The organism is Saccharopolyspora terrae, from assembly GCF_004348435.1.
Lineage (GTDB): Bacteria > Actinomycetota > Actinomycetes > Mycobacteriales > Pseudonocardiaceae > Saccharopolyspora > Saccharopolyspora endophytica.
On record NZ_SMKS01000011.1, the window covers coordinates 1 to 115,343 of the forward strand.

Annotated in this window: 98 protein-coding genes and 1 riboswitch (1 of these 99 running past the window's edge); of the genes, 62 read left to right on the forward strand and 36 right to left on the reverse strand. The window is 70.6% G+C overall.

The window, feature by feature from the left end:
• The 5 genes from E1181_RS09530 to E1181_RS09550 all read left to right on the forward strand — a co-directional run.
• A partial coding sequence (locus E1181_RS09530) for an adenosylhomocysteinase (RefSeq protein ID WP_132624608.1) occupies positions 1–127 on the forward strand: 127 nt, incomplete at its 5' end.
• A 209-nt stretch (positions 128–336) separates the two neighbouring features.
• Positions 337–1,221, forward strand: coding sequence for a mycobacterial-type methylenetetrahydrofolate reductase (locus E1181_RS09535; RefSeq protein WP_132673617.1), 885 nt, complete (start codon positions 337–339; stop codon positions 1,219–1,221).
• A gap of 609 nt (positions 1,222–1,830) precedes the next feature.
• The gene (locus tag E1181_RS09540; RefSeq protein WP_132673618.1) at positions 1,831–3,180 is read left to right on the forward strand and encodes a wax ester/triacylglycerol synthase family O-acyltransferase; all 1,350 of its coding nucleotides are present in this window, start codon (positions 1,831–1,833) and stop codon (positions 3,178–3,180) included.
• Between the two features lie 57 nt (positions 3,181–3,237).
• Positions 3,238–4,698 carry a carboxylesterase/lipase family protein gene (locus E1181_RS09545; RefSeq protein ID WP_165944575.1) on the forward strand — a complete coding sequence of 487 codons (1,461 nt, stop codon included), beginning with the start codon at positions 3,238–3,240 and terminating at the stop codon, positions 4,696–4,698.
• 271 nt (positions 4,699–4,969) lie between these two features.
• Complete coding sequence (locus E1181_RS09550) at positions 4,970–6,370, forward strand: FAD-binding oxidoreductase (RefSeq protein WP_132673619.1); 1,401 nt, start codon at positions 4,970–4,972, stop codon at positions 6,368–6,370.
• A 72-nt stretch (positions 6,371–6,442) separates the two neighbouring features.
• On the opposite strand, the gene E1181_RS09555 is transcribed toward E1181_RS09550, so the two are convergent.
• Complete coding sequence (locus tag E1181_RS09555) at positions 6,443–7,315, reverse strand: DMT family transporter (RefSeq protein ID WP_207922081.1); 873 nt, start codon at positions 7,313–7,315, stop codon at positions 6,443–6,445.
• Positions 7,316–7,352: 37 nt separating this feature from the next.
• Between E1181_RS09555 and E1181_RS09560 the strand changes: the two genes are divergently transcribed.
• Positions 7,353–8,738: an aminotransferase-like domain-containing protein gene (locus E1181_RS09560; protein ID WP_132673621.1), complete on the forward strand. Its 1,386-nt coding sequence runs from the start codon at positions 7,353–7,355 to the stop codon at positions 8,736–8,738.
• Here the strand turns inward: E1181_RS09560 and E1181_RS09565 are convergent.
• The 5 genes from E1181_RS09565 to E1181_RS09585 form a co-directional block, all read right to left on the reverse strand.
• Entirely contained in the window at positions 8,722–10,728 is a 2,007-nt protein-coding gene (locus E1181_RS09565; protein WP_235876651.1) for a thiamine pyrophosphate-dependent enzyme, read from the reverse strand. The genes E1181_RS09560 and E1181_RS09565 overlap by 17 nt on opposite strands.
• 218 nt (positions 10,729–10,946) lie before the next feature.
• Positions 10,947–11,861: a LysR family transcriptional regulator gene (locus tag E1181_RS09570; protein WP_132673623.1), complete on the reverse strand. Its 915-nt coding sequence runs from the start codon at positions 11,859–11,861 to the stop codon at positions 10,947–10,949.
• 18 nt (positions 11,862–11,879) lie between these two features.
• Positions 11,880–13,031 carry a Glu/Leu/Phe/Val family dehydrogenase gene (locus E1181_RS09575; RefSeq protein WP_207922082.1) on the reverse strand — a complete coding sequence of 384 codons (1,152 nt, stop codon included), beginning with the start codon at positions 13,029–13,031 and terminating at the stop codon, positions 11,880–11,882.
• A gap of 12 nt (positions 13,032–13,043) precedes the next feature.
• Positions 13,044–14,180 carry an NAD(P)/FAD-dependent oxidoreductase gene (locus E1181_RS09580; protein ID WP_207922083.1) on the reverse strand — a complete coding sequence of 379 codons (1,137 nt, stop codon included), beginning with the start codon at positions 14,178–14,180 and terminating at the stop codon, positions 13,044–13,046.
• Positions 14,180–15,760 (reverse strand): aldehyde dehydrogenase family protein, encoded by a 1,581-nt coding sequence (locus E1181_RS09585; RefSeq protein ID WP_132673625.1) that lies wholly within the window; start codon positions 15,758–15,760, stop codon positions 14,180–14,182. The genes E1181_RS09580 and E1181_RS09585 overlap by 1 nt, the downstream gene beginning before the upstream one ends.
• A gap of 154 nt (positions 15,761–15,914) precedes the next feature.
• Here E1181_RS09585 and E1181_RS09590 point away from each other — a divergent pair, with 154 nt between their 5' ends.
• The 6 genes from E1181_RS09590 to E1181_RS09615 all read left to right on the forward strand — a co-directional run bounded on the left by E1181_RS09590 (position 15,915) and on the right by E1181_RS09615 (position 19,904).
• Entirely contained in the window at positions 15,915–16,853 is a 939-nt protein-coding gene (locus tag E1181_RS09590) for an ornithine cyclodeaminase family protein (protein WP_132673626.1), read from the forward strand.
• Positions 16,854–16,953: 100 nt separating this feature from the next.
• Entirely contained in the window at positions 16,954–17,175 is a 222-nt protein-coding gene (locus E1181_RS09595; RefSeq protein WP_132673627.1) for a hypothetical protein, read from the forward strand.
• Positions 17,153–17,662, forward strand: a complete 510-nt coding sequence (locus tag E1181_RS09600) for a DUF6879 family protein (RefSeq protein WP_132673628.1) — start codon at positions 17,153–17,155, stop codon at positions 17,660–17,662. The genes E1181_RS09595 and E1181_RS09600 overlap by 23 nt, the downstream gene beginning before the upstream one ends.
• The gene (locus tag E1181_RS09605) at positions 17,649–18,503 is read left to right on the forward strand and encodes a helix-turn-helix domain-containing protein (protein ID WP_132673629.1); all 855 of its coding nucleotides are present in this window, start codon (positions 17,649–17,651) and stop codon (positions 18,501–18,503) included. The genes E1181_RS09600 and E1181_RS09605 overlap by 14 nt, the downstream gene beginning before the upstream one ends.
• A gap of 39 nt (positions 18,504–18,542) precedes the next feature.
• Positions 18,543–18,782: a hypothetical protein gene (locus E1181_RS09610; RefSeq protein WP_132673630.1), complete on the forward strand. Its 240-nt coding sequence runs from the start codon at positions 18,543–18,545 to the stop codon at positions 18,780–18,782.
• Positions 18,783–19,073: 291 nt separating this feature from the next.
• The gene (locus E1181_RS09615) at positions 19,074–19,904 is read left to right on the forward strand and encodes a serine hydrolase (RefSeq protein ID WP_132673631.1); all 831 of its coding nucleotides are present in this window, start codon (positions 19,074–19,076) and stop codon (positions 19,902–19,904) included.
• Here E1181_RS09615 and E1181_RS09620 read toward each other — a convergent pair.
• The 3 genes from E1181_RS09620 to E1181_RS09630 form a co-directional block, all read right to left on the reverse strand.
• Positions 19,865–22,045, reverse strand: coding sequence for a terpene synthase family protein (locus E1181_RS09620; RefSeq protein ID WP_132673632.1), 2,181 nt, complete (start codon positions 22,043–22,045; stop codon positions 19,865–19,867). The genes E1181_RS09615 and E1181_RS09620 overlap by 40 nt on opposite strands.
• Positions 22,046–22,176: 131 nt before the next feature.
• Positions 22,177–23,775 carry an amidohydrolase gene (locus tag E1181_RS09625; RefSeq protein WP_132673633.1) on the reverse strand — a complete coding sequence of 533 codons (1,599 nt, stop codon included), beginning with the start codon at positions 23,773–23,775 and terminating at the stop codon, positions 22,177–22,179.
• Between the two features lie 119 nt (positions 23,776–23,894).
• Positions 23,895–24,716, reverse strand: a complete 822-nt coding sequence (locus E1181_RS09630) for a hypothetical protein (protein WP_132673634.1) — start codon at positions 24,714–24,716, stop codon at positions 23,895–23,897.
• A gap of 510 nt (positions 24,717–25,226) precedes the next feature.
• On the opposite strand from E1181_RS09630, the gene E1181_RS09635 reads away from it, so the two are divergent.
• The 3 genes from E1181_RS09635 (at position 25,227) to E1181_RS09645 (ending at position 28,036) form a co-directional block, all read left to right on the forward strand.
• Positions 25,227–26,420, forward strand: a complete 1,194-nt coding sequence (locus E1181_RS09635) for a Glu/Leu/Phe/Val family dehydrogenase (RefSeq protein WP_132673635.1) — start codon at positions 25,227–25,229, stop codon at positions 26,418–26,420.
• Between the two features lie 308 nt (positions 26,421–26,728).
• Positions 26,729–26,932 carry a cold-shock protein gene (locus E1181_RS09640; RefSeq protein WP_093422519.1) on the forward strand — a complete coding sequence of 68 codons (204 nt, stop codon included), beginning with the start codon at positions 26,729–26,731 and terminating at the stop codon, positions 26,930–26,932.
• A gap of 165 nt (positions 26,933–27,097) precedes the next feature.
• Positions 27,098–28,036: an NAD-dependent epimerase/dehydratase family protein gene (locus E1181_RS09645; protein ID WP_132673636.1), complete on the forward strand. Its 939-nt coding sequence runs from the start codon at positions 27,098–27,100 to the stop codon at positions 28,034–28,036.
• Positions 28,037–28,128: 92 nt separating this feature from the next.
• Here E1181_RS09645 and E1181_RS09650 read toward each other — a convergent pair whose 3' ends face one another.
• Complete coding sequence (locus E1181_RS09650) at positions 28,129–31,011, reverse strand: FAD-binding and (Fe-S)-binding domain-containing protein (RefSeq protein ID WP_235876652.1); 2,883 nt, start codon at positions 31,009–31,011, stop codon at positions 28,129–28,131.
• 169 nt (positions 31,012–31,180) lie between these two features.
• Between E1181_RS09650 and E1181_RS09655 the strand changes: the two genes are divergently transcribed.
• From E1181_RS09655 to E1181_RS09665, 3 genes are all read left to right on the forward strand, one after another.
• Entirely contained in the window at positions 31,181–32,371 is a 1,191-nt protein-coding gene (locus E1181_RS09655) for a pyridoxal-phosphate-dependent aminotransferase family protein (protein ID WP_132673637.1), read from the forward strand.
• A gap of 2 nt (positions 32,372–32,373) precedes the next feature.
• Positions 32,374–33,639, forward strand: coding sequence for an SLC13 family permease (locus tag E1181_RS09660; RefSeq protein ID WP_132673638.1), 1,266 nt, complete (start codon positions 32,374–32,376; stop codon positions 33,637–33,639).
• A 305-nt stretch (positions 33,640–33,944) separates the two neighbouring features.
• Positions 33,945–35,315 (forward strand): FAD-binding oxidoreductase, encoded by a 1,371-nt coding sequence (locus E1181_RS09665; RefSeq protein WP_132673639.1) that lies wholly within the window; start codon positions 33,945–33,947, stop codon positions 35,313–35,315.
• A 50-nt stretch (positions 35,316–35,365) separates the two neighbouring features.
• Here E1181_RS09665 and E1181_RS31390 read toward each other — a convergent pair whose 3' ends face one another.
• The 5 genes from E1181_RS31390 to E1181_RS09685 all read right to left on the reverse strand — a co-directional run bounded on the left by E1181_RS31390 (position 35,366) and on the right by E1181_RS09685 (position 40,615).
• Complete coding sequence (locus tag E1181_RS31390) at positions 35,366–35,533, reverse strand: hypothetical protein (protein ID WP_165944003.1); 168 nt, start codon at positions 35,531–35,533, stop codon at positions 35,366–35,368.
• A gap of 64 nt (positions 35,534–35,597) precedes the next feature.
• Entirely contained in the window at positions 35,598–37,055 is a 1,458-nt protein-coding gene (locus tag E1181_RS09670) for an amino acid permease (RefSeq protein WP_132673640.1), read from the reverse strand.
• 147 nt (positions 37,056–37,202) lie between these two features.
• Complete coding sequence (locus E1181_RS09675; RefSeq protein ID WP_132673641.1) at positions 37,203–39,287, reverse strand: catalase; 2,085 nt, start codon at positions 39,285–39,287, stop codon at positions 37,203–37,205.
• An 87-nt stretch (positions 39,288–39,374) separates the two neighbouring features.
• Positions 39,375–39,875 carry a VTT domain-containing protein gene (locus E1181_RS09680; RefSeq protein ID WP_235876653.1) on the reverse strand — a complete coding sequence of 167 codons (501 nt, stop codon included), beginning with the start codon at positions 39,873–39,875 and terminating at the stop codon, positions 39,375–39,377.
• Between the two features lie 38 nt (positions 39,876–39,913).
• A complete protein-coding gene (locus E1181_RS09685; RefSeq protein ID WP_132673642.1) occupies positions 39,914–40,615 on the reverse strand; it encodes a FadR/GntR family transcriptional regulator in 702 nt (233 codons plus the stop codon).
• A 179-nt stretch (positions 40,616–40,794) separates the two neighbouring features.
• Between E1181_RS09685 and E1181_RS09690 the strand changes: the two genes are divergently transcribed.
• From E1181_RS09690 to E1181_RS09720, 7 genes are all read left to right on the forward strand, one after another.
• Entirely contained in the window at positions 40,795–42,249 is a 1,455-nt protein-coding gene (locus E1181_RS09690) for an acyl-CoA synthetase (RefSeq protein WP_132673705.1), read from the forward strand.
• Positions 42,242–43,576, forward strand: a complete 1,335-nt coding sequence (locus E1181_RS09695) for a carboxyl transferase domain-containing protein (RefSeq protein WP_132673643.1) — start codon at positions 42,242–42,244, stop codon at positions 43,574–43,576. Before E1181_RS09690 ends, E1181_RS09695 begins: the two co-directional genes overlap by 8 nt.
• A 178-nt stretch (positions 43,577–43,754) precedes the next feature.
• Complete coding sequence (locus E1181_RS09700; protein WP_132673706.1) at positions 43,755–44,540, forward strand: 2,3-dihydro-2,3-dihydroxybenzoate dehydrogenase; 786 nt, start codon at positions 43,755–43,757, stop codon at positions 44,538–44,540.
• Between the two features lie 26 nt (positions 44,541–44,566).
• Entirely contained in the window at positions 44,567–45,823 is a 1,257-nt protein-coding gene (gene dhbC / locus E1181_RS09705; protein ID WP_132673644.1) for an isochorismate synthase DhbC, read from the forward strand.
• 17 nt (positions 45,824–45,840) lie between these two features.
• Positions 45,841–47,466 carry a (2,3-dihydroxybenzoyl)adenylate synthase gene (locus tag E1181_RS09710; RefSeq protein WP_132673645.1) on the forward strand — a complete coding sequence of 542 codons (1,626 nt, stop codon included), beginning with the start codon at positions 45,841–45,843 and terminating at the stop codon, positions 47,464–47,466.
• A gap of 41 nt (positions 47,467–47,507) precedes the next feature.
• Positions 47,508–48,161 (forward strand): isochorismatase family protein, encoded by a 654-nt coding sequence (locus E1181_RS09715; RefSeq protein ID WP_132673646.1) that lies wholly within the window; start codon positions 47,508–47,510, stop codon positions 48,159–48,161.
• Positions 48,162–48,192: 31 nt separating this feature from the next.
• Positions 48,193–48,429 (forward strand): phosphopantetheine-binding protein, encoded by a 237-nt coding sequence (locus E1181_RS09720; protein WP_132673647.1) that lies wholly within the window; start codon positions 48,193–48,195, stop codon positions 48,427–48,429.
• Positions 48,430–48,645: 216 nt separating this feature from the next.
• On the opposite strand, the gene E1181_RS09725 is transcribed toward E1181_RS09720, so the two are convergent.
• Positions 48,646–50,229: a beta-N-acetylhexosaminidase gene (locus tag E1181_RS09725; RefSeq protein ID WP_132673648.1), complete on the reverse strand. Its 1,584-nt coding sequence runs from the start codon at positions 50,227–50,229 to the stop codon at positions 48,646–48,648.
• Positions 50,230–50,323: 94 nt separating this feature from the next.
• On the reverse strand, positions 50,324–51,178 hold the full coding sequence (locus E1181_RS09730; protein ID WP_132673649.1) for an NmrA family NAD(P)-binding protein: 855 nt from the start codon (positions 51,176–51,178) through the stop codon (positions 50,324–50,326).
• A gap of 114 nt (positions 51,179–51,292) precedes the next feature.
• On the opposite strand from E1181_RS09730, the gene E1181_RS09735 reads away from it, so the two are divergent.
• A complete protein-coding gene (locus tag E1181_RS09735) occupies positions 51,293–51,886 on the forward strand; it encodes a TetR/AcrR family transcriptional regulator (RefSeq protein WP_132673650.1) in 594 nt (197 codons plus the stop codon).
• Here the strand turns inward: E1181_RS09735 and E1181_RS09740 are convergent.
• Positions 51,883–53,796 carry a propionyl-CoA synthetase gene (locus E1181_RS09740; protein WP_268952448.1) on the reverse strand — a complete coding sequence of 638 codons (1,914 nt, stop codon included), beginning with the start codon at positions 53,794–53,796 and terminating at the stop codon, positions 51,883–51,885. The genes E1181_RS09735 and E1181_RS09740 overlap by 4 nt on opposite strands.
• A 290-nt stretch (positions 53,797–54,086) precedes the next feature.
• Between E1181_RS09740 and E1181_RS09745 the strand changes: the two genes are divergently transcribed.
• The 14 genes from E1181_RS09745 to E1181_RS09810 all read left to right on the forward strand — a co-directional run bounded on the left by E1181_RS09745 (position 54,087) and on the right by E1181_RS09810 (position 67,197).
• Entirely contained in the window at positions 54,087–54,311 is a 225-nt protein-coding gene (locus E1181_RS09745; RefSeq protein ID WP_372448837.1) for a hypothetical protein, read from the forward strand.
• 151 nt (positions 54,312–54,462) lie between these two features.
• The gene (locus tag E1181_RS09750) at positions 54,463–55,158 is read left to right on the forward strand and encodes a CDP-alcohol phosphatidyltransferase family protein (RefSeq protein WP_132673652.1); all 696 of its coding nucleotides are present in this window, start codon (positions 54,463–54,465) and stop codon (positions 55,156–55,158) included.
• 84 nt (positions 55,159–55,242) lie between these two features.
• Positions 55,243–55,644: a glycine cleavage system protein GcvH gene (gene gcvH / locus E1181_RS09755; RefSeq protein ID WP_408009543.1), complete on the forward strand. Its 402-nt coding sequence runs from the start codon at positions 55,243–55,245 to the stop codon at positions 55,642–55,644.
• A 118-nt stretch (positions 55,645–55,762) separates the two neighbouring features.
• The gene (garA, locus tag E1181_RS09760) at positions 55,763–56,230 is read left to right on the forward strand and encodes a glycogen accumulation regulator GarA (RefSeq protein ID WP_132673653.1); all 468 of its coding nucleotides are present in this window, start codon (positions 55,763–55,765) and stop codon (positions 56,228–56,230) included.
• A 395-nt stretch (positions 56,231–56,625) separates the two neighbouring features.
• Complete coding sequence (locus E1181_RS09765) at positions 56,626–57,102, forward strand: bifunctional nuclease family protein (protein ID WP_132626999.1); 477 nt, start codon at positions 56,626–56,628, stop codon at positions 57,100–57,102.
• A gap of 270 nt (positions 57,103–57,372) precedes the next feature.
• Complete coding sequence (locus tag E1181_RS09770; RefSeq protein WP_132673654.1) at positions 57,373–57,945, forward strand: MerR family transcriptional regulator; 573 nt, start codon at positions 57,373–57,375, stop codon at positions 57,943–57,945.
• Between the two features lie 83 nt (positions 57,946–58,028).
• A riboswitch (glycine riboswitch) is annotated at positions 58,029–58,130 on the forward strand.
• 163 nt (positions 58,131–58,293) lie between these two features.
• Positions 58,294–61,182 carry an aminomethyl-transferring glycine dehydrogenase gene (gene gcvP, locus E1181_RS09775; protein WP_132673655.1) on the forward strand — a complete coding sequence of 963 codons (2,889 nt, stop codon included), beginning with the start codon at positions 58,294–58,296 and terminating at the stop codon, positions 61,180–61,182.
• 84 nt (positions 61,183–61,266) lie between these two features.
• Positions 61,267–61,536, forward strand: a complete 270-nt coding sequence (locus tag E1181_RS09780) for a HesB/YadR/YfhF-family protein (RefSeq protein WP_125089038.1) — start codon at positions 61,267–61,269, stop codon at positions 61,534–61,536.
• Positions 61,537–61,731: 195 nt separating this feature from the next.
• Positions 61,732–62,400: an energy-coupling factor ABC transporter permease gene (locus E1181_RS09785; protein WP_132673709.1), complete on the forward strand. Its 669-nt coding sequence runs from the start codon at positions 61,732–61,734 to the stop codon at positions 62,398–62,400.
• Positions 62,397–62,732 (forward strand): PDGLE domain-containing protein, encoded by a 336-nt coding sequence (locus E1181_RS09790; RefSeq protein WP_132673656.1) that lies wholly within the window; start codon positions 62,397–62,399, stop codon positions 62,730–62,732. Before E1181_RS09785 ends, E1181_RS09790 begins: the two co-directional genes overlap by 4 nt.
• Positions 62,733–63,500, forward strand: a complete 768-nt coding sequence (gene cbiQ, locus E1181_RS09795; protein WP_132673657.1) for a cobalt ECF transporter T component CbiQ — start codon at positions 62,733–62,735, stop codon at positions 63,498–63,500.
• A complete protein-coding gene (locus E1181_RS09800) occupies positions 63,488–64,264 on the forward strand; it encodes an energy-coupling factor ABC transporter ATP-binding protein (protein WP_132673658.1) in 777 nt (258 codons plus the stop codon). Before cbiQ ends, E1181_RS09800 begins: the two co-directional genes overlap by 13 nt.
• 65 nt (positions 64,265–64,329) lie before the next feature.
• Positions 64,330–65,829, forward strand: a complete 1,500-nt coding sequence (locus E1181_RS09805) for a class I adenylate-forming enzyme family protein (RefSeq protein WP_132673659.1) — start codon at positions 64,330–64,332, stop codon at positions 65,827–65,829.
• Between the two features lie 159 nt (positions 65,830–65,988).
• Positions 65,989–67,197 (forward strand): Bcr/CflA family multidrug efflux MFS transporter, encoded by a 1,209-nt coding sequence (locus E1181_RS09810; protein ID WP_132673660.1) that lies wholly within the window; start codon positions 65,989–65,991, stop codon positions 67,195–67,197.
• On the opposite strand, the gene E1181_RS09815 is transcribed toward E1181_RS09810, so the two are convergent.
• From E1181_RS09815 to E1181_RS09830, 4 genes are all read right to left on the reverse strand, one after another.
• On the reverse strand, positions 67,169–68,047 hold the full coding sequence (locus E1181_RS09815) for a 3-methyladenine DNA glycosylase (RefSeq protein ID WP_132673661.1): 879 nt from the start codon (positions 68,045–68,047) through the stop codon (positions 67,169–67,171). The two genes, E1181_RS09810 and E1181_RS09815, sit on opposite strands and share 29 nt — an antisense overlap.
• A gap of 14 nt (positions 68,048–68,061) precedes the next feature.
• Complete coding sequence (locus tag E1181_RS09820) at positions 68,062–69,741, reverse strand: protein kinase domain-containing protein (protein ID WP_235876655.1); 1,680 nt, start codon at positions 69,739–69,741, stop codon at positions 68,062–68,064.
• Positions 69,742–69,904: 163 nt separating this feature from the next.
• The gene (locus tag E1181_RS09825) at positions 69,905–70,945 is read right to left on the reverse strand and encodes a hemolysin family protein (protein ID WP_132673662.1); all 1,041 of its coding nucleotides are present in this window, start codon (positions 70,943–70,945) and stop codon (positions 69,905–69,907) included.
• Positions 70,942–72,279: a hemolysin family protein gene (locus tag E1181_RS09830; RefSeq protein ID WP_132673711.1), complete on the reverse strand. Its 1,338-nt coding sequence runs from the start codon at positions 72,277–72,279 to the stop codon at positions 70,942–70,944. The genes E1181_RS09825 and E1181_RS09830 overlap by 4 nt, the downstream gene beginning before the upstream one ends.
• A gap of 415 nt (positions 72,280–72,694) precedes the next feature.
• Here E1181_RS09830 and E1181_RS09835 point away from each other — a divergent pair, with 415 nt between their 5' ends.
• Entirely contained in the window at positions 72,695–74,173 is a 1,479-nt protein-coding gene (locus E1181_RS09835) for a peptide MFS transporter (protein WP_328590870.1), read from the forward strand.
• 67 nt (positions 74,174–74,240) lie between these two features.
• Here E1181_RS09835 and E1181_RS09840 read toward each other — a convergent pair whose 3' ends face one another.
• From E1181_RS09840 to E1181_RS09850, 3 genes are all read right to left on the reverse strand, one after another.
• Positions 74,241–75,758, reverse strand: coding sequence for an alpha/beta hydrolase (locus E1181_RS09840; protein ID WP_132673663.1), 1,518 nt, complete (start codon positions 75,756–75,758; stop codon positions 74,241–74,243).
• A 101-nt stretch (positions 75,759–75,859) separates the two neighbouring features.
• On the reverse strand, positions 75,860–77,941 hold the full coding sequence (locus E1181_RS09845; protein WP_132673664.1) for an FUSC family protein: 2,082 nt from the start codon (positions 77,939–77,941) through the stop codon (positions 75,860–75,862).
• A gap of 70 nt (positions 77,942–78,011) precedes the next feature.
• Positions 78,012–78,605, reverse strand: coding sequence for a TetR/AcrR family transcriptional regulator (locus E1181_RS09850; protein WP_132673665.1), 594 nt, complete (start codon positions 78,603–78,605; stop codon positions 78,012–78,014).
• Between the two features lie 253 nt (positions 78,606–78,858).
• Here E1181_RS09850 and egtA point away from each other — a divergent pair, with 253 nt between their 5' ends.
• Genes egtA through egtD form a run of 4 tightly spaced genes read left to right on the forward strand, consistent with a single transcriptional unit; the run spans position 78,859 to position 83,097 of the window.
• A complete protein-coding gene (gene egtA / locus E1181_RS09855; protein WP_235876656.1) occupies positions 78,859–80,019 on the forward strand; it encodes an ergothioneine biosynthesis glutamate--cysteine ligase EgtA in 1,161 nt (386 codons plus the stop codon).
• A gap of 26 nt (positions 80,020–80,045) precedes the next feature.
• The gene (egtB, locus tag E1181_RS09860; protein WP_132673667.1) at positions 80,046–81,371 is read left to right on the forward strand and encodes an ergothioneine biosynthesis protein EgtB; all 1,326 of its coding nucleotides are present in this window, start codon (positions 80,046–80,048) and stop codon (positions 81,369–81,371) included.
• Positions 81,372–81,373: 2 nt separating this feature from the next.
• Positions 81,374–82,150: an ergothioneine biosynthesis protein EgtC gene (gene egtC, locus E1181_RS09865; protein WP_132673668.1), complete on the forward strand. Its 777-nt coding sequence runs from the start codon at positions 81,374–81,376 to the stop codon at positions 82,148–82,150.
• Positions 82,132–83,097 carry an L-histidine N(alpha)-methyltransferase gene (gene egtD / locus E1181_RS09870; RefSeq protein WP_132673669.1) on the forward strand — a complete coding sequence of 322 codons (966 nt, stop codon included), beginning with the start codon at positions 82,132–82,134 and terminating at the stop codon, positions 83,095–83,097. The genes egtC and egtD overlap by 19 nt, the downstream gene beginning before the upstream one ends.
• 1 nt (position 83,098) lies before the next feature.
• Here the strand turns inward: egtD and E1181_RS09875 are convergent, their stop codons facing one another.
• The gene (locus tag E1181_RS09875; RefSeq protein WP_132673670.1) at positions 83,099–83,329 is read right to left on the reverse strand and encodes a hypothetical protein; all 231 of its coding nucleotides are present in this window, start codon (positions 83,327–83,329) and stop codon (positions 83,099–83,101) included.
• Positions 83,330–83,788: 459 nt separating this feature from the next.
• On the opposite strand from E1181_RS09875, the gene E1181_RS09880 reads away from it, so the two are divergent.
• The 3 genes from E1181_RS09880 to E1181_RS09890 all read left to right on the forward strand — a co-directional run bounded on the left by E1181_RS09880 (position 83,789) and on the right by E1181_RS09890 (position 87,604).
• A complete protein-coding gene (locus E1181_RS09880) occupies positions 83,789–85,078 on the forward strand; it encodes an aspartate aminotransferase family protein (protein WP_132673671.1) in 1,290 nt (429 codons plus the stop codon).
• Between the two features lie 106 nt (positions 85,079–85,184).
• Complete coding sequence (locus tag E1181_RS09885; RefSeq protein WP_132673672.1) at positions 85,185–86,627, forward strand: PrsW family intramembrane metalloprotease; 1,443 nt, start codon at positions 85,185–85,187, stop codon at positions 86,625–86,627.
• 101 nt (positions 86,628–86,728) lie between these two features.
• A complete protein-coding gene (locus E1181_RS09890; protein WP_132673673.1) occupies positions 86,729–87,604 on the forward strand; it encodes a LysR substrate-binding domain-containing protein in 876 nt (291 codons plus the stop codon).
• A 4-nt stretch (positions 87,605–87,608) separates the two neighbouring features.
• On the opposite strand, the gene E1181_RS09895 is transcribed toward E1181_RS09890, so the two are convergent.
• The 3 genes from E1181_RS09895 to E1181_RS09905 form a co-directional block, all read right to left on the reverse strand.
• On the reverse strand, positions 87,609–88,331 hold the full coding sequence (locus tag E1181_RS09895; RefSeq protein ID WP_132673674.1) for a haloacid dehalogenase type II: 723 nt from the start codon (positions 88,329–88,331) through the stop codon (positions 87,609–87,611).
• Between the two features lie 76 nt (positions 88,332–88,407).
• The gene (locus tag E1181_RS09900; protein WP_132673675.1) at positions 88,408–89,409 is read right to left on the reverse strand and encodes an aldo/keto reductase family protein; all 1,002 of its coding nucleotides are present in this window, start codon (positions 89,407–89,409) and stop codon (positions 88,408–88,410) included.
• A 576-nt stretch (positions 89,410–89,985) separates the two neighbouring features.
• Positions 89,986–91,809, reverse strand: a complete 1,824-nt coding sequence (locus E1181_RS09905; RefSeq protein ID WP_132673676.1) for a glycoside hydrolase family 3 protein — start codon at positions 91,807–91,809, stop codon at positions 89,986–89,988.
• 339 nt (positions 91,810–92,148) lie between these two features.
• Between E1181_RS09905 and E1181_RS09910 the strand changes: the two genes are divergently transcribed.
• Together E1181_RS09910 and E1181_RS09915 are read left to right on the forward strand one after the other, a co-directional pair.
• Positions 92,149–93,591: a glycoside hydrolase family 30 protein gene (locus tag E1181_RS09910; protein ID WP_132673677.1), complete on the forward strand. Its 1,443-nt coding sequence runs from the start codon at positions 92,149–92,151 to the stop codon at positions 93,589–93,591.
• 135 nt (positions 93,592–93,726) lie between these two features.
• On the forward strand, positions 93,727–94,326 hold the full coding sequence (locus tag E1181_RS09915; RefSeq protein WP_132673678.1) for a cadmium resistance transporter: 600 nt from the start codon (positions 93,727–93,729) through the stop codon (positions 94,324–94,326).
• Positions 94,327–94,533: 207 nt separating this feature from the next.
• Here the strand turns inward: E1181_RS09915 and E1181_RS09920 are convergent, their stop codons facing one another.
• Positions 94,534–95,730 carry a cytochrome P450 gene (locus tag E1181_RS09920; RefSeq protein ID WP_132673679.1) on the reverse strand — a complete coding sequence of 399 codons (1,197 nt, stop codon included), beginning with the start codon at positions 95,728–95,730 and terminating at the stop codon, positions 94,534–94,536.
• A gap of 216 nt (positions 95,731–95,946) precedes the next feature.
• Here E1181_RS09920 and E1181_RS09925 point away from each other — a divergent pair, with 216 nt between their 5' ends.
• Positions 95,947–97,377: a serine/threonine-protein kinase gene (locus tag E1181_RS09925; RefSeq protein ID WP_132673680.1), complete on the forward strand. Its 1,431-nt coding sequence runs from the start codon at positions 95,947–95,949 to the stop codon at positions 97,375–97,377.
• Position 97,378: 1 nt separating this feature from the next.
• On the opposite strand, the gene E1181_RS09930 is transcribed toward E1181_RS09925, so the two are convergent.
• Together E1181_RS09930 and E1181_RS09935 are read right to left on the reverse strand one after the other, a co-directional pair.
• Entirely contained in the window at positions 97,379–98,032 is a 654-nt protein-coding gene (locus tag E1181_RS09930) for a response regulator (protein ID WP_132673681.1), read from the reverse strand.
• Entirely contained in the window at positions 98,029–99,123 is a 1,095-nt protein-coding gene (locus tag E1181_RS09935) for a sensor histidine kinase (RefSeq protein WP_132673682.1), read from the reverse strand. Before E1181_RS09935 ends, E1181_RS09930 begins: the two co-directional genes overlap by 4 nt.
• A 244-nt stretch (positions 99,124–99,367) precedes the next feature.
• Between E1181_RS09935 and E1181_RS09940 the strand changes: the two genes are divergently transcribed.
• From E1181_RS09940 to E1181_RS09950, 3 genes are all read left to right on the forward strand, one after another.
• Positions 99,368–100,375: a substrate-binding domain-containing protein gene (locus tag E1181_RS09940; RefSeq protein WP_132673683.1), complete on the forward strand. Its 1,008-nt coding sequence runs from the start codon at positions 99,368–99,370 to the stop codon at positions 100,373–100,375.
• Between the two features lie 68 nt (positions 100,376–100,443).
• On the forward strand, positions 100,444–101,349 hold the full coding sequence (locus E1181_RS09945) for an ABC transporter permease (RefSeq protein WP_132673713.1): 906 nt from the start codon (positions 100,444–100,446) through the stop codon (positions 101,347–101,349).
• Positions 101,346–102,152, forward strand: a complete 807-nt coding sequence (locus tag E1181_RS09950; protein WP_132673684.1) for an ATP-binding cassette domain-containing protein — start codon at positions 101,346–101,348, stop codon at positions 102,150–102,152. Before E1181_RS09945 ends, E1181_RS09950 begins: the two co-directional genes overlap by 4 nt.
• A 5-nt stretch (positions 102,153–102,157) precedes the next feature.
• On the opposite strand, the gene E1181_RS09955 is transcribed toward E1181_RS09950, so the two are convergent.
• Positions 102,158–102,355: a hypothetical protein gene (locus E1181_RS09955; protein ID WP_132673685.1), complete on the reverse strand. Its 198-nt coding sequence runs from the start codon at positions 102,353–102,355 to the stop codon at positions 102,158–102,160.
• A gap of 126 nt (positions 102,356–102,481) precedes the next feature.
• Between E1181_RS09955 and E1181_RS09960 the strand changes: the two genes are divergently transcribed.
• The 8 genes from E1181_RS09960 to hpnH all read left to right on the forward strand — a co-directional run bounded on the left by E1181_RS09960 (position 102,482) and on the right by hpnH (position 111,782).
• Positions 102,482–103,675 carry a dipeptidase gene (locus tag E1181_RS09960; RefSeq protein ID WP_132673686.1) on the forward strand — a complete coding sequence of 398 codons (1,194 nt, stop codon included), beginning with the start codon at positions 102,482–102,484 and terminating at the stop codon, positions 103,673–103,675.
• Between the two features lie 374 nt (positions 103,676–104,049).
• A complete protein-coding gene (gene hpnC / locus E1181_RS31755; RefSeq protein ID WP_207922085.1) occupies positions 104,050–104,958 on the forward strand; it encodes a squalene synthase HpnC in 909 nt (302 codons plus the stop codon).
• On the forward strand, positions 104,922–105,818 hold the full coding sequence (hpnD, locus tag E1181_RS31760; protein WP_207922086.1) for a presqualene diphosphate synthase HpnD: 897 nt from the start codon (positions 104,922–104,924) through the stop codon (positions 105,816–105,818). Before hpnC ends, hpnD begins: the two co-directional genes overlap by 37 nt.
• The gene (hpnE, locus tag E1181_RS31765; RefSeq protein ID WP_268952449.1) at positions 105,815–107,176 is read left to right on the forward strand and encodes a hydroxysqualene dehydroxylase HpnE; all 1,362 of its coding nucleotides are present in this window, start codon (positions 105,815–105,817) and stop codon (positions 107,174–107,176) included. The genes hpnD and hpnE overlap by 4 nt, the downstream gene beginning before the upstream one ends.
• Positions 107,173–108,180 carry a polyprenyl synthetase family protein gene (locus E1181_RS09970; RefSeq protein WP_132673687.1) on the forward strand — a complete coding sequence of 336 codons (1,008 nt, stop codon included), beginning with the start codon at positions 107,173–107,175 and terminating at the stop codon, positions 108,178–108,180. The genes hpnE and E1181_RS09970 overlap by 4 nt, the downstream gene beginning before the upstream one ends.
• Before the next feature lie 47 nt (positions 108,181–108,227).
• The gene (gene shc, locus E1181_RS09975) at positions 108,228–110,117 is read left to right on the forward strand and encodes a squalene--hopene cyclase (protein ID WP_207922090.1); all 1,890 of its coding nucleotides are present in this window, start codon (positions 108,228–108,230) and stop codon (positions 110,115–110,117) included.
• A gap of 1 nt (position 110,118) precedes the next feature.
• Positions 110,119–110,778, forward strand: coding sequence for a 5'-methylthioadenosine/S-adenosylhomocysteine nucleosidase family protein (locus E1181_RS09980; protein WP_132673689.1), 660 nt, complete (start codon positions 110,119–110,121; stop codon positions 110,776–110,778).
• A gap of 2 nt (positions 110,779–110,780) precedes the next feature.
• Entirely contained in the window at positions 110,781–111,782 is a 1,002-nt protein-coding gene (gene hpnH, locus E1181_RS09985; protein ID WP_132673690.1) for an adenosyl-hopene transferase HpnH, read from the forward strand.
• Positions 111,783–111,850: 68 nt separating this feature from the next.
• Here hpnH and E1181_RS09990 read toward each other — a convergent pair whose 3' ends face one another.
• The 3 genes in view from E1181_RS09990 to E1181_RS10000 are tightly spaced (each overlapping or abutting the next) and all read right to left on the reverse strand, a layout consistent with a single transcriptional unit that may run on beyond the window.
• Positions 111,851–112,537: an SDR family NAD(P)-dependent oxidoreductase gene (locus E1181_RS09990; protein WP_132673715.1), complete on the reverse strand. Its 687-nt coding sequence runs from the start codon at positions 112,535–112,537 to the stop codon at positions 111,851–111,853.
• Positions 112,534–113,442 carry a DMT family transporter gene (locus tag E1181_RS09995; protein WP_132673691.1) on the reverse strand — a complete coding sequence of 303 codons (909 nt, stop codon included), beginning with the start codon at positions 113,440–113,442 and terminating at the stop codon, positions 112,534–112,536. The genes E1181_RS09990 and E1181_RS09995 overlap by 4 nt, the downstream gene beginning before the upstream one ends.
• On the reverse strand, positions 113,439–115,343 hold the 3' portion of the coding sequence (locus E1181_RS10000; RefSeq protein WP_132673692.1) for a wax ester/triacylglycerol synthase domain-containing protein. 468 nt of this gene lie beyond the right edge of the window; the window shows 1,905 of its 2,373 coding nt (coding positions 469–2,373); its start codon lies off the right edge, out of view; the stop codon is at positions 113,439–113,441. The genes E1181_RS09995 and E1181_RS10000 overlap by 4 nt, the downstream gene beginning before the upstream one ends.

Genomic DNA, 115,343 nt, shown 5'->3' on the forward strand with positions numbered 1-115,343 from the left:
TGAGAAGGTCGCGCGTCTGCACCTGGACGCTCTGGGTGTGAAGCTGACCAAGCTGACCAAGGAACAGGCCGCCTACATCGGCGTCGACGTCGAGGGCCCCTACAAGCCCGAGCACTACCGCTACTGATCCGGCCGGTGGTCACCGCTCCCCGCGGGCGGTGACCACCCCCGGTTCCGCGATAGCCAGGCGGGGTGTCCGCGACAGCCCGCCGGTCGCGTCGAAAAACCTTCTCCTTGAAAGAAAACGGTCCCTGTCGCACACGCGCAGGTTCGCAGGCGAATCCACTTGAAGCGCTGCGGTGACCGAAGTCGACAGAAGGAATACCTGAGGCCGACATGACCACCATCGCACTCGAACTGGTTCCGCCCGACCTCGACGGCGGTGTGCAGAGGGCCGTTGAAGAGGGTCAGAAGATCGCCGAGCTCAGCCGCAACTCGGGGCTGACCGGCCGCATCGGACACGTGATGATCCCGGGGATCATCCAGGAAGACGGCGACCGCCCGGTCGACTTCCGACCCAAGATGGACACCATCGACTTCTGGCGCACGATCCGCCCGGAGCTCGGCGACCTGCGCGGTCTGTGCACGCAGGTCACCGCGTTCCACGACGAGCGCGCGCTGGCCGAGCGGCTGCAGGCGCTGCGCGACGCCGACATGGACGGCATCGCCTTCGTCGGCGTGCCCCGGAACATGGCCGACGGCGAAGGCCCCGGAGTACCGCCGACCGACGCTCTCACCAAGTTCCAGGACGTCGTCCCGCACCGCGGGTCCATCCTCATCCCGACCCGGGAAGGGGAGCAGGGCCGGTTCGGGTTCAAGTGCGAGCGCGGCGCCACCTACGGAATGACGCAGCTGCTGTACTCGGACGCGATCGTGGACTTTCTGAAGGAGTTCGCGCGCACGACGCCGCACCGCCCGGAGATCCTGCTGTCCTTCGGGTTCATCCCGGGCGTGGAGGGCAACAAGAAGCTCATCCAGTGGCTCATCCAGGACCCGGGCAACGCGGCGGTCGCCGCCGAGCAGGAGTTCGTCGCCCGCACCGCCGAGCTCGGCTTCGAGCAGCGCAAGCAGGCGGTCGTCGACCTCTACAAGCGGGTCGTCGACGGCGTGCACGACCTCGGCTTCCCGATCAGCATCCACCTGGAAGCCCCCTACGGCTACAACGCTCCCGCGTTCGAGACGTTCGCGGCGATGCTGGAGCACTGGGAGCCCGGCAAGTAGCCAGACCACCCGGCTGGGAATCACGCGACCCCGCCCCCGCAGCGCGACACGCCTGCGGAGGCGGGGTCTCGTGCTTTCCAGGGCAGCGTTCGAGTGAGAATCCGGCTGCTCCGCGGGTTCCGCTCCGGTGTTCGGCGTCATCGCTTCGTCCGTCGGGGCGGGATCAGCGGCGTTACTGCATGCTTTCGGGTGATCGCCTGAGCGGAGACGGGCACCGAACGAAGTGATCAAAACTCTTCCGGGGTTCAACGCGGGCGATGTCGGTCGTTCTCAACCGATCATTTCTTCGCTAAGGTCGATGCACTCGTCAGCGGTTACGATGACGAATCGTGCACCGGCGCACCGGTACGTGAATAACGCTCGTGCGTCCAACCGAAAACCCTCATCGCTGCAGTGTTCGGTGCGCGCACGCCGATCGCCGACAGCACCGGAAGGAACCCGTCGATGTCGTCGCCACCAGCATGTTCGTGCTCGTCCGCAGGACTGCCGGTTCATCAGATCGTCGGATTGCGAACCGGATTCGGTTTGGTCCGCAATCGCGCCCCGCGGACCGATAAGAAACTTATTTGTAAAGCGAATGACCAATTCATTGTTGACGGGAAATAGGCGATGAGCGCAACAGAGACGCCATCCAGAAGTGAACTCACGCCACTCGACTGGGCCTTTTTGTGCATGGAGCACGAGGACACGCCCATGCACGTCGGCGCCGTCGCGGTGTTCCGCTCCGAAGGCCCGGTCGACCGGGACCGGTTGCGGCGGCTGCTGGCCGAGCGCGCGCAGCGCATCGCCCGGCTGCGCATGCGGCTGGAGCGCTCGTGGCTGCAACCGCATTGGCGCGAGGCCCGCGACTTCGACGCCTCAGGGCACGTCTACGACCACGAGATCCCCGCGCCGGGCGGCCGGGAGGAGCTGGCGATCCTGGCCTCCGAGCTGATCGCCGATCCGCTCGACCAGCGTCGCCCGCTGTGGGAACTGCACCTGATCACCGGGCTGGCCGACAACCGGTTCGCGGTGCTGATGAAGTTCCACCACTCGCTGGTCGACGGGCACGACGCGGTCGAGGTCGGGGTCCGGCTGCTCGACGAGTTCACCGACCTCACCGACACCCCCGCGACCCCGCCGCCGAACCCGCTGGACGAGGCGTTCGGGCTGATCCGCCGGCCGGAGAAGCTGGTCGGGGCGCTGCGCGGCACGCTGTCGAAGTCGAGCGAATCGCTGGGGATCGCAGCATCGGTGATGCGCAACATGCGGATCCCCGTGCAGTCCTCGCCGATGCACGCCTCGACGTCCCCGGCCCGCCGGCTCGCGCTGGTGCCCATCGACCTCGCCGACATCCGCCGCATCCGCTCCCGGCACGGCGGCGGCACCAACAACGACGTCGTGCTCGCGGTCATCGCCGGAGCGCTGCGGATCTGGATGGCCGCGCGCGGCGAGGAGTCCGCTGAGGTGCCGGTGCGCGCGCTGATCCCGGTGTGCCGCAGGCGCAGCAACCAGCCCCGCAGCGGCAACAACCAGCTCTCCGGATACCTGTGCGAGCTGCCGGTCGACGAACCCGATCCGGCCACCCGGCTGGCGTCCATCCGCGCCGAGATGAGCGGCAACAAGAGCGCCGGACCGCTGCGCGGACCGGGGGCGTTCCCGGTGCTGGCCGGCCGGTTGCCGCAGGTGCTGCACCACGTGGCCACACCGCTGGTCGCGCAGGGCGCGCCGCTGCTGTTCGACACCATGGTCACCAACGTCCCGCTACCGACCTTCCACGCCGCGCTCGACGGCGCCGAGGTCGCCGAGCTGTTCCCGCTCGCCCCGCTTGCCTCCGGACACTCGCTGTCGATCGCGGTCTCGCAGTTCCGCGGCACGGTGCACATCGGCGTGCAGGCGAACCGGGCGGCGTTGCCGGACTTGGAGAAGCTCGCCGAGGCGCTGCCGCAGGCGGTCGCCGAACTCAGCGACGGGACGTGAGACGTGGACGCTGGAAAACCGCCTTCGTTATCGAACTTCGGCTGGTTATATGGAGGCGTGGACCTCATCGTTCGAACCGAGCACGGCGCCGTGCGCGGAACCTCCGACGGCGATGTCATGTCGTTCAAGGGGATTCCCTACGCGGCGCCGCTGGACGGTGCGCGCCGGTTCCAGGCACCCGTGGCGCCGCAGCGCTGGGACGGCCTCCGGGACGCCTCGGGCTACAGCGCCTCGGTGCCCCAGGCCGTGCTGGACCCCGCGCTCCCCGCGTGCTGGCGGCCCGGTGACTCGACCGACTGCCTGACCGTCAACGTCTGGACTCCCGATCGCGGCGGCCACCTGCCGGTCATGGTGTGGTTCCACGGCGGCGCGTACCTGGGAGGAACCGCTTCGACGGACGGTTTCGACGGGGCGAAGCTCGCGCGCGACGGCGTGATCGTGGTGACCATCAACTACCGCGTCGGCTACGAAGGCTTCGGCTGGGTGGACAACGCCCCGTCCAACCGCGGGATCCTGGACCAGCTGGCCGCGCTGCGCTGGGTCCGCGACAACATCATCACCTTCGGCGGAAACCCGGACAACGTCACGATCTTCGGCGAATCGGCCGGCGCGGTCTCGGTGGCGACCCTGGTCGCGGGCTCCGCGCGGCGCGGACTGTTCCGCCGCGCCATCGCGCAGAGCCCGGCGGCGATGTACTGCGACGAGGCCGAGAACCGCAAGATCGGTGAGCTGATCACCGGACGGCTCGGCGTGCCCGCGACCACCGCGGCGCTCGCGGAGGTCCCGCCCGAAGACCTGCACGCGGCGCAGGCCCACGCGATGGCGGAGATCAACCGCAACCGCGCGGCCTGGACCAACAGCACGCCCTACAACGTCGTCCTCGACGGCGAAGTGCTCTCCGAGCTGCCGTGGGTGGCCATGCGCGGTGGCGCGGCCAACGGCGTCGACGTGATCGCCGGGTTCAACCGCGACGAGGCCACCGGGTTCACCATCGACCTGCCCGCCGAGGCGCGCGACGTGCAGCGACTGGTCGATGACCTGCACCTGCCGTCGACGACGGTCGCCGAGTACCGGTCGGCGAACCCGGGCGTGGCCGACACCGACCTCTACACCCTGCTGCTCAGCGACAGGCTGTTCCGGATGCCCGCGGTGTGGATGGCCGAGGCGGCAGCGGCGGCCGGTGGGCGCGGCTTCCTGTACGAGTTCACCTGGGAGACCCCGCAGCGCGACGGCCTGCTCGGCGCGACGCACGGGCTGGACGTCCCGTTCACCTTCGGCAGCCTCGACGACCCGCTGGCGCTGGCGATGCTCGGTGTCTCGCCCGCCGGGTTCGAGGAGCTGTCCGCCGCCATCCGCGGGGCCTGGACCTCGTTCGCCGCCACCGGTGATCCCGGCTGGCCGGGCTACCAGCTCACCGACCGGCAGACCCGGATCTTCAACGTGCCGCTCTCCCTGGCGTCCGATCCGATCAGCGGCTCCCGGCAGATCTGGGCGCACCGCTTCCCCGAGCTCGGGTGAGCGCTGTTGAGGAATTGCCTTGCGTGGCGGTGCGGGTAGCGGAACCTGAGCGCCTTCGTGGTCTCCGTGCGCCGCTCCTTGAGTATGTCAATACGCGGCGTCCCGGCGTACTCGCCACGAAGGCGCTGAAGAACCCGCGGCGGTGCGGGTTTCTTGGATGGGGGAAGAGGATGCGGCTCCGCCGCATGCTTGAACGGCTCCTGAGACCTCCCGTTCCACGGCCTGTTCACGGAGTTAGTGTGTGGGCGGTTCGTGAAGTGGGAGGTCATCGATGGTGGACAACTCGGACAACGCGGCGTTGCGGGCACTGCGCTCGGCCTTGCCGGACGAGGTGGTGCTGACCGATCCGGACTCCACCGGACGTTTCTCCCACGACGAAGCGGAGTGGGCGCCCTACGGGAAGCCGCTCGCGGTCGTGCGCGCCCGCAGCACCGAGGACGTCGTCGCCGCGGTCAAGACCTGCGCCGAGCACGGGGTGCCCGTGGTGCCGCGCGGAGCCGGGACGGGCCTGTCCGGCGGCGCGAACGCCATCGACGGATGCGTGCTGATCTCCCTGGAGGGCATGAACGAGATCCTGGAGATCAACCCGCGCGAGCAGCTGGCCGTGGTCCAGCCCGGTGTCGTCAACGACGACCTGCGCGCCGCCTGCCGCGAGCACGGCGCCTGGTACCCGCCGGACCCGGCGAGCTCGCCGTGGTCGACCATCGGCGGCAACGTCTCCACCAACGCGGGCGGCGTGTGCTGCGTGAAGTACGGCGTGACCAGGGACTACGTGCTCGGCCTGGAGGCCGTCGTCGGCTCCGGCGAGGTCGTGCGGCTGGGCCGGCGCACGGCGAAGGGAGTCGCCGGCTACGACCTGTGCGGCCTGTTCGTGGGTTCCGAGGGCACGCTCGGCGTGGTCACCGAGGTGACCGTGAAGCTGCTGCCGGGCCTGCGCGCGCCGGAGCGCACCGTGGTCGGCTACTTCGACTCGCTGGTCGCCGCGGGTGAGGCCGTCGCCGCGGTCGCGGCGGCCGGGGTGGTGCCCTCGGCGCTGGAGCTGCTCGACCAGCACTGCCTTCGCGCGGTCGACGAGTGGAAGAACATGGGCCTGTCCGCCGAGGCCAACGTGCTGCTGCTAGGCCGCTCGGACACGCCGGGCCAGGCGGGGGAGCAGGAGGTCGACACCCTCGTGCGCTGCTTCGAGCAAGCGGGTGCGACCTGGAGCGCGCGCTCCACCGACCAGCAGGAGGCCGACGCCCTGTTCTCGGCTCGCCGCCTGGCCTACCCGGCGCTGGAGCGGCTCGGCCCGCTGCTCACCGAGGACGTCTGCGTCCCGCGCGCTCTGGTCCCCGACATGCTCGGGCGCATCGAGACCGCCGCCGAGCGGCACGACACGCAGATCGCCAACATCGCCCACGCCGGGGACGGCAACCTGCACCCGCTGATCATCACCCCGCCCGGCGACGACGAGGCCCGGCTGCGCGCCCAGCGCGCCTTCGACGACATCGTCGCGGACGCCATCGACCTCGGCGGCACGGTCACCGGCGAGCACGGCGTGGGTCTGCTCAAGCGCAAGGGGCTGCACGCCGAGCTGTCGCCGAAGGTCATCGACATGCACCACGACATCAAGAACGCCCTCGACCCGGCCGGAATCTTCAACCCCGGCAAGGTCTTCGGCGACCCCTCCTGACCTCGGAGGTGTGGCCGGGGGCGGACCCAACGCGCCCCCGGCCAACGCTCGTCGACACCGGAGGCGCCCCCGTCAGGGTGTGAGGCGGGTGCGGACCGAGAGCGCTGCGAAGAGGACCACCGCCAGGGCCCCGAGGGCGGTGGGCCAGGTGAGGGGTTCGGCCAGCAGGAGTGCGGCCCAGAGGATGGTCATCACCGGCTGGGTGAGCTGGATCTGGCTGACCTGGGCCATCGGGCCGATCGCCAAACCCCGGTACCAGGCGAGGAATCCGAGGTTCTGGCTGATCACCGCCAGGTAGGCGAAGGCCGCCCACTGCACAGGGGTCGCGCTCGGCGGGTGCTCGGCCATTTCGACGCCGGTGATCACGATCATCACCGGCGCGGCCAGCACGAGAGCCCACGAGACCGTCTGCCAGGCACCGAGTTCCCGGGCGAGCAGTCCGCCCTCGGCGTAGCCGATCGCCGCGGCGACGACGGCGCCGAACAGCAGCAGGTCAGCGAGGTGCAGTCCGCCCAGTCCCTGCAGCGAGGCGAAGGACGCCGCCGCGACGGCCCCCAGCGAGGCCATGATCCAGAACGCCTTCGGCGGCCGTTCGTGCCCGCGCAGCACCGCCATCACGGCGGTCGCCGCGGGCAGGACGCCGATCACGACCGCGCCGTGACTGGCCGGGGTGCTGGCGAGCGCGTACGAGGTGAGGAACGGGAATCCCACGACCACACCGCCCGCGACGACCGCGGCACGCACCCACTGGGTCCCGCGCGGCAGAGCCTGCCGGGTGACCAGCAGCGCGACGACGGCCATGAGTCCGGCGACGGCACCACGACCGGCTCCGATGAACAGCGGCGAGAGGCCGTCGACGGCGATGCGGGTGAGCGGGAGGGTGAACGAGAACGCCACGACGCCGAGGAACCCCCAGGCCAGTCCCGCGCGAGGCGGGGATAGCACCGGTTCCCGGAGTGCAGTAGCGCTACTATTGGCTGTCATGTCGGACGATAGCAGTTCCCGGATCGTCGCGGAACTCCGCAAGTGGATGGCCACGGCCCAGCCGGGCGCGAAACTGCCCTCCACGCGCGAGCTCGTCGCGGAACACGGGGCCAGCCCGGTCACCGTGCAGAAGGCGCTGCGCACCCTCGCGTCCCGAGGTCTGGTCGAAAGCCGCCCAGGTGTTGGAACGTTCGTACGCTCGGTTCGGGTCGCCCGGCCGAGCGACTTCGGTTGGCAGACCGCCGCGCTGGGGTCGCCGAAGAACAGCCGCCCCACGCTGTCCACCGCCATGCGGCCCGCGCCCAACGACGTGATCGCGCTGCACTCCGGGTACCCGTGCCGGGAACTGCTACCCGAGCGGCTGGTCCGGTCCGCGTTCACGCGAGCCGCCCGCAGCGACGCCGTCATCGACCGGCCCGCCACGGCCGGCGTCCCGGAGTTGCAGGCGTGGTTCGCCACCGAGCTCGGCACGGCGGTCCCGGGCGACGTGGTGATCTTCCCCGGCAGCCAGAGCGGACTGAGCGCGATCTTCCGCGCGCTGGTGGGCGCCGGTCGTCCGCTGCTGATGGAGTCGCCCACGTACTGGGGAGCGATCGTGGCCGCCGCCCAGGTCGGCGTGCAGGCGGTGCCGATCCCGAGCGGACCGGACGGCCCCGACCCGGACCAGCTCGCCCGCGCCTTCGAGCGCACCGGTGCGCGCGCCTTCTACGCCCAGCCGAACTACGCCAACCCCACCGGCGTGCAGTGGTCCTCGCGCCTGGCCGAGGAGGTGCTCGACACGGTTCGCCGCCACGGAGCCTTCCTGATCGAGGACGACTGGGCCCGCGATCTCGGCATCACCACCGACCCGGTCCCGGTGGCCGCCCGCGACGAGGACGGGCACGTGGTCTACCTGCGTTCGCTGACCAAGACCGTGTCGCCGTCGGTGCGCATCGCCGGGATCATCGCCCGTGGACCTGCGCGGGAGCGGATCCTCGCCGACACGCAGTCCGAGGCCGTCTACGTCAGCGGCATGCTGCAGGCCGTGGCCCTCGAGGTGGTCACCCAACCGGCCTGGCGCACCTACCTGCGGGATCTCCGCAAGCAACTCGCCGCCCGCCGCGACCTGCTGGCCGAGGCCGTGCGCGAGCACGTTCCCGGGGCGCACCTGGACGTCCCGGCAGGCGGGCTCAACCTCTGGGTGCGGTTGCCGGACACCACCGATCTGCCCGCGCTCGTGCGCGACTGCGAAACCGCCGGGGTCGTCGTGGCTCCGGGCGACGAGTGGTTCCCCGCCGAACCGACCGGCCGCTTCCTGCGGCTGAACTACGCCGGCCCGAACCCCGGCGCCTACCCGCAGGTGGCCCGACTCATCGGCGAGGCGCTCATCAGCCGATCAGCTTGAGCGCGGCGGTCTCGATGGTGTCCTCGTCGAGCAGCACGTGGTAGGCCGCCGCGCCGAGCGGGATGAAGCTGTCCTCACTGGTCACGCGAGCGATCCGGCCGCTGAACCCGGCGTCGACCAGCGCGGTGACGACGGGCTCGGAAACCCCTCCGCTGCGGCGGGTCTCGTCCGCGACCAGCACGTTGCCGGTCGCTTCGGCGGCCTCGAGCAGGTCCTCGGCCGGGAGCGGGGCGAGCCAGCGCAGGTCGAGGACTCTGGCGTGCACGCCCTGCCGCCGGAGTCGTTCGGCGACGCGCAGGCTCATCGGGACTCCGTTGCCGAAGCTGACCAGGGTCAGGTCCTCCCCGTCGCCGTAGACCCGGGCGCGACCGATCGGCACGTGGTGCTCGCCCGGTGCCGGGTAACGGGCCAACCAGCCGTCGTCGCCGGATTCGTGCAGGTCACGGGTGTGGTAGAGGGCGATGGGTTCGAGGAAGGCGCAGACCCGTCCGTCTTCGCGGGCGGAGGCCACGCAGGTGCGCAGCATCGCCGCCGCGTCGTCCGGCCGGGACGGCGAGGCCAGGACGACACCGGGCAGGTCGCGCAGGGCGGCGACGCTGTCGTCGTTGTGGAAGTGCCCGCCGAAGCCCTTCTGGTAGCCGTAACCGGCGATGCGCACGACCATCGGGTTGGTGTAGCGGCCGTTGGAGAAGAAGCTCAGCGTGCTCGCTTCACCGCGCAGCTGGTCCGCCGCGTTGTGCAGGTAGGCCAGGTACTGGATCTCGGGGATCGGCACCAGACCCGCCAAACCCGCGCCCAACGCCGTGCCGAGCACGCTCTGCTCGTCCAGCAGCGTGTCGAAAACCCTGCTGCCGCCGAACTTCTTGCGCAGACCGCGGGTCACGCCGTAGACGCCGCCCTTGCGCGCGACGTCCTCGCCGAAGACCACGACGCGGCTGTCGCGCCCGAGCTCCTCGGCCAGGGAGCGGTTGATCGACTGAGCCAGCGTCAGCGGTCCCTCGTCCTCGGGCGCGGTGCCGAAGGTCGTGGCGCGGTTGGGTGGGGTCTCGGCGGTGCGGGCGGCGATGGCGTCGGGGGAGTGGGCGTGCACGGAGGCCATGACTTCTGCGGCGCTGCCGAGCTTGCGACGGCTCAGCGCGTCCTCGGCGACAGCCGCGACCTCCGCTCGTACCGCCTCGTAGCGGGCGAGGACTTCGTCGGGGGTGAGAACGCCTTGGGAGATGAGGGTTTTCGCGGTCGCCAGCAGCGGGTCGCGCTCGTGATCGGCGGTGATCTCGGTGCGCGACCGGTACGCCGATTCGACGTCCGAGCCTGCGTGACCCATCAACCGGACCGTGCGCAGGTGCAAGAACGCCGGTGCGCGGTGCTCGCGCACCCAGTCGGCGGCCTCCCGGGACACCCGCAGGCACTCGACCGGATCGGCTCCGTCGGCGGTGAAGTACCGCAGTCCGGGCCGGTCCCGGTAGGTCGAGGCGATCCAGCCCGACGGCGTGCGCACGCTGATCCCGATCCCGTTGTCCTCGCACACGAACAGCAGCGGCAGCGGGAGCCCCTGAAAACCGCAGTGCAGCGCGGAGTTGATGGCACCCGTGGCGGTCGAGTGGTTCGCCGAGGCGTCACCGAAGCTGCACACCACGACCGAATCCGCGGGCCACTCAGCCGGCACTCCGAGCTTCGCGCCGCGCTCCAACGCGAACGCCAGTCCCACCGAGCGCGGCAGGTGCGAGGCGATCGTGGAGGTCTGGGGGATGACCGACAGGTCGGCGTTGCCGAAGACCTTGTGCCGACCGGCCGAGATCGGTTCGTCCGCCGATGCGACGACGCCCAGCAGGACGTCCATCAGCGGGGTGCTCCCGGCGACCGCCCTGGCCCGCTGGAGGTAGAACGCCCCGGACCGGTAGTGCAGCAGCGCCGGATCGCTCACCCGCAGCGCCGCCGCCACAGCGGCGTTCGACTCGTGCCCGGACGACCCGATGCTGTAGAAACCCACACCACGTTTCCCCAGCTCACGAGCCTTGAAATCAAGGTGACGACTCCCCGCCTGGGAGTCGAACAACGCCACCAGCTCCTCGCACGTGACACCGGTCGACCCGATTTCAGCGGAACTCGGTGTTCCGATTTCCACTGAAATCCGGTCACCGGGTTCCACTGAAATCCGGTCATCGAGGTGGGTGACCGACTGGAGGAAGTGTTCGTCGACGGGTTCGGTCATGGTTGCTCCCACTCGGATGCGACCGCTGTGCAGGACTTGGCGAGGAATTCCAGGGCGACCGGGAGCAGCGGGTTGGTGTTCTGCTTGCGGTAGAGGACCTTGACCCGCCGATGCGGTTCGAACCCGATGATCCGGGCCACGCCCTGCTGCTCCCGGGGGATGGCGAGCGCCGGTAAGACGGCGACGCCGAGGTCCCGGCGCACCAGGTCGCGGATGACGGAGTAGTCGTTGCTGCGGAAGGTGATGCGCGGAGCGAAACCCGCCGCGGCGGCCAGCCGGACCAGCGAGCGGGCGCCCGCGGTGTCCTGGCGGGTGCAGATCCAGTTGTCGCCCGCCAGGTCCGGCAGTTCGACCCGGCCCCGGCCCGCCAACCGGTGCGAGGAGGGCAGGACCACGCGGAGCGGTTCGGCCAGTAGCTCCTCCGCGCACAGCTCGATCGGCCACTGGCGCGGATCGAGGTCGTACTCGAAGACGAGGGCTGCGTCGAGCACCCCGTCCAGGACGCCGTCGACGACCTCGTCGGGTTCGCCCTCGTCGAGCTGCACTTCGGCGTGGGGCCGCTGCGAGATCACGGCCGCGAGCACGTCCGGCAGCACGCGGGAGTTGGCGGTGGCGAAGGAGGCGAGGCGGAGGCTGCCCTCCTCGCCGACCACCATCGCCCGCACCTCGCGCTCCAGCGAGTCCAGCGCGCCGAGCGCGTCCCGGCTGCGGTCGGCCAGCCGCAGCGCGAGCGCGGTGCTGCGGGCCGACCGGGCCGAGCGCTCGAACAGCGGCGCCCCGATCGCCCGCTCCAGCAGCACCATCTGCTGCGACACGGCCGAAGCCGTGTAGCCCAGCGTCCGCCCGGCCTCGGCGAACGAGCCCGTGCGCACGCACTCCTGCAAGGTCCGCAGGTGAATGGGGTTGAGCACGCCGACTCCTCAGGTGGTTCAGGCCGGGACGGGCAGGCGTCCGCGCAGCCGCATCGCCTCGCCCACCCGCTGCTGGGCCATCTCCAGGGCCGCCGCGTGCGGGAGCACCCCCGTCTCCGCCGCGGTGTCGAGCACCAGCAGGGTGTTGCGCCTGGTCCGGGTCGCGACCTCGTCGAGGATCCTGGCGGGCTCGGGCCGGAACGCGGAATACCGCGCGTCCATCGCGAATCCGGCTGCGATGGCGCCACCGGCGTTGGCGATGAAGTCCGGCACGATCTCCACCCCTCGGGCGGCCAGCGCGGCGCGCGAGGCCGGACCGGTGGGCAGGTTGGCGCCCTCCACGACCAGCCCTGCGCGGATGCGGGACGCGACCGAGGAGTCGATGACGTCCTGGCGGGCGGCGGGGATCAGCACGTCGCAGTCCACGGTCAACTCCTCGCCGTGCGCGATGCGTTGCGCCGGTGCGGCTTTCGCGACGCAGGTGTCGCCGAACTCCGCCTTGGCGGCCAGCCACGCGGGCACGTCGAGACCGTTGGGGTCGTGCACCGAACCGTCCGCCGTGGACAGCGCGACCAGTTGCGCGCCCAGCTCGTGCAGCCGCGCGGCCGTGGCCGCGCCGACCGCCCCGAAGCCCTGCACCGCGATCCGGGCCCCGGAGACCGGTTTGCCCGCTCGTTGCAGCGCTGCCACGGCGGCCTCGGCTACTCCGTGCCCGGTCACGCCGAGCTGGTCGTAGGGAACCCCGCCCAGCGCCTCCGGGACGCCGACGGCCGCACCGCGATCGCCGAGCTCGTCCTGGATGATCGCCGCGTCGTGCTCGGTCATGCCCATGTCGAGTCCGGGGACGTAGCTGGCCGGGATCTGGTCGGCCAGGCGTCGCGCGAACGCCCGCACCACCGCTTCCTTGTCCGGCGAATCGGGATCGGCCGCGATGCCGGCCTTGGCGCCGCCGTGGAAGAGATCGACCGCCGCCCACTTCCAGGTCATCACCCGCGCCAGCCGGGCGATCTCGCCGATGGTCACGCCCGGGGCCATCCGCGTGCCGCCCTTGCCGCTGCCGCGCGCGGTGTTGTCGATGACCAGCACGCCCCGCATCCCGGTGCGCGCGTCGGAGACGCAGACGACCTTCTCCGGGCCCCACTCGTCGATCTCCTGCAACAGATCAACCACGGTTGTCCCTTCCTACACGCAGTTGTGCTCGGGCCGGACCTCGGCGCCGTCGAATCGGCGCACGTCGAGACCGGAGACGTCGATGGGTGGTGTGCGGCCCAGGACCAGGTCCCGCATCACCTCGCCGATCGCCGGGCTCTGCAGGAAGCCGTGCCCGGAGAAACCGGTCGCGTAGAAGAACCGGCCGACGTTGCCGACCAGCGCGTTGTGGTCCGGAGTGATCTCGTAGAGCCCGGCCCAGCCGTGCGCCACGCCCGCCTCGGCGACGCGGGGAGCGCGGTGCGCGACGGCCTCGCTGAGCCGCCCCAGCCAGCGGTCGTCGGTGCCCAGCCGGAAACCGAACTCCTCGTCGGGGTCCGACATGCCGACCAGCAGGCCGGGGCCTTCTTCGTGGAAGTAGAAGCTGGTGGCGAAGTCGATGGTGAACGGCAGCCGCGGCGGCAGGTCCGGCATCGGCTCGGTGACCAGGATCTGCCTGCGCAGCGGACGCACCGGCAGCTCGACTCCGGCGAACTCGCCGACCGCCGCGGACCACGCTCCGGTCGCGCACACCACCGTCGAGGTGCGCACGGTCCCGGCGTCGGTGCGCACGGCGCTGATCTCCCCGCCGGTCGTCTCGACACCGGTGACCTCGACGCCGCGCCGCAGCACGGCGCCGTGCTCGCGGGCGGCCCGCGCGTACCCTCCGACGACGCCCTCGGGAGTGCAGTGCCCGTCGGTGGGCGAGTAGGCCGCCGCCAGCAGACCCTCGGGCGAGACCAGCGGAGACAGCTCGCACGCCTCCTGCACCGTCAGCATCCGGCTCGGCACGCCCAGCGAGTTCTGCAGCGCCACACCGCGTTCGAAGGCGGCGACATCAGCGGGCTCGGACAGCAGGAACAGGTATCCCTGCTGCTTGAGGTCGATGTCGCCGCCCGGCCGTCGAGCGAAGTCCTCGAAGGCCCGCAGGCTGCGCTTCCCGAGCTCGATGTTGACGGGATCGGAGAACTGCGCCCGGACACCTCCGGCCGCCTTGCTGGTGCTGCCCGAACCGAGTTCGCCGCGTTCCAGCAACAGCACGTCCGCGCCGGCTTCGGCGAGGTGGAAGGCGGTGCTGACGCCCACCGCCCCGCCGCCGACGACCACCACCTCCGCTGCGGGCGGAAGCATCAATTCCCGCCGAGTTCCGGGGGCAGGCGGTAGTCCATCTCGGGCTCGACGGTGTCGACGTCCATCTGGGCCTTCTGCAGCTTGCCGGAGAAGTCCCAGTTCAACGACTGCCACCGGGTGAACTGGTCGAGCACCCAGATGCCCGACTGGCGGCTTCCGTTGCCGGACTTGCCGTTGCCGCCGAACGGCAGGTGCGCCTCGGCGCCGGAGGTCGAGTTGTTCACGCTGACCATGCCCGCGCCGATGCCCTGCCGGAATCGGAACGCCTTGGCCGGATCGGTGGTGTAGATCGCCGCCGACAGGCCGTAGCCGGGCGCGTTGCCGAGCTCGATCGCCTCGTCGAGGGTCTCGTAGGTGGTGACGCCGACGATCGGACCGAAGGTCTCGTTGCGGAAGATGTGGTCGTCGGTGCGCATCCCGTCCACCAGAACCGGGTGGTAATACAGTCCGGCACCCGCATCGCCGCGAAAGCCCTTGCGCGGCTTGTCGTCGGTGATGCGCCCGACCGCATCCGAGCCGAGCGGCGTGTGGTGCGGCTGCAGGGTGTCGAGGATGGATTCGAAGTTGTCGGCGAACTTCTGGTCCAGCATCGGCCCGTAGAGCACGTCACCGCCGGGCTCGCCCACGGTGGCCGCGCGCAGCGCCGCGTCCAGTCGCGAGGTGAACTCGTCCTTGATGTCGCGGTGCACGATGAGGTTGCCCAGCGAGGTGCAGCGCTGACCGGCGGTGCCCCAGCCGGAGAACAGCGCGCCCTCCACGGCCAGGTCGAGGTCGGCGTCCTCGGTGACGATCATCGGGTTCTTGCCGCCCAGCTCCAGGCACGGGTTCTGCAGGTGGCGCCCGCACAGCTCGCCGACCCGGGTGCCGACCGCGCTGGAACCGGTGAAGCCGACCTTGTTCACCGTGCCCGCCTGCAGCGAGGCCTCCAGGCCCTTGAAGGTCGCTTCGCCGTCGGTGTAGACGAGGTTGAGCACGCCCTTGGGCACGCCGGCCTTCCACGCGAGCTCGGCCACCGCGCGCGCCGCCCCGGCCGCGTACTCGGCCGGCTTCCACACCACCGCGTTGCCGCACAGCAGCGCCGGGACGAGGTACCAGGACGGCACCGCGACCGGGAAGTTGCCCGCGGTGATCACCACGGCCACCCCGACTGGCACGCGGAAGGTGAACAGCTGCTTGTCCGGCATCTCCGAGGGCACCGTCTGCCCGTAGAGCCTGCGGCCCTCGCCGAGGAAGAAGTCGCAGGTGTCGACGATCTCCTGCACCTCGCCGAGCGCTTCGGCGTAGGGCTTGCCGATCTCGCGGGTCACCAGCCGGGCCAGCGATTCCTTGTTGGCCTCGACCAGTCGTCCCAGGCCCGCGATGACGCGGCCGCGCACCGGAGCGGGGACCTGCGCCCACTCCTTCTGGGCGCGATGGGCCTGCTCGGTCGCGGCCACCAGGGTCTCGGGGGTGCCCAGCGCGACCTTGGCGACCACGTCGTCGAGGTTCGCGGGGTTCTTCGAGAGGTACTCGCCTCCGCCGTCGATCACCTCCGGGGCGTCCGGACCGATCACGGAGCTCAACGTCGCCTGCACCGACATGCACCTCTTCCTGCTCGGGACCACGCTCAGATCACCGTAGAACGCCGGAGCACGCTCTGTTGAGAATCAGAAGAGTGATTTCTCGTCGTGCTGAGACCCAGCGTCGCTGGTGCTGTCTTCCGGTGGGCGAACGGATGTGCCAACGTCGGTGCGCATGGACCTCCTCAGCGACGCGGACGTGGCCGCCTCCCTCGACTACGACGCGGCGATCGCCTCGCAACGCCTGGCCTTCGAATCCCTGGGCCGGGGAGAAGCGCAACAAGCTGCGAAAACAGCGATCCGCACGGGCGAGGACACGGTCCTGTCGTACCTGAGCCGCCTGTCGCCCCGGCACGGACCGGTCGCCAAGCTCGTCTCGGTCAACCCCGGCAACGCCGATCGCGACCTGGCGTCGATCAACGCCACGGTCCTGGTGCTCGACGCGGAGACCGGCGCGCTCACCGCGACGATGTCCGGCACGACCCTCACCGAGATCCGCACCGCCGCCGGCAGCGCGGTCGCCCTCGACGCCCTGGCACCCGCCGACGCGGGCGTGCTCGCTGTGATCGGATCGGGCGTCCAGGCCCGAGCCCACGTCCGGGCCCTCTCCCGCGTCCGCGCGCTCAGCGAGGTCAGGATCCACAGCCGCGACGCGGCCCGCCGGGAGTCGACCGCCGCCGCACTCACCGCCGAGCTCGGACTCGACGTCCGCGCGGTCGCCACCGCCGCGGACGCGGTCCGCGACGCGGCGATGGTGGTCGCCTGCACCCTCAGCCCGGACCCCGTCATCGCGACCGCCGACCTCGCCCCGGGCGCGACGGTGGTCAGCGTCGGGAGCTTCGAGCCCCACCGGCGCGAGGTCGACGGCGACCTCCTGCGCACCGCCGACACGATCGTCGTCGACGACGTCGACACGGCCACCCACCACGCGGGTCCGATCATGGCGGCCCTCGAAACCGGCGACCTCGACCGCGACGGCCTGACCTCGCTCGGCGCGGTCCTCACCGCCCAGGCCGCGGGCCGAAAGTCCGCCGAAGAACTCATCTTCTACAACAGCGTCGGAATCGGAGTCCAAGACGCAGCAGCAGCCCTCGCGGTCCTCGGCCTGCTCTGATGGCCTCCGGCGTGGCACATGCGGGTGATGGTTACCCAACATCGCGCATAAAACTTCCCGGAGCTTGATCGACCGCTTCAGCTCGACGAATCATGGAGCCATGAAGCTATCCAAGGTGACAGAGTGCAAGGACGAGAACTGTCCTGCCGTGTACGTGTCCGACAGGGGGACGGCCGTGATCCAGGGGGTGCCGGTCGACGTGGGCGCGGAAGGGCTCACCCTGGGAGATGGGGAGGCCGCCGTCGAGCTTCCCCCGGATGTTGTCCTTGCCGCAGTTGGAGCCCTTCAGGAGGTCAAAAGTGTTCCTCTCGAACCTGCGTGAGCGGTTCGCGAATTGTCAAAGCTCAGCATGGCGATTCGAGGCTCAGCCGACCTACACCATGCCTGGTGAGCAGGAGGAATTGGAGCTCTGGCGTGCTGGGGAACCCATGCCTGAGGGATTCAACTCCGCTTGGCACGAGCGTGTTTCGAGCTATGTCGAGCGTGGTGTGTCCATGGGACGTGTCCGCGTGGTCCGCAGGCCGCTCACCGAGTACCTGCGGCATCAGTTCGAGTGGGCGATTCCCGGCAACATCAAGGCTGGGGAGGACATCCGGATCCTAGATCTGACTGAACTCGACCTTGATCTGCCGTCTCAGGACTTCTGGCTCTTCGACGATGAGATCGTCGTTGATCTCAACTTCAACCCTGACGGTACGATGATCAACCGGGAGCAGCTCGAAAACCCGGACCTCTCGAAGTACCGGAAGTGGCGCGATACAGCACTTGCGCACGCGGTTCCCTTCCGCGAGTTCAATGCTCGAACCTGAGAACGAGAAGCGCGATCGCAGGGATTTAGCCGATTCGCTGAAGCAGTTGCGCAAAGCGGCCGGGCTCTCTGGGGAGAGGCTGGCCGCTCGTGCTGCCATGTCCCAGTCGAAGATCAGCAGGATCGAATCTGGGCGGGTCCTTCCCAGCGTTGCCGATGTCGAACGGATCATGCAGGCGCTCGATGTCCCGGCGGACGCTCAACTTGACATCCTCACGGCCGCGCGATCGGCAAATGTTGATTACGTCTCGGCTCGTTCGGCGGCCCGGCTGGGGATCTGGCGGCGGCAGGCCGAGATCAAGGCGCTTTGCGAAGCATCCACGACGGTTCGACATTTTCTCCCGGTCATCCCGTCCGGTCTCATTCAGGCTGCGGAGTACGCGAGAAGCGTCCTCACTCCGGTCATCGAGGGTGATACCGCGCGCGACGTCGACCGCGCTGTGAAAGCTCGGATGGAAGCCCAGGAAGTCCTCGACGATGAATCGCGGACGTTTCGCTTCCTGCTGACGGAGCAGGCGGTGCGGCTGAAGCAAGCGCCCGCGTCAGTGATGGTGAAGCAGCTCCGGCACATGGCTGCCGTGTCCGAGCGGCCGAACGTGGACCTGGCAATCCTGCCGCACACAGCCCCGATCACGTCACCGCCGTTGAACATATTCGTGATCTACGACGAGCGCTTGGCCACCGTTGAAATGTTCTCCGGAACCGTCGCCTTGCGGGACTACCGCGATATCTCGTATCACCTTAACGTGTTCGACTACTTTCGGGAGCGGGCGGTTTCAGAAAATGATGCCAGGCGGCTTCTGAATTCGGTGGCCGACGAGTTTATGCGAGGTCCTGACTAGAACTGGAATTGCGGTCTCCGCTGCGTTTAATTTCGCGTCATGGTGATGTTGAGCGAGGGGCGGCCCGGTGCCGCACAGCCCCCGAGGTCGCCGGTCGGATGCGAAAAGCGGGAACGCACAACGGTTCTCGTCGACGGTCGCAGGTGGTTGGTGTGCCCGGTCGGTGGGCCGGCCTGCTTCCGGGTCGTCGCGGACATGGATCAGATCGCCGAGGACGCGGTCGACTTCCACGCGGAGAACCACTTCCTGGCGTGCGGCTGCCCGTGCTGCGGGCGGTGAGTGGTGGCCCGCATTCCGTGCCAGTGGTTGTTCCTCGGCGGGTTCACCTTCCGGTGGGGGAGGGGTGATCCGGCGATCGACGTGCTTCGAGGAGACACGGGCCCCGTTCACGGCAACGGCCGGCGAGTCGCGGTGATCCCCGTCGATCAGTCGTGGAAGGACGTCCAGGACCTGCAACAACGAGCTCGAGCCTGGTTGCGGGCGACCGCGGCGCAGCGGGCCGGGGTCCGCGGGTGAACGCGCGCGGTGTGCTTTCCTTGGCGGGCGAAGACGGTGTCGAGGAGGTCATGGGTGGGGTACGCGGCGAGGTTCGAGGCGGAGCTGGCGGAGTTGGAACTTCCCGGGCGCGTGGGCATCGCGAGCTGGGACCTCCGCGAGAACGTGCCGGTGCTGCGAGGCGCGGAGGTCGAGGTGCACTCGGCCAGCACCATCAAGGTCCTGGTGATGATCACCGCGTTGCGGGCCGTCGCCGACGGGCGGCTCGACCTGGACGCGCAGGTGGAGCTGCCCGCCGACCGGACGAAGGGGACCGGCGTCCTGTTCGAGGTCCCCAGCGTGCCCAGGGCATCGCTGCGCGACCTGATCAACCTCATGATCGTGATCAGCGACAACGCCGCCACCAACGCCGTCATCGATCAGGTGGGCTTCGCCGCGATCGCCGAGTGCACCGCCGACCTGGGCTGCACCGGCACCCGCATCGAGCGCCACATCATGGACACCGAAGCTCCCGGGGTGCTGCGGACAACGGCGCTCGACCAGGCCCGCGTCCTGACCGCTCTCGCCGAGGGCACCGCGCTGCCGCCCCAGCTGACCGCGCACGCCCTCACCGTCCTGTCGCGGCAGCAGGTCGTCGACCGAATCCCGTTGCTGCTGCCCGAGAACGCGCGCTGCTGGAACAAGACCGGCGAGATCAAGGGACTGCGTCACGACGTCGCGCTGCTGAGCACCGACGACACCCCGCAGGTCGTCCTCGCCGTGCTCGTCGACCAGCTCACCGACGCGGTGTCGAACAAGGGCTACCGAGGCGGCGACGGCGTCGAGGCCATCGCCGCCATCGGTCTGGCTGCTTGGCGGGCGATGACTCAGCCCAGCACCGGATCCCACGGCGTAAACGGCGCGTAGAGCGAGCGGATCCCGCTCATCGGCGCGTTGTGCCGGAGCTCGGAGTCGCGGTAGCGGGCCACCTGCTCGTGCCAGTTGAGGATGCCGGCCAGCCAGTCCTTGAGCTCCTCGGCGTGCTGGTTCAACGCCTCCTGCGCCTCCGGCGTGACGTCCCGCTCCTGGTACAGGGCGGGCAGTTCCACGTCGATGACGTGCCGGAACTGCTCCATCCGGGCGTTGAACAGCTCGTGCACGATCTCGAAGGCGCGGTCCTGGTCGCAGTCCAGGAAGTTCTGCACCACCAGGACGGCGTTGTGCACCTCGCCCTCGAACTCGATCTCCTTGCGGTAGGAGAAGACGTCGTTGAGCATCGTCGCGCAGTCGATCGCCGAGTTCTCCAGGTTCTGCACCGCGCGCGTCTCGTACAGCTCCGGGGGCACCACGTCGCCGTGGGAGAAGCGGGCCAGGCTGATCGTCATGTCCGAACCGAAGGTGGCGCGGCGCATCTCGACGTAATCCACCGGGTCGGGAACGTGGTTGAGGGCCTGGTTGTCCAGCTCCCACACCCAGCTGTCGATCATCACCTCCACGGCCCTGCGCAGCGACTGCCGCTCCCGGGCGTTCATCGGAGCCGTGGTGCGCCGCCACAGGTCGGCCAGACCGCGCTCCATCATGTTCACCGGCACGATCCCCGGCACACCCGTGTCGGTCATGACCTGCTTCAACCGCTCGTTCTGCGCCTTCGCGCCGGCCACGTCGCGGACGTGCCCGTAGCGCTGCGGGTAGAGGTCGTCGCCGTAGGTCCCCCACACCAGCCAGTGGGAGGCCAGGTCCAGCTCCTCCAGCGAGGCGTCCGGATCCAGCCCGGCGGCGCACAGCGGCAGGTCGTTGAACCGGACCGCCGCCTCGTCCCACACCGGCGGGGCGTCGGCGAACATCCCCATCTCCCGCGACCAGTCCACCGCGTGCTCGCGGGAGACGTCCAGGTGCGGGCACAAGCGCAGCTCGAACGGCACCTCCAGCTCGGGCCGCTGAATCGGGCCGACCGGCTGGAACGGCACCCTCGTGAAGCTCCGAAGGCGTTGCGGCGCGGTCGAGATCAGCGACTTGGCGATGTAGGCGCCCGCAGTTCCCAGACCCGTGGGTCCACCCAGGACCGACGAGCTGCCACCGCCCTCGGGATACCGCCCGGAGGCCATGTGCCACTCGTGCCCGCCGGACTGCCAGTCCTGAAGCCCCTTGGCGTAGCCCAGCACCGCCATCCGGCCGGCCGGGTCCACCCCGCGCTCGTCGAGCAGCTTCGGCACCTCCGTCAGCGCGGTGTGCTCGAACTGGTGCATCCGCGAGGTCAGCAGGTCGTTGACGGTCTCGGCGGCCTCCTGGGAATCGCAGCCCAGGAACCGCTCGAAGACCAGCACGCCGTTGCTCAGCTCGCCCTCGTCGGTGACCTCGCGCTCGTAGGAGAACAGGTCGTTGCGCAGGTGCACCGCGTCGGAGAACGTGTCCCGCAGGACCTTCAGTGGGCGGGTCGCGGCGAGCTCGGCCGGCACCTCCATCCCCACGGCGTGCTCGACCAGGTTCGCCGACCACGGAGCGCCGCCGACCTTGCGGCGCATCTCGATGTACTCGATGGGGTTGGACAGCCGGTTTTCGCTGATGTTGTGCAGCTCCCACAGGGATTCGTCGAGCAGGGCCTTCGTGCTGTCGGCGAACCGGCGTCTCCAGTCGGCGCTCATCGACGGCACGGTGCGGCGCCACAGGTCCGCCAGGCCGGCCTCCACCGGGTTGGTCGCCTGCTCGGTGATCGGCCCCTCCACCGGCATGAAAGCCCGCAGCCGGTCGAGGTGTTCGCGGGCGGCCGTCAGGTCCGGGTCGCGCTTGTAGAGCTCGACGAAGTGGTCGTCGAAGTAGAACACCCACACGTACCAGTCGGTGACCAGGTCGAGCTCGTCGCCGTCGCAGTCGGGGTGGGTGTAGGCGCACAGCAGCGCGTAGTCGTCGCGGTCCAGGTCCGCCTCGGACCAGATCTCCTTGCCCTGCTGCGGGACGTCGATCATCTCCATGTTGCGGGCCCACGCCTTGCTGTGCTCGCGGGCGCGCTGCAGGTTCGGGTTCAACCGGGCGGGGTAGGACAGGTAGAACTCGGGCAGTCGGAACGACATGGGTCAGCGGCCTCCCAGAGGTGTGCACCGTCGCCAGCTGACGGAACCAGTCACCTGGGCCCTCGCCAATGCCTCGTCGGAGTTGGCACACGATCGGGCAACGACATCGCCCGCCCGGCCCAGCGCCGAGATCACCGCTGGTGCACGAACTCCCCGTCGACCACCGTCAGATCCACCCCGCACCCGGCGATCTCCTCCGGCGGCAGCGCGAACGGGTCGGCGTCCAGCACCACCAGATCGGCCGCCTTGCCGACCTCGACGGAACCGGTGTGCTGCTCGACGTGGTTCACCCACGCGCTGCCGACCGTGTAGGCCGCGAGGGCGTCGACGAGCTCCAGCGCCTCGTCCGGTCCCAGCGGCTCGTCCGAACCGGGTTCGCGGCGGTTGACCGCCACGTGAACGCCCAGCATCGGATCGGCCTCCGACACCGGCCAGTCGCTGCCGGCCGCCAGCACCGCCCCCGCCGCGCGCAGCGAGCGGAACGGGTACTGCCAGGACGCCCGGGTGTGCCCGAGCTTGGGCACCGTCAGCTCGGTCATCGCCGCGTCGTTGACCGCCCAGCGGGGCTGGATCGTCGCCGCCACCCCGAGCTCCCGGAACCGCGCGATGTCACCTGGATGCACCACCTGCACGTGGGCGATCTGGTGGCGGAGCTCGGGTCCGCTCCCGGCAACGGCGTCCAGGGCGTCGCGCACCGCGCGGTCGCCGACGGCGTGGAAGTGCAGCTGGAAGCCCTCCGCGGTCAGCCGCGGCACCGCCTCCGCCAGCTCCTCCGGGGACACGAAGGATAACCCCCGACCGTCGGGACCCAGGTAGGGCAGCCGCAACGCGGCGGTGGCGTTCTCGCACACGCCGTCCTGCATGATCTTGACCGTCTCGGCGCGGAACCGCCGCCCTCGCGCCCGCTTGCGGCGTTCCAGCAGGTCCGGGATCTGCTCGACGCCGCGATCGCGGTCCCACCACAGCGCTCCGCGGACCTTGCCGGTCAGCAGCCCGCGCTCGTCGGCGAGCAGGTAGGTCGACAGCAGGTCGTCGTAACCGAGGTAGCGGCCGACGATGGCGTCGTGCCAGGACGTCACGCCGCGCGCGTGCAGGTGGCGCTGCCCGGCTGCCAGGGCGTCGAGGTACTGCTCGGAACCGGCCGCCGGGAGCACGTGCTCCATCAGGCGGGTGGCCCCCTCGTGCAGGGTCCCGTCGGGCCGCCCGGCCGGATCGCGCTCGATGCGTCCGTCCGGCGGATCGGGAGTGTGCCGGTCGATGCCCGCCAGGCGCAGCGCCACCGAGTTGACCCACGCCCCGTGGTGGTCGCGGTTGACCAGGTAGGCGGGCCGGTCGCCGGTCACCGAATCGAGCGCTCGTCGGGTCGGCGTCCCGCCCGGGAACTGGGCCATGTCCCAGCCGCCGCCGAGCAGCCACGGCGAGTCCGGGAACTCGGTGAGGTGCTCGGAGATCAACCGCAGGCAGTCTCCGGCGTCTGTGGCCTGCGAGAGGTCGCAGCGCAACCGCAGCATGCCGCCGAACACCGGGTGCACGTGGGCGTCGTGGAACCCGGGCAGCAGCAGGCGCCCGCGCAGCTCCACCACCTCGGTGCGGGGGCGGACCCGCTCGCGCACGGCCTCGCCGCCGACGGCCGCGATCCGGCCGTCGCGCACCAGCACGGCGTCGGTGAACGAGCGCGCGGCATCCATGGTGGCCACCGGGCCGCCCACGAACGCCACCTCATCCGCCATGAGCTGATTGTCGCAGGCGGCGGGCGCCCCGTTACCGAGCAGTTCTGGCCACATCGACCGGTCTGAAGGGACGAAGAGGCGGGACGGCCGAAACCGTCCCGCCTCCGGGGAGTGCGCCTCTAGCGGCGTTCGCCCGTGATCACCGACACCGCCAGCTCTCGCTGGGGCTCGGTGACCTCGGGGAGCTGGAAGCCCAGCGCCCTGATGTGGTTGAGCAGGTCGGGCTCCGGGGCCACCCCGTGCTGGCGCAGGTAGTAGGCCACCGCACCCGGCCAGATCCAGCTGCCGTCGGTGTGGAAGGTCATCGGGACCGATGCCGTGCGCTGCGCGTCGAGGCGATCGTTGTCGTAGCTGCGCGCGGCCAGCACGACCGGTGCCTTCTCCAGGTAGTCGGCCACCCGTTCAGCCTCCGCGCGGCCGATCTCGGCACGCTCGGTGATCGGGTTGCCGCGGTCGTCGAAGACCTCGGCGGTGCGCAGCGACGGCCTCGACTGCTCCGGCTGCGCGGTGCCGGCGGCCAGCCACTGCGGCGTCGACTCCGCCGGCCGGGGGTGCCTGCGCAGCTCTTCGGCGTAGGCCGAAGGCGGGGGAGGGGTCTGCCAGTCCGGTTCGTTGTCGCCGTTGAAGTCGACGGCGTAGCTCCCGGGGCGCTGCAGCCGGTAGACCGCGCTGACCCAGGTGCCCCGGTCGGGCTGGTGCATGCCGCACCGCAGCCGTCCGAACAGGTCGGAGACCTCCGGAGGCGCGGCGAGCGGGATCGCGCTGCCGTTGGGCGCGATCAGCCGGCACACCGTCTCGACGTGATCGCCGAGCGCGCGGTACTCCGTGGTGGACTCCTGCCAGCCGGGGGGCAGCGCGCGCACGATCACCCGGCCGATCTCCTGGATCAGCTGCTGCTGCGTGGCCTCGTCCAGCGATCCCGGCGGGTCAGGTTGACTCATGACTCCCATCCTTCCAGTCGTGCAGCGTGGTCGATGCACGCCGTTCCCCCTGCTCCCAGCCCGCCGATTTTTCTGGAATGACGGTTTTCGAAAGCGGCGGTGAAGGCATCACGAGGCCTTCGCGCAGAAGCTTAGAACCAACGCGCCCCCGGCGGGGCCGGGTGAGTTGATCTCGTTACGCACCAACCGGATAGGGCCGTTTTACTTGCCGTCATGCACCCGTTCCGACGCCGTAACGGTTGTCCGAACCGACGATTGTTGACAATCTCACTTCCCCGGCCTTAGCTTCGAGCCATTCCGGCCAACGCGGGAGGTGCTCATGCGAACCGAGATCAATCGACTCCCGCGTCCGGCCGGGTCCGTGGACCTTCTTCCCACAATCGGACTCTTCGAGTTAGCACACATCTGATCGGGCTATTCCGACAACCAGGGCGGTAATCCCGCCCTATGTCGGCATAGCCCGATCGAGTTACCCCGCCTCGTATGCGCTCTGAAAGGAGGTATTCGCCCATGGGACTCGTCGGCGGCGAACCGCTCATGAAGGTGACTTGGACGGATCCGGTGACGGGAAGCAATGGCTTCCTGGTCGTGCACACCCTGGTGTCGGGTCTGGCCACCGGTGGGACGCGGATGCGTGCCGGTTGCACGATGGAAGAAGTCGAGCACCTGGCGCGCGGCATGGCCCGCAAGACCGCGGTGTTCGAGCTGCCCGTGGGCGGAGCCAAGGGCGGCATCGACTGCGACCCGAAGGACCCGCAGGCCAAGGGAGTGCTCCGGCGCTACCTCCAGGCGATGCGCCCGTGGCTGGACGCGCACTGGGTGACCGCCGAGGACCTGGGCGTGCCCCAGCACCTGATCGACGAGGCCTTCGAAGAGCTCGGAATGCACCAGTCCTACCACGCGGCGATCCGCCGGGCGCCGGACGCGGAGCGCACGCTGCGCCGGGTCCGGGCCGGGCTCAACGCGCCGGTGCCGGGTGGCCTGCTGCTCGGTGACGTGGTCGGCGGCTACGGCGTCGCCCAGTGCTGCCTGGGCGTGGTGCACGCCCGCGACTGGGACGCGCACGAGACCACCGTCGCGGTGCAGGGCGTGGGGACCATGGGCGGCGGCGCCGCCTTCTACCTGCACGAAGCAGGCCTGAAGGTGGTGGCCCTCGCCGATGCGGCCGGAACCCTCTACCACCCGGACGGCCTGGACGTCCCGGCTCTGCTGGAGACCCGCGACCGCTTCGGCGAGATCGACCGCGACCAGGTTCCGGCCGACGTCCAGCGGCTGCCGCGCGACGCGGTGCTCTCGCAGGAGGTCGACGTGCTGATCCCGGCCGCGGTCTCCTTCGCCATCGGCACCGACCAGGTGCCGGACGTGGCGGCGCGGGTGATCGTCGAGGCGGCCAACAACCCGGTCACCCCCGAGGCCGAGGAGCTGCTGGCGACTCGCGGCATCCCGGTGATCCCGGACTTCGTGGCCAACGCCGGCGCCGCGGCGTGGGCGTGGTGGCTGCTGCTGGGCAGGGTGGACGCCGACCCGGTGCTGTCCTTCCAGGTGCTGCGCGAGGAGATGCTGGCCAAGATCCCGCTGCTGCTCGCGGCGTGGGACACCGAGGGGCACACCCCGCGCGACGCGGCGCTGATGCTGGCCGAGCGGCGGAACGAGCAGAACCGTGTCGCCGAGGAGAGCGGGCAGGCGCTGCTGAGCATCCCGTGACGGCGCGTCGTGGTCCCCGGGTCGAGACCGGCCCGGGGACCACGACGTCCGGCGGTTGAAAAGCGCTGCGGCGGACCGGATACGGTCTCATGCTGACTCGCTGCGATCAACGTGTGACAACCCGCAACCGTGGTGCTAGCGTGACTCGTGGTTGCGGTTTTGGTCCTTGCAGTACTGGAAAGAGTGCCTGCCAGAACGCAGGCGCTTTTTTTGTGCCGTGGTCGCTCCGCGGGCTGCCGGTGATCAGCTCTGGCAACCAGGGGTCGGCGCAGTGTTGACCCTGGTCAGCAGAAACGGGAGAACAAGGAATGGCAAGCGGTACGGTCAAGTGGTTCAACGCCGAGAAGGGCTACGGGTTCATCACCCCCGACGGCGGTGGCGCTGACGTCTTCGCCCACTACTCCGCCATCGATGCCACGGGTTTCCGCACGCTGGAGGAGAACCAGCGCGTGGAGTTCGAGATCGCCCAGGGCCCGAAGGGTCCGCAGGCGGCCGGCATCCGCACGGTGTGACACTTCCTCCGTCTGGACGGGTGGCGGGTCGTGACCGCCGACCCGCCGCTCGTCGCAGATGATCTTCCTCTCGCCGATCACCGGCGAGTTTCACCCGATGGGGCAAGGGGTTCCGGGGTAACCTCAGGGCTCGCTGACGTTTGACCAGATGCGAGGTTCCGGGGAATGCCCCTGCGTGTGGTTGTCGCCGGTGCGACAGGTGTGGTCGGGAGGGCGCTGCTGCCGCTGCTGCGGGAGCGCGGTCACCACGTGACGGCGCTGGCGCGCAAAGCCGACCGGTTGGAAGAGCTGTCCGTCGACGAGATCGCGGCGGTCGATCTCCTGGAGCCCGATGCGCTGCGCATACACCTGCGCCGCGCCGCTCCCGACGTCGTGATCGACCAGAGCTCCGCCTTCGGCGCCGCCGACCCGCAGGAAGCCCTGCAGCGCACGGCGAAACTCCGCGAGCGAGGCACCAAGAACCTGATGGACGCCGCCGTGGCCGCGGGCGCGCGCCGGTTCATCGCCCAGGGCATGACGGCCGCCTACCGCCCGCACGGCCACGACGTCCTCGAGGAGGACTCCCCGCTGTGGGTGCACGTCCCGGGCCGCTGGGGCGACCTGGTGCGGGCACTGGCCTCCGTGGAGGAGGACCTGTTCAGCCGCCCGGGCATCGAGGGCGTGTCGCTGCGCTACGGCTCGCTGTACGGGCCGGACACCCACTACGCACCCGGCGGTGACGTGCACGCCCGCGTGGTCGGCAGCGAGCTGCCGCTGGTCGGCGACGGGGTCGGGCTCACCTCCTTCACCCACGTGGACGATGCCGCCGGGGTGATCCTGGAGCTGCTCGAAGGCGGCGATCCGGGCGCCTACAACGTCGTCGACAACGAGCCGGCCGAGTCCAGCGAATGGCTGCCCGCCTACGCCAGGATGGCCGGTGCACCCGCCCCGGTCGCGCTGACCATGGAACAGGCGAAGTCCCAGCTGGACTGGCTGACCGTGCACCAGCTCACCGAGCAGCGCGGGGCGAGCAACTTCCGGCTCCGCGAGACCCTGGGCTGGAAGCCCTCCTGGCCGAGCTGGCGGGAGGGCTTCGCCTCCCTCTTCGGCCTCTGGCCCGCCTGAGCGGGTGACGGCGGTGGTGGTCCGAACTGTCCGGGCGAACCGGACGTCGTCACGGACGGTTCGGAGCACAACCACCACCGGCCGAGGGCGGGTCACCCGAAGACGGCGTCGTGGAGCAGTTCGACCGGGTGCTTGGCCTGACGGCCGGTTCCGTGGGCGACCTGCTGGCGGCAGGAGACCCCGGTGGCGGCCACCGCCGCGTCGGCCGAACCCTCGATCGCGGGGAAGAGCCGCTGCCCGCCGATGCGCATCGACAGCTCGTAGTGCTCGGTCTCGAAGCCGAACGACCCTGCCATGCCGCAGCATCCCGCGTCGAGCACGTCGACCTCGGAGAGGTGCCCCAGCAGGCGGGCCGACGAGGTCGTGCCCAGCACCGCCTTCTGGTGGCAATGACCGTGGAACAGGACCTTCTCCGGACCCCGTGACGGCGTGAGGGTGCCGTCGTCCAAGGCCTCCAGGAGCAGGTCCTCGACGAGGCTCGCGCTGCCGGCCACCCGCGAGTCACCCAGCAGCTTGGGGTGCTCGTCGCACAGCGTCGACACGCACGACGGCTCGCACCCCACGATCCGCACGCCCCGCCCGGCCTCCGGCGCGAGCTTGGCGACCAGCTTCCCGGCGACCTTCTTCGCCTGGAGGAGAAGGCCTTTGGAGATCTGCGGGCGCGCGCAGCACACCTGCGACTCGACCCGCACCCGCCATCCCGCGTGTTCCAGGAGGCGGATCGCCGCCTGCCCGATGGCCGGCTCGGTGTGGCTGGTGAACGAGTCGGCCAGGAACACCACGTCACCCCGCTCGCCCGGGGTGACTCCCGGAGCGGTCGGGGTGGCGGGACGGGACCGGTTCCAGCGCAACAGGTCGTCCCGGCGGAAACCGGGCAGCGGGCGCCTGCTGTCGATCCCGGTGATCTTCTGCATCAGGGCCCGCACGGGCTTCGGCCGGGCGAGCGCGTTGGTCAGCGGCGCGGCCATCGCGCCCAGCCGGTAGAGCCGCCGGGTGGCGCCGAAGATCCGCGTCCGCAGGTCGGTCCCGTGCTGCGCGTGGTGGTGGGCCAGGGCTTCGCTCTTGAGCGTGGCCATGTCCACCGACATCGGGCATTCGTGCTGGCACGCCTTGCACTCCAGGCACAGGTCGAGCACCTCGTTGAGCCGGTCGCCGCCCAGCGCCGCCTTCGGGTCGGGCTCGGAGAGCGCGAGCACCAGGGCGTTCGCCCGGCCTCGCGTGGAGTGCTCCTCATCGCGGGTGGCCATAAACGACGGGCACATCACCCCGCCCGAGGTGTCGGGCTTGCGGCAGGCGCCGATGCGCTGGCAGCGCTCGGCCTCCCCGCGCATCCCGCCGTACCGGGTGAAGTCGAAGTGCGTGTCCAGCGGCGCTGCCACCGGGATCGTCGGCTCGCGCAGGTTCTCGGTCATCGGCGGAGCGTCGACGATCTTGCCGGGGTTCATGATGCCGTCCGGGTCGAATAGCGCCTTGACCTCGCGCATCGCCTCGTAGACGGTGTCGCCGAAGATCTTCCGGTTGAACTCGCTGCGCGCGTACCCGTCGCCGTGCTCGCTGGAGTTCACCCCGCCGTAGGACAGCGCGAGATCGCAGACCTCCTCGGCGACCTTGCGCATGGTGGCGACCTGGTCGGGGCGCGTGAGGTCCATGAACGGGCGCACGTGCAGGCAGCCGGCCGAGGCGTGCCCGTAGAACCCGGCGCGCAGCCCGTGGTCGTCGAGGATCTCGGCGAACCGGGTCGTGTACTCGGCCAGGTGCTCCGGTGGCACGGCGGTGTCCTCGACGAACGCCACCGATCGCTCGGTGGCGTCGCCCGCGGCCATCAGAAGCCCGAGGCCGGACTTGCGCAGGGCGCGCAGCGGCGCGAGCTCGGCGCCGGTGGCTGCCAGCCGGGTCGCGTAGCCGTGCCCTTCGGCCTGCCACGCGGCCACGAGTCCTTCGGCCGCGGCACGGGCTTCCTCGACGGTGTCGCCGTAGAACTCGGCGAACATCAGCGCGCGCGGATCTCCTTCCAGCGCGCGGAAGAGGTGCTCGTGCTCCGGTGACCGGCGGGCGAGGTCGAGGATGAAGTTGTCCACCATCTCGATCCCGGCGGCGCCGGTGCGCATCGCCGCGTCGGTGCCCGCGATGCACGCGGCGGTGGAGTCGAAGTGCCCGACGACCATCACGGTCGCCTTCGGCTTCGGGGTGAGCCGCACCAGCGCTTCGGTGACGGTGACCAGCGTTCCCTCGGCGCCGACGACGAACTTCGCCAGGTCGAACGGCCCGTCGGCCAGCCGGTCGAGCCGGTAGCCGCCGGCCCGCCGCCAGAACTGCTGGGTCTGGTCGGCCAGCCCCGGACGCGCGGAGTCGACGATCTCCGGCAGCCGCCGGTGGATCCGTCCCTCCAAGGTGTCCGAAGTGGACTTCGCCGCGAGCTCGGCGGCTGACAGCTCGCCCAGCGACACCGGGGTGCCGTCGGAGAGCACGACTTCCAGGCCTTCGACGTGGTCGATGGTCATGCCGTAGCGGGCCGAGCGGGAACCGCAGGAGTTGTTGCCGATCATGCCGCCGAGCGTGGCGCGGTTGCTGGTGGAGGTGTCCGGGGCGAAGAACAGCCCGTGCGCTCCGGCGGCGAGGTTGAGCTCGTCCTGCACCACTCCGGGCTGCACCCGCGCGAGCCCGCGTTCCGGGTCGAGCTCCAGGATCCGGTTCATGTGCTTGGAGAAGTCCAGCACCACCGCCTCGCCGACGGTCTGCCCGCAGTGGCTGGTCCCCGCACCGCGCGGCAGCACGGCGACACCGGCCTGGCGGCAGAGCCGGACGGTGGTCGCGACGTCCTCGGCGTGGCGCGGGAAGACCACGCCGAGTGGCCGGACCCGGTACATGCTGGCGTCGGTGGAGTAGAGGTGGCGGGTGTAGTCGTCGAAGCGGACGTTGCCGTCCAGGCTCCGGGCGAGTTCGGTGGCGATCCCTGCGGTGGCGACGTTGCGCACTGGGTTTCCTTCCAGCGTTTTCCGGCCGATTTCGCGGCCGTGACCAGCTAGAACCGTTGTCAAGGGGGAAGTGAGCCACTTGACATGATCGGCTTGCTGTCTACAGAATTCAACCCACCGAGACTTGGTTTTCACATTCCGGAAGAGCGTCCTCACCGTGGAGGAACGAATGTCCGTTGCCAGCAGTCGTCACTTCCTGCAGATCCCCGGTCCGACCAACGTTCCCGACCGGGTGCTGCACGCGATCGCCAAGCCCACCATCGACCACCGGGGCCCCGACTTCGCCGACCTCGCCCTGGAGGTCTTCGACAAACTCCGCGCCGTGGCACGCACTTCCGCCGACGTCGTGGTCTACCCGTCCTCGGGAACCGGGGCGTGGGAGGCCGCACTGGTCAACACGCTCTCGCCCGGCGACGCCGTCCTGATGTGCGAGACTGGGCACTTCTCCGACCAGTGGTCCGAACTGGCCGCCACGCTCGGCCTGCGGCCCGAGACGATCCCGGGGGACTGGCGCAGCGGCGCCGACCCGGGCGTCATCGAGCAGCGGCTGCGAGCCGACTCCGAGCACCGGATCAAGGCCGTGGCCGTGGTGCACAACGAGACCTCCACCGGCGTGGTCAGCGACATCAAAGCGGTGCGCGCGGCCCTCGACGCGGCCGACCACCCGGCGCTCCTGCTGGTCGACACGATCTCCTCGCTGGGATCGGTCGACTACCGGCACGACGAGTGGGGCGTGGACGTCACGATCAGCTGCTCGCAGAAGGGCCTGATGCTGCCGCCGGGCATCGGCCTCAACGTCATCAGCGCGAAGGCGCTGCTGGCCGCGCAGTCGGCGAAGCTCACCAAGTCCTACTGGGACTGGCAGCCGCTGCTCGACTTCGGCAAGCAGGGCTACTTCCGCTACACCCCGCCCACCAACCTGCTCTTCGGCCTGCGCGAAGCCCTGTCGATGCTGCTCGAAGAAGGGCTCGACGAGGTCTACGCGCGCCACGACCGGCACGCCGCGGCCACCCGCGCGGCCGTGCGCGCCTGGGGCCTGGAAGTCCTCTGCCGCGATCCCGAGACGACGCCCGGAACGGACTACAGCAGCGCGCTGACCGCCGTGCTGATGCCGCCGGACCACGACGCCGACCACCTGCGCGAGGTCATCCTGGAGCACTTCGACACCTCGCTCGGCGCGGGACTGTCCAAAGTGGCCAAGAAGGTCTTCCGCATCGGGCACCTCGGCGCCTTCAACGACGCCACCCTGCTCGGAACCCTCGGCGTCGTCGAAGCCGGGCTCACCCTGGCCGGAGTGCCGCACCAGCCGGGCGGCGTCACCGCCGCGATCGCCGAGCTGACCGGCAGATCGGGGGACTGAGCATGTCGCCCGAACTGATCTCGATCCTGGCGCTGGTGGCCATCTTCGTCATCACCGGCGTGTTCTCGGTCAACATGGGCGCGCTCGCCTTCGCCGCCGCGTTCCTCGTCGGCACCCTCGCCGGCGGGATGAGCTCCGACGACATCCTCGCCGGATTCCCCGGCGAGATCTTCATGGTGCTCGTCGGCGTCACGTACCTGTTCGCCATCGCCCGCGCCAACGGCACCATCGACTGGCTGGTCTACCGGTCGGTGCAGTTGGTGCGCGGGAGGCTGGCGCTGGTGCCGTGGGTGATGCTCGCGGTCTCGGCGCTGCTGACCGCCATCGGCGCGGTGCCGCCCGCGGCGGTCGCGATCATCGCCCCGGTCGCGATGGGGCTCGCCGCCAAGCACGGCATCAGCCCGCTGCTGATGTCGGTGATGGTCGTGCACGGCACGATGGTCGGAGGGTTCTCGCCGATCTCGGTGTTCGGCGTCATCGTCAACGGCGTCGTCGACGACAGCGGGCTGCAGGGCAGTCCGCTGTTCCTGTTCTTCGCCAGCTTCGTGCTCAACCTCGTCTTCGCCGCGGTCGCCTTCGTGCTGCTCGGCGGCCGGAAGACCGCCGAAGTCCCGGTGACGGCCGATGCACCCGGCGCGGCGCGCGACGAGACGTTGCTGGCGCGGGTCGAGATGAGCTGGGACAAGGCGCTGACCCTGCTGGGCATCGTGACCATGGTCGTGCTGACCCTGTTCCTGGAGCTGGACATCGGGCTGGTGGCGATCACCGTCGCGGTCGTGCTCGGTGTCATCTCGCCGCAGGCGCACCGGGACGCGGTCAAGAACGTCACCTGGCCCACCGTGCTGCTGATCTGCGGTGTGCTCACCTACGTCAGCGTGCTGCAGGAGCTGGGCACCGTCGACTACGTCAGCCAGGCGGTCAGCGGCATCGGCGTCCCGCTGCTGTCGGCGTTCCTGCTGTGCCTCATCGGTGCGGTCGTGTCGGCCTTCGCCTCCTCCACGGGCCTGCTCGGCGCGCTGATCCCGCTGGCGGTGCCGCTCATGGCCGCGGGCGAGGTCGGGATCGCGGGCATGGTCGCCGGACTGGCGATCGCCTCCACGGTGGTCGACATCAGCCCGTTCTCCACCAGCGGCGCCATCATGCTCGCCAACTCCCGCGAGCCCGAGCGCGACTCGGTGTTCAAGGGCCTGGCCCTCTACGGCGGAGCCATGGTCGTCATCGCCCCGATCATCGTCTGGCTCACCATGATCGCCCCAGGCATCAACTGACCCGAGAACCAAACCCCACCAGTGAAACCCGAGAACCCCGGAGCCCGATTTCAGTGGAACTCGGGAACCGGATCTCAGCGGAACTCGGGGACCGGGTCTCAGTGGGACTCGGGAACCCGATTTCAGTGGAACTCCGGGATTTCAGTGGAAATCAGGGACCTGAGTTCCACTGAAATCCGGTCCGGAGGGTGTGGGAGGAGGGAGCGGGGAGAGCGGAGAAAATCACTCGGGGTGGGATCGGGGTGTTCGGCGGACTAGGTTCGCGGTGGTAGGACCTGTGTTCGAAGCCTGGGAGAGACGAGGCGATGATCTCCACCGACGCGCTGCGGGAGCTGCTGCCCGAGGGCCGTGTGTTCGACGATCCGGACGTGCTGGCCGCGCACAGCCGCGACCGGGCCACGTTCTGCCCGGCCGGAACCCCGGCCGCGCTCGTGCGGGCCTACGACACCGATGACGTGGCGGCGGTTCTGAAGTGGGCCCACGAGAACCGGGTCCCGGTGGTCCCGCAGGGCGCGCGCTCCGGCCTGTCGGGTGCGGCCAACGCCCTGGACGGCTGCGTGCTGCTGTCGCTGGAGAAGATGGACGCCATCCTCGACATCGACCCCGACGAGCAGCTGGCCGTGGTGCAGCCCGGAGTCGTCAACGGCGTGCTGGCCGCCGCCGTCGCCGAGAAGGGCCTGTTCTACCCGCCGGACCCGGGTTCGCGCAGCATCTCCACCATCGGCGGCAACGTCTCCACCAACGCGGGCGGCATGTGCTGCGTGAAGTACGGCGTGACCGGTGACTTCGTGCGCGGCCTGGAGGTCGTGCTGGCCGACGGCAGGGTGATGCGGACCGGTCGCCGCACCGCCAAGGGCGTCGCCGGGTACGACCTGACCCGCCTGATGGTCGGCGCCGAGGGAACGCTCGGCGTGGTCACCGAGGTGACCGTCGCGCTGCGCCCCGCCAGCGCTCAGCCGCTGACCGCCGTCGCGTTCTTCCCCGAGGTCGCCGGCTCGGCCCGCACCGTCTCCGGCTACCTCGCCGAGGGCTACCAGCCGTCGGTGCTGGAGTTCATGGACGCCTCCTCGGTCAAGGCCGTCCAGCAGATCGCCGACCTGGGATTTCCCGAGGGCATGGCCGCGATGCTGCTGGTGCAGTCCGACCGCGGAGCCGACGCCCCGGCCGATCTCGCGGCCTTCGAGCGGGTGGCGCGCGCGATGGGCGCGGCGGAGGTCGTGGTCTCCGACAGCGCCGCCGAGGGCGAGATGCTGATGCAGGCCCGCCGCCTGGTCGGCGACGCGCACGAGAAGCTCGGCAAGGCGCTGCTCATCGACGACGTCTGCGTGCCCCGCCGTCACCTCGTCGACCTGGTGGAGGGCTTGCAGCGCATCGCCGAGGAGCACCGCGTGCAGGTGCTGTGCTCCGGCCACGCCGGTGACGGCAACATGCACCCGGTGGTCGCCTTCGACGACGGCGACGCCGACGAGACCGCACGCGCCCAGAAGGCCTTCGACGCGATCATGCAGCTCGGCCTGGACCTGGGCGGCACCATCACCGGCGAGCACGGCATCGGTCAGCTCAAGCGCGAGTGGCTGGGCCACGAGCTCGACGAGGCCGGTCTGTGGGCCTCGCGCGCGATCAAGGCCGCGCTGGACCCCCACAACGTACTCAACCCCACGCGGGTCCTGCCGTGACGACGGACGCCGGGCCCCTGACCAGCGGGGACCCGGCGTCGTAGGAGCGGTCAGCGGTCGTAGTCCTCCTCGACCGGAACCTCTCGGGACTGCTCGGAGAAATCGGCCGGATCGGCGTCCAGCGGCACTTCCGCCGGCACGGCCTCGTCCTCACCGGGCAGGTCCTCGGCACGGCGCGACTGCTCGACGGCGTCGGCCTCGGGCGTCTCGGGATTCATCGAACCTCCAAGATGATGGGCTCGGGCACCCTCGACCGTAGCGCCGATCCGGCCCTGCTGTCGGTCAGTCCTCGGCCGGCTGACCGCTGCGCTGACCGAGGTGCGCGTGCCTGCGGCCGTATCCGAAGTAGATCAGCAGGCCCAGCGCCAGCCACACTGCGAACCGCAGCCAGGTCACCACGTCCAGGTTCGACATCAGGTACAGGCACGCCAGGGCGGTGATGACCGGCAGCACCGGCGACAGCGGCATCCGGAACGGGCGGTGCAGGTCGGGTTTGGTGCGCCGCAGCACCGGCACCGCCAGCGCCACGATCAGGAACCCGGACAGCGCGCCGATGCTGACCATGTCCGACAGCTCCGAGATCGGGATGAACCCGGCCAGCAGCATGATCACCACCGCACCGCCGATGGTCATCCGGTGCGGGGTGCCCCACTTCGGGTGCACCTGCGACAGCTTCGGCGGCAGCAGGCCGTCGCGGCTCATGGCGAACCCGATGCGGCCGATGGTCACCAGCTCCACCATCATCACCGAGGTCAGGCCGGTCACCGCGCCCAGCGAGATCAGCGCGGCCACCCACGGCTGGCCGACCGACTGGAACGCCGCCGACAGCGGGGCGCCCTCGTCGATCTGCTGGTAGTCGACCATCGCGGCCAGCACGAACGCCACCAGCACGTACAGCAGGGTGCAGACGATGAGGCTGCCCAGCAGTCCCACCGGCAGGTCGCGCCGGGGGCGCTTGGTCTCCTCGCCGAGGTTGGCCAGCGCCTCGAAGCCGGTGTAGGCGAAGAACACGATGGCCGCCGCGGTGAGCACGCCGCCGAAGCCGTAGACCGACTGCTCCATGCCCAGCAGCGCCGACACCAGCGGCTGCTCCAGGACGCTCGCCCCGCTCTCGGCGGGTTGCGCCGGCGGGACGAAGGGGTCCAGGTTGGCGCCGTTGACGAAGAACAGGCCGGCGACGATGACCAGCACGCACACCGCGACCTTGACCACGACCAGCGCGTTGGTCAGCCACGAGGACTCGCGGATGCCGATGACCGCCACCGCGGTCAGCACCGCGATGATCAGCATCGCGCCCACGTTGATGGTGGCGTCCTCGCCGAACCACGCTTGCGGAAGGCCCAGCAGGTTGGCGATGTAGCCCGACCAGCTCCGCGACACCACCGCCGCGCCGAGGGCGAACTCCAGCAGCAGGTCCCACCCGATGATCCAGGCGAACAGCTCGCCCAGCGTCGCGTAGGCGTAGGTGTAGGCGCTGCCCGCCGTGGGCACCGACGAGGCCAGCTCGGCGTAGGCGAGGGCCGCCAGCGCCGCCACGATGCCGCCGATGATGAACGACAGCACGACGGCGGGGCCGGCGTGGTCCTTGGCCTCGATCCCGGCGAGGGTGAACACGCCGGTGCCGATGATGATTCCGATGCCGAACCCGACGAGTTCCTTACCGGTGAGCCGGCGGACCAGGCCGCTGCGCTCGCCCCGGGTGAGGATGTCCTCGACGGGCATCGTTCGCAGAAATTTCACGGAGCCGAACGTTAGAAGACGCCACCCGTGATGGCTCACCCCAACTCGCGGAGTGTGACACTACTGGTACTGAACGTGACGCTCGGTGCACGGCGGGAGCCCGCGAGTGATCCTCGCAGACTCCCCGAACCGTGCGAAGCGGACTGATCAGGCGGGTGTGGAGGCGGTGTCGCGGTCCCACTCGCGGTGCTTGCCCAGGGCGGCGGCGAACTGCTCGACGAACTGGTCCGGCAGCGCACCGCCGGTGTTCGCGGCCAGCACGACGCCCGGGTCGGCGCCCTCGCCGTCGGTGCTGATGCCCGCTCGCCGCAGCACCTCCAGTCCCTCGTCGCTGGCGGCGACGGGTTTGTGGTGCTTGTAGGCCTCGGCGACGAAGTGCACGGCGTGCCCGTCGGCGGCCAGCGTCCGCGCGCTCTCGCTCCCGCCGGGCACGATCACCCCGTCGTAGACCACCGACATCGCGGTGCGCGCCGCCACGTCGATGTTCACTTCGGACCCGTCGGCTCCGCGCGCCCGCCCGTCGTGGCTGGCGCCCAGCACCTCGGCGGTCGCGCCGCGCTCGGACAGGCCGCGCCGGATCTGCTCCACCTCGGTGGCGTCGACCCCGTCGGCGACCAGCACCGCGACCTTGCGGGTCGCGATCGAATCGGTGCGGGAGTTGGCCAGGCTCAGCGCCGGGGAGCTCCGGCCGTGGTTCTCGGTCCCGCCCGCCGGCGGGTCGACGCCGATGCCGTGCGCGACGGCCACCGCCAGGTCGTGGTCGACGTGGTCGAGCTCGGCCACGACGCGCTCGCGGACGTGCCGGTGCCCGACCTTGCCCAGCTCGAAGCGGAACGCCTCGACGATGTGGTCCTTCTCCCACGTGGCCATGCTGTTCCAGAACAGGGTGGGCTGGCTGTAGTGGTCGGTGAAGCTCTCGCTGCGCTTGCGGATCTTGTCGCCGTCCACTCTGGTCTGGTAGTGGCGGAACACCTCCGAATCGCCGATCGCGGGACATCCGCCGCTGAGGCTGTTGGGCGTGTAGCTCGTCCCTCCCCTGTGGATGCGCTGCTGGCCGTAGCCGTCGCGCTGGTTGGTCGAGACCTCCGCGACCGGCCGGTTGATCGGGATCTGCGCGAAGTTCGGTCCGCCCAGGCGGATCAGCTGGGTGTCCAGGTAGGAGAAGTTGCGGGCCTGCAGCAGCGGATCGTTGGTGAAGTCGATGCCGGGAACCACGTTGGCGGTGTGGAAGGCGATCTGCTCGGTCTCGGCGAAGAAGTTGTCGGGGTTGCGGTCGAGCACCATCTTGCCCACCGGTCGCACCGGGACCTGCTCCTCAGGGATGATCTTGGTGGCGTCGAGCAGGTCGAAGTCGAAGGCGAACTCGTCGGTCTCGTCGACCAGCTGCACGCCCAGCTCCCACTCCGGGAACTGGCCCGCCTCGATGGCGTCCCACAGGTCGCGCCGGTTGAAGTCGGCGTCCGCGCCGGCGATCTTCTGGCACTCGTCCCACACGAGGGAGTGGCTGCCCAGCACCGGTGTCCAGTGAAACTTCACGAACGTGCCCTTGCCCTGGGCGTTGACCAGACGGAAGGTGTGCACGCCGAAGCCCTGCATCATCCGGTAGCTGCGCGGGATGGCTCGGTCGGACATCAGCCACATCACCGTGTGCAGCGTTTCCGGTTGCAGCGATACGAAGTCCCAGAACGTGTCGTGCGCCGAGGCGGCCTGCGGGATCTCGTTGTGCGGTTCGGGTTTCACCGCGTGCACGAAGTCCGGGAACTTGATGCCGTCCTGGATGAAGAACACCGGGAAGTTGTTGCCGACCAGGTCGTAGTTGCCCTGCTCGGTGTAGAACTTGGTGGCGAAGCCGCGCACGTCGCGCACGGTGTCGGCCGAACCGCGCGAGCCCGCGACGGTGGAGAACCGGACGAACAGGGGAGTGCGCACGTTCGGGTCGGTCAGGAACTTGGCGACCGTGTGCTCGCCCAGCCAGCCGTCGTAGGGCTGGAAGTGCCCGTAGGCACCCGCGCCTCGCGCGTGCACCACCCGTTCGGGGATCCGCTCGTGGTCGAAGTGGGTGACCTTCTCCCGGAAGTGGAAGTCCTCCAGCAGCGTCGGACCGCGCTCACCGGCCTGCAGCGAATCGTCGGTGTGGTCGACCCGCACGCCCTGCTGCGTGGTCAGCTCGGTGTCGGTGAGGTCGGCGCGGACCCCGTCCAGCTGCTCGTGCTTGGCATCGCCGTTGGCCATCGAGATCGGCTCCCCTCGTGTCGAAACGCGGACCGATCCGTGGTTTCCCCTCGCGCGGCCGAACTATGCGCGCACCACCTCTTCGGGTCAGGAACCCAGCCAGCTCACCAGTTCCGGTGCGCCCGCCACGATGAGGAAGTGCCCGATGCGGCCGACCAGGCTCGCGGCGAGGTAACCCAGCAGGGGGAGTCCGGCGGCGCCGGAGAGCAACGACATCAGGCTGAACGGCGGGATGCCGGGAACGGCGCTGACCGCCAGCACGGTCATGCCCCACCAGGGGTGGTCCTGGGTGCGCTGGGGGAACCGCTCGACCCAGGCCGCCCAGCGCCCGGTGCGCTCCTTCTGGACCCGCTTGCTCAGCCGCTCGCCGAGCGCGAAACCGCCCTTGCCGGCGAGGTAGAACAGCGTCTTCGCGGCGACCTGGCCGATCGCGGCCGCCAGCGCGAACGCCCACCACGGCACGCTCTGCACGGTGGGGACCACGCCGAGCAGGTAGAGCTCGATGTTCACCAGCGGGAAGACCGCGCCCAGGGCAGCGGTGCCCGCCGTGCCCAACAACCACCCGATCACCGAAGCGCTGACCCCCACGAGAGAAACCTGCGGCAGCCTATCGGGTGAAGCCGCGATCAGCCCTCGGGGTCCCAGTCCAGCAGCCGCACCCGGCTGACCGTGCGCAGGTGGCGGGCCATCGCCGAGGCGGCGGCCTTGGCGTCGCCGTTGCGGATCGCCTCGGCGATGCGTTCGTGCTGGGCCAGCGACTTCGACGGCCTGCGCGGCTGCCGCAGCGACTCGTTGCGGCTCTCGGCGATCTCCGCGGCGATGGTGCGCATGAACTCGGCCAGCAGCGCGCTGTGCGCGGCGGCGGTCACCGCGGCGTGGAACCGCCGGTCGCCGTCCTGGCCGATCTCGCCGTCCTCGATCTCGGCGCGCATCGCGGCCAGCGCGGCGTCGATCTCGGCCATGTCCTCGTCGGTGCGCCGCTGGGCGGCCAGCTCCGCCAGCTTGGTCTCCATGCCCTCGCGGGCGTCGAGGACGTCGGGCAGCCGCCGCTTGCGCTCGACGAGCTCCTCGACCGGCTCGATCTCCAGCGACTCGCGCAGCAGGTAGGTCCCGCCGCCGTGCCGGACCTCGACCAGGCCCTGCACCTCCAGCACCACGATCGCCTGCTTCACCGACGCCCGGCTCACGCCGAGCTGTTCGGCGAGGGTGCGTTCCGGTGGAAGCCGGTCGCCCGTGCGCAGGCCGGAGTCCGCCACGTGCTCGCGCAACCGCTGGACGACCTGCTCGTAGAGGCGAGGTCGGTTCAGCGGACGGAGAGAATCGGACACCGGCGCGCTCCTGAATCGGAAAGAGGCAAACTGGCTGAGCCAATTCTGCCACATTCCCTTGACTCGTTTCGTCCCAGACGGCAAAAGTTGGATCAGCCAGTGGACCACTGCCGACCCGGCTCGCCGGGCGGTGCGGGTCCGCCGGTGAGAAATTGCCCGGTGAGGACCCGGAGGTGGCCATGGCCGACCAGGTGCTGTTCCCGAAGTTGCGCGAACCCGACGACACCGAGGCGCTGCGTTTCGGCGCGCGGGCCCTGACATACCGGGAACTGGCCGGTCTCGCCGGTGCGATCGCCGAGCGGGTCGCCGGGAAGCGCCGGGTCGCGGTGTGGGCCACCAACACGCTGGAGACGGCCGCCGCCGTCATCGGCGGCCTGAGCGCCGGTGTCGCCGTGGTGCCGATCAACCCGAAGGTGGGGGAGCGGGAGCTCGCCCACATCCTCGGCGACAGCGAACCGGAACTGCTGCTCGCCGAACCCGGCTTCACCCCGCCCGCAGGGCTCGGCGACGTCGAGGTCGCCGAGATCGACCTGACCGCGCGCGGCGGCGACCTGCCCGCCGAAGCCGGCGGCGACGCGCCCGCGCTGATCGTCTACACCTCCGGCACGACCGGCCCGCCCAAGGGCGTCGTGCTGCCCCGCCGCGCCCTGAGCGCCAACCTCGACGCCCTGTCCGAGGCGTGGGAGTGGACCTCGGCCGACGTGCTGGCGCACGCGCTGCCGCTGTTCCACGTGCACGGCCTGATCCTGGGCACCCTCGGACCGGTCCGGCTCGGCGGAACCGTGCACCACCTGGGCAAGTTCTCCTCGAAGGCGATCGCCGAGGAGCTCTCCGGCCCGGCCACGATGATGTTCGGCGTCCCGACCATGTACCACCGGCTGGCCGAGGACGCCGAGAACGACCCGCAGATCGGTCAGGCCGTCGGCAAGGCCCGCCTGCTGGTGTCGGGCTCGGCGGCGCTGCCCGCGGTGGAGCACGAGCGCATCGAGCGGCTCACCGGTCAGCGCGTCGTCGAGCGCTACGGCATGAGCGAGACGATCATGAACTGCGGTGTGCGCGCCGACGGTGACCGCCGCCCCGGCTACGTCGGCAAGCCCTTCGCGGGCGTCGAGCTCAAGCTCGTCGACGAGCAGGGCGCGGAGATCACCACCAGCGATGACGAGACCGTCGGCGAGATCCTGGTGCGCGGCGCCAACCTCTTCAGCGGCTACCTCAACCGCCCGGACGCCACCGAGGCCGCGTTCGCCGACGGCTGGTTCCGCACCGGCGACATGGCCACCCGCGCTCTCGACGGCTACATCCGCATCGTCGGCCGCAAGGCCACTGACATCATCAAGAGCGGCGGCTACAAGATCGGCGCGGGCGAGATCGAGAACTGCCTGCTGGAACACCCCGCGGTGGCCGAGGTCGCCGTCACGGGCGAGGCCGACGCCGACTTGGGCGAGCGCATCATCGCCTGGGTCGTGACCGCGCCCGGCCAGCAGGTCGCCGACGCCGAGCTGGTCGACCACGTGGCCCGGCTGCTCACCCCGCACAAGCGCCCGCGCGAGGTCCGCTTCCGCGACGCGCTGCCGCGCAACGAGATGGGCAAGGTCCAGAAGAAGGCCCTGCAGAAGGGGCCGGGGAATGGCTGAGCACAGCGCGGTTCGCGCGCTGGTCGAGGGCATCGGCCAGGGCTTCGTGGAGTTCGAGCCGCCGTCGCGGCGCACCAGCGCCGACGGCCCGCTCGACTGGCCCGGCTACGCCGACCAGCGCGTCCGCGCGTCCGGCCGCTCCGACACCGACGAATCGGTGCTCTGCGGCCGGGCCGGGCTCGGCGAGCGGGAAGCCGTCCTGATCGCCTTCGACTTCGCCTTCCTAGGCGGTTCGGTTGGTGAGGACACCGGCGCGCGCATCGTGGCCGCCTTCGAGCACGCCCGCGAGCAGCGGCTCCCGGTGATCTCGCTGATCGCCTCCGGCGGAAGCCGCATGCAGGAGGGCATCCGCGCGCTGCAGCAGCTCCAGGCGATCACCCGCGCCTGCCGGCTGGCCGGGCAGGACCGCATCCCGCACATCGCGGTGCTGCGCGATCCGACCACCGGCGGCATGTGGGCCGCGATGGGCGCGGCCGCCGACGTCGTGCTGGCCGCACCCGGTGCCCGCATCTCCTTCGGCGGCGCCCGCGTGCGCTCGGCGGGTGACGACGGCGAGGACTTCCGCGCCGAGGGCAAGTTCTCCGACGGGCAGGTGGACCGCGTCGTCGAGGAGGCTGACCTGCCGCGGGTGCTCGCCGAGCTGGTGGCGCTGCTGCACCCGGCCCGGTTGGCCAGTCCGGAACCCGCTCCGCTCCCGGCCGCGCTCGGCGCGGATCGGCTGCCGGAGACGGGCATGCAGGCCGTCGAACGAGCCCGCGCGGCCGACCGGCCCCGCGCCGGTGAGTACCTGGACGCCTACTTCAGCGCCCGGTTCGAGATCAGCGGTGACCGCGCGGGCGGTCGCGACGAGGGCATGATCTGCGGTTTCGGCGATCACGACGGGCGCGTGGTGGCCTTCGCCGCGCAGACCGGCGACCGCAACTCCCCGGCCGGTTTCCGCACGGCCGCACGCCTGATCCGGCTCGCCGACAAGCTCGGCATCCCGGTGCTCACCCTGGTCGACACCCCCGGCGCCGCCAACGACGCCGAGGCCGAGCGAGCGGGCGTCGGACCGGCTATCGCCGAGGTCTTCGGCGCCGTCGCCGACGCTCGCGTGCCGGTGACGACGCTGGTCATCGGGGAGGGCGGTTCCGGTGGCGCGCTGGCGCTGGCGGCGCCGGAGAACACCTGGGTGACCGCCGACGCCTACTTCGCGGTGATCGCCCCGGAATCCGCCGCGGCGATCCTCAAGCGCGAACCCTCCGAGGTTCCCGAACTCGCCGAACACCTCAGGCTGCGCCCGCAGGACCTGGTGGAACTCGGCTTCGCCCGCGGGATCGCCCGCTGATCCACCGGATCGTCCGGTGTGCGCCGTTGCTCCCATGCGAGCAGCGGATTCGCCCGATGACCGTGCGTCGTCGGTGATCAATGCCACCTCAATGGCGGGAGATTCGCGTCCGGTTCATGTTCTAAACTCAGGCTCGCCTGACGAAGGTTAGGCTAGCCTCAGTTGAGTGAAGGGCGAGATGAACCGCACGGGAATCAGCGGCAAGGTTGCCATCGTGACCGGCGCCGGCCAGGGTATCGGTGCCGCTGTGGCGAGAGCGTTCGCCCAGCTGGGAGCCGACGTCGCGGCAGTGGACCGCAACGGGGACAAGGCCGACGAGACGGTCGAGAAGCTCGCGGCCGAAGGGCACCGGGCGCGCGCCTACCGCGCCGACGTGGCCGACCCGGCCGCGGTCACCGAGGTGGTCACGCGCGTCGAAGCCGAGCAGGGCCCCGCCGACGTGCTCGCCAACGTCGCGGGCGTGCTGCAGGTCGCGACGGTGCAGGAGCTCACCGACGCCGAATGGCAGCGCACCTTCGCGGTCAACACCACCGGTGTGTTCAACGTGTGCCGGGAGGTGTCCAAGCACATGATCTCGCGGCGCCGCGGCTCCATCGTCACCGTCGGCTCCAACGCCGCGGGCGTGCCGCGCCACTCGATGGCCGCCTACGCGGCGTCCAAGGCCGCCGCCACGATGTTCACCAAATCGCTGGGCCTGGAGCTGGCCGAGTACGGCATCCGCTGCAACATCGTCGCGCCCGGCTCCACCGACACCGACATGCAGCGCGGGATGTGGACCGACGGCAACGGCCCGGACCGGGTCATCGCCGGCTCGCTGGAGACCTACAAGGCCGGCATCCCGCTGCGCAAGCTCGCCACCCCGGACGACATCGCCAACGCGGTGGTCTTCCTCGCCTCCGACGAGGCCGGGCACATCACGATGCACGACCTGTACGTCGACGGCGGCGCCACGCTGCGCGCCTGACCTCCGCGATTCGCCGAAAGGTTGTCATGACCACGATCGAGACCGACGGGCGCATCGACGCCGTCGACGACGCACTCGCCGACGACGCCGCCGCCCGCCTGCTGGCCGCCTACGAGCAGGGCCAGTCCTTCCTGTTCTCCAGCCCGCGCGGAGTGCTGCTGACCCGAGGCGTGGCCGCCACCATGTCCAAGACCCAGTGCGCGCGCTCGGACTTACCCGCTCGGATGCAGGAATTCCTCGACGGCGCGGTCGAATTCGGCCGCCGCAACCCGATGGTGGTCGGGGCGGTGCCCTTCGGCGGCACCCTGCCCGCGCACCTGGTGCTGCCCGAGGAGGTCGTGCGCGCCGAACCGCTGAACGTGCTGGTGCCGCAGCAGAAACCGGTCTCCACCCCCGCCTGCTCGGTGCGGCCGGTCCCGGCGCCCGAGGAGTACGAGCGCGGTGTCGCGCGGGCGCTGCGGCGCATGGAGCACGGTGACCTCACCAAGGCCGTGCTGGCGCGCAGCCTGGAGCTGACCTCGGCGGAATCGATCGACGTCCGCGAGGTGCTGCGCAACCTGGCGATGGCCGACCCCGCCAGCTACACCTTCGCCGTCGACCTGCCGCGTCGCGGCGAGGACGGAACCCGCGACAGCTACGGCCCGCAGCCCCCGCTGGAGCGCACCTTCCTGGGCGCCAGCCCCGAGCTGCTGGTGTCCCGGCGCGGCAACGAGGTCCGCTCCAACCCGATGGCCGGATCGCGTCCGCGCAGCACCGACCCGGACGAGGACAAGCGGCGAGCCGCCGAGCTGGCGGCCTCGGAGAAGGACCACCGCGAGCACGCCGTGGTGGTGGAAGCGGTGGCCGAGGCGCTGCGCCCGTTCTGCACCGAGCTGCACGTGCCGCAGGCGCCGACCGTGGTCAGCACCAACGCGATGTGGCACCTGGCCACCGAGATCACCGGCGAGCTGCGCGACGGCTCGACGACCTCGCTGCACCTGGCCGACGCGCTGCACCCGACCCCGGCGGTGTGCGGCACCCCGATCGACCGCGCTCGCGAGGTCATCGCCGAGACGGAGCCGTTCGAACGCGGCTACTACGCGGGCATGGTGGGCTGGTGCGACGCCGCCGGTGACGGCGAGTGGGTGGTGGCCATCCGCTGCGCGGAGGTCGAGGACCAGGAGATGCGGCTGTTCGCCGGTGCCGGAATCGTCCCGGGCTCAGACCCGGCCGATGAGCTCGCCGAGACCTCGGCGAAGTTCCGCACCGCGCTCACGGCGATGGGCCTGAACCAGGCAGTCTGAGGGGAAATCAGCCGATCATGATCGCAAATCTGCCCGGCGTGACGCTCTGGCCCGACGAGTTCGCCGAGCGCTACCGCGCCGCGGGGTACTGGCAGGGCTACACCTTCGGCCAGCTGCTGCGGGTGCGCGCCACCAAGCATCCCGACCGCGTGGCCGTCGTCGAGGGCGAACGGCGGATCACCTACGGCGAACTGGACCGCCGCGCCGACCGGCTGGCGGCCGGGCTGCGCGAGCGCGGCATCGGCAAGGGCGACCGGGTCGTCGTCCAGCTGCCCAACGTCGCCGAGTTCTTCGAGGTCTGCTTCGGCCTCTTCCGGCTGGGCGCGGTGCCGGTGTTCGCGCTGCCCTCGCACCGGATGACCGAGATCTCCTACTTCTGCGAGTTCAGCGAGGCCGCCGCCTACATCACCGTCGACACCGAGGCCGGGTTCGACCACCGGGCGCTGGCCGCCGACGTCGCCGCGAAGCAGGAGGGGTTGCAGGTGTTCGTCGTCGGCGACCCCGGCGAGTTCACCGCGCTGTCCGATGTGGACGCCGATGCGGTGGAGCTGGACGAGCCCACGCCGAGCGACATCGCGTTCCTGCAGCTCTCCGGCGGGAGCACGGGCGTGCCCAAGCTGATCCCGCGCACCCACGACGACTACATCTACTCCTTCCGCGCCAGCAACGACCTCTGCGGCGTCACCGAGGACACCGCGTACCTCGTGGCGCTGCCCGCCGCGCACAACTTCCCGATGAGCTCGCCCGGCACCTTCGGCGTGCTGCACGCCGGCGGCCGGGTCGTGCTCGCGCGCCGGCCCAGCCCCGACGAGGTCTTCCCGCTGGTCGAGCGCGAGAAGGTCACGCTGACCGCCGCGGTGCCGCCGCTGGCGCTGCTGTGGCTCGACGCGGCCGCCGAGACCGAGCACGACCTGTCCAGCCTGGAAGTGCTGCAGGTCGGTGGCGCCAAGTGCAGCGAGGAGGTCGCGCGGCGGGTCCGGCCGGTGCTCGGTGCGACGTTGCAGCAGGTCTTCGGCATGGCCGAGGGCCTGGTCAACTACACGCGGCTGGACGACCCCGAGGACGTCATCGTCACCACCCAGGGACGCCCGATCTCGGCCGACGACGAGGTGCTGGTCGTCGACGACGAGGACAACCCCGTCGCGGCGGGGGAGACCGGGCACCTGCTCACCCGGGGCCCGTACACGATCCGCGGCTACTACAAGGCCGAGGAGCACAACGCGCGCGCCTTCACCCCCGAGGGCTTCTACCGCACCGGCGACGTCGTCCGGTTCACCGCCGAGGGCAACATCGTCGTCGAAGGCCGGGCGAAGGACCAGATCAACCGAGGTGGCGAGAAGGTCGCGGCCGAGGAGGTCGAGAACCACCTGCTGGCCCACCCCGCCGTGCACGACGCCGCCGTGGTGTCCATGCCCGACGACTACCTGGGGGAGCGGACCTGCGCGTTCGTCGTCCCGCGCGGTGAGCGGCCGAAGGCGCGCGAGCTGATCAAGTTCGTCCGCGAGCGCGGCCTGGCCGGTTACAAGGTCCCGGACCGCGTGGTGTTCGTCGAGCAGTTCCCGCAGACCGGGGTGGGCAAGGTCTCCAAGCGCGACCTGCGCGAGGCCATCAGTCGCGATCTGGTGCCGAAACTCGGCCGCTGACAACGACTTTTCACGATCAGAAGACATCGAAGGGGGAGCCCGTGGCGCTTCCGAGCATCGCACCCTACACCGTTCCGCAGGACGGCGAGCTGCCGGCGAACAAGGTCTCCTGGCGGCCCGACGCGGAACGCGCGGTGCTGCTGATCCACGACATGGAGCGGCACTTCGTCAACGCCTTCACCCCCGGCGCCGAACCGCTGAACCAGGTCGTGCCCAACATCGCGCTGCTGCGCGAACGGGCCCGCGCCGCAGGCGTTCCGGTGGTCTACTGCGCCCAGCCGGGCGGCCAGACCCCGGAGCAGCGCGGGCTGCAGCTGGAGTGGTGGGGTCCGGGGGTCGCCGACCCGGCCATGGAGGCGATCATCGACGAGCTGGCGCCCGGAGCGGGTGACGTCCAGCTGACCAAGTGGCGCTACAGCGCTTTCCAGCGCACGGACCTGCGCCGCCGGATGCAGGAGTGGAACCGCGACCAGCTGATCATCACCGGCATCTACGCGCACATCGGGTGCCTGATGACCGCCGCGGAGGCGTTCCAGCAGGAGGTCCAGGCGTTCTTCGTCGCCGACGCGGTCGCCGACTTCTCGCGCGCCGACCACGACATGGCCGTCTCCTACGCCGCCCGCAACTGCGGCGTCGTCGACACCACCCGCAACCTGTCCCGCGACCTCGTCGCCCACGAATCCGAAGTCGCCTGATCCGGAACACCTTCCAGGAGAATCCCGAACCATGGCTGAGAAGCTCACCCTCGAAGCGGTCCGCGAGCAGGTCGCCGAACTGCTCTACGAAGACCCCTCCGAACTCGCCGACGACGAGGACCTCATCGACTGGGGCCTGGACTCGGTGCGGATCATGACCCTCGTCGAGCAGTGGCGCAAGCAAGGCGTCCAGATCACCTTCGCCGACCTCGCCGAACGCCCGACCCTCGCCGACTGGTGGAAGGTCCTCGAACCCAAGGTCCGCTGACCCGCACCCGACGCACAATCCTCGAATCTCGAGCCCTCCTCCCGCGCTCGGGCGTGTACGCCCAGGTCAGTGAGGTGGGTGTCGAATTTCGCGAGAATTTCGACCCTGAACTTCTGAGGTCGAAATTCTCGCGAAATTCGAGGGCCTCGTGCCCGGTGGGAGACGACGGCGCTTGGCGTGAGGTCGTCGGGTCCCGCCGGGGTGGAGGGGTCGGGATTACTGAGCCCAGGGGATTTGAGGGCTTCGGTAGAAGTCCTGGCCCGCTGCCTGCCAGCGGGGGCCCTGGACGGCCAGGCGGGTCTTGAAGGATTCCCAGTCGTGGGTGGCCTTCGGGGACCAGCCGAGTTCGGCGATCGCCGGCAGACGCGGGAAGGCCATGAACTCGATGTGCTGCGAGGTTTCGAGGGTCTCGCTGAACATCGGTGCTTCCACGCCGAGCAGCGATTCCTCCGGGACCTGGAGGTGGTCGGCCGGGTCCCAGCCGTAGGCGTCGGCGACCTCGATGAACCCGGCCCACTGCAGGCCCAGCGGCGTGTTCTCGTCGTACTTCATGTCCATGTAGGACTTGTTGGCCGGCGAGGCCAGGACCTTGTTGCCGCGCGCCACGGCTTCGTCGAGCAGCGGATCGCCGTTCGTGGTGCCCCAGAACTGCAGCACCGCGTCGCCCTGCGGGGCGGCCTTGCCGTACTCGTGCCAGCCGAGCGGCTTCTTGCCGTACTTCTCCACCAGCGGCAGCACCTTCGACATGAAGGTCTTGTAGTCCTCGTCGCTGGTCGAGTGCGCCTCGTCACCGCCGATGTGCAGGTACGGGCCGGGGGTCAGCGATGCCACCTCGCGGATGACGTCCTCGACGAACTTGTACGTGATGTCCTTGTTCACGCACAGCGAGCTGAACCCGACGTCGATGCCGGTGTAGGGCGGCGGCGCCACGCCGTCGCAGTTGAGCTCGGCGTAGGACGACAGCGCGGCGTTGGTGTGCCCCGGCATGTCGATCTCGGGGATGACCGTCATGTGCCGGGACGCGGCGTAGTCGACGATCTCGGTGTAGTCCTGCTGCGTGTAGAACCCGCCCGGCGTGCCGCCGACCTCGGTCTGCGCGCCGACCTCGGTCAGCCGCGGCCAGCTGTTGATCTGGAGCCGCCAGCCCTGGTCGTCGGTCAGGTGCAGGTGCAGCTTGTTGATCTTGTACTTGGCGACCTGGTCGATGTAGCGCTTGACCATGTCCACGGTGAAGAAGTGCCGCGCCGGGTCCAGCTGCGCGGAGCGGTGCCCGAACCGGGGTTTGTCGGTGATCTCGCCGCCGGGCATCGTCCACGGTCCGGGCTGCGCCGTCGGGCTCTCGATGCCCGCGGGCAGCAGCTGGCGCAGCGTCTGCACGCCGTTGAACAGGCCGTCGGTGCTGGTCGCGTGCACCCGCACCGCGTCGTCGGCGACCTGCAGGCGGTAGCCCTCCGGGCCCAGCGCGGGATCTCCGTCGAGCGCCAGCGCGATGTCACCGGTTCCGGGCAGCGCGGGGTTGACCGGCACGGGGAAGCCGGTCGAGGGCCGCAGCACGCCCGCCAGGTACTCGCCGACCCCGGCCGCCTCGCCGGGCGCCAGGATCGCGGTCTGCTCGGAGAGCTCGTATTCGGCCGCTGGGTTCGGCGTCACCGACTCCGGCGCGGGCACGATGCTGTCCATCGTGGAGGCCGCGGGGGCGGGATCACCGCCGGCCGGAACGGCGGTTCCGGCGGCCAGCAGGGCTACGGCGACGACGGCCAGTCCAGCCTTCGCCGCCCGGGATCGGGGTCTAGCGCTCATCGTTGGGCTCCATCCTCGGGGAACGGTGCCAACAAAGGTATAGACCAAAACGGAACCCGGAAGCCTCCGAACGGACGTATCGGACCGCAGCGGTTCATCCGGCGATGCCGTCCGCGAGCCGCTCGGCGACGTTCCGGGGTTCGCGACCGAGGAGTTCGGACAGGAGCGGATCGGCTTCGGCGAAGTGGCCGGCGCGGGCGGCCTGGTGCCAGGTGAGCATGAAACCGGCCGCTTCCGGCGGCACGCCGCTCGCGACTTGGTCGGCGATCCACCGCTCGTCGTCCACGACGACGCGCTCGACGGTGCGGCCGATGAGGCGGGAGGCGATCTCGGCGAGATCGTCGAAGGTGGCGGCGGTCGGGGCGCTGAGGGTGACCGGGCCCTCGTGGTGGTGGTCGGCGGCCAGGACGACCGCGGTGCCTTCGGCCACGTCCGCGCGGTCGATGTAGGGGACGGGGCCGTCGGCCGGCTGGGCGATCGTCCCGGTCCGCGACCACGGGCCGAGCACCTCGTCGAGCGGGCCGTAGGCGGCGTTGCGCAGCGAGGTCCAGGCGATCCCGGCGTCGGCGAGCATCGCCTCCGTGGCGAGGTGCATCCGCGCCGGCGGGTACGGGTTGTCGGGGGTGGCGCCGTGCTGGCTCGTGTAGACGATCCGCTGGACGCCGGCTGCCGCGGCGGCCTCGATCGCGTTTCCGTGCAGGCGGACGATGTCGGCCGTGGGGTCGTTGCCGGACACCAGCAGCACTTGCTCGGCGCCCTCGAACGATTCGCGCAACCCTGCCGGGTCCTCGTAGGAGCCCTGCCTCACGCGCACTCCGCGGTCGGCGAGGTGGCGAGCTCTGCCGACGTCGCGGACGCTGACGCCGATCCGCTCGGCGGGCACGCGCTGGAGGAGGTGCTCGACGGTGGCGCCGCCCAGCCCGCCGGTCGCGCCGGTGACAACGATCATGTTCGCGCCCTTCCGCTGATAAGTTGACCGCATTGGTCAATTTGTCGTGCGTCGCCACGGTAGGTAATCTGACTGGTCGAGTCAACTTGTGGCGGGGTGAGGGACGGTGCGGGAATGAGCGGTGGAGCAGCTGCGGGATCAGGCCTGCGCGCGGACGCCAAGCGCAACGCCGACCAGATCCGGCACGCCGCGATCGACGCCTTCCGCGGGCGGGGCTTGACCGTGCCGCTGGAGGAGGTCGCCAAGGCGGCAGGGGTGAGCAAGGCGACGATCTTCAACCGGTTCGGCGGACGGATCGGCCTCATCGACGCCGTCATCGAAGAGGTCGTCGCGGTCGAGCTGCGCGGCATCATCGACCGCACCCGCGCCATCGGTGACCCCTGGGAACGGCTCGCGCACTACGTCACCGCGATCCGCGACCTGCAGTACCGCCAACCCGCCGCCAACGACGCGATGCTGCAGGTGTACCCCGACGCGCAGAGCCTGTTGGAGATCTGCCGGGCCGCCGGCGAGATCAACGAGGAGCTCATCGAGGTGAGCCGCGCTGCGGGCGTGCTGCGGGCCGAGTTCGCCGCGGACGACCTCCACGCGCTCCTGCACGACAACGCGCTCGCCCTCAAGCACGGAACCCGCCCGCGTCGGGAGGACTACGACCGCCGCACCACCTTCCTGCTCGACGGGATCCGCGGGCGATCCCGCCGGACCTAGCCGTTCCCGCGCAGCGAGGGGCGGAGCTGATCGAGGACCGACGGGTCCTCGATCGTCGAGGGCACGACGGTGTCGCCGCGATCGGCGATCTCGCGCATCGACTTGCGCAGGATCTTGCCCGAGCGGGTCTTGGGCAGACCGTCGACCACCGCGACGTCGCGGAACGCCGCCACCGGTCCGATCTGGTCGCGCACCGCCGTCACCAGCTCGTCGCGCAGCGTCTCGGCCGAGATGTCCACACCGGACTTGAGCACCACGAACCCGCGCGGGACTTGGCCTTTGAGCTTGTCGTGCACGCCGATCACCGCGCACTCGGCCACCGCCGGATGCGCTGCCAGCACCGCCTCCATCGACCCGGTCGACAACCGGTGACCGGCCACGTTGATCACGTCGTCGGTGCGGCCCATGACGAACACGTAGCCGTCGGCGTCGACGTAGCCGTTGTCGCCGGTGAGGTAGTAGCCCTCGTAGCGCGACAGGTAGGACTCGCGGAACCGCTCGTCGTCGCCCCACAGCGTCGGCAGCGTGCCCGGCGGCAGCGGGAGCTTCAGGCAGATCGCCCCGTCGGTCTCCGGCGGCAGCGGTTCACCTGCCTGGTCCAGCACCGCGATCTCGTAGCCCGGCACCGGGACCGTCGGCGAACCCGCCTTGACCGGCATGGGCTCCAAACCGCGCAGGTTCGCGCAGATCGGCCACCCCGTCTCGGTCTGCCACCAGTGGTCGATCACCGGCACGTCCAGCTGCGCGGCCGCCCAGTGGTAGGTCTCCGGGTCCAGCCGCTCACCGGCCAGGAACAGCGTCTCCAGGCAGGAGGTGTCGTGCTCGGCGAGCAGCCGGCCGTCCGGGTCGACGCGCTTGATCGCCCGCAGCGCGGTCGGCGCGGTGAACAGCGCCTTGACCCGGTGCTGGGCGATGACCCGCCAGAACGCGCCCGCGTCCGGGGTGCCCACCGGCTTGCCCTCGTAGACCACCGTCGTCGCCCCGGTCAGCAGCGGCGCGTAGACGATGTAGGAGTGGCCGACCACCCAGCCCACGTCCGAGGCGGTCCAGAAGACCTCGCCGGGGGAGATGTCGTAGATGTTGGCCATCGACCAGCGCAGCGCGACCGCGTGACCGCCGTTGTCGCGCACCACGCCCTTGGGCTTGCCGGTGGTGCCCGAGGTGTAGAGGACGTAGAGCGGATCGGTGGCGGCCACCGGCACGCACTCCGCCGGTTCGGCGCCCTCGACCGCCTCCTGCCAATCGACGTCGCGCGGGCCCAGCTCGGCGCGCGCCTGATCGCGCTGGAGCACGATCACCCTGCCGGGCTGGTGCTCGGTCTGCCGCAGCGCCTCGTCGACGATCGGCTTGTACTCCACGACCCGGTTGGGCTCCAGCCCGCAGGAGGCCGCCACGATCACGCTGGGCCGGGCGTCGTCGATGCGCGCGGCCAGCTCCTTGGGCGCGAAGCCGCCGAAGACCACCGAGTGCACCGCACCGATCCGCGCGCACGCCAGCATCGCGATCGCCGCCTCGGGGATCATCGGCAGGTACAGCACGACCCGATCGCCCTTGGCCACGCCCTGCGCGCGCAGCGCACCGGCGAAGACCGCGACCCGGTCGAGCAGCTCGCGGTAGGTCCAGGTCTGCACGACGTCGGTCATCGCCGAGTCCCAGATCAGGGCGGGCTGCTCGCCCCGCCCGTCGCGCACGTGCCGGTCCAGCGCGTTGAAGCAGGTGTTGAGCTCACCGTCGGGGAACCAGCGGTACATCGGCGCGGCCGAATCGTCCAGCGCCCGCGTCGGCTCGCGGTCCCAGTCGATCGCCCGCGCCGCGTCGAGCCAGAAGCCCTCGCGGTCGGCCAGGCTCCGCCGGTAGTTCTCCGCGTACTCACCCATCGCTGCGACTACCTCCCGCGTCCGCTGTGACACCGCCTGTGTAGTACCTCAGATCGGATCTCGGCGCCAGGGGCCCGCGCGGCCGTTCGGCCGAAACGCGTTCGTCACGAGCGAAACATCGGCGTTCGGACGAACGGGGGAACGGAATTCGGTCGCGCTCACACCTGATGCGATTCGGCGACACCGCCGCACCGCTGGGCGCTGGGGGTGCGTTTCCGGCGCGACAGTGCGACTCGCAGGCCCCACAATCGGCCACGAGCCGATGGCCGGGCTAACACCGAGGTGTCCCGCGCCGACAAATGAATCGGAGGTGCTACGAACTTATGAGCACGATGGAACCGGCAGAGCCTCCCAGGGCCACAGCGACCGTCGACGAGCCGAACGACCTACCGACCGCGCCGTGCAGCGTGGTCTGGAGCGGCGGCCACTCCTACGTCCGAGAGGGAACCGCGGGCGCCCGCTGGGCGGGCGTGGACGATCGCGGCAGAGCCCGGTTCCTCACCGATGCCGAGTTGCGCCGCCGGGGCTGGAGCCGCACTCGCGGCTGAATCCGCAGTGGTTCTTCCCTCGCCGCAGGCTGTCCCGCCTCAGGCTGGCCGCCAAGTGGGTTGCGCTGGCCATATGAGACCCTGATCGGGTAAGGATGCACAGGTGTGCACCCGTTGCGGGGCGGTGCGCACAACCATTCAGGGGAGGCTCGTGGTGCAGGACGCCGAGCGCACCACGGAAAACACCACGAGCGGGCCTCGTGCCGAAGCGGGGCAGGACCACTCGGGGCCGGGCGACCCCGGTCTGGACAGGATCCGCGAGGTCGCGCGAGACGTGTGGGCGGATCCCTGGTGGACGCTGCCCAACCTGCTCAGCGTGATCCGCCTGGCCGGCGTGCCGGTCTTCCTCTGGCTGCTGCTCGGCCCGCAGGCCGACCTGCTCGCGCTGCTGGTCCTGGTGATCAGCGGAGCCACCGACTGGCTCGACGGCAAGCTCGCCCGCTGGCTCAACCAGTACAGCCGCATCGGCGAGCTTCTCGACCCCGCGGCCGACCGCCTCTACATCGTCGCGACCCTGATCGCCTTCGTGCTGCGCGACGTCATCCCGTGGTGGGTGGCCGTCGCCCTCGTCGGCCGCGACGTCGTGCTCACGCTGTGCCTGCCGGTGCTGCGCTGGCACGGCTACGAGCCGCCCGAGGTGCACTACCTCGGCAAGGCCGCCACGTTCTGCTTGATGTACGCGTTCCCGCTGTTGCTGCTGGTGCAGGACGACTTCACCGGGTCCGACGTGGTCCGGCCCATCGCCTACGCCTTCACGGCCTGGGGCGGGGCGCTGTACCTGTGGGCGGGCATCCTCTACTTCGGGCAGGTCCTCGCCGCCGTGCGCGGAGCCAGAGCTCGCGCCTGATCGGCGGCTGCGGTTCGTCTTGCGGCCCTCGGTGGCCGGTGAATACGCTCGCCGCGCCGATCACTCGGCACGTTGCAACAGCGGATGAAAGGCGGGACCACCGTGGCGGCCCCGGAGATCAAGTACACCGAAGAGCACGAATGGGTCCAGCGCGTCAGCGAGGACACCGTGCGCATCGGCATCACCGACTACGCCCAGCAGCAGCTCGGCGACGTGGTGTTCGTCCAGCTCCCCGAGGTGGGGCAGCAGGTCGCCGCCGGGGACTCGATGGGCGAGGTTGAGTCGACCAAGAGCGTCTCCGACATCTACGCCCCGGTGACCGGTGAGATCACCGCCGGCAACTCCGCGCTGGAGGACCAGCCGGAGCTGGTCAACTCGGACGCCGCGGGCGAGGGCTGGATGGTGGAGATCCGGCTCGCCGACCCGGAGCAGCTGTCCGGTCTGCTCGACGGCGAGGGTTACCAGAAGCTGATCGACCAGGCATGATCGTCCTGCCGTGAGGCATCCGTGGGACGATGACGGGAGTCGCTCGTTCCGAGGCTGTCCAGGCACGGTACGTTGGGCGCATACTTGGCACGATCTATCCGCGTAGAGGAGAGCTCAGGTGAGCCAAAACAGCGGCTTCGGCGACGTTCCGCCGGAGCAGTCACCGGAGACCACCTCGGTCTTCAGGCCCTTCCTCTCGGAGCCGGAAAGCACCGAGAGCGCGGCCCCGGAACCTGCCCCCGCATCCGGGGTCGATGCGCTGCCGGCGGGTTCCGCCCTGCTGGTGGTCAAGCGCGGCCCCAACGCGGGTTCGCGGTTCCTGCTGGACCGGGAGACCACCAGCGCCGGCCGGCACCCGGACAGCGACATCTTCCTCGATGACGTGACGGTTTCCCGGCGGCACGCCGAGTTCCGCCGCGAGGGCAACGACTTCGTGGTGGTCGACGTGGGCAGCCTCAACGGCACCTACGTGAACCGGGAGCCGGTGGACACCTCGGTGCTCGCCAACGGCGACGAGGTCCAGATCGGTAAGTTCCGCCTGGTGTTCCTGACCGGGCCGATCGATGGGGGCCAGGGCGGCCGCTGAGGCCGTCGAACAGGGCTTTTCAACCCGTCAGCGGGGCGACGCCACACGAGGCGTCGCCCCGCTGACGCATGAGGCAGCTGCGCCGCACGCGCGCGGATGTCGTCCCCTTCGCCGGGAATTTCCCGGCGCCACGAGCGGTTTTCACAGCGCAGCAGGGCATTTCCGGCGGCTTCGACCGGGCCCTGCGCGGTGTATCGTGCTGGGTATTGCTCAACGACGAGCTCGCCAGCGGTCCGGGCCGTGGGCCCCGACAACAACGACCGCGACGGTGGTGGTCCGCCGGGACCGCCGATGGAAGGGCGTGTCCGCCGTATCGCGGGTAGCGTCGGAGGCGTCGGTGCGGGACCCTCGACGGGGATGTCACGCTTCGGCGCGCTGGAGGAGGCGATGTGACGATGAGCAGCGAGATGCGCGTCGTCGGCGTGCGAGTTGAACTACCAGCCAACCAGCCGATCCTGCTGTTGCGCGAGGCTCAGGGCGAGCGCTACCTGCCGATCTGGATCGGGTCGGTCGAAGCGACGGCCATCGCCCTGGAGCAGCAGGGCGTGCGGCCCCAGCGGCCGCTCACGCACGACCTGCTCAAGGACGTCATCGGAGCCCTGGGACGCGACCTGGAGCAGGTGCGGATCACCGACCTGCAGGAGGGCACCTTCTTCGCCGAGCTGGTGTTCGACGGTGATGTGCGGGTGTCCGCGCGGCCGAGCGACTCGGTGGCGCTGGCGCTGCGCATCGGAGTTCCGATCCACGCCGACGAGTCGGTGCTCGACGAGGCCGGGTTGATCATTCCGGACGAGCAGGAGGACGAGGTGGAGAAGTTCCGCGAGTTCCTCGACTCCGTCTCCCCGGAGGACTTCCGCGGTGCCGACACCTGAGGACCGGCGCTTCGGGAACTAGTCCGAACAGACCACACCGGCCCCCGGGTTGCACCAGCAGCCCGGGGGCCGGGTTCTTGCTCCGGCGAACGAGAGCGCCCGCGGCCCGCGCGTCGCGTTGACCCGCCTGCTGAGTGGGCATACCTTCGGACTTACGCGAATTGCCCCGGTGTGATTCAGCCGGTGTACGGCTTCGCGGCCCTGGATCGAAACGGTCCGGGCGCTGGTGATCGTCGTCGTCGGCTTCGGGCCGGACGAGGGGAGGCAGGCGTGGTGGAGGAAGCAGCGACCTCGGATGCTGCGGAGCAGGGTGAGCTGTTCCCCGACGCCTCTGCCCCGGACGAGCTGGTCGGTTACCGCGGGCCGGCGGCCTGCCAGATCGCGGGCATCACCTACCGGCAGCTCGACTACTGGGCTCGCACCAAGCTGGTCGGGCCGTCCATCCGCGGCGCAGCCGGGTCGGGCTCGCAGCGGTTGTACTCGTTCAAGGACATCCTGGTGCTCAAGGTCGTCAAGCGCCTGCTGGACACCGGGGTGTCGCTGCACAACATCCGGGTCGCGGTGGAGCACCTGCGCAAGCGCGGCGTTCAGGACCTGGCGAAGCTGACGCTGTTCAGCGACGGCACCACGGTCTACGAGTGCACCTCCGCGGAGGAGGTGGTCGATCTGCTGCAGGGCGGACAGGGAGTGTTCGGCATCGCGGTCAGCGGTGCGATGCGCGAGATCAGCGGGACCATCCACGAGTTCCCGGCCGAGCGGGCCGACGGTGGCGAGAACATCGAGTCGGCGATCAACGACGAGCTCGCGGCCCGCCGACGCGACCGCCAGGCGGAGACCGGCTGAACGACCGGCATCGTCCATGTGTGCGGTAGCCGACATTGATGGTCTGATAAACCGCGTTGATCGGGTAGTCTGAGCGCCATCGCCGACCCCGTGCGGGAGAGTCCGGTCCTGGTCCTGCCAGGGCAGGCGCCGAAGGAGCAACTCTCCCCGACAACCTCTCAGGCCACCTGGACCGCACGGGCGAGATACCTCTGGAAAGCGGGCACACCTAGTGAGTGGGCCCCGCCGACGGTGCAAGCCCGGTCCGCCGGGTGAAGCTCTCAGGCGTTCGCTCCGCGAACGGGGACAGAGGGGGAGAGCAGCATCTGCTGCCGCCCTTTGTTCGCCGCGATGAGTGAGGTTTTGGCGATGACCGACGCGACGCACGACCGCATCCCTCTGGCCGCGCTGGAGCACGGCAGGCCGTTCGCTGACCGCCACGTCGGGCCGATGCCCGCCGAACTGGCCCGCATGCTCGACGTCATCGGCGTCGGCTCCCTGGAAGAACTGGGCCAGAAGGCCGTGCCGGACACCATCCGCGAGGGAGACCTGCAGCTGTCGCTGCCGGAACCGGCCACCGAGACCGAGGCGCTGGCGGAGCTGCGCGACCTCGCCGGTCGCTGCACCCCGCACACCGAGATGATCGGCCTGGGCTACTACGGCACGGTCACCCCGCCGGTGATCCTCCGCAACGTGCTGGAGAGCCCCGCCTGGTACACGGCCTACACGCCCTACCAGCCGGAGATCTCGCAGGGCCGGCTGGAGGCGCTGCTGAACTTCCAGACCGTGGTCGCCGACCTGGCCGGGGTTCCGGTCTCCAACGCCTCGATGCTCGACGAGGCCACCGCCGCGGCCGAGGGCATGACCCTGGTGCGCCGCGCGGGCAAGTCCAAGTCGTCGCGCTTCCTGGTCGACGCCGACACGCTGCCGCAGACCATCGCGGTCATCGAGACCCGCGCCGAGCCGCTGGGCATCGAGGTCGTGGTGGCCGACCTGACCTCGGGTGAGCTGCCCGAGGGCGAGTTCTTCGGGGCGCTGCTGTCCTACCCGGGTGCCTCCGGCGCGGTGCGCGACCAGGAGGCGCTGATCGCCGCGATCCACGAGCGCGGCGCGAAGGTCGTCGTGGCCACCGACCTGCTGGCGCTGACGCTGCTGCGCGCGCCCGGCGAGATCGGTGCCGACGTCGTCGTGGGCAACACCCAGCGCTTCGGCGTGCCGATGGGCTTCGGCGGTCCGCACGCCGGGTTCATGGCCGTCGCCAAGGGCCTGGAGCGGCAGCTGCCGGGCCGTCTGGTGGGCGTGAGCGTCGACGTCGAGGGCAACCAGGCCTACCGGCTCGCGCTGCAGACCCGCGAGCAGCACATCCGCCGTGAGAAGGCCACCAGCAACATCTGCACCGCGCAGGTGCTGCTGGCCGTGGTCGCCTCGATGTACGCGGTCTACCACGGCCCGGACGGGCTCAAGGCGATCGCGACCCGCGCGCACCGGATGGCCAGCGTGCTCGCCGAGCAGCTGCGCCGCGGCGGCGTCGAGGTCGTGCACGGCGAGTTCTTCGACACCGTGGTCGCCAAGGTCCCCGGCAAGGCCGACGAGGTGCTGGCCGCCGCGCGCCGTGGCGGGGTGAACCTGCGCCGCGTGGACTCCGACCACGTGGGCATCAGCTGCGACGAGACCACCACCCGCGCCCACCTGGCCGTGGTGTGGGAGGCCTTCGGCGTGACCGCCGGTGACGTCGAGCAGCTCGACGTCGAGACCGACGACGCGCTGCCGGGCGCGCTGGCCCGCACGTCGGAGTACCTGACGCACCCGGTGTTCCACACGCACCGCTCCGAGACCTCGCTGCTGCGCTACGTGCGGCAGCTGTCGGACAAGGACATCGCGCTGGACCGCAGCATGATCCCGCTGGGCTCGTGCACGATGAAGCTCAACGCGACCGCGGAGATGGAGCCGATCACCTGGCCCGAGTTCTCCTCGCTGCACCCCTTCGCGCCCGCGCAGGACGCCGAAGGCCTGCTCAAGGTCGTCTCCGACCTGCAGGAGTGGCTCGCGGAGGTCACCGGCTACGACGCGGTCAGCCTGCAGCCCAACGCGGGCAGCCAGGGCGAGTTCGCGGGCCTGCTGGCCATCCGCGCCTACCACCACAGCCGTGGTGAGGCCGAGCGCGAGGTGTGCCTGATCCCGGCGAGCGCGCACGGCACCAACGCCGCCAGCGCCGTGATGGCCGGGATGCGCGTGGTCGTGGTCCGCTGCGACGAGCAGGGCAACATCGAGATGGACCACCTGCGCGAGCTCGTCGGCAAGCACGCTCAGGACCTCGCCGCGATCATGATCACCTACCCGTCCACCCACGGCGTCTACGAGGACACCGTGCGGGAGGTCTGCGGGCTGGTGCACGACGCGGGCGGTCAGGTCTACGTCGACGGCGCGAACCTCAACGCGCTGATCGGGCTGGCCCGGATGGGCAAGTTCGGCTCCGACGTCTCGCACCTGAATCTGCACAAGACCTTCTGCATCCCGCACGGCGGTGGCGGTCCGGGCGTGGGCCCGATCGGCGTCCGCGAGCACCTCTCGCCGTTCCTGCCCAACCACCCGCTGCAGCCCGCCGCCGGCCCTGCGACCGGTGTCGGCCCGATCAGCGCCGCCCCGTGGGGCAGCGCCTCGATCCTGCCGATCTCCTGGGCCTACGTGCGGATGATGGGCGCCGACGGCCTGCGCCGCGCGACCCTGACCGCCGTGGCCGCCGCGAACTACGTGGCGCGGCGGCTGGGCGAGTACTTCCCGGTGCTCTACACGGGTGCGGGCGGCCTCGTCGCCCACGAGTGCATCCTCGACCTGCGGCAGATCAGCAAGACCAGCGGCATCACCGTCGACGACGTCTCCAAGCGGCTCGCCGACTACGGCATCCACGCCCCGACGATGTCGTTCCCGGTCGCGGGCACGCTGATGGTCGAACCGACCGAGAGCGAGAACCTCGCCGAGCTGGACCGCTTCTGCGAGGCGATGATCGCCATCCGCGCCGAGATCGACAAGGTCGTCGCAGGTCAGTGGCCCGCCGACGACAACCCGCTGGTCGGTGCCCCGCACACGGCGGCCAGCCTCGCCAAGGAGTGGGACCACGCCTACTCCCGCGAGGAGGCGGCCTACCCGCTGGGCACGGACGCGATCAAGGTGTTCCCGCCGGTCCGGCGCATCGACGGTGCCAAGGGCGACCGCAACCTGGTCTGCTCCTGCCCACCGTTGGCGGCGTACCAGAGCTGAGTCGGCGGGTCGGTTTGCGCGTCCGGTCGCGACGATGACACGGTGGCCCCTTCAACCGACCGGCTCCGAGAGGAGTTGAGCACCATGCTCACCATCAGTGAGAGCGCCGTTGAGGTCATCAAGCTCGTCCTCGTCGGCGGCGACTCTCCGGCCAGCTCGGGCTTGCGCATCGCGCCGGCCGGGCAGGGGCTGCAGGCGTCGATCGCCGAGGAACCCCAGGAGGGCGACGAGGTGATCGAGGAGAACGGCGTCCGGATCTTCCTGGAGAAGGAGGTCTCGGAGCTCCTGGGCGACAAGACCCTGGACGCCGAGAAGGACAGCAACGGCGAACTCGCACTGGCCGTGCGGGACTGACCCGATCAGGACTTGAGCCGTCGACCCGGGCGTTGCGCCCGGGTCGACGGCTTTTTCGGGCCTGATTGCGACGAGCACCTCTTGCCAGGACCTGGTGATAGCGGGTGATCGGCAACTACCCTTGACCGGCGGTTGTTCCACCCGGGAGCACCGGCTCGCAGGAGAGGAAGTCCAGTGCCGACCACGACGCTCGCCATGCACATGAGCGACGGGCTGCTCGACGCCCGCACGGCGGTCCTGTTCGCCGTCGTGGCGATAGCCGGCCTGGCGGTGGCGCTGGTGCGCGCGAGGGCCGATCTGGACGACCGAACGGCCCCGATGGCCGGGCTGGTCGCGGCGTTCGTCTTCGCCGCGCAGATGATCAACTTCCCGGTGCTGCCCGGTGTGAGCGGACACCTGCTCGGCGGTGCGCTGGCCGCGATCCTGGCGGGCCCGAGGGTCGGGGCGCTGTGCGTGGCGATCGTGCTGGTCGTGCAGTCGTTGCTGTTCGCCGACGGCGGCCTGACGATGCTCGGCGCGAACATCACGAACATGGCGTTGATCGGCACCGCCGTCGGCTACCTGGTGGCGCTCGCGCTGCGGAAGCTGGCCACTCGCAGCCGCGCCGGGCTGCTGGCCACCGCGTTCATCGCGGGGTGGGTCAACACCGTGCTCGCCTCCTGCGGGTTCCTGCTCGAGTACGCCATCGGTGGGGCCGCCGGGTTCGGCCTGGCCACGGTCTCGGTGGCGATGATCGGCGTGCACTGCCTGATCGGGCTCGGCGAGGGTCTGATCACCGCCGCCACGGTCGGCGCCGTCGCCTCGGCCCGGCCGGACCTGGTCCACCTGTTGCGCGGTGCCCGGCGCGAGGAGGTCGCCCGATGAAGCGCTTTCTGCTGATCTTCGCCCTGGTCGTGCTCGCCGTCGCCGGGGGAGTCGCCTACTTCGCCGACTCCGACCCGGACGGTCTCGACGCCGTCACCCAGCAGGGCTGCGCGGTGGTGCAGACCGAGCGCGGCGAGTCGCTGGAGGGCAACTGCATCGCCCAGCACGCGGGCGACCACGCCTTGGCCGACGGCCCGCTGGCCGACTACGCCGTCGGCGGTGACGAGAGGTTCACCGGTGTCGCCGGGGTCATCGGCGCGGTGGTCACCCTCCTCGCGGCGGGCGGGCTGTTCTGGGGACTGCGTCGCCGCTCCGGTTCAGAGGAGGCGTAGGTGGGCACCGGGCACGCCGACGCCCTGCACCTGCCCGGTGACACGGCGGTGCACCGGCTCGACCCGCAGGTGAAGATCACCGCTGCGTTCCTGCTGGTGCTGTGCGTGGTGGCCACGCCGCGCGAGATCTTCTGGGCCTTCGGCGGCTACGCGGTGCTGCTCGCCGCGCTGGCCGCCGTCGCGCGCATCCCGCCGCGCTGGCTGGCCGCGCGACTGCTGATCGAGGTGCCGTTCGTGGTGCTGGCGCTGCTGCTGCCGTTCACCGCGGGCGGCCCGAGCACCGAGGTCGCCGGCGTCGGGCTGTCCACCGAAGGGCTGCTGGCCGGGTTCAACATCATGGCCAAGGGCACGCTCGGTCTCGGGACCTCGCTGCTGCTGGCGGCCACCACCGCGCCGCGCGAGATCGTGCTCGGCCTGCAGCGGCTGCGCGCGCCGAAGCTGGTGATCACCATCATCACCCTGATGCTGCGCTACGCCGAGGTGATCGTCGCCGAAGCCGGCCGGATGCGGATCGCGCGGATCTCCCGGGGGCACGACCCCCGGTTCCTGTGGCAGGTCGGGGCGACCGCGCGCGGCGTCGGCAGCCTGTTCATCCGCTCCTACGAGCGCGGCGAGCGCGTGCACCTGGCGATGCTCTCGCGCGGGTGGGAAGGCGAGATGCCGGAGCTGGAACCGGCTCGCCGCACCTCGTGGAAGACCTGGAGCACGGGCCTGGCCGCGCCCGCCGCAGCGGCCGTCGTACTGGGGGTGTCGTTGTGGACCGCGTGACCGAGCAGCCCGCCGGGGTCCGCGAAGCGGTGACCGCGCCCGCGCTGGAGATCTCCGGTCTGGCGCACGCCTACCCGGACGGGCATCGCGCGCTGCACCACGTCGACCTGCGGGTCGAGCCGGGAGAGCGGGTCGCCGTGCTCGGCCCCAACGGCGCGGGCAAGACGACGCTGACCCTGCACCTCAACGGCGTGCTGCGGCCCACGGCGGGTGGCATCACCGTGGGCGGGCTGCCGGTGGAGCCCCGGCACCTCAAGGAGATCCGCCGCCGCGTCGGCCTGGTCTTCCAGGACCCCGACGACCAGCTGTTCATGCCGACCGTCCGGGAGGACGTCGCGTTCGGACCGGCCAACTTCGGGGCGCGAGGCGCCGAGCTCGAACAGCGCGTCCGGGAGGCGCTGGACGCGGTCGGGATGGCCGAGCACGCCCACCGCTCACCGCTGCACCTGTCCGGCGGCCAGCGCAAGCGCGTCGCGCTGGCCGCGGTGCTGGCGTGCCGCCCGGAACTGCTGGTGCTCGACGAGCCCTCGGCGAACCTGGAACCGGTCGCGCGCCGCGAGCTCGCGGAGGTGCTGCTCGCCGTGGGCGGGACGACGCTGATGGTCACCCACGACCTGCCCTACGCGCTGCAGCTGTGCCCGCGCAGCGTGATCATCGACGACGGAAGGGTGGTCGCGGACGAGGCCACCGCCGAACTGCTCGCCGACGAGGAGCTGCTCGCCTCACACCGGCTGGAGCTCCCGTTCGGGTTCCGCGTGCCGTGACCGCTTGACCCCCGCCATCCGGGGAGTGACCGTGATCACGGTCCGCGCGACGGGGAGGTCAGGCGATGTTCGACAGGTCCGGCATCGAACGCGACGAGCGGGGCATCGCCCACTACACCGGGCTGTCCGAGTCGCTGGTGGAGATGCTGCGAGGCACCGTCGAGCGGTTCGGCGACCGCGAAGCGCTGGTGGAGGTCGGCGGCGGTCGGCTGACCTACCGGGAGCTGTGGGACCGAGCCGCCCGGGTCGCCGGTGGGCTGCGCGAGGCCGGGATCTCCCGCGGCGACCGCGTCGCCAACCTGCTGCCCGCCGGCGTCGACTGGGTGCTGGCGTTCCTCGGCACGCAGCTGGCCGGAGCGATCGCGGTACCGGTCAACACCCGCTTCGCCAAGCCCGAGGTCGACTACGTGCTGGCCGATTCCGGCGCGGCGTTCACCTTCCACCCCGGTGAACCGCTGCCGGACGGACCACCCTTCACCGTCGACGACCTCTCCCGGGACGAGGTGGCGGCGATCTTCTACACCAGCGGCACCACCGGGCGCCCCAAGGGTGCGATGACCACCCACGAGAACTTCCTGTCCAATGTGGAGAACGTGTGCCGGGTGAAGGGCATCGACGTCGAGAACGGCTGGCGGACGCGCAATCTCGTGTCCGTTCCGCTGTTCCACGTCACCGGCTGCAACACGCAGCTGCTGCTGCAGCTCTCCTACGGCGGATCGACCGTGGTGATGCCGTCCTTCGACGTGCGGCAGTTCCTGCGGGTCATCGCCGAGGAGCGGATCAACCTGTTCACCACGGTGCCCGCGATCTACGCGCTCGCGCTCAAGCAACCGGACTTCGCGGAGTTCGACACGTCCTCGGTCGAGCACGTCTCCTACGGCGGTGCTCCCATGGCGCCCGCGCTGGTCGAGCGCATCAAGGCGGCGTTCCCGCGTGCGCGGGTGGGCAACGGCTTCGGGCTGACCGAGACCTCCTCGATCTCCACGTTCCTGCCGCACGAGCACTCCGTCGCCCACGCCGACTCGGTGGGGTTCCCGGCACCCGTGGTCGACGTTGCGGTGGACGAACCCGACCCGGGCACGGGCGTGGGCGAACTGCTGATCCGCGGGCCCAACGTCGTCGTCGGCTACTGGAACAAGCCCGAGGCCACGGCATCGACGTTCGTCGACGGCTGGCTCCGCACCGGTGATCTCGCCCGCGTGGACGACGCCGGGTTGGTCTACATCGTCGACCGGGCCAAGGACGTGATCAACCGGGGTGGCGAGAACGTCTACTCCGTGGAGGTCGAGAACGCGCTGGCTGCCGCGCCGGGCGTGGTGGAGGCGGCGGTCGTCGGTGTGCCGGACGACGTGATGGGGGAGAAGGTCGGCGCGGTCATCGTCGCCGACGACGACTTCGACGCCGAACGGCTGCTGGCCCATCTCGAGGACCACCTGGCGGATTTCAAGATCCCGCAGTTCCTGCACCTCAGCGAGCGGCCGCTGCCGCGCAACCCCGGCGGCAAGCTCCTCAAACGCGACCTGCGTTCCACCTCCACCTGGCAGGGACCTCTCTGGGGTCGGTGAGCGCGTTCTGGTCCGACCCGTCCATGGGTGAAGTCCTTTTCGTCCGGTCAGTTCGGACCAGGACCGCCCGCTGCTGCGATGAACGACTCATCGCGAGGGCGCTCCGCTGCGGGTTACCGTTGACCCGAACTGATTCGCGGTGCGAACGATCGAGGGTGGATGTCAGAGCAGTCGCGCGGGAAGTACGCGCTGATCCTGGGCGGGATGTCGGCGTTCGGGCCGCTGTCGATGGACATGTACCTCCCCGCCCTCCCGGCGATCTCCGGCGAGCTGAACGCGGGCGCATCCCAGGTGCAGCTGTCGCTGATGGCTTGCACGATCGGGCTCGCGCTGGGGCAGCTGGTCATGGGACCGCTGTCGGACACCTACGGCCGTCGCCGCCCGCTGCTCATCGGTGTCGTCGTCTTCGCCCTCGCCTCGCTGGCCTGCGCGCTCGCGCCCTCCGCCTACGCGCTGGCCGCGCTGCGGCTGGTGCAGGGCTTCGGTGGCGCGGCCGGGATCGTGATCGCGCGAGTCGTGGTGCGCGACCTGTTCTCGGGCGTCGCGCTGGCGAAGTTCTTCTCCCTGCTGATGCTGGTCAACGGTGTGGTCCCGGTGCTCGCGCCGGTGCTGGGAGGACAGCTGCTGCGGGTCACCTCGTGGCGCGGGGTGTTCGTGACGCTGTGCGCGATCGGTGCGGCGCTGCTGGTCGCCGCGCTGCTGGCGCTCCCCGAGACCTTGCCGCCGGAGCAGCGGCGTCCCGGCAGCCTGCCGCAGACCCTGCGCACCTTCGGCGGGTTGCTGCGCGACCGGATGTTCATCGGTTTCGCGCTGTCGGCAGCACTGGCCTTCGCCGCGATGTTCGCCTACATCTCCGGTTCTTCGTTCGTGCTGCAGGACGTCCACCACCTCTCGCCGCAGATGTTCAGCGTGGTCTTCGGCGTGAACTCGATCGGCATCGTGGCGATGGGTCAGATCAACGGACTGCTGGTCGGCAAGGTCGACTCGCGGCGGCTGCTGGCGATCGGGCTGAGCTGCAACGCCCTCGGCGGCATCTCCGTGGCGGCCTCGACGGTGCTGGGCCTGGGGCTGTTCGCGCTGCTGCCCGCCCTGTTCGTGACCGTGGCCAGCATCGGCCTGGTGTTCCCGAACGCCACCGCTCTCGCCTTGTCCGGGCACCGCGAGACGGCCGGGAGCGCCTCGGCGCTGCTGGGCGTGCTGCAGTTCATGATCGGCGGGCTCGTCTCCCCGCTGGTCGGCATCGCCGGCTCGGACACCGCGGTCCCGATGGGTCTGGTGATGGGCGCGCTGTCGGCCTCGGCAGTCGTCGTGTTCGCGGTGATGACCAGGCGATCTGGGATCACGCGGGCTGCGGCGCAGCCCAGGTGAGGATGTCGCGGCAGGTGTCGATGAGCCGTTGCCGCAGGCCCGCGGCCTCCTCGGCGAACTCGCGCTGCCGCCGGACGTAGTCGGCGCGCCCCTGCGGGGTCTCGATCGGCACCGGTTCGTACCCGAGCTCGGAGAGGTCGTAGGGGCTGGCGCACATGTCCAGCTCGCGCACCCGCACCGCCAGTTCGAAGCAGTCGGCGATGAGCTCACCGGGCACGAAAGGGTCGAGCTTGTAGGCCCACTTGAACAGGTCCATGTTCGCGTGGAGGCAGCCCGGCTGCTCCAGCCGGACCTGGTCGGCTCGGGACGGTTGCAGCTCGTTGAGCGGGCGGGCCTGCGGGGTGAAGAACCGGAACGCGTCGTGGTGGGTGCAGCTGATCGGCATCGACTCCACGACCTCATCGGTGCCGTCGTGCCCCAGCCGCAGCGGCCAGCCGCTGTGCCGGACGTCGCCCGGCTCGGTGCGGTAGACCATCGCCCACTCGTGCAGCCCGAAGCAGCCCAGCCGGGCCGGGCGGGAGGCGGTCGCGCTGAGCAGGCCGAGGATGAACTCCGCCGAGTCGCGCCGCTTGTCGGTCAGCGCCGCCGGGTCCAGCGCCACACCGTCCGCTGTCTCGGTGAAGCCCTTGCGGGACAAGAACTCCTGGCCGTCTTCCAGCGCGACGCCGACACCGGGCTGCCAGCGCTCCAGCCGGGCGGGGCGGAACGAGTAGTAGGTGAACAGGAAGTCCAGCACCGGGTGTGCGCGGTGCTGGTGCTGACGTCGGCGGTGGGGCTCGGTCCACTGGGCGACCCGTTCCCGGTGCGCGGTCCGCCGCTCGCGCCACTCCTGCTTGCTCAACACCAACATCGCTGGTCAGGGTATCAGTGGCGGAACTGCACCCAGTCCAGCTGGAGGATCTCGCTGGGGACGGTCCCGCTGACGACCAGGTAGACCGTGTGCGTACCGGTGATACCTCGGAAGAACGGTGCTCTCGAGGTCATTGGCAAGGGGGCATTGTCGGGACGACCGATCCTGAGCTCGCTGATGTACTCGCCCGTGGGGCTGTCCAGCCGAAGGGTGATCCTGCCGCCGTCGGACACCGACCGCGTGGTGCGGAATCGGAGGACCATCCCGTTGGCGGGGCTGGCGCCGAAATCGACCCCGTCGAACCGCATCACGTCACCCGATCTCAGCGGGGCGGCGTAGGTGGCACCGTTCGAGGACACGGTGTGCAGCGGGCGGCCGATCCAACCGGATCTCTCGGCCTCGATCACCTCGAAGGCGCTGCCGATCGGTTCGCTGGGCTTGATCTCCGTGCTCTCGTTCTCGTTCTCGGACGAGTCCTCGGTGACCACCGCGTAGCCGAGCGCCAGTCCGGCCACGACCACCAGCGCCGTCGCAGCGATGATGATCCGCCGCCGGCGGCGGCGCGGCGCCGCGGGTTCCGGCTCGTGCGAGTGCTCGGACTGCGCGGGCGGGACGGGCTGCGCGGCACGCACCTGCTGCGGCGGGATCGGCGGGCGCGGGGGCGGCGTGACCCGCGGGACCGATTGGCGGCGCTCGGCGGGCCGGGACTCGCGCGGCGCGTACACCGGCGGCACCGGGTGCGCGGAGACCGACGGGACCGGCCGCCGGCTCGGGAGGCGCTCGGTCGCCTCCGGGGTGTTGGGGTCCAGCAGCGGCTCGAACGGTTCGTCGCCGGCGTGGCGGACGATCTCGTGCAGCCTGCGGCGCACCTCCACCAGCGGCATCCGGCGCTGCGGGTCCTTCATCAGGAGCCCGCCCAGGACCTCGCCGATCGGTCCGGTCTGGTGGTGGCGGGGGAGCGGCCCGTGCACGATCGCGCTGATGATGACCAGCGGATCGCTGGTCTTGTCGTACGGCGGGCGGCCCTCGGCGGCCGAGTAGAGCGTGGCGCCGAGGCTCCAGAGATCCGCCTGGGAATCGAGGGCGCCCCGGCGCGCGATCTCCGGTGGCAGGTACGCGGGCGTGCCCAGCAGCATCTCGGACCGGGTCATGGTGGTCTCGGCGATGTTGCGGGAGAGCCCGAAGTCGGCGAGCTTGACCTGCCCTCGCGGTCCGAGCAGCACGTTGCCCGGTTTGACGTCGCGGTGCACGATGCCGACCCGGTGAGCGGCGTCCAGCGCCGCGGCCACACCGTCGATCATGACGGCCAGCTGGTAGTGGTTGAGCGCGCGGTGCTTCTTCAGGATCGCCGACAGGCTCCGCCCCGGCACCAGTTCCATGACCACGAACGGACCGGAGACGTCCTCGCGGACCACGTCGTAGAGCATCACGGTGTTGGGGTGGCTGAGGGTCGCCATCGCCCGCGCTTCGCGCAGGGCTCGTTCGCGCAGGTCAGCGGCCCCTTCTTCGGGCAGGTCAGCGGGCAGGTGGAGTTCCTTGACCGCCACCGGGCGCTCCAGGACCTCGTCAGTCCCGGACCAGACGTAGCCCATCCCGCCCTTGCCGATGGTGCGGTCCAGCCGGTACCTGCCGCCGATCACGCGGCCCGAAGAAGATGTGTCCGCGTGGGACGGCGAGAGCTGATCTTCTCGCACGCATGGACACTACCGAGCGGAGTTCCTGGTTCGCGCCGGGGGCATCCCCGGCGCGAACTGGGAAAACGGGATTTTGCAGCCGTTCGGGCAATCCCGTGCACCCGTGGTTTCGATATGAAGTTGGGCCATCTGGAGGAGGCGCGTCCGTCCGCGCCTCCTCCGGTCAGTGGACGTGGGTGCCGTCGCGGACGGTGCCCACGTACTCCTCGACGAGGTCTTCCAAGGCCACCACGCCGACCGCGGCACCACCGGCGTCCACGGCCGCGGCCAGGTGGCTTCCCGCCCGGCGCAGCGACGTCATGGCCTCGTCCAAGCGCGCGGTCACCGGCACCGTCGGCAGGTCGCGCCGCCGGGCGTCGGAGATCGGCGTCTGCGGGTCGTCGCCCGCCTGGTCGAGCACGTCCTTGATGTGCAGGTAGCCCAGCAGCCTGCCGTCGTCGCCGCGCACCGGGAACCGGGAGAAGCCGGTGTCGGCCACCAGCCGCTCCACATCGCCCAGCGTCGGATGGCCCGGCAGCGTCGTGACCTCCGGGAGCGGGACCAGGACGTCGGCGACGGTGTGCTCCACCGACGACAGCGTCTGGGCGAGCCTGCGGTGCTCGGAGTGCTCCAGCAGCCCCTCGCGCCGCGACTCCACCAGCAGCTCGGCCAGCTCGGCGGAGGTGTAGGCGGTCTCCAGCTCGTCCTTCGGCTCGATCCGCAGCAGCTTGAGCACCGCGTTGGCCATCATGTTGAACAGCGCGATGAACGGGCGCGCCAGCTGCACGAACCCGACCAGCGCGGGCACCAGCCACAGCGCCATGCGCTCCGGCTCGGCCAGCGCCAGGTTCTTCGGCACCATCTCGCCGACCAGCACGTGCAGGATCACCACGATCGTCAGGGCGATCGTGAACGCCACGGCGTGCGTCACCGGCTCCGGGATGCCCAGAGCGCTGAACGGCGCTTCGAGGGTGTGCGCGACGGCGGGCTCGCCCAGCCGTCCCAGACCCAGCGAGCACAGCGTGATGCCCAGCTGCGCGCTGGTGAGCATCAGCGAACCCTCCTGGCTCGCCTTGATCACCGTGCGCGCCCGGCCGACCCCTTGGGCCAGCAGGGCCTCCAGCCGGTCACGGCGGGAGGACAGCAGGGAGAACTCCGCGCCCACGAACAGCGCGTTGAGCAGCAGCAGGAGGACGCCGAGCAGCAGTGCGTAGGAGTCGCTCATCGGGCCGCCTCCATCGCCTCGGCCTGGGCCGGCTGCTTGGTGAGGCGCAGCTCGGCGATGCGGTGCTTGTCCATGCGCATGACGGTCAGCCGCCAGTCCTCCAGTTCGAGCTGGTCACCGACCGACGGGATCCGGCCCAGCCGCCACAGCAGCAAGCCGGCCACGGTCTCGTAGTCGCCCTCGGGCATCTCGAAGCCGGTGGCCTCGGCGAGCTCGTCGGGGCGCAGCAGACCGGAGATCAGCCACGAGTCCTCGCCGAGCCTGCGCACGGCGGAGATCTCCAGCCGGTCGTGCTCGTCGCGCACGTCGCCGATGATCTCCTCGACCACGTCCTCCAGGCTCACGATGCCCGCGGTGCCGCCGTACTCGTCGACGACGACCGCCAGCTGGAGGCCCGATCCGCGCAGCCGGTTGAGCAGCGCGTCGCCGTCCAGCGTGGCCGGCACCGTCGGCACCGGGCGGGTCAGCGTCTCCACGCGGGTGGACTCCCGGCGCGAGGCCGGGACGCCGAACGCCTGCTTGACGTGCACGACGCCCTGGATCTCGTCGAGGTCGCCGCCGTGCACCGGGAACCGGGAGAACCCGGTCCGGCGGGCGAGGTCGAGCAGGTCCACGAGGGTCTCGCCGACCTGCAGCGACGCGACCCGCACGCGCGGGGTCATCAGCTCTTCCGCGCTGCGGTCGCCGAAGCGCAACGAGCGGTCCATCAGCCGGGCCGTGGACTCGTCGAGCGTGCCGTGCGCGGCGCTGGAACGCACGATCGAGCCGAGCTCGTCGGGGGAGCGCGCCGAGCGCAGCTCCTCCTGGGGCTCGATGCCGAGCCTGCGCACCACCCAGTTCGCGCTGTTGTTCATGGCGTCGATCAGCCACTTGAACACCTGCGAGAACCGCGCGTGGTAGCCGGACACGGCGCGCGCCGTGGGCAGCGGGCGAGCGATGGCGAGGTTCTTCGGCACCATCTCGCCGAAGACCATCGACAGCGCCGTCGCCAGCAGGATCGCCAGCGCCAAGGACACGCCCTCGGCCACGCCCAGCGGCATGCCCAGGGCCGTCAGCACGGGCTGGATCAGGTCACCGATGAGCGGCTCGGCCACGTAACCGGTGATCAGGGTGGTCAGGGTGATCGCGACCTGCGCGCCCGAGAGCTGGAACGACAGCGTGCGGTGCGCGCGCTGCACGGCGCGGGCCCGCTTGTCGTCCACGGAGTGCACGTGCGCGTCCACCGTGGAGCGTTCCAGCGAGGTCAAGGAGAACTCCGCTGCCACCGCGAGACCGGTGCCCAGCGTGAGCACTGCGATGAACAGAAGGCCGACAACGGCCAGCAGGATTTCGATCAACCCTCGGCCCGCCTCGTGTGAGTGACCGACGATCGGAGATAGCCGGGTCTACTGCCCGGCTCGGTACTGCTTCCCTCTGGGGATTGTGCCGCTGGCACTGAAGTGCTCACTCCCGTGAATTGAATGGACCAGTTGAAAAGGTCATACCGAGTATACCGGCGCTGATGGGATGCGATCGGTAGCGGCGCGATCACGATTCCCGGGTTTCCCGGAGTTCGGCGGCGGCCGGATGTGCGCGCCGGTGCTCCTCGCGGCACGCTCCGACCTGCTGCGTTGGGGCGGAGGGGAGTCCGTTGTGGCCGGTCGTTGGCTGCTTCTCGCCCCGATGGTCTGATCCAGTCTACCTAGAAGTAACCTGCGACAAAGTTGTCGCGGTCACCGCCGCGCTGAACAATCACGAGAGGACGTGATCGTGAGCACACCCACGGTTGCGGACGCGCCGCAGAAGGGTTTCTTCGGACACCCGCGCGGTTTGTTGACGCTGTTCTTCACCGAGATGTGGGAGCGGTTCTCCTACTACGGCATGCGCGCCATTCTGGCGTACTACCTCTACTACGCCGTGTCCGAAGGCGGCCTGGGAATTCCCGAATCGACCGCGCTGTCGGTGGTCGGTGTCTACGGCGCCTCGGTCTACATGACCGGCGTCCTCGGCGGCTGGCTGGCCGACCGGGTCGTCGGAGCCCAGCGCGCGGTCCTCTACGGCGGCGTGATCATCATGCTCGGCCACATCGCGCTGGCCCTGCCCGGTGGCATGACCACCGTGCTGGTCGGCCTGGTGCTGCTGGTCATCGGCACCGGCCTGCTCAAGCCGAACGTCTCCGGCCTGGTCGGCGGCCTCTACGACGAGCAGGACAACCGCCGCGACGCCGGGTTCTCGATCTACTACATGGGCATCAACCTGGGTGCCTTCATCGCGCCCTTCGTCGTGGGCACCCTCGGCGAGAAGGTCAACTGGCACCTGGGCTTCGGTGCGGCCGCGGTCGGCATGGCGCTCGGCCTGGTCCAGTACACGCTGGGTCGCAAGAACCTCGGCAGCGCGGGCCTCGTCCCGGTCAACCCGCTGCCCGCCGAGCACAAGGGCCGCGTCCTGGGCCGCGCGGGCGGCATCGCGCTGGGCTTCGTCGTGGTGCTGGTCGCGCTCTCGGCGACCGGCGTGATGGGGCTCGACGGTCTGGTCAACCTGATCAGCATCATCTCCGCGGTGCTGCCGATCATCTACTTCGTGGTGATGCTCTCCAGCAAGGAGATCACCAAGGTGGAGCGCGACAGGCTGATCGCCTACATCCCGCTGTTCCTGGCCACCGCGCTGTTCTTCCTGCTGTTCGAGCAGCAGCCGAACACGCTGGCGAACCTGGCCGAGGCCGACACCGACCTCAACGTCCTCGGGTTCGCCGTCCCGGCCTCGTGGTTCCAGTCGGTCAACCCGCTGGCGATCATCATCCTGGCGCCGGTGATGGCCGCGCTGTGGATGAAGCTGGGCTCGCGGCAGCCGTCGACCCCGCAGAAGTTCGTGGGCGGTCTGTTCTTCGTCGGCGTGTCGTTCCTGTGGGTCGTGCTGTCGAAGTTCGCCGCCGGTGACGACGGCAAGCACCTGCCGATCATGCTCGCGCTGGTGTTCGTGATCATGACCGTGGGTGAGCTGATGCTCTCGCCGGTCGGCCTGTCGGCGACCACGAAGCTCGCGCCGAAGGTCTTCACCTCGCAGATGATGGGCCTGTACTTCCTGGCCCCGGCGATGGGCCAGGGACTGGGTGCCCAGGCGGTGAAGCTGTACTCGGTGGAGAACCAGCAGCTGTACTTCTCGATCGTCGGCCTCGCCACGATCGGGTGTGCAGTCCTGCTGCTGGTCTCGGCGCGCACCATCAAGCGCTACATGCACGGCGTGAACTGACGGTTCAGCGCATGAAGAAGGCCGGTCCCGTTCCCGGGGCCGGCCTTCTTCGTCGTTGCGGCGAGGATCAGCGCAGGTCGAAGGTGCGGGAGTCCCGCGTCTCCGACGCCGACGGGTCCGGCTCGGGGTGGCCCGGGATGGCGACGTCCTCGGCCGGCAGGGCGCCGTGCACCAGGTAGTCCGCGCCGATCCGGTCCGCCTCGGCGTTGCCGGACAGCGCCCAGACCCCGTGCTTGCCCGCGTCGCGCTCGGTGACCAGCACCGACGACGGCAGCGAGTGGTGCATCTCGACAGCACCCGCGTACGGGGTCGCCACGTCGTGCTCGGAGTTGAACATCAGCACCGGCGGCAGCTTCTCACCGGTGATCTTCGTGGGTTGCTGCCGGGGCGCGTGCCAGGTGCGGCACGGCGCGACGGTCCAGCTGTTGAACCAGGCGGCGAACGGGTTCCCGGTCGCCATCCGGTGGGAGTCGCGCTCCCACTCCGCGCGGCGGGTCGGCCAGGGCGCGTCGGCGCACTCCACGGCGTTGTAGATCGCGTTGCCGTTCTCGGCCATCGCGTCCTTCGGGGTGACCATCGCGGCCAGCGCGCGGTCGTCACCCCGCAGCTGAAAGTCGGCGAGCCCCTGCGCCAGCGGCTGCCAGTCGGACTCGCCGTAGAGCGCGTTGAAGCTGATCTCGATCAGCTCCGACGGGCCCAGCGGTCCGCGCGGTGCCTTCCGCAGCTCCTCCTGCGTGCGCTGCCACGCCGCCTTCACCGCCAGCCCCTCGGTGCCGAGGTGGAAGACCCGGTCGTGCCGGGCGACCCAGTCGAAGAAGTGGTCGAGCCGCTGCTGCGCGGCCACGTCCTGGGCGAGGTTGTTGCCGTACCAGATCTCCGAGACGTCGGGGTTGACCGAGCTGTCCAGGACCATCCGGTCCACCCGCTCCGGGAACAGCTGCCCGTAGACCGCGCCGAGGTAGGTGCCGTAGGAGTAGCCGAGGAAGCTGATCTTCTGCTCGCCCAGAGCGGCCCGGATCAGGTCCATGTCGCGGGCGTTGGTGGGCGTGTTCAGGTGCGGCAGGTACTTCCCGGCGCGCTGCGCGCAGCCGTCGGCGTAGGCCTGCGCGCGCTGCCAGTTGGTCTCGCGGGCGGCGGGGGAGTCCGGGTCGGGCAGCGGGTTGGCCCAGTAGGTCGCCGGGTCCACGCAGCTGATCGGGGTGCTGTGCGCGGTGTTGCGGGTGTCGAAGCCGATCAGGTCGTAGGAGTCGCGCACCTGCGGCGGCACCCGACCGCCCAGCGTGCCCGCGAACTCGGCGCCGGGGCCTCCGGGCCCGCCGGGGTTGACCAGCAGCGACCCGCGCCGCGCCTGCGGGTTCCGCGCGGGCAGTTTGGAGATCAGGATCTGCACCCGCTCACCGGCGGGGTTGGCGTGATCGAGCGGGACCTCGACGGTCGCGCAGCTCAGCTGCGGGTGCGGCGTGGCGATGTCCTGCGGGCACTGCCCGAACTGCAGGGCAGGTCGGGGCGCCGCGATGCTCGCCGCGGGTGGCGCGACGGCCAGTGCCGCGACCGCAGCCAGACCGAGCGCGATCGAACGCTTCACGTGGGGGGCTCCTCAGACGCGTGGAGGCAGTTGATCTCGCAGCGTAGGAGCGGCGGCGGTGGCGACCTACGGACTCAGTGCCGTGTCGCCGGAAGGGGATGTCAGCTTCGCCCGGCCAGGTGAGCGTCGGTGCCCAGCTCGCGCGGCAGCTCGTCGAGGACCTGGGTCGTGCGGTCCAGCCACCGGATGCTGCGGTGCAACGACGTCGGTCCGTCGGTGAGCGATTCGGCCAGGTCGTGCAGCTCGTCGGAGCGTCGGTGCGCCGCCGCGATCGCCTCCTCGAACGGGACCTGCCCCTCATCGGTGAGGGACTCGGCGGCGTCGGCCAGCGCCCACAGCTGCTCGGCCAGCCGCTCGCGGGTGTCGGCGTCGACCATCTCGGCGGTGTCGCCCAGCGCCACCGAGAGGTTGCGGACGTAGTAGGCGCAGCCGCTGAGCTTGGTGGCCGTGCGCTGCACCTGGCTGCGCCGGGACCGGAACCGGTAGGCCGTGAGCGGGTTCGCGCTGGTGAGCACCTGCTGCAGCGCGTCGTCGAGCGCGCGCGTGGGTTCCTGCAGGCCCGAGGCCGTGCCCTGCTCGCTGAGCTCGGTCCCGGTGCTGCGCAGGAAGTCCCGCAACGCCTTGAGGAACTCGCCGGTGTTGGTGCGGACCAGCTCGCGGGTTCGGGTGGGCAGCACGAACACCGCCGCCAGCACCCCGGCCAGCGCCCCGACCGCGGTCTCGGCCAGGCGCGTCTCCAGCACCGAGGCGTCGAAGGTGCCGAGCATCCCGTACAGCGCTCCGAGCAGGGTGGTGATGAAGAAGGTCATCGCGGCGTAGGAGTAGCCGACGAAGTAGAACGCCAGGAACACGCACAGCAGGATCACCGACAGCTCGGCGGTGAGGTCCCCGCTGACCTGTGCGGCGACCACGATGCCGGCCAGCACGCCGAGGATGGTGCCCGCCGTGCGCTGCCAGGCGCGCACCAGCAGCTCGCCGCGGCTGTTGGCGCTGATGAACACCACGAACGCGGTGATCACCGCCCAGTACCAGCGGTTCGGTGAGACGAGCTGGCCGAGCACGATCGCCAGGCCCGCGGCCACGGTGACCTGGATGGCGGTGCGCAGCTCCGGTCGGGCCAGCCCGGTCTGCTCCTCGCCGGACTCCTCGGTGTCCTCCTCGGCCGCGCTGTCCGGTTCGTCCCGCTGCTCGCCCAGCTCACCGGCCGCTTCGGCGAGCTCGGCCAGTTCGGTGCCGAGCCTGCGGACCGCCATCGCCAGGTCGACCGACCCGCGGTCCTCGATCTGCTCGGACACCCGCCGGGTGGCCTCCCGGATCTCGCGCGGGCGGCTCTCCAGCACCGACAGCAGCGCGCCGACCGCGTGCGGCACGGCACCACCACCGCTGGGGTGGTCGACCAGTCGCAGCAGCCGCGTCACCAGGTTCTCCGCGGCCAGCTCCACGTCCAGGATCCGCTGCCGGAGCACGTCGCGGCCGGACTCGGAGAGCTCGTCCATCCGGCCGACCGTGGTCTGCAGCATCAGCGAGGTCTCGTTCAGCCGAGTCGAGCGGTTGTGCAGCTTGCGCCGCCGGCCTGCGGACGTCGGTTGGTCGGCGACGTCGCGCACCGCGTGCAGCAGCCCGTGCACCTGGGCGCGCAGCGTGCGGCGGCCGCGCGCCAGCACTCCTTCGGGATCGTCGCGCAGCACCAGGAACCGCAGGGCGGCGGCCATGATCGTGCCGATGAGCACCGCCGCGACCAGCGCGGGGAACTGCGCGAGCTGCGGGCGCAGGAACATCGCGAAGAAGTAGCCCATGAACGCGACCATGCCCAGCGGGAAGTACCGCGGGCCGAACCTGCGCACGTACACGGCCACGAAGATGACCAGCAGGAAGACCCCGCTGTGCAGCGGCGGCGAGAACTGGGTGGCGATCGCCAGACCGAGGGCCGCCAGCACCGGCAGCGGCAGCAGCGCGTAGGTGATGGCCTGGCCGCGCCGGTCCGGATCGTTGACGCCGAGCGAGCCGTTGATGGCCACGACCGCGCCGATCATGGCGCTCGGCAGCGGCTGGCCCCACCAGGCCAGCAGCGGCACCGCGGTGGCCAGCGTCAGCGCCACGGCGAGGGTGACGCGCACGGCGGTGCGCAATCTCCGCAACGACGGATCGGAAGCGAGGAAGCGGTTCCACCACTCGCTGCCCATGCCGCGGGTTCTCCTTCGCCTCAGCTGTCGTTGGCGTGAGATTACGCCGAACGGTGCCCGTGCTGTTGGATCACCGGCCGCGGTGCCGTCGCACGCTCTCCTCGACGACGTCGAGCACCGAGCCCAGGTGCTTGGCCGGCAGTCCCATCGCCAGGTGCGAGACCAGTCCTTCCAGGACCAGCTCCAGGTAGGCGGTCAGCACGTCGACGTCGACGTCGTCGCGCAGGTTCCCGGACCGGTGCTGCCACTGCAGACGCGCCCGGGTGGCGGCGGTGAGCAGCTCGGAGCGCTGCGCCCAGCGGTCCCGGAACTCGGTGTCGGTGCGCAGCCTGCGGGAGACCTCCAGCCGGGTGCCCAGCCAGTCGGCGCCGAGCGCCTGCGCCTCGGCACCGGAGGGGGCGTCGAGCAGGTTGCGCATCACCTGCACCAAGCCCTGCTCGGCGACCACGTCGGCCATCCGCGCGGCGTCGTCCTCGGCCAAGGCGAGGAACAGCGATTCCTTGTCCTTGAAGTGGTGGAATATCGCGCCGCGGGACAGGCCGGTGGCTTCTTCGAGGCGTCGTACGGTGGCACCCTCGTACCCGAAGCGCGCGAAGCAGGACCGCGAACCGTCGAGGATCTGACGGCGTCGCGCGTCCAAGTGGTCCTGGCTGACCCGGGGCATGGCGTGAATCCTGGCAGGACAGTCCTCGCCATCGCAATCCGTACGTACGTTTTGTTGGCTTTTCGAGCCGATTCGCGCGCAATTGCACCGGATCGGGCGGTGTTTCGCGCCGCTTCTAACAGGTGCCCGAGCGCAGAACAAGGGTCGCGACTGTCGGGGGCTGCCGGTAGCGTCGGTAACCGGCCAATCACGGGCGGTGATCATCTTGGCGATATCGACCGATCCTGCAACCGGCGAGTTCCCGACCTCACGAGTGCGCACCAGGGCGGAGGCGGAAGCCTACGTCGCGTCGGTGTGCTTCAAGCACGGACCTCCCCGGCTGCTGGGTGTCGAACTCGAATGGACCGTGCACCACCGATCTGATCCGGGACGTGCCCTCGACGCCGCGACGCTCATCGCCGCGCTCGGCCCGCACGCACCCCGCTCCCTGGTTCCCGACAGCCCGCAACAACCGCTGCCGAACGGCTCCGTGCTCACCGTTGAGCCTGGTGGCCAGGTCGAGATCTCCAGTCTTCCCACCACATCGCTGCGCTCCCTGCTGAGCGTCGTGGCCGCCGACGCCGACCACCTGCACCGCCTGCTGGACAGAGCGGACCTGGCGCTGGGCGACAGCGGAACCGACCCCTACCGGCATCCGAACCGGATCCTGCGCGTGCCGCGCTACCAAGCCATGGAGACCGCGTTCGACCGCATCGGCCTGGACGGCAGGCTGATGATGTGCAGCACCGCCGGAGTGCAGGTGTGCCTCGACGCCGGTGAACCGGACCGGATCGCCGCGCGCTGGAACGCGCTGCACGCCCTCGGACCGGTCATGATCGCCGCCTTCGCCAACTCGCCTCGGTTGTTCGGCGAGGAGACCGGCTGGGCCTCCACCCGCACGCGCGTGCTCCTCGACACCGACCCGCCGCGCACAAGGCCCGGCCCGACCAAGGGCGACCCGGTCAGCGGCTGGGCGCGCCGGATGCTCGACATGGCGGTCGTCTGCCGGCGCCGCGAGGGCGAGGACTGGTCGGCACCCAGCGGCCTGAGCTTCGCCGAGTGGATCCACGGTGGTCTGCCCGAACCGCCCACCCGCGAAGACCTCGACTACCACCTGACCACGGTGTTCCCCCCGGTCCGCGCCCACGGGTACCTGGAGGTGCGCTACCTCGACGCGCAATCCGGAACCGACTGGATGCTGCCCACCGCCGCGCTCGCCGTGCTCTTCGGCGACGAGTCCATCGTGGACAAGGTGGCCGTGATGGCCGCGCCCGCCGCCGGGCGATGGGTGCACGCCGCCCGCTTCGGCCTCGCCGACCCCGTGCTGGCCCGCTGCGCCCGCGACATCTTCGACCTGGCCTGCCGACTGCTGGGCGGCACGGGCGACGGACTGTCCGACCGACTCGCCGAGCACATCGCCCGGCGCCTGAGCTGAACCCGTCACGACCGGAGGGGTGCACGGTGAAAGACCTTCGAGAACTGGGAACCGAGGACCTGCGCGAGCACGTCGCCGTCGAACTGGCCCGCACGCGGCAGCGCAGCGCGCAGCTCACCGACGCCGTCGACGACGAGGAGCTCGTCAAGCAGCACTCGCCGCTGATGTCGCCGCTGGTCTGGGACCTCGCGCACGTCGGCAGCCAGGAGGAGCTGTGGCTGGTCCGCGACGTCGGCGGGCGCGAGGCCGTCCGGCCCGACATCGACGACCTCTACGACGCCTTCCAGCACCGCCGCGCGGACCGGCCCGAGCTGCCGCTGCTCGGCCCGCGCGAGGCCCGCGACTACATCGCGACGGTGCGCGACAAGGTCTTCGACCTGCTCGACGAGACGCCGATGGAAGGCCGCAGGCTCGTCGAGCGCGCTTTCGCCTTCGGCATGATCGTGCAGCACGAGCAGCAGCACGACGAGACGATGCTGGCCACTCACCAGCTCCGCGACGGCCCGCCCGCGCTCACCGCCGAACCGCCGCCGCGCTCCTCCGACGCGCTGCCCGCCGAGGTGTTCGTTCCGGCTGGACCCTTCACCATGGGCACCTCCACCGAGGCGTGGGCGCTGGACAACGAACGTCCCGCCCACGAAGTGCACGTGGACGCCTTCCACCTGGACACCGCACCGGTCACCAACGCCGAGTTCGCCCGCTTCATCGACGCAGGTGGCTACCACGATCCGCGGTGGTGGAGCGAAGCCGGACAGCGCTACCGGCACAAGGCCTCCCTGGAAGCGCCCCGGTTCTGGTTCCGCGACGGAGAGCGCTGGATGCGCCGGCGCTTCGGCCACGTCGAAGAGGTGCCCGGTGAGGAAGCCGTGGTGCACGTCAGCTTCTACGAGGCCGAGGCCTACGCCGCTTGGGCGGGCAAGCGGCTGCCCACCGAGTCCGAGTGGGAGAAGGCCGCCCGCTACGACCCCGCCACCGGGCGCTCCCGCCGGTACCCGTGGGGCGACGAGGATCCGACGCCCGTGCACGCCAACCTCGGCCAGCAGCACCTGCAACCCGCACCCGCCGGGGCCTACCCGCTGGGCGAGGCGCCCTGCGGTGCGCGGCAACTCATCGGTGACGTGTGGGAGTGGACCTCCAGCGATTTCCTGCCGTACCCGGGATTCGCGGCGTTCCCGTACCGCGAGTACTCCGAGGTGTTCTTCGGCTCCGACCACAAGGTGCTGCGGGGCGGCTCGTTCGGCACCGACCGGTCGGCCTGTCGGGGCACCTTCCGCAACTGGGACTTCCCGATCCGGCGGCAGATCTTCGCGGGCTTCCGCTGCGCCCGCACCCCGAGCCCGGACGAGCGCTGAGCATGTGCAGGCACCTGGCTTACCTCGGAACACCCGTGCCGTTGGCCGAGCTGCTGCTCGACCCGGCGCACTCGCTGCTGGAGCAGTCCTGGGCGCCGAACGACATGCGCGGCGGCGGGACCGTCAACGCCGACGGATTCGGCGCGGGCTGGTTCCGCGACGACGGCACCACCGGCGTCTACCGCAACGGCGCGGCGATGTGGACCGACACGTCGTTCCCCCGGCTGGCCCGGGACCTGCGGGCGTCGGCGGTGGTGGCGGCCGTGCGGTCGGCGACCGTCGGCATGCCGGTGGGACCCGAGCTGTGCGCGCCGCTGACCGACGGCCGGTGGCTGTTCAGCCACAACGGCAAGGTCGGCGGCTGGCCGGACTCGCTGGCCAAGCTCGCCGCACGGCTGGACCCGGCCGACCTGCTCACCGCCCAGCCCACCGATTCCGCCGTGCTGTGGGCGCTCCTGCGCAGGAGTCTCGCCGATGGTGCCGAGCCCGAGACCGCGATGGCGGAGCTGGTGCGCGACGTGCACGCCGCGGCACCCGATTCGCGGCTGAACCTGCTGCTCGGCGACGGCGCCCGGATCGTGGCCACCACCTGGACGCACTCGCTGTGGGTGCGCCGGGACCCCGATGCGGTGACCGTCGCCTCCGAACCGTTCGGCCAGGCCGCTGAGCCGGGCGGAACCCGATGGGTCGAGATCCCCGACCGCTGCCTGGTGGTCGCCGACACCGAACACACCGAGGTCGTTTCCCTGGGGGAGGATTCGTGCGAATTCCCGAGCTGACCGTGCGCTTCACCGAAGCCGACGCCGATCGCGAGCTGCGGGCCGAGGCCCGAGAAGGACTCACCGACCACCCGAAGTGGCTTTCGCCCAAGTGGTTCTACGACGCGGCGGGCAGCGAGCTCTTCGAGCGCATCACCGAGCTCGACGAGTACTACCAGACCCGCGCCGAGCACCAGATCCTGCGGCGGACGGCGCTGACCATCGCCGAGCTCACCAACGCCGCCACGCTGGTGGAGCTCGGTTGCGGCTCGTCGGAGAAGACCCGGCTGCTGCTGGACGCGCTGAGCAAGCACGGCACGCTGCGCCGGTTCGTGCCGCTGGACGTCTCCGAATCGGCACTGCGGTCAGCCGTCGGCGCCATCGAGGCCGACTACCCGGATCTGGAGGTCTCCGGAGTCGTCGACGACTTCACCACCGGCCGCCTCGACCACGGCGAGAACCGGCTGGTGGCGTTCCTGGGCGGCACGATCGGCAACCTCCTGCCGGAGGAGCGCGCCGGGTTCTTCGCCGCCCTGCACGCCGCGATGCGACCGGGGGAGTGGCTGCTGCTGGGCACCGACCTGGTCAAGGAGCCGTCGCGGGTGATCCGCGCCTACGACGACGCCCGGGGCGTGACGGCCGAGTTCAACCGCAACGTGCTCAAGGTGCTCAACCACCGTCTCGGCGCGGACTTCGACGCGGACTCCTTCGAGCACGTGGCGCGCTGGAACACCGATCAGGAGTGGATCGAGATGCGGCTGCGCGCCACGCGGGCGATGCACGTGCGGGTGCGCGAGCTCGCGCTGGACGTCGACTTCGCCGAGGGCGAGGAGATCCGCACCGAGATCTCGGCGAAGTTCCGGCGTAATCGCATCGCCGACGAGCTGGCGGTCGCCGGTTTCGACCTGGGGAGCTGGTGGCTGGACGACGCGTCGGAGTTCGCGCTGTCGCTGTCGATCGCGCGCTGAGTCACCGCTCGAGCTCCGGCTCGGCGGGGCCGGGCAGCCGCGACATGCACCGCACGCAGGGCATCCCGGCCGGGTGGTCGGACACCTCGGCGACGTACGAGGGGATCTGGATGCCGCACAACGTGCGCCACGCGGCTGGGAACGGTCCTTCCGGCTGGGCCGCGAGGTGCGTTTGGCGACGCGACTCGGCGACCACTCCCGCGGCGAACCTCACCGCGACCACTGCGCTCATAGTGCCGCCCCCGGTGGTTGTGCCCGGCCCGGCCGCAGGCTGGTGTCCACCGGGTCTCCCGGCAGACCGCGGACGGGCAGGGCGATGTGGACTCGGTTGATCATCTGCCACCTCCTGCGGACGGGACTCATCCGCAGGAAGCACGTGACGCGAGGCTAGGCGTGTTGACCCGTTCGGCCTAGTGACATTGCGCGAGGACGACCAACTGATCACCCGAAGGGATTGCCCTGGTGCGGCTGTCCGGACTGCTGAGCACGGGGAGTGGGGCTGATAGGGCCGGCCACGCGGCGCCAGCTACTGGGGGGAGGTGCTGGTGCGGCGTGACCGGCGGGGCACAGGCTACACCCGGTGCGCGAGCGGTGATCGGGGGTAGCCGACCAGGCGGCGGGTGATGGCCCGGAGGCCTTCGACGCGGGACACTGGCCAGACCGCAACGTGGTCGCAAGAGCAGGAGGAAGCATGTCGGATTCGCTGCTGGCTCGGCACAAAGCCGTGCTGCCGGACTGGCTGTCGCTGTACTACCAGGAGCCGATCGAGATCGTCAGCGGCTCGGGACGGCACGTCACCGACGCCGACGGCAACACCTACCTGGACTTCTTCGCCGGCATCCTCACCAATGCCATCGGCTACGACATCGACGAGATCAGCGATGCGATCCGCCGCCAGGTCGACACCGGAGTCCTGCACACCTCGACGCTGTACCTGATCAGGCAGCAGGTGGAGCTGGCCGAGCGCATCGCCGAGCTGTCCGGGCTGCGCGAGCCGAAGGTGTTCTTCACCAACTCCGGCACCGAGGCCAACGAGACAGCGCTGATGCTGGCGACGCAGAAGCGCCGCAGCAACCAGGTCCTGGCGCTGCGCAACTCCTACCACGGGAGGGCTTTCGCGACGCTGGCCGTGACCGGCAACCGGGGCTGGTCGGCGACCTCGCTGTCGCCGGTGAAGGTCAGCTACGTGCACGGCGGCTACCGGTACCGCAGCCCGTTCTCGGAGTTCTCCGACGCCGACTACATCGCGGCCTGCGTCGACGACCTGCGCGAGGTCATCGAGACCACCACCGCCGGTGACGTGGCCTGCATGATCGCCGAACCGATCCAGGGCGTCGGCGGCTTCGCCACCCCGCCGGACGGGTTGCTGGGCGCGTTCGCCGAGGTGCTCGACGAGTACGGCATCCTGCTCATCTCCGACGAGGTGCAGACCGGCTGGGGGCGCACCGGCGAGCACTTCTGGGGCATCCAGGCGCACGGCGTCACGCCGGACGCGATGACCTTCGCCAAGGGACTCGGCAACGGGCTGGCGATCGGCGGTCTGGTCGCCGAGGCGTCCCTGATGGACGACATCGGCGCGAACTCCATCTCCACCTTCGGCGGCAACCCGATCTCCACCGGTGGTGCGCACGCCGCGCTGGAGTACCTGCTCGCGCACGACCTGCAGGGCAACGCCGCGAAGCTCGGTTCCCAGCTGCTGCAAGGACTTCGCGCGCACGACAGCGCGCTGATCGGCGACGTGCGCGGCAAGGGCCTGATGATCGGCGTCGAGCTGGTGGCGCCGGGCGGGAAGAAGCCGGTGCCGGAGGCGGCCGCGCGGGTGATGGAGCTGGCCAAGCAGCGCGGCCTACTGATCGGCAAGGGCGGACTGCACGGCAACGTGCTGCGCCTGGCACCGCCGATGACGCTCACCGAGTCCGAAGCGACCGACGCGCTGCGGATCCTGACCGACTCGATCTCGCAGGCCGAACGCGAGCTGTGACGTCCTCTGTGGACTCATCGTCGAGGCGGTGAAGCACGTCCGGTCGGCCCGGTGAATTTCGGGGCTGACCGGACGTGATCGGGGTTCATCTCCTACGCTGCCGGGCATGTCCGCTCTGAGCCCGCAGTCGGTCCTGCAAGGCCGCAACTCCAACCGCGCGCCGGTGTCGCTGATCATCGGCCTGGTGGTCTCCGGCATCTGCATGCTGCTGGCCCTGGCGTCCTACTTCCTGCTGGTCCCCGGCGCACCGGGCAACGTCGTGATCGGCATGCTCCTGGCGCTGCCGACGGCGATCGTGCTGGTGGCGCTGTTCCTGCTGGTGGACCGCCTGGAACCGGAGCCCCGGCTGAACCTGCTCGTCGCCTTCGGCTGGGGTGCGGGGGTCGCGCTGCTGGGAGCCTTGATCGTCAACACCGTCGGCGAGTCGGTGCTGGCCGTGGTCTTCGGCCCGGAAACGGCGACGGTGCTGACCGTTTCGGTGATCGCGCCGGTCGTGGAGGAGAGCTTCAAGGGCGGTCTGCTGCTGTTCCTGCTGGTGGTCCGCCGCAACGAGATCGACGGCCCGACCGACGGCATCGTCTACGCGGGTCTGTGCGGACTGGGCTTCGCACTGGTCGAGAACGTCCTCTACTACATGCAGGGCCTGGCCTCGGTTCCCGGCGAGATCTGGGGCACGGTCCTGATCCGGGGCGTGGTGGCTCCGCTGGGGCACCCGATGTACACGGCGATGACCGGCCTGGGCATCGCCTACGCGGCCACGCACCGGGGTTTCGGCCGGATCTTCGCGATCTTCTTCGGTTGGTGCGCGGCGGTGTTCCTGCACGCGCTGTGGAACGGCGGGTCGGTGCTGTTCGGGCTCGGCGGCCTGATCCTGGCCTACATCGTCGAAGCGGTCGTGCTGCTGGTCCTGGTGATCATCCTGATCCGCGACCGCAGGCGTCTGGTGCACCTCATCGGCCGGTACCTGCCCGCCTACATCCCCAGCGGTCTGGTCGCCCAGAACGACCTGAACATGCTCGGCACCATGCGGGGTCGCAGGCAGGCCCGGCACTGGGCCCGCTCCCAGGCGGGCAACGTCGGGGCGCAGGCCATGGGCGACTACCAGCTCGCCGCGACGGAACTCGCGCTGCTGCACTCCCAGGCCGAGCGCCGCACGATCGAGCCGCAGGCGTTCTTCACCCGCCGGGACCAGATCGTCGGTCTGATGCGCGTGGCGCGGGACGCGTTCTTCCTCCGCAGGCCCCAGCCGGCACCGGCTCCGTGGGCCCGCAACGAGCAGTCGGGCTTCTTCACGCTGCCCAAGCAGCTCAACGAGATGCCGACCCACAAGCTGCGCATCCAGCCGCCGTCGCAGCCCCAGCCTCCGCAGCATCCCGGCCAGGCGCCGGGGAATCCGCCCCACCCGGGACCGCAGCCGCCGATGCCGCCTGGGCAGCAGATGCCGCCCGGTCAGCAAATGCCGCCTGGTCAGCAGTGGCCAGGACAGCCGGGTCCGGGGCAGCCGCCGGGGCCTCCGCCGGGACAGCAGGGACCGTGGCCGCCGCGGTAGTGGCGGTCTGACAATCGGTTTCCGGCCGCGGCCTCGGTAGGGTGAGCGACTGATGCAGGACCGGGCCTGCTGAGGCGGTCACCGATACTGAGGCGGCATCGATGTTCACCCTGACCCACCTGGCCGGTTTCGTCGCGGTGGCCGAGGAGCAGCACTTCGGCCGCGCCGCGCAGCGACTGCGCATGACCCAGCCACCGCTGACGCGGCAGATCCAGCAGCTGGAGAAGGAGCTGAAGGTCCAGCTGTTCGACCGCACAAGCCGCACGGTGCGGCTGACCCCGGCCGGACGTGCCTTCCTGCCGGACGCGCGACGGCTCCTCAGCGAGGCGGAGAACGCGGCGCTGTCGGTGCGGCGGGTGACGGCCGGGCAGGCGGGGATGATCCGCGTCGGTTTCACCGCGACGTCGGCGTACGGCGAACTCGGCAGGGTGCTGGCGACGGTGCGGGAACACCTGCCGCACGTGGACGTCGTGCTGCACGAACTCGTCACCCGCGACCAGGTCGAACGACTCTCCGGCGGTTCCCTCGACCTCGGCCTGGCCAGACCCCCGGCCGCACGACCGGAACTGGCGTCGCGCCGGTTGCGCGCGGAACCGCTGCTGGCGGCCCTGCCCGAGGGGCATCCGCTGGCCGACGGCTCGGAACCGTTGGAGCTGAAGCGGTTCCACGGCGCGGACATGGTGATGTACTCACCGACCGAGGCCCGCTACTTCCACGAACTGCTGGTCACGATCTTCGGCAACGCCGACGTCCAACCGACCTACGTCCAGCACGTCAGCCAGATCCACACCGCCCTCGCCCTGGTGCAGGTAGGACTCGGCTCCGCCCTGGTCCCCGCCACCGCAGCCCGACTGCGCCTGGAGGGCGTGACCTTCCGCCCGATCCACCTCCCGGAACCAGAACCAGTCGAACTCCACCTCCTCTGGCGCCACGCCAACGACAACCCAGCCCTGCGAGCGCTTCTCGACCTGCTCTGAGAGGTCAGCCCGGCACGTGCTGGGGCAGTTGGACCGAGAGGTCGACGATGTCCTGGGCGATGACGTCCCACGGGCCCGTGGCGTGGAGGTCTTGGCGTTGGGTCGGACCGTACTCGGTGGGGCGTGGGATGAACGCCGTCCGGAGGCCTGCCTGCTGGGCCGCTTCCAGGTCGGTGTTGTGGGCCGCGCAGAGCATGACGCGTTCCGGAGGGAGGCGGAGGATCTCGGCTGCGCCGAGGTAGGCGCGGGGGTCGGGCTTGTAGGTGCCGAGCAGGTCGGAGCCGAGGATCACGTCCCACGGCAGCCCGGCGTGCTTGGCCATGTTGGTCAGCAGAGCGGTGTGGCCGTTGGAGAGCGGGCCGATGATGAAGTGCCGCTTCAGCTCGGTCAGTCCGGGGACGCTGTCGGGCCAGGCGGGGAGGCGGTGCCACGCGCGGTTGAGCCGGTCCACATCGGACGGTTCGGCGGTGTCGAGGGGGAGTCCGAGTTCGGCGGCGGTGGCTTCGAGGTTCTCGCGGTGCAGGACGTCGAGGTCGACGAACTCCCGCTCGCCGCTGCGAACCGGGGCCATCGACGGTTGGTAGCGGCCGCGCCACGCCAGCGCGAACTCGTCCGGGTCGACGGCGCTGGAGAACTCCGCCACCGCCTGCGCGATGCCGCTCCTCCAGTCGACGACGGTGCCGAAGGTGTCGAACAGCACCGCGTCCACCAGGCGTTCCGGTCGCATCGTCGCCCTCCCGGGTCGTGTCCAACGCTCGCAGGTTACGGGCTCGTCGGCACGCCCGGAAGGGCGACGTGGTCGGTCAGCTGCGGGACTTCGGGGCGTTCTCGGCGGTCTTGCCCGGATCGGTGACCGCGACCGGAGCGAGGACGTCGTTCATCTTCGCCACCAGCTCCCCGTCCAGCTCCACACCTGCGGCGACGGCGTTCTCCGACACCTGCTCGGGCCGGGAGGCGCCGATGATGGCGGCCGAGACGTTGTCGTTCTGCAGCACCCACGCCACCGCGAGTTGGGCCAGCGACAACCCCGCTTCCTCGGCCAGCGGCTTGAGCTGCTGGACGCGGTCCAGGACCTCGTCGCGCAGGTAGCGGGCCACGAACGTCGAGCCGCGCTCGTCGGTGGCGCGCGAGCCGGCAGGCGGCTCGGCGCCGGGCCGGTACTTCCCGGTCAGCACGCCCTGGGCGATGGGGGAGAACACGATCTGCCCGATTCCCAGCTCGCGGGACGCCGGGACGACCTCGCCCTCGATGACCCGCCACAGCGCCGAGTACTGCGGCTGGTTGGACACCAGCGGGATCCGCAGCTCGCGCGCCAGCGCGTGACCCGCGCGGATCTGATCCGCTGTCCACTCGGAAACCCCGATGTAGTGCGCCTTCCCGCTGCGGACGACGTCGGCGAAGGCCTCCATCGTCTCCTCCAGCGGCGTCTCCCGGTCGTAGCGGTGCGCCTGGTAGAGATCGACGTAGTCGGTCTGCAGCCTGCGCAGCGAGTTGTCGATCGACTCCATGATGTGCTTGCGGGACAGCCCGCGGTCGTTCTCGCCCTCGCCCATCGGGTGGTAGACCTTCGTGAAGATCTCCAGGCCCTCGCGGCGCTCGGACCGCAGCGCCCGCCCCAGCACCTCCTCGGCGCGGCCGCCCGCGTACACGTCGGCGGTGTCGAAGCTGGTGATGCCGTTGTTCAGCGCGGCACGCACGCAGGCCACGGCGGCGTTCTCCTCGACCTGGGAGCCGTGCGTGATCCAGTTGCCGTACACCAGCTCGCTGATGATCAAGCCGCTGCTGCCCAGATGCCGGTAGTGCATTCGCGTCCTCCTGGTCGCCTAGAAGCGCAAGCCGCCGTTCGCAGCATCAGCCGCTGCTCCACCCGATCGGCTCAACTCTCCATCGATCATCCCAGGTCAGACGCGCAATTTCGATCAACTGAGCGTGTTCGCCGGTGATGATCTCTTGCGTAAACGCGAGGTAACCGCCAAGGTATCCAGCGCACGCCGCGCTTCGGCCGGGTGTGTGGCCTGGCGAGACAACGGAGTCTTGCCAGGCGTCGAAAGCCCGGGTCGGCCGTTCACGAGGCCGGTCCGATGGAGTTGAAGAGGATTCCCTGGTGCCCAACATCCGCCGGCAACGAACCGCCGACGACCGGGACGGCGCAACCCGCCTCATTCTGCGGGCCGCATGGCTGCAAATCCTCACCGCGCTCGTGCGCTGACGCCACCCGTTGGCCTGACGTGAGCTGATCAACGTCGTCGTGGGATCTGGACGCGCATCTCGCCGTGGAGGGTGAGCGCGCGGACGAGCACGCGGGACGGTTGCAGCCGCTGCGAACCTGAAGGGGAGGACTCCCCCGGCCACCGCTCGGTGCCCGGGGGAGTCCTCCGTGGTCAGTACTGCAGGCCGAAGCCGTAGGGGAACAGGGGTTTCTGGCCGTCTCCGTCGTTGATGGGTTGTTGGTCGGCGGAGTTCATCCAGGTCATCGGTAGGGTGCCGGTGGGGTTGTAGTCGCCGAAGAGGACGTCGGCGACGCCCGCGCCTTCGGTGCCCGGCAGCCAGGAGGCGAGCAGGGCGTCCCAGTTGGGCAGGTCCTGGCCGATGTCCAGCGGACGTCCCGAGACCGTGACCGCGATGACCGGAACCCCGCTGTCCTCCAGCTTCTTCAGCGTCTCCTGGTCCTCCTGGTCCAGGCCCATGCCGGACGGGCGGTCGCCCTTGCCCTCGGCGTAGGGGGTTTCGCCGACGACCGCGATGGCGGCGCTGTAGCTGTTGTCGATGCCCGTGCCGTAGCGGTCGTAGGTGACCTGCGAGCCCTTGGCCGCGTCCTTGATGCCCTGCAGGATCGTCGTGCCCGGGGTGATCGGGCCGCTCTCGCCCTGCCAGCTGATCGTCCAGCCGCCCGACTGGTTGCCGATGTCATCGGCGTTCTTGCCCGCCACGAACAGCTTCCCGCCGTCCTTGGGCAGCGGCAGCAGGCCACCGTCGTTCTTCAGCAGCACCTGCGATTTGCGGACCGCGTCGCGGGCGAGCGCGCGGTGCTCAGGGCTGCCGACCGTGCCGGTGAACTGCCTGTCGGTGTAGGGGTTCTCGAACAGGCCGAGCTCGAACTTCTTGGTGAGGATGCGCCGGTTGGCGTCGTCGATGCGCGACATCGGCACGTGCCCGTTCTCCACCTCGCCGCGCAGCAGCTCGGTGAACTTCTTCCAGTCGTTGGGCACCATGATCATGTCCAGGCCCGAGTTGATCGCGGTGGCGACCTCCTCGGCGGTGAAGCCCAGCTGGCCGTCGATCTGGTCGATCGCGTCGTAGTCGGAGATCACAAAGCCCTTGAAGCCCAGCTCGCCCTTGAGCACGTCGTTGACCAGGTACGAGTGGGCGTGCAGCTTCAGGCCGTTCCAACTGCTGTAGGAGATCATCACCGAACCCACGTCCCGGTTGACGGCCTCCTGGAACGGGGGCAGGTGCACGCGGCGCAGCTGCTGCTCGTCGATCTCGGTGTTGCCCTGGTCGTCACCGCCGGTCGTGCCGCCGTCGCCGATGTAGTGCTTGGCCGTGGCCAGCACCGATCCGGGGGCGTTGAGCGCTTCGCCCTGCAGGCCGTTGATGGCCGTGGCGTGGGCGGTGGGCCGCTCCGGGGTCTCGCCGAAGGACTCGTAGGTGCGGCCCCAGCGGTCGTTGCGGGCCACGCACAGGCACGGGGCGAAGTCCCAGTCGATGCCGGTGCCCGAGATCTCCTCGGCGGTCGCGCGCCCGATGTCCTCGGTCAGCTTCGGGTCGTTGGCCGCGCCCAGGCCGATGTTGTGCGGGAAGATCGTCGCGCCGTGCACGTTGTTGTGCCCGTGCACCGCGTCGACGCCGTAGATCAGCGGGATGCCCAGCGGGGTGGCGGTCGCCGCGCGCTGGTAGTCGTCGTACATGTCCGCCCAGGACTCGGCGGTGTTGGGATCGGGGGCCGAGCCGCCGCCGCTGAGCACCGAGCCCAGAGCCGACGAGGCCGCGGTCTGCGGGTCCGCCGCGACGCGCTCGGCCTGCGTCATCTGACCGATCTTGTCCTGCAACGACATCCGCGACAGCAGGTCCTCGACGCGGTCGGGAACCGGCGCGGACGCGTCGCGGTAGGTCGGGCCGGCAGCGGCCACCGTCGGGGTGATCACCGCCGTGCACGCGAGGGCGGCGCCGATCGCCGCCACGCGCATCCGTCTGCTGAAGGTCATGAACGCATCTCCTCCGCGTTGAGAAAGCACAGTGCTGAAAGGCATTCGCGCGACTGCGGGTCGAATTCCGAAATATTTCGAAGTTCCCGCGCTGGTCGAACACCTCCGAACCGATACAGTCCTGGGGCGTCGCGGTGTGGTCGGGTTTGTCGCGATTGCCGAACCTAGCACCGGGAACGCGAATCACGGGAATGTTGGCGAAAGTTCGACACGGTGCCCCGAAAGGCCGTGCCGCGTTCGCCGGAATGCCGGATCAAATGGGAATTCCCATGTGCGCTCACGAGGAATTCGGCGAACAATGCCGTCGTTCACCCGTCCCTCGGTTGAGAGGAACTCGCGATGAAGAGAACCCGACCCTGGCGCAGGCGCGCCGCGCTGCTCGCCGGCACCCTGCTGCTGGGAACGGCGGCGGGCACCGCGCCCGGCGGTGCCGCGCCGGTCGTGCAGGTGTGGGAGACCACCGGCGACAAGAGCAAGCTCCTCGAACGCCAGGAGGACGAGGAGTTCGGGTCCGGGGGCAGCGCGCAGACCATCATCGACGTGGACCCGGCCACGACCTACCAGACCATCGACGGGTTCGGGGCCGCCTTCACCGACTCCTCGGCCTCCCTGGTCGCCAACAACCTCGACCAGGGCGCGCGCGATGAGGTGATGAACAACCTCTTCGGAGCCGACGGCATCGGGTTGAGCATGGTGCGGCAGCCGTTGGGCGCCAGCGACTTCGCCACCGCCGAGTCCGGCGACTACACCTTCGACGACACCTGCTGCGACCTCTCAGACTTCACCACCGGGCACGACGAGGCCTACATCCTGCCGATCCTGCGGCAGGCCAAGCAGATCAACCCGGATCTGAAGGTGATGGGCACGCCGTGGAGCGCTCCGGCGTGGATGAAGACCAACGACAACGTCGACGGCGGTGAGCTCAAGTCAGAGAGCCACGGCGTGTTCGCCGACTACCTCGTCAAGACCGCCCAGGCCTACTCCGACGCCGGTGTGCCGCTGGACTTCCTGAGCATCCAGAACGAGCCCTACCACCCCGAATCCGGTGACGGTTCCGCTGGATACCCGTCGATGCACATGTCCCCGGAGCAGCAGGCCGCGGTGATCGGCGACGAGATCGGCCCGAAGTTCGCCGAATCCGGCCTGAAGACCCAGCTGCTCGCGTGGGACCACAACTGGTCGCACCCCGAGTACCCGGGCATCGTCGTCGACGACCCGGAAGCGGGCCAGTACGTCCCGGGCGCGGCCTTCCACTGCTACGAAGGTGATGTGTCCGGGCAGAGCGAGTTCCAGCAGGCGCACCCGGACAAGGGCATCTGGCTCACCGAGTGCTCCGGTGGTGACTGGTCGCCGGACTTCGCCCAGAACCTCAAGTGGCAGACGCAGAACCTCGTCATCGGCGGAACCCGGAACTGGGCCAAGGGCGTCGCGCTGTGGAACGTGGCGCTGGACCAGAACCACGGCCCGACCAACGGCTGCTCCGACTGCCGGGGCGTGGTCACCGTCAACACCGACGACGGGCAGGTCACCTACAACGAGGAGTACTACGTCCTCGGCCACGTCGCGAAGTTCGTGAAACCCGGTGCGCAGCGCGTCGAATCGACCAGCAACCCCAACGGCATCGAGTCCGTCGCCTTCCGCAACGTCGACGGCTCCCTCGCCCTGCTGGCGCTGAACGCCTCGGACTCCGAGCAGACCTTCCAGGTCCGCAGCGGCAGTCAGAGCTTCGAGCACACCCTCCGGGCCGGGGCCGTCACGACCTTCACCTGGCAGGAGGCCTGACGCGGGGATGGGGGGAAGCCCCTCTTCCCGTCGAGCTCCTCGTGCACGACGTGGTAGCTCGCGCTCGGCTCGGGTGATTCCTGCCGTCGACCACGTAGGGTCGCCGCGTCAGATGGATGCGGAGGGAAGGTCGCGGTGGAGCTGACGCTGGTCGGGCAGGCCGTGGGCATGTTCGCGGTGACCAACATCGACGACATCGTGATCCTGGCGCTGTTCTTCGGTCAGGCCGCTGGTCGTCCCGGGGGTGCCGTTCGGGTCGTGGCCGGGCAGTTCCTGGGCTTCGGCGCGATCTTGGCCGCGGCGATCGTCGGTGCGCTCGGCGCGGGCCTGCTTCCCGAGTCGGTCCTGCCGTACCTCGGGTTGCTTCCGCTGCTGCTGGGCATTCGTGCCGGTTGGTCGGCGTGGCGCGAACGCCGGAACGGAGACGGGGGAGAGATCCCGAGCGCGGGTGATGGCCCGACGACGTGGGCGGTCGCCGCGGTCACGCTCGCCAACGGCGGGGACAACATCGGGGTCTACGTCCCGGTGTTCGCCACCGCCGGCTCAGGCGGGCCGGCCGTGTTCGCGGTCGTGTTCCTGCTGCTGGTGGCCGTGTGGTGTGCCGCAGGGCGGTACTTCGCCACCCGGCCGGTGATCGCCCGCTCCCTGTCGCGCTGGGGTCACATCGTGCTGCCCGTGGTCCTGATCGGCATCGGCCTGGTGATCCTGATCGAAGGCGGAGCGTTCGGGCTGTGATCCGCGGAAAGCCGGGCAACTGAGCCCTGACCGCGATGGTGTGGCCGGTGCGGACCCCGTCGGCAAGGACGCGATGCTGCCGATCTCGCGCAACGCCGTCGGGGTGCGAACCGAGCGAGCGGTCAGCGCGCCTTCGGACTTGCTGAAGCCGAAAGCGCGCTCCACCCCTGGGAAGTGTTCGAACGACCCCCGCACGCCGGGGTGCGGTCACTCTCCGACGGCCACGACCATGCCGCGGAGCTCGTAGCCGCCGATCGCGTCGTTGAACGACACGCGCGGCGGGGTCTGCAAGCGCACACCGGGGAGGGCGAACAGCCGGGTCAGGAACACGTCGGTCTCCTGGATGGCGATGGTGTTGCCCGGGCAGCGGTGCGGGCCGTCGCTGAACGACAGCCCCGGCGCCGTCGCGTCGGTGAGCTCGCGGTGCGGGCACACCTGCAGCGGCTTCTCGCCGAACGCGGCCTCGTCGGCGTTGGTGCTGGTCACGTCGATGTCGATGACCTCGCCTGCCGGAACGGTGTGCGTCTGGCCGTCCTCGCCGGGCAGCTCCACCGGGGCGGTGGTGCGGCGCATCAGGTGCGCGACCACCGGCTCCAGCCGCAGGAACTCGTGCAGGATCGCCAGCCGCTCGGACTCCTCGGCGTTGACGTAGCGCTCGCGCAGGGCGTCATCGGTGAACAGGTGCCAGGCGGCCAGATTCACGAACTCGCGGGTCGTGACCATGCCCGCCGCCGCGACCGTGATGCACTCGCCGAGGATCTCCGCCGACGAGCAACCGTCGGCCAGCAGGTGCGAGATGAGATCGTCCTGCGGCTGCTTGCGCCGGGCGCGCACCGCGGGCAGCACGTCGGCGAAGTAGATGCCGCCCCAGTTCACCGCCTGCCGCCACACCCAGTACAAGCCGTGCAGGCTGGTGAAACCCGGTTCGCCGAACTCCTCCGGGAAGAACCGCTCCAGGCGTCCCGCCAGTCCCGGACGGCTCTCGGTCAGCCCGATCACCGCGCACGCCACGCCGATCGCCAGCTCGAAGCTCAGCTCCGAGAGAACGGCGGTCCCGTTGGTGGTGAGCTTGGCCAGCTGCTCGTCGCTGACCCGCTCCATGATCCCCCGGTAGGACTCGTCGACCTTGCGGGGAGTGAAGTACTTCGCCGTCTGGCGGCGGTGCTCGCGGTGCTCCGGGCCGTCCCGGTAGAGGACCGGGCGGCGGATCTTGGCGGGCATCTTCTCCACGGTCTCCACGCCGAGACCGGCCTGGACCGTGTCGGTGCTGCGCAGGGCCGCGCGGGCGGCGGCGTGACCGCGAACTCGCCACACGCCGTCGGCATCCCGGCTCACCGGGCATCCACCGGTGGTCTCCCCGCGATCGATCTTGCGTGCGTCCGTGCCGTCGTCGGTCGTCGACATCTGTGGGACCGGTCCTTTCCCGAAGCCCGTGGCGGAACATGATCTTTCCTCGCCTTTGGTAGCAGGCGCGCGCTGGTCGGCGCAGCCGGGGCTGGCGCTTCGTAGCGGAAACTTCACCGAGCGCAGCGGCCGTTCGGCGGAGGGGGCGGTGGGCCGTGCTGTGCGCTCTGCGTAACCCAATAGGATGGCCGCAACTTCGGACTAGGAGCAGCAGTCGTGCAGTCGCAGTTCGGCCCGTACCGGGTGGAGGGCGTCATCGCCCGCGGGGGAATGGGCGAGATCCTGCGCGCATACGACACCCGCCACGACCGCATCGTCGCGCTCAAGCTGCTCGCCCCGCACTTGGCGGCCGACCAGGAGTTCCGCGAGCGCTTCAAGCGCGAGGCGCACGCCGCCGGGCGCCTCAACGAGCCCCACGTCATCCCGATCCACGGCTACGGCGAGATCGACGGCCGCCTCTACCTGGACATGCGCCTGGTCGAGGGCGAAGACCTCGGCGCGCGGCTCACCGCTCATGGTCCGATGCACCCGCAGGACGTGGTGCACGTGATCGAGCAGGTCGCGCAGGCGCTCGACGCCGCGCACGCCGCGCGCGTCGTGCACCGGGACGTCAAGCCCTCCAACGTGCTGCTGGGCGCGGGCGGTTTCGCCTACCTAGTGGACTTCGGCATCGCGGCTTCCATCCAGGACGCCACGAGCCGCACCTCCGGCAGCGTCACCATGGGCACGCTGGCCTACATGGCGCCGGAGCGCTTCGGCGACGCCCCGTCGGACCACCGCGTGGACGTGTACTCGCTGGCCTGCGTGCTCTTCCAGTGCCTCACCGGCGCCAAGCCCTACGGCGTGACCAGCACCGAAGCGCTGATCTACGCCCACCTCAACCGCGAGCCCCCGAAGCCCTCGGAGGCGATGCCCGGTGTGTCGCCGGAGTTCGACCGGGTGGTGGCCACCGGCATGGCCAAGAACGCCGCCGACCGCTACTCCAGCGCGGGTGAGCTCGCCGCAGCGGCCCGGCGGGCGCTGCGCAGCACCTCCCCGCTCGGGGCCGCCGCATCGGGCGTCGAGCCCGAGCGGCGCAAGTCGCGGTGGCCGATCGCGCTCGCCGGCATCGGCGCACTGGCCGCGGTGGCCGGTGTCGCCGCTGCGGTCATGACGCTGCAACCCGAGCCCACCGACGGCCAGGCGACTCCCATCCCGATCCCCACGTCACCCGCGGTGACGAGCGCCTCGGCGAGCCAGCCCGTCCCCAGCGCCTCGGCCACACCGACCAGCGCCCCGTCCTCGGAGACGTCGGCGCCGCGCAGCACCACCGCGACGCCGACGACCTCGCGGCGGCCGTACGCGGCGAAGACCTGCAAGACCATCACCTACGAGGGCAAGGATCGCGGCAACGGGTGCTTCAACGCCGACCGCGACCACATCGGGATCAGGGACACCTACAAGGACGGGTACTGGGTCAAGATCCGCTCGGAGACCGACTACCACCACACGGCCGAGTGCCGGGACACCAGCAGCGAGGGCGAGTACGTCGAGTGCAAGCTCCAGCTCAGGCCCGAGGGCTCGGTGCGGGTGATGGTCGAGCTGTGGGACGCGAACAAGAAGCTCGCCGCCACGTCCTGGTCGGACTTCGCGCCGATCAGCAAGTGAGTCAGTCGACGACGCCGGACTGGTAGGCGAACACCACCAGCTGGGCGCGGTCGCGCGCGCCGAGCTTGACCATCGCGCGGCTGACGTGCGTGCGCGCCGTGGCCGGGCTGACCACCAGGCGTCCGGCGATCTCCTCGTTGCTCAGCCCCTCCGCCACCAGGGCCAGGACTTCGCGCTCCCGATCGGTGAGCGCGTGCAGCTGCGGGTGCGGATCGCGGGAGCGCGGCGCCAGCTGGACGAACTCGCGCACCAGTTTCCGCGTCGCCGACGGCGCGAGCAGCGCCTCGCCACCCGCGACCAGGCGGATCGCGCGGAGCAGGTCCACCGGGGTGGTGTCCTTGAGCAGGAACCCGCTGGCACCGGCGCGCAGCGCGCTGAAGACGTACTCGTCGATCTCGAAGGTGGTCAGCACGATCACCTTGGTACCGGCCAGATCCGCGTCCGCGGTGATGCGCCGGGTCGCCTCCAGACCGTCCACACCGGACATCCGGATGTCCATGAGCACCACGTCGGGGTGGTGCTCGCGCACCTTGCGGACGGCGTCGAGCCCGTCGGCGGCTTCGCCCGCGCAGTCGAGGTCGTCCTCGGACTCGATGAGCGTGCGCAGCCCGATGCGCACCAGGTCCTGGTCGTCGACGATGAGCACGGTGATCACTGCTGCGCTCCGATCGGCAGCCGGGCGTGCACCCGGAATCGGCCGCCGGAGGCTCCGGCGCTGAACTCGCCCCCGAGCGCCTCCACGCGGCGCCGCATCCCCGGGATGCCGAGGCCGTCGCCGCCGGTGGTCGCGGGGGAGGGGTTGGTGACCTCGATGGTGACCTCCTCCGGCGAGTAGTCGAGGGTGATCTCCGCGCGCTGCTCCCGGCTGTGGCGCAGCACGTTGGTCAGGGACTCCTGCAGTATCCGGTATCCGGTGAGGTCGACCGACTTCGGCAGCTCCGGCATCTCGCCGCGCACGCGCAGCGAGACGTCCACCCCGGCATCCCGGGTGCGGTTGACGAGGTCGTGCGCGCGGCTCAGGCCGGGTTCGGGACCCTGGCCGGTTCCGGCGCGGACGACGGCCAGCGTCGCGCGGAGCTCGTCGAGGGCGTCGCTGCTGGTGCGGCTGATCGCGTTGAGGGCGATCTCGGCCTGGTCGGGCTTCTTTGCCAGCACGTGCAGCGCGACGTCGGCCTGCATCTTGATCGCGGCCAGCCCGTGGCCGACCACGTCGTGCACCTCCTGGGCGATGCGCAGCCGCTCGTCGTCGACCCGCCGCCGCAGCGCCTCGGACCGCTGCCGGGCCACGGCCTCCGACTGGGTGCGCGCCACCAGGCCCGCGGCGAAGGGCACCAGCACCCAAGCCGCAGCCGGGATGATGCCCGCCCAGCCGGGACCGGTGAGGACGGTGTGCGCCCACAGCAGCAGAAGAGCGACGCCGGCGGCGATGCCCGCCGTGCGCGGTGGTCGGTGGCGCGCGATCGAGTACACCGCGACCAGCAGCGCCAGCAGGATCGGCCCGTACCGGAACCCGGCGACGAGGTATCCGGACACGGCGACGGCCACGACGCCGAGCACGACCAGCGGCATCCGCCGTCGCCACGCCAAGGCCAGTCCCGCGACCACGACGAACGCGATGGCGAGCCCGTCCAGGCCGCGCATCCCGTGCCCGGCCCACCGGTGGGCGGCGACGGTCCCGACGACCCCGACCGCGGTCACCAGCATCGCCAGGACCACGTCGCCGATGCGAGGGCGCAACACAATCATGCCGACCAGTCTCACCGACCGGCCCGCGCTCCGGCGTCCTCCCAGTGCCGACACACCGGCTACGTCCCCGAGCGTACTCACGCGTCAGCTGCGTCGATAACTTCAGTGTCGAGTGAAGTCAATCGAATGCGCGGCGAGGAACATCCAGGAGCGAGGCGAGGGCAGCCGAACGGGGGAGTTGTCCGCCGGTTCGGTTGGGCATGATCTCGGGGCGTCCCTGGAGCGGCCTCAGTGTGGAGGACTCATGTTCGCAAGGGCTTTGGGCATCGTTCTGACCGGACTGGCGCTGGTCGCCACGGGATGTTCGGCGGAGCGCGAGTGGGGTGGCAACGCCGCTCCGGACGGCGGAACCGCCAAGATCGGGCTGGTCACCAAGACCGACACCAACCCCTACTTCGTCGGACTGAGGTCGGCCGCGGAGGCAGCGGCTGCGGCCAAGAACGCGGAGTTCATCGCGCTGGCGGGGCAGTTCGACGGCGACAACGACGGCCAGGTCCGGGCCATCGAGAACTTCATCCAGCAGGGCGTGTCCACGATCATGATCACCCCGAACTCCTCCACCGGCGTGATCGACGCGCTGGCGCGGGCCCGGCAAGCGGGCATCCTGGTCATCGCCCTGGACACCACGACCGAGCCGACCGAGGCCGCCGACGCCACCTTCGCCACCGACAACTTCGAGGCCGGACGCCTCCAAGGCGCCTACGCCAAGGCCGCCCTCGGCGACCGGGCGCCGGCTGTCCTGATGATCGACGGCACGGCGGGATCCTCGGTGAGCTCCTTGCGGCACGCGGGATTCCTCGCCGGCATGGGCCTGGCCGAGGGCGCGCCGCAGATCCGCGGCACCACCAACGCCAACGGGGACCAGAACCTCGCGCAGCAGGGCGCCGAGAACCTCCTGGCCCGCAGCAGCGACATCAACGCCGCCTACACGATGAACGAACCCACGGCGCGCGGCGTCCACGCGGCCCTGCAGGCGCGCGGACTCGGCGAGCAGGTCGTGATGGCCTCGATCGACGGCGGTTGCGAAGGCGTCGCGGCGATCAAGTCCGGCCAGATCCGCGCCACGGTCATGCAGTTCCCCGCCAAGATGGCGCAGCTGGGCGTCGACGCCGCCGTCGAGCACGCGCGCACCGGCACCAAGCCCGGCGGGTTCCACGACACGGGCTCGGTGGTGATCACCGACGAGCCGATGCCCGGCATCCCGAGCCAGCCCGTGGCGTGGGGCGAGCAGCACTGCTGGGGCGAGAAGTGACGGCTACCGCCGAGGAACGCTTCAACGCGCGGGAATTCCTGCTGCGCGCACCGGCGGTCGGTCCCGCGATGGCGCTGCTGCTGGCCGTCGCGGTGTTCTCGCTGACCACCGACACGTTCCTCAACCCGGACAACCTGTCGCTGGTGGTCCAGCAGTCCCTGGTGATCGGCACGCTGGCGCTCGGCCAGACCTTGATCATCCTCACCGGCGGCATCGACCTCGCCAACGCCTCGGCCGCCGTGGTCGCGACCCTCGTGATGGCGCTGCTGGTGCTGGGCGGCGTCCCCGGAGTCCTCGCGCTGCCCGCCGGGATCGCCACCACGGCGCTCATCGGCTTGGTCATCGGCGCCCTGGTCACCCGGGTGCGGCTGCCGCCGTTCATCGTCACCCTCGGCATGCTGACCATGCTCACCGCCATCGCGAAGCTGCTCGCCGACGGCGAAGCCGTGCCCACCGCTGACGGGCTGCTGACCTGGCTGGGAACTCGCCGCTACCTGTTCGGCGGCATCGAGATCACCTACGGCATGACGCTCGCCCTGCTGCTGTACCTGGTGGTCTGGTACGCGCTGACCCGGACCGCCTGGGGCAGGCACGTCTACGCCGTCGGCAACGCGCCGGAGGCCGCGCGCCTGTCGGGCGTCGCGGTCAACCGCACGCTGCTGTCGGTCTACGTCGTCGCCGGGGTGATCTTCGGGATCGCCGCCTGGCAGGCGCTCGGCCGGGTGCCCAACGCGGACCCGAACGCCTACCAGCTCGGCAACCTCGACTCCATCACCGCCGTGGTCCTCGGCGGCACGAGCCTGTTCGGCGGGCGCGGATCGGTGCTGGGAACCCTGATGGGCGCGTTGATCGTCGCGGTGCTGCGCTCCGGGCTCACCCAGCTCGGCGTCGACGCGCTCTACCAGGACGTGGCCACGGGTGCGCTGGTGATCGCGGCGGTGGTGTTCGACCGGCTGGCCAGGAGGCAACGATGAGCACGCCCACGCTGTCGGCCACGGGCCTGAGCAAGCACTACGGGCGGGTCACCGCCATCGACGACGCCGACTTCGAGGTCTTCCCCGGCGAGGTGCTGGCGGTGGTCGGCGACAACGGAGCGGGCAAGACCAGCCTGATCAAGGCGCTCTCCGGCGCGCTCATCCCGGACGCGGGCGAGATCCGCGTGGACGGTGAGCCGGTGCGGTTCCGCGGACCACTGGACGCGCGGCGGTGCGGCATCGAGACCGTCTACCAGGACCTCGCGCTGGCCCCGGCCCAGGACATCGCCGCCAACATGTTCCTCGGCCGCGAGCGCCGGCACGCGGGCGTGCTGGGAAGCGTGCTGCGCAAGGTCGACCGTGCGGCGATGCGGGCCGAGGCGCAGCGGGTGCTCGACGAGCTGGGGATCGGGGTCAAGTCGATCACCCAGCCGGTGGAGACGCTCTCCGGCGGTCAGCGCCAGGGCGTCGCGGTCGCCCGCGCGGCGGCGTTCGGCAGCAAGGCCGTCATCATGGACGAGCCCACCGCCGCGCTGGGCGTGGCGGAGGCGGGCAAGGTCCTCGAACTCATCGACCGGATCCGCGCGCGAGGACTGCCGGTCGTGCTGATCAGCCACAACATGCCGCACGTGTTCGACATCGCCGATCGGATCCACGTGCACCGGCTCGGCAGGCGCGTGGGCGTCGTCTCGCCGCGCACGCACGACATGAGCCAGGTCGTCGGACTGATCACGGGAGCGTTGGAGGCAGGGCAGGACGGAGCGTTGCGCGAGGTCTCAGGTGCTCGGCGCCGCGACGGCTGAGTCCGTCAACTATCCACAATGGAGTGGTATTCGGTCAGGCGGGCGACGTAGTCGTCGATCTGCTCGTCCAGCTCGGCCAGCCGGGCGCGCAACCGCTCGGCCTGCTGCGTCGAGGCACCGGGCAGTTGCGCGGCGAGGTGCCCGTACTCGGCCAGCACCGTGGGGAGGTTGCTGGTGTCCTGCTGCCTGGGAATGCGCTCCATATCACGATGGTGCGGCCGAACGTCCGATTCGTCGATTCGATCTACGCGTGCCACACGACCCTGGTCGGGTGATCTCGAGCGGATATGCTCACCAGGAACAACCGACCGGGTGAATTGGGAGGCGCGATGAGCGACGCGGACGTGGTGGCCCAGGCCCGAGAGCTGCTCGAGGCCACGCCGGTGCTCGACGGTCACAACGACCTGCCCTGGGCGCTGCGGGAGCAGGTCCGCTACGACCTCGACCAGCGCGACATCGCCACCGATCAGACCGGGCGGCTGCACACCGACCTCGCACGCCTGGACGCCGGCGGAGTCGGCGGGCAGTTCTGGTCGGTCTACGTGCCCACCGAGCTGCAGGGCGACGCCGCGGTGAGCGCCACGCTGGAGCAGATCGACTGCGTCAAGGCCCTCGCCGCCCGCTACCCGGACCGGCTGCGCCTGGTCCGCACCGCCGACGAGATCGAGGCCGCCCGCGCCGACGACAAGATCGCCTCGCTGATGGGCGCCGAAGGCGGGCACTCGATCAACTGCTCGCTGGCCACCCTGCGCGCCTTCTACGACCTGGGCGTGCGGTACCTGACGCTGACGCACAACGACAACACCCCCTGGGCCGACGCCGCCACCGACGAGCCCGCTCACGACGGGCTCACCGCCTTCGGCGTCGAGGTCGTGCGCGAGATGAACCGGATGGGCATGCTCGTCGACCTCTCGCACGTCGCCGCCGACACCATGCGCGACGCGCTGCGCGCCAGCCGCGCCCCGGTGGTGTTCTCGCACTCCTCCTCGCGCGCGGTCTGCTCGCACCCCCGCAACATCCCCGACGACGTGCTCGCCCAGCTGCCCGGCAACGGGGGCGTGGCGATGGCGACGTTCGTGACCAAGTTCGTCCTGCAGGAGTCGGTGGAGTGGACCGCCGCCGCGCAGCGCGAGCTGGTCGCCCACGGGCTCAGCGACCTGTCGGGCACCCCGGAGGCCAAGGAGGTGCTCCGCAAGTTCGAGGAGGCCAACCCGCAGCCGGTGGCCACCTCGGCGACCGTCGCCGACCACCTCGACCACATGCGCGAGGTCGCCGGCATCGACCACATCGGCCTCGGTGGCGACTACGACGGCACGATCTTCCTGCCGCAGGACCTCGACGACGTCTCCGGCTACCCGAACCTCATCGCCGAGCTGCTCCGCCGCGGCTGGTCGCACGCCGACCTGGGCAAGCTGACCTGGCACAACGCCGTCCGCGTGCTGCGCGACGCCGAGCGCGCCGCCACGGAGCTGCAGCGCACCGAATCGCCGTCGATCGCCACCATCGATCAGCTCGACGGCTGACCTCCTCGTGACGCGCGCCCGGCGGTGATCTCCGCCGGGCGCGTCGTGCTTCGCCCTCCTCTCCGCGGATCCGCTTCGGCCCCGCTGCGCCGACCCGGTGACCTGGGGTCGTTGCTCGCGCCCGCGCGCAGTCGCAGTCGGTAGTCGACTAGTCCAAAGTGGTCAGGGTTGGCCACTCGATCCGGCCACCTGCTGGCGGGTCTGCGCGGGACGCGCGCATCCGGTGTCCAATATGGAACCGGGGAGAAGGTGCGTGGTCGAACACCGGCACGAATCATCGTGATTCATGTGGTTCTTCGTTCGCCCTGCGGTTCCGCATGGGCGCTCATACGATGCCGGTTGCGCCTCCTGGCCGGTGGATAGGAGGAGGACCGATGGTCTTGTCGTTGCCGGACGAGACGCTGTCCGGAGAGGATCCCGAACACCCGCAGTGGTCGGCGCGTCCGGGGGAGCTGCCGCGCAGCGCCGCCGTGCTGGCGAGAATGCGTTCGGAGAACTTCCCGGTGGCTTCCCGCGTCCTGCCCGGCGGTGTCCGCAGACACCTGCACGCCCTCTACGGCTACTTCCGGCTCGTCGACTACGCCGGCGACGAGGCGCCCGGCAACCGCGACGCGCTGCTGGACTTCCTCGAACACGACCTCGAACGCGCCTACCAGGGCACCGCGCGCATCCCCATCATGCAGGGGCTGGCGCCCACGGTCACCGAGTGCGGCATCCCGATGTCCACGCTGGTCAAGCTGATCGAGGCCAACCGGTGGGACCAGCACGTCAAGCGCTACGACGACTTCGCCGGGCTGCTGGACTACTGCGCGCTGTCGGCCAACCCGGTGGGGGAGTCGGTGCTGCACGTCTTCGGCCGCCCGGAGGAAGGCCTGATCGCGCTGTCCGACCGGATCTGCAGCGCGCTGCAGATCCTGGAGCACCTGCAGGACCTCGCCGAAGACCGCCGGGCCGGCCGCGTCTACCTGCCCACCGAGGACCTCGAGCGCTACGGCTGCGATGAGCAGGACCTCACCGCGCCGCGCGCCTCGACCGCGCTGCGCGGGCTGGTGCGCTTCGAGGTCGACCGGGCACGCCGGATGCTGCGCGACGGCAGCGTCCTGGTCGGCGCCCTGTCGGGAACCGCCCGGGTGGCCGTCGCCGGCTACGTCGCGGGCGGGCTGGCCACCGTTGCCGCGTTCCGCGCGGCCGGACACGACCCGCTGGCCGCACAGGTCAGCCCGAGCAAGGCGCGCACCTTCACCGAATGGGCGCGGTTGCACGCGATGGGAGGGATCCGGTGAGCTCACCGACCCGGTTCCGGGACGCCTACCAGGAGTGCGAGCGGATCACCCGCGAGCAGGCCCGCAACTTCTCCTACGGCATCCGGCTGCTGCCAGGTCCGAAGCGCGGCGCGCTCTCGGCGGTGTACGCCTTCGCCCGCCGCGTGGACGACGTGGGCGACGGCGATCTTCCGCGCGAGGAGAAGCTGCGCGAGCTCAAGACCTGCCGCGAGGCGGTGCACCAGGCGTCGACCGATTCGACCGATCCGGTGCTGGTGGCGCTGGCCGATGCCGCGATCCGCATGCCGTTGCCGCTGGAGGCGTTCGACGAGCTCATCGACGGCTGCGAGGCCGACGTGCGCGGCACCAGCTACACGAACTTCGACGAGCTGCTGCACTACTGCCGCTGCGTTGCCGGTTCGATCGGCCGGTTGTCGCTGGGCGTGTTCGGCACCGACGATCCGAGCGTCGCCACCGCGCGGGCCGATGCGCTCGGCGTGGCGCTGCAGCTGACCAACATCCTGCGCGACGTCCGCGAGGACCAGATCAACGGGCGGGTGTACCTGCCCGCTTCCGACCTCGCGCACTTCGGCGTGCGGCTGGAACCCGGCGGCGGGTTCGTCGAGGACACGACGCGGTGGAACAGGCTGATGCGGTTCCAGGCCGCGCGCGCCGACCGCTGGTACACCGAGGGTTTCCGGCTGCTGCCGATGCTGGACCGGCGCTCGCGCGCCTGCTGCGCCTCGATGGCCGGCATCTACCACCAGCTGCTGGTGCGCATCGCCACCAACCCCAACGCCGCGATGCACCAGCGGACCTCGCTGTCGGGCTGGCGCAAAGCCGGAGTCGCGGCCCGCTCGCTGGCCGGGATGACGCCGTGAACCGCGGGACCGTGGTGGTCATCGGCGGCGGGCTCGCCGGCATGGCCGCTGCCCTGGACTGCCGGGAGCACGGGTACTCCGTGCGGCTGCTGGAGGCGAGGCCCCGGCTCGGCGGGGCGACCTACTCGTTCGCGCGCGGAGACCTGCTCGTCGACACCGGCCAGCACGTGCTGCTGCGCTGCTACACCGCCTACCTCGACCTGCTGCGCAGGATCGGCGCGGCCGACGGGATCCGGATGCAGCAGCGGTTCCGCGTCCCGGTGCTCAGCCCGGGTGCGGCACCGGCCTCGCTGACCCGCTGGAACCTGCGCGCGCCCGCGCACCTGGCCCCGGCGCTGCTGAGCTACCGGCGGCTGAACTGGGCGCAGCGGGCCCGGGCGGCGCGCACCGCGCTCGCGCTGCGCGGCATCGACCCGGCGGACCCTGCGATCGACGAGCAGAGCCTCGGCCAGTGGTTGCGCGATCAGGGCGAGACGCCGCGCGCGGTCGACGCGCTGTGGGGCTTGCTGGCGGTGGCCGCGCTCAACGCCGAACCCGACGACGCCTCGATGGCGCTGGCCGCCAAGGTGTTCCGCACCGGACTGCTCGAAACCGCCGACGCCTGCGACATCGGAGTCCCGCAGCAACCGCTCTCCGAGCTGCACGGCGAGGCCGGGCGACGGACCCTGCTCGCGGCGGGCGTCGACGTGCGGCTGCGGTGCAGGGCGCGCGCGATCCGCCGCGGTCCGAAGGGCTTCCAAGTCCCGGTCGAGGAGCAGGCGGGCGCGAGCGTGCTCGACGCAGACTCCGTCGTGGTGGCCACCCCGCACCCGGCGGCGGCAGCGCTCGTCGACGAGCTTCCGGTGCGCGGATCCGCCGAGTGGTCCCGGTTGTCGTCCTCGCCGATCGTCAACGTGCACGTCCACTTCGACCGCGCGGTCACCGACCACGCGATGGCGGCCGTGCTCGACTCGCCCGTGCAGTGGGTCTTCGACCGCACCCGCATCTCCGGTGCCCGCCGAGGCCAATACCTGGCGCTGTCGCAGTCGGCCGCGCAGCGGGAGATCGGGATGCGGACCGAGGAACTGCGCGAGATCTTCCTCCCGGCGCTGCGCGAGCTGTTCCCCGCGGTCGGGAAGGCGAAGCTGCTGGACTTCTTCGTCACCCGCGAACCCCACGCCACCTTCCGGCAGGCCCCCGGCAGCGCGGCGCTGCGTCCCTCGGCGATCACCGAGGTGCCCGGCCTGGTGCTCGCGGGTGCGTGGACGGCCACCGGCTGGCCGGACACCACCGAAGGCGCGGTGCGCAGCGGCATCCGCGCCGCCGAGGCGGTCGACGCCGAACTGCGATCGCGGACGAGCGTGGAGGTGACTGCATGACGACACTCCTGCCTCCGGCCCTGCGCACAGCGCGGGAGCTGGTGGAACCGACGCTGCGCTCGGCGGTGGCGCGGCTGGACGCCGACACCCGGCGGGTCGGCGAGTACCACTTCGGCTGGATCGGCGTCGACGGCGCGCCCACCGACGCGGGCGGCAAAGCGCTGCGCCCCGCGATGGTCCTGGCCGCGACCGAAACAGCCTGCGGCACAGCAGAACACGGTGTTCCGGCGGCGGCGGCGGTGGAGCTGGTGCACAACTTCTCGCTGCTGCACGACGACGTCATGGACGGCGACACCTCCCGCAGGCACCGGCCCACCGCGTGGACGGTCTTCGGGTCCTCCGCGGCGATCCTGGCCGGTGACGCGCTGCTGGCCGTGGCACCGGAGGTCCTGCTGGAATCCGACGTCCCCAACGCGGCGGTCGCGGTGCGCTCGTTGCTGACGACCACCCGGGTGCTCATCGCCGGGCAGACCGCAGATCTCGGCTTCGAACGCCGCCAGGACGTCGACCTCACCGAATGCCTGGGCATGGCGCACGACAAGACCGCTGCGCTGCTGGCCTGCGCCTGCTCCATCGGGCCGCTGAGCGCTGGAGCCCCGCGCGAGAGCGTCCGCGCGCTGCACGCCTACGGCACCGAGCTGGGGATGGCGTTCCAGCTGGTCGACGACCTGCTGGGCCTGTGGGGAGACCCGGAGGTCACCGGGAAGCCCGTGCTGTCGGACCTGCGCACCCGCAAGAAATCGGTCCCGGTGGTGCACGCCCTGACCTCCGGGACGGCAGCGGGGGAGCGGTTGTGGGAGCTCTACGAGCAGCCCGAACAGCTCACCGAGGCGCAGCTGTGCGAAGCCGCCGAGATGGTGCGTCGCGCCGGATCCGAGGACTGGACGCGGGGGGAGTGCCGCCGCCGGCTCGAACTCGCGGAGGCGCAGCTGGAAGTCGGATCGCTGGGCGACACCGCCGCACTGGGAGAGCTCGCCGAATTCATCGTACGGAGGAAGCTTTGACCGAACAGCTGCAACAGCCCACGCGATCGGCCACCAGCGCCGCCGAGATCCCCAGTCAGGGAGCGGCGCGAGCCGACGCCCGGACGGCGGCGCTGGCCGCCCGCGACCACCTGCTGTCGCTGCAGAGCCCGGAGGGCTGGTGGAAGGGCGAGCTGGAGACCAACGTGACGATGGACGTCGAGGACCTGCTGCTGCGGCAGTTCCTCGGCATCCGCACCTCCGCGGAAACCGCGGAGACCGCCCGCTGGATCCGCTCCCAGCAGCGCGAGGACGGCACCTGGGCGACCTTCCACGGCGGACCCGGCGACCTGTCCACCACGGTCGAGGCGTACGCGGCCCTCAAGCTCGCCGGTGACGACGTCGAAGCCCCGCACATGCGGGCCGCCCGGGACTGGATCCTGGCCAGCGGTGGCGTGGAGGGAACCCGGGTGTTCACCCGGATCTGGCTGGCGCTGTTCGGCGAGTGGTCCTGGGACGACCTGCCCGCCATGCCGCCGGAGGTGGTGCTGCTGCCCGAGTGGTGCCCGCTCAACGTCTCCGACTGGGCGTGCTGGGCGCGTCAGACGGTGGTGCCGCTGACCGTGGTGTGCACCCTGCGTCCGCGCCGCGACCTGGGCATCGACCTGCGGGAGCTGCGCACCGGAAGGCCTGCGGTGCCGCCGAAGCGCGAGTGGTCCTGGGGCTACGGCTTCCACGCCCTCGACCGCCTTCTGCACCGCTACCACCGCCGACCGGTGAAGACGCTGCGCACGCACGCGATGCGGCGCGCGGCCGAGTGGATCGTGGCGCGTCAGGAGGCCGACGGCTCGTGGGGCGGGATCCAGCCGCCGTGGGTGTACTCGATCCTCGCGCTGCACCTGCTCGGCTACCCGATGGACCACCCGGTGATCGCCAAGGGGCTCGGCGGCCTGGAGCGGTTCCTGGTCCGCGAGCAGACGCCCGAGGGCACCGTGCGCAGGCTGGAGGCGTGCCAGTCGCCGGTGTGGGACACGGTTCTGGGCGTGCAGGCGTTGCGCGACGCCGGGGTTCCCGCCGACCACCCGTCGCTGCGGCGAGCGGTGGACTACCTGCTGGCCGAGGAGATCCGGGTCAAGGGCGACTGGTCGGTCAAGCGCCCCGAGCTGCCCGCCGGGGGCGGCTGGGCGTTCGAGTTCGACAACGACGGCTACCCCGACATCGACGACACCGCCGAGGTGCTGCTCGCGCTCAACCGCGTCGAGCACCCCGACTCCGACGCCGTGCGCGGTGCCATCGCGCGCGGTGTCCGCTGGTTGCGCGGGATGCGGTCGAAGGACGGCGGCTGGGCCGCGTTCGACGCCGACAACACCCGGCAGCTGGTGCGCAAGCTGCCGTTCTGCGACTTCGGCGAGGTCATCGACCCGCCGTCGGCCGATGTCACCGCGCACGTGGTGGAGGCGCTGGCCGTCCTCGGCGAGCAGGACGAGGTGCTGCGCGGCGGGGTGAAGTGGCTGCTGTCCAACCAGGAGCGCGACGGGTCGTGGTTCGGGCGGTGGGGCGCCAACCACGTCTACGGCACCGGTGCCGTCGTGCCCGCCCTGGTCGCGGCCGGAGTGGACTGCCAGCACCGCGCGTTGCGGGACGCCGTGCGCTGGCTGGAGGAACACCAGAACGACGACGGTGGCTGGGGCGAGGACCTGCGCTCCTACGACGATCCTCAGTGGATCGGACGGGGCACCTCAACGGCATCCCAGACGGGCTGGGCGTTGATGGCGCTGCTGGCCGTGGGCAGGCACGACACCGACGCGGTGCGCCGCGGGATCGGCTACCTGGCCCGAAGCCAGCGCGCCGACGGCGGTTGGGACGAACCCCAGTTCACCGGGACCGGGTTCCCCGGGGACTTCTACATCAACTACCACCTGTACCGGGTGATCTTCCCGCTGACCGCGCTCGGGCGCTACCTGCGGGACGGGGAGTGACATGTCGATGAGGATGCTGATCTGCGCGCCGATGCGACTGGAGGCCAGCGCGCTGCGCTCCGCCCTCGGCGGGGCCGTGACCGGCCAGGAAGCACTGCGCACCACCGGGCTCGGAGCCGATTCGGTGACGGTGCGCCGCACCGGGTACGGGCCGCGCCGCAGCGCGAGCAGCGCGGTCCGGCTGCTGGCCGCCGACTTCGACGTGCTGGTGATCGCCGGTTTGGCGGGCGGGCTGTCGCCGGAGGTGCGCAGCGGGGACGTGATCGTCGCCGACGAACTGCGCGGCCACCGCGAAGTGCTGCGCTGCGACACCGCCCACTCGCTGGCCGCCGAGCTCACGCGCAGCGGGTTCCCGGTGCGCTGCGGGCCCGTCGTGACCGCCGACGCGCTGGTCCACGGTCAGCGCCGCGCCGAGCTCGCCGCCACGGGTGCGCTCGCGGTGGACATGGAATCGGCGGTGCTGGCCCAGGCCGCGGGGCACAGGCCGCTGGCGGTCGTGCGCGTCGTGGTCGACACAGCGCAGCAACCCCTGCTGCGGCCCGGGACCGCCCACCGGGCGATGTCCGGGCTGGCGCGGCTGCACGCCGTGGGCTCCTGCCTGCGGCGGTGGGGCCGCCACATCCCACCGGAACTTCGCACGACCTGTGAGGAGGCGTTGTAACCATGGGCATTCCCGTGCGCCAAGCCGTTCGCGTCGGTGCGTACCTGATGAAGCAGAAGCTGGCCCGGCGCGAGAAGTTCGCGCTCACCTTGGAGCTGGAGCCGCTGTTCGCCTGCAACCTGGCCTGCGCGGGGTGCGGGAAGATCCAGCACCCGGCGAGCGTGCTCAAGCAGCGGATGCCGGTCGAGCAGGCGCTGGCCGCGGTCGAGGAGTGCGGTGCCCCGGTGGTGTCCATCGCCGGGGGTGAACCGCTGATGCACCCCGAGATCGACGTGCTGGTCAAGGAACTGGTCAAGCGCAAGAAGTTCGTCTACCTGTGCACCAACGCGCTGCTGATGCCGCGCAAGATCGACGAGTTCGAGCCCTCGCCGTACTTCTCCTTCGCCGTGCACATCGACGGGATGGAGGAGCGCCACGACGCCTCGGTGTGCAAGAAGGGCGTGTTCGCCCAAGCCGTGGACAACGTGAAGGACGCCCAGCGGCGCGGATTCCGGGTGACCACGAACTCGACGTTCTTCACCACCGACACGCCGCAGTCGGTGATCGAGGTGCTCGACTACCTCAACAACGACCTCAAGGTCGACCAGATGATGCTCTCGCCGGCCTACGCCTACGACAAGGCGCCCGACCAGGAGCACTTCCTCGGCGTGACGGAGACCCGCGAGCTGTTCAAGAAGGTCTTCGCCGACGGGCGGCGGAAGAAGTGGCGCTTCAACCACTCGCCGCTGTTCCTGGACTTCCTCGAAGGCAAGATCGACTTCGGCTGCACCGCGTGGGCCATCCCGTCCTACTCGCTCTACGGCTGGCAACGCCCCTGCTACCTGATGAGCGACGGCTACGCGAGCAGCTACCGGGAGCTGCTGGAGGACACCGACTGGGCCGCGTACGGGCGCGGCAACGACCCGCGCTGCGCGAACTGCATGGCCCACTGCGGCTACGAACCCACCTCGGTCCTGGCCACCCTCGGCTCGCTCCGGGAATCCGTCCGAGCCGTGCGCGGCTGAGAGCTGCGTTTCTGGTCCGAGTTGACCGGTCATGACATCGTTCGTGGCCGGTTCGGACCGAGCGGCGGTCAGCCGAACCTGCGGGCGAGGTGGTGGAAGACGCCGGGCAGAGCGCCGTGAATCCGGTCGGCCGCGGTCAGCCAGCCGGGGACGAAGACCTCCGCCCGGCCGCGCACCACCGCGTCCACCAGGGCGTCGGCGACCCGCTGCGGCTCGACCATGCGCGGGAACCGGCGCCGGTAGTCGCGGCCGTGGAAGAACGAGGTGCGCACCGCGCCGGGGAACACCGTCGTCGTGGTGATGCCCCGGTAGCGCAGGCTCGCGGCGAAGGCCCGCAGCCCCGCCTTGGTGGCCGAGTAGACGTCCTCGTCGCGGACGCCCACCACGGCCACCGAGGCCACGAACGCCACCCGCGGGGGCAGGACCGCGCGCGTCAGCCGCATCGGCGCGGTCAGGTTCAGCTCGACGAGCTCGTCGATGCGCTCCGGCGGCATGTCGGCGAAGGCTCCCGCCCAGCCGATCCCGGCGCTGTGCACCAGCAGGTCGACCCCGCTCGCCGCGTCCGCCACCTGCCGCAGCCCGTCATCGGTGGTCAGGTCCGCGGTGACGGTCTCGCCTCCGGTGCGCTCGACCAGCGCATCCAGGCGCGTCCGGTCGCGTCCGGTCAGCACGACCTGCCAGCCGTCGGCTGCGAGCCGGAGCGCGGTGGCCGCGCCGATCCCCGAGGACGCGCCGGTGACCAGCGCTGAGTTCATCCCCACGACTCGCTGTCCTCCCGGGCGGCCAGCTCGCGGCCGATCTGCTCGCTGCGCCGCGCCAGCACGGCGATGCCGCCGATCATGAGCGCGCCCGCGACCGCCTCGCCGGCCAGGATGGCGGGGGAGGACTCGATGCGCTCACCCAGCCAGCTCACCCCGATCGCCGCCGCCACCAGCGGGTCGACCGTGGTGATCACCGCCAGCGACGGCGACATCAACCGGCCGCGCTGGAAGGTCTGCTGGCTGAGCAGGAAACCCATCGGCCCGATCACGCACACCACGTACAACGTCCAGTGCCCGAAGGGTTCCACGAGCCCACCGGTGCGGAACTGACCGGCCACCACCCGCATCAGCCCGGCCGTGACGCCGTAGAACACCCCGGTGGCCACGGCCAGACCGACCACGCCGAACTCACCGGGAAGCCACCGGGCAGCCAGCAGCGACGCGATCACCAGCAGTCCCATCGCCAGCGCCAGCGGCAGGACGGGCGCTCCGGTGAACTCGCTGCCGTGGCCGGATGGTCGCGCGAGGAGCAGGAACGCCGCCAGCCCGCCCGCGCACGACAGCGCGCCGAGCGCGAGAACCAGATCCATCCGCCTGCCCGCGAGCCACGCCGCGAACGCCGCGCCGAACAGCACCGAGGTCACCAGCAGCGGTTGCACCAGCACCAGCGGACCGAACGCCAGCGCCACCACCTGCAGCGACAACCCGACGATCACGGTGCCGATGCTCAACACCCAGATCGGCTTGCGCACCAGGTCCCACAGCATCCGCGGGCTGAACGTGGCCACTTCCGGGACCTGCTTGGTGACCCGGTGCTGGATCGCGCTGGCCATCCCGAAGCTCGCGGCACCGATCACCGCGGCCGGCACCGCGACGACCAGGACCGTCCCGGAGGTCAACGCCTCTCCCGCAACTCGTCGAACGCCTCCCGCAGGTGCGCGGTCAACCGCCCGGCGTCGGGTGCGAGCCCAGGATCGGTGGTGATGCCGAAGCCGAACTCCTCGCCCCACCCGATCGCCCCGATCGCCACGCCCACGCCGTCGGCCAGCGACAGCACCGGCAGCACCTGGCTGAGCCGGGTGCCGTTGATGTGGGCGGGCCGCCGCCGGCCCGGCATCACCGAGACCACCGCGTTGAAGAACTGGCGCCCGTAGATGCGACGCACGATCCACGCGTGCACCGGGGCGGGCAGCAGCCCGAGCCCGGCCAGCACCGCGCCCGCGGCCTCGGGCTGTCCGCTGTGGTCGGGTTCTGCGAGCGCGTCGGAGACCGCGCGGATCCGCCACACCAGCGGCATCGGCCCGACCGGGAGATCGACCGACAGCGAGTGCGTGTGGTTGCCCGGCGCGGCGGTGCCCGCGCCGTCGCGCCCGGTGCGGGCCGTGCGCGGAACCATCACCCGGAACCGGGCCTCGCGCCGCTGTTCGCCCATCGCCCGGTGCAGCGCCTCGGCAACCAGCCCGATGAGCAGGGCGCTGCTGGTCACCCCGTGATCGCGCGCGCGGGCGCGGACCTGCACGGCCGGCAGCGTCAAGTGCCCGAAGCTGCGGGCGTGCGAACTCCGCCCGGTCCAGGAGGGGTTGGTCGTGCCGGCGGAGGTGGCCAGGCCGAGGAGTCCGCGCAGCACCACCGGGATCCGCCGCGCCCACGACCGGCCGCCGGTGCTCGGGGCCGAAGCGGGGTGGTGGCCGTCGCAGAGCAACCGGATCAGCGCGTTGGTGACCGCCAGACCATCACCGAGTGAGTGGTGCATCTTCGCCAGCAGGGTCGCCCGCCCGGTCGCCGCGTCGTGCAGCAGGCGCAGCTCCCACGGCGGTCGGTCGGTGCGCACCGGCGTCGAGAAGAACTCGCTCGTGAGCCCCTCGGCGTCCTGCTCGGAGCCGATCTCGCGAAAGCCGAGGTGCAGGGCGGGGTCGATCGGACCGGCATGTCTCCACTGCGGACGACGGCCGGGCCGGACCACCAGCCTGCGGGTGAGCATCGGCAGCGACGGCGCGCAGTCCTGGATGCGGCGCGCGAGGTGTTCGCACCACACCTGTGCTGGCTCCGGCGACGGTTCCAGGCGCAGGATGGCACCCGTCTGCTGCGACACCTCAGGTGTGGTGGCGTAGACGAAGAACGCGTCCTGAGCGCGCAACCGACGCGGGCCGTGGTGGCGGGGCACGTCGGCCAACGCCGCCACCTGATCGGCGAACTCCGCCGACCGGCTGTGCTTGAGCGCCCGCTCCTCGCGCTCGCCGACCTCCTGCGGGTCGGCGACCCAGCGGCGCAGAGTCGCGGTCAGCTGCGACTCCCTCGGGCACAGCTCGGCCAGGCCCGCATCGGCCATCAGCTCGGCGTTGGCCCGGCCGTGCCCGGCGATCGGCTCGAACATCAGCACCGCGCGGCCGCACGCGAGCGCCTCCAGCGCTGTGGCGCCACCGGCGTTGGTGATCACCACGTCCGAGCAGGCCATTAGGCCGGGCATGTCCTCGACCCAACCCAGCGGCACCAGCCGCGGATCGCCTCGGGCGAGCAGGCGCTCCCGCAGCGCCTCGTTGCGCCCGCACACCACGAGCACCCGGGCGAGCCCGTCGACCCGCAGCGCCGCGTCGATGGCGCGCTCCACCGCGCCGAAGCTGAACGCACCGCACGAGGTCAGCGCCGTGAACCCGGCTTCCGGGAATCCGAACTCGGCCCGCGCCTCGGTGCGATCTCGGGGCTGGAAGTCGCGCCGCACCGGCGGCACCGACACCGCGCCGACCGCCTCGGGCTCGGCGCGGTGCATCGCGCGCAGGCTCGCCTCGCTCATCACGTAGTG

What these genes read in the sequence shown, in the direction of transcription:
- E1181_RS09960 (WP_132673686.1), top strand. Translation starts at nt 102,482, where the DNA reads ATGAGCGACGCGGACGTGGTGGCCCAGGCCCGAGAGCTGCTCGAGGCC.
- E1181_RS09885 (WP_132673672.1), top strand. Translation starts at nt 85,185, where the DNA reads ATGTCCGCTCTGAGCCCGCAGTCGGTCCTGCAAGGCCGCAACTCCAAC.
- E1181_RS09765 (WP_132626999.1), top strand. Translation starts at nt 56,626, where the DNA reads ATGAGCAGCGAGATGCGCGTCGTCGGCGTGCGAGTTGAACTACCAGCC.
- E1181_RS09550 (WP_132673619.1), top strand. Translation starts at nt 4,970, where the DNA reads ATGGTGGACAACTCGGACAACGCGGCGTTGCGGGCACTGCGCTCGGCC.
- E1181_RS09980 (WP_132673689.1), top strand. Translation starts at nt 110,119, where the DNA reads ATGTCGATGAGGATGCTGATCTGCGCGCCGATGCGACTGGAGGCCAGC.
- E1181_RS09560 (WP_132673621.1), top strand. Translation starts at nt 7,353, where the DNA reads ATGTCGGACGATAGCAGTTCCCGGATCGTCGCGGAACTCCGCAAGTGG.
- E1181_RS09900 (WP_132673675.1), bottom strand. Translation starts at nt 89,409, where the DNA reads ATGCACTACCGGCATCTGGGCAGCAGCGGCTTGATCATCAGCGAGCTG.
- E1181_RS09700 (WP_132673706.1), top strand. Translation starts at nt 43,755, where the DNA reads ATGAACCGCACGGGAATCAGCGGCAAGGTTGCCATCGTGACCGGCGCC.
- E1181_RS09730 (WP_132673649.1), bottom strand. Translation starts at nt 51,178, where the DNA reads ATGATCGTTGTCACCGGCGCGACCGGCGGGCTGGGCGGCGCCACCGTC.
- E1181_RS09810 (WP_132673660.1), top strand. Translation starts at nt 65,989, where the DNA reads ATGTCAGAGCAGTCGCGCGGGAAGTACGCGCTGATCCTGGGCGGGATG.
- E1181_RS09790 (WP_132673656.1), top strand. Translation starts at nt 62,397, where the DNA reads ATGAAGCGCTTTCTGCTGATCTTCGCCCTGGTCGTGCTCGCCGTCGCC.
- E1181_RS09665 (WP_132673639.1), top strand. Translation starts at nt 33,945, where the DNA reads ATGATCTCCACCGACGCGCTGCGGGAGCTGCTGCCCGAGGGCCGTGTG.
- E1181_RS09725 (WP_132673648.1), bottom strand. Translation starts at nt 50,229, where the DNA reads ATGAGCGCTAGACCCCGATCCCGGGCGGCGAAGGCTGGACTGGCCGTC.
- hpnD (WP_207922086.1), top strand. Translation starts at nt 104,922, where the DNA reads ATGGGCGCGGTTGCACGCGATGGGAGGGATCCGGTGAGCTCACCGACC.
- gcvP (WP_132673655.1), top strand. Translation starts at nt 58,294, where the DNA reads ATGACCGACGCGACGCACGACCGCATCCCTCTGGCCGCGCTGGAGCAC.
- E1181_RS09630 (WP_132673634.1), bottom strand. Translation starts at nt 24,716, where the DNA reads ATGAGTCAACCTGACCCGCCGGGATCGCTGGACGAGGCCACGCAGCAG.
- E1181_RS09945 (WP_132673713.1), top strand. Translation starts at nt 100,444, where the DNA reads ATGGCGCTGCTGCTGGCCGTCGCGGTGTTCTCGCTGACCACCGACACG.
- E1181_RS09745 (WP_372448837.1), top strand. Translation starts at nt 54,087, where the DNA reads ATGAGCACGATGGAACCGGCAGAGCCTCCCAGGGCCACAGCGACCGTC.
- E1181_RS09645 (WP_132673636.1), top strand. Translation starts at nt 27,098, where the DNA reads ATGCCCCTGCGTGTGGTTGTCGCCGGTGCGACAGGTGTGGTCGGGAGG.
- dhbC (WP_132673644.1), top strand. Translation starts at nt 44,567, where the DNA reads ATGACCACGATCGAGACCGACGGGCGCATCGACGCCGTCGACGACGCA.
- E1181_RS09990 (WP_132673715.1), bottom strand. Translation starts at nt 112,537, where the DNA reads ATGAACTCAGCGCTGGTCACCGGCGCGTCCTCGGGGATCGGCGCGGCC.
- E1181_RS09920 (WP_132673679.1), bottom strand. Translation starts at nt 95,730, where the DNA reads ATGTCGACGACCGACGACGGCACGGACGCACGCAAGATCGATCGCGGG.
- E1181_RS09635 (WP_132673635.1), top strand. Translation starts at nt 25,227, where the DNA reads ATGGGACTCGTCGGCGGCGAACCGCTCATGAAGGTGACTTGGACGGAT.
- E1181_RS09535 (WP_132673617.1), top strand. Translation starts at nt 337, where the DNA reads ATGACCACCATCGCACTCGAACTGGTTCCGCCCGACCTCGACGGCGGT.
- E1181_RS09605 (WP_132673629.1), top strand. Translation starts at nt 17,649, where the DNA reads ATGCTCGAACCTGAGAACGAGAAGCGCGATCGCAGGGATTTAGCCGAT.
- E1181_RS09785 (WP_132673709.1), top strand. Translation starts at nt 61,732, where the DNA reads ATGCACATGAGCGACGGGCTGCTCGACGCCCGCACGGCGGTCCTGTTC.
- E1181_RS09955 (WP_132673685.1), bottom strand. Translation starts at nt 102,355, where the DNA reads ATGGAGCGCATTCCCAGGCAGCAGGACACCAGCAACCTCCCCACGGTG.
- E1181_RS09690 (WP_132673705.1), top strand. Translation starts at nt 40,795, where the DNA reads ATGGCCGACCAGGTGCTGTTCCCGAAGTTGCGCGAACCCGACGACACC.
- E1181_RS31390 (WP_165944003.1), bottom strand. Translation starts at nt 35,533, where the DNA reads ATGAATCCCGAGACGCCCGAGGCCGACGCCGTCGAGCAGTCGCGCCGT.
- E1181_RS09580 (WP_207922083.1), bottom strand. Translation starts at nt 14,180, where the DNA reads ATGCTTCCGCCCGCAGCGGAGGTGGTGGTCGTCGGCGGCGGGGCGGTG.
- hpnH (WP_132673690.1), top strand. Translation starts at nt 110,781, where the DNA reads ATGGGCATTCCCGTGCGCCAAGCCGTTCGCGTCGGTGCGTACCTGATG.
- E1181_RS09815 (WP_132673661.1), bottom strand. Translation starts at nt 68,047, where the DNA reads ATGTTGGTGTTGAGCAAGCAGGAGTGGCGCGAGCGGCGGACCGCGCAC.
- E1181_RS09655 (WP_132673637.1), top strand. Translation starts at nt 31,181, where the DNA reads ATGTCCGTTGCCAGCAGTCGTCACTTCCTGCAGATCCCCGGTCCGACC.
- E1181_RS09850 (WP_132673665.1), bottom strand. Translation starts at nt 78,605, where the DNA reads ATGCCCCGGGTCAGCCAGGACCACTTGGACGCGCGACGCCGTCAGATC.
- E1181_RS09890 (WP_132673673.1), top strand. Translation starts at nt 86,729, where the DNA reads ATGTTCACCCTGACCCACCTGGCCGGTTTCGTCGCGGTGGCCGAGGAG.
- E1181_RS09970 (WP_132673687.1), top strand. Translation starts at nt 107,173, where the DNA reads ATGACGACACTCCTGCCTCCGGCCCTGCGCACAGCGCGGGAGCTGGTG.
- egtC (WP_132673668.1), top strand. Translation starts at nt 81,374, where the DNA reads ATGTGCAGGCACCTGGCTTACCTCGGAACACCCGTGCCGTTGGCCGAG.
- E1181_RS09905 (WP_132673676.1), bottom strand. Translation starts at nt 91,809, where the DNA reads ATGACCTTCAGCAGACGGATGCGCGTGGCGGCGATCGGCGCCGCCCTC.
- E1181_RS09825 (WP_132673662.1), bottom strand. Translation starts at nt 70,945, where the DNA reads ATGAGCGACTCCTACGCACTGCTGCTCGGCGTCCTCCTGCTGCTGCTC.
- E1181_RS09660 (WP_132673638.1), top strand. Translation starts at nt 32,374, where the DNA reads ATGTCGCCCGAACTGATCTCGATCCTGGCGCTGGTGGCCATCTTCGTC.
- E1181_RS09610 (WP_132673630.1), top strand. Translation starts at nt 18,543, where the DNA reads ATGGTGATGTTGAGCGAGGGGCGGCCCGGTGCCGCACAGCCCCCGAGG.
- hpnC (WP_207922085.1), top strand. Translation starts at nt 104,050, where the DNA reads ATGGTCTTGTCGTTGCCGGACGAGACGCTGTCCGGAGAGGATCCCGAA.
- E1181_RS09935 (WP_132673682.1), bottom strand. Translation starts at nt 99,123, where the DNA reads ATGATTGTGTTGCGCCCTCGCATCGGCGACGTGGTCCTGGCGATGCTG.
- E1181_RS09695 (WP_132673643.1), top strand. Translation starts at nt 42,242, where the DNA reads ATGGCTGAGCACAGCGCGGTTCGCGCGCTGGTCGAGGGCATCGGCCAG.
- E1181_RS09710 (WP_132673645.1), top strand. Translation starts at nt 45,841, where the DNA reads ATGATCGCAAATCTGCCCGGCGTGACGCTCTGGCCCGACGAGTTCGCC.
- E1181_RS09640 (WP_093422519.1), top strand. Translation starts at nt 26,729, where the DNA reads ATGGCAAGCGGTACGGTCAAGTGGTTCAACGCCGAGAAGGGCTACGGG.
- E1181_RS09805 (WP_132673659.1), top strand. Translation starts at nt 64,330, where the DNA reads ATGTTCGACAGGTCCGGCATCGAACGCGACGAGCGGGGCATCGCCCAC.
- E1181_RS09620 (WP_132673632.1), bottom strand. Translation starts at nt 22,045, where the DNA reads ATGTCGTTCCGACTGCCCGAGTTCTACCTGTCCTACCCCGCCCGGTTG.
- E1181_RS09540 (WP_132673618.1), top strand. Translation starts at nt 1,831, where the DNA reads ATGAGCGCAACAGAGACGCCATCCAGAAGTGAACTCACGCCACTCGAC.
- E1181_RS09595 (WP_132673627.1), top strand. Translation starts at nt 16,954, where the DNA reads ATGAAGCTATCCAAGGTGACAGAGTGCAAGGACGAGAACTGTCCTGCC.
- E1181_RS09735 (WP_132673650.1), top strand. Translation starts at nt 51,293, where the DNA reads ATGAGCGGTGGAGCAGCTGCGGGATCAGGCCTGCGCGCGGACGCCAAG.
- E1181_RS09910 (WP_132673677.1), top strand. Translation starts at nt 92,149, where the DNA reads ATGAAGAGAACCCGACCCTGGCGCAGGCGCGCCGCGCTGCTCGCCGGC.
- gcvH (WP_408009543.1), top strand. Translation starts at nt 55,243, where the DNA reads ATGAAAGGCGGGACCACCGTGGCGGCCCCGGAGATCAAGTACACCGAA.
- E1181_RS09780 (WP_125089038.1), top strand. Translation starts at nt 61,267, where the DNA reads ATGCTCACCATCAGTGAGAGCGCCGTTGAGGTCATCAAGCTCGTCCTC.
- E1181_RS09845 (WP_132673664.1), bottom strand. Translation starts at nt 77,941, where the DNA reads ATGGGCAGCGAGTGGTGGAACCGCTTCCTCGCTTCCGATCCGTCGTTG.
- E1181_RS09875 (WP_132673670.1), bottom strand. Translation starts at nt 83,329, where the DNA reads ATGAGCGCAGTGGTCGCGGTGAGGTTCGCCGCGGGAGTGGTCGCCGAG.
- E1181_RS09950 (WP_132673684.1), top strand. Translation starts at nt 101,346, where the DNA reads ATGAGCACGCCCACGCTGTCGGCCACGGGCCTGAGCAAGCACTACGGG.
- E1181_RS09880 (WP_132673671.1), top strand. Translation starts at nt 83,789, where the DNA reads ATGTCGGATTCGCTGCTGGCTCGGCACAAAGCCGTGCTGCCGGACTGG.
- E1181_RS09590 (WP_132673626.1), top strand. Translation starts at nt 15,915, where the DNA reads ATGGACCTCCTCAGCGACGCGGACGTGGCCGCCTCCCTCGACTACGAC.
- E1181_RS09585 (WP_132673625.1), bottom strand. Translation starts at nt 15,760, where the DNA reads ATGTCGGTGCAGGCGACGTTGAGCTCCGTGATCGGTCCGGACGCCCCG.
- E1181_RS09720 (WP_132673647.1), top strand. Translation starts at nt 48,193, where the DNA reads ATGGCTGAGAAGCTCACCCTCGAAGCGGTCCGCGAGCAGGTCGCCGAA.
- E1181_RS09940 (WP_132673683.1), top strand. Translation starts at nt 99,368, where the DNA reads ATGTTCGCAAGGGCTTTGGGCATCGTTCTGACCGGACTGGCGCTGGTC.
- E1181_RS09625 (WP_132673633.1), bottom strand. Translation starts at nt 23,775, where the DNA reads ATGGCGGATGAGGTGGCGTTCGTGGGCGGCCCGGTGGCCACCATGGAT.
- E1181_RS09675 (WP_132673641.1), bottom strand. Translation starts at nt 39,287, where the DNA reads ATGGCCAACGGCGATGCCAAGCACGAGCAGCTGGACGGGGTCCGCGCC.
- E1181_RS09895 (WP_132673674.1), bottom strand. Translation starts at nt 88,331, where the DNA reads ATGCGACCGGAACGCCTGGTGGACGCGGTGCTGTTCGACACCTTCGGC.